This window comes from Streptomyces sp. NPDC030143 (assembly GCF_055573695.1).
This window is the reverse complement of sequence record NZ_JBVIAY010000005.1, coordinates 233,242-332,098: the sequence shown is the minus strand read 5'-3', so window position 1 is coordinate 332,098 and position 98,857 is coordinate 233,242. Positions and strand designations below refer to the sequence as shown.

The window sequence follows — 98,857 nt, the reverse complement described above, 5'->3', positions numbered from 1 at the left end:
TGGAGGGGGTGTCGTTTTGGTGGTGTGGGGTGCGGGGGAAGACGGGCTTTCCCCCCCCCCCCCCCCGCGTCCCCGCGTCCCCGCGTCCCCGCGTCCCCGCGTCCCCGCGTCCCCGCGTCCCCGCGCGCCCGGGTGCCCGGGGGTTCGGTCCGGGCGGCGGTCCGGACCCCCGGGTGGGAGGGCCGGACCGTGACACCGTCGGCCGCGGTCGGTGCCGGGCCGACGGTGGGTCCGCCGCGGTGCGGGGGTGGGGTCAGTGGTTCTCGTTCACTGCGGCGTCGTCCTGCCGGCCCGCGCCGTTCTGGTCCTCGGCCCCGGCACCGGCTCCGGCCTGTTCGCCGCCGACGTCCTGGCCGCCGGCCTGCTCACCGGCTCCGGCACCGGCCTCCTGACCGGCCCCGGCTTCCTGGCCGCCGACCTCCTGGCCCGCGCCGGGCTCCTCACCGGCTCCGGCCCCGGCTTCCCCGCCCGCGCCCGCGTCGCCGGCGCCGGCCTCACCGCCGCCGGCCTCGCCGGCACCCGCGCCCGCGCCCGCGCCCGCACCGGCGTTGCCGAGGGTCGCGCCGACCGCCTCGAGGGCGGTGGTCACCGGCTGGAAGAACGTCTCGCCGCCGACGGTGCAGTCGCCGCTGCCGCCCGAGGTCAGGCCTATCGCGAGGCCGTCCTGGGTGAAGAGCGAGCCGCCGCTGTCGCCGGGCTCGGCGCAGACGTTGGTCTGGATGAGACCGGTGACGGTGCCCTCGGGGTAGTTCACCGTGGCGTCGAGACCGAGGACCTGACCGTCGGCCAGACCGGTCGTGCTGCCCATGCGGAAGACCTGCGTGCCGACCGTCGCCTCGGCGGCCTCGGTGATCTGGACCGTCTGCTGGCCGAGGTTGACCTCGCTCGGCGCCTCGGTGGCCGGGTCGTCGTACTTCACGAGCGCGAAGTCGCCCGCGCCGGGGAAGGTCGCCTGGTCGACGGTGGCGATCGGCTCGCCGCCCTCGGCGTCGGACCACTGCTCTTCCGCGACCCCGCAGTGACCGGCCGTCAGGAAGGCCGGAGAACCGTCGCCGGCGGTGACGTTGAAGCCGAGGGAGCAGCGCGCTCCGCCGCCGAAGATGGCGTCGCCGCCGGAGGCGAAGGTCTTGAAGGTGCCGGCCGACTTCTTGATGGTCGCCGTCTCCGCGCCGAGGCTCTTGACGGTGGACTCCAGCTGGTCCCACTTGGCGCCGGTGACCGTTGAGTCGGCCGTGACGAGGATCTTGTTCGTCCGGGGGTCGACCGCCCACGAGGTGCCCGGGATGGTCGCCTCGGCCTTGAGGGTCTGCGACGCGGCCTTCAGTTCGGCCGTGCTGTTGCCGACCTCGCGGACCTGCGCTCCGGCCTTCTTGGCCTGCACGATCACGTTGTTCTCGTCGCCGGAGGCGTTCACCACGTTGACGACGAGCTGCTGCTGCCCGGAGTCGTAGTACGAGCCGGCGAAGGCGTCACCGAGCAGGTTCTCGAGCTGCGCGGCGAGGTCCGAGGCGTCGGCCGCCTTCAGGGTCCTGGGCGCGGCCGCGGCGGTGTTGCCGCCGTCCTGCGAGGCGTTGGCGTTGGGGAGCAGGAGCGCCGCCGCTCCGAGCGCCGCCACGCCGCCTACCGCGATCGCGGCCTTGCGCTTCGGAATTCGCTTGTGACTCAACTTTTCTCGACCTCCTGGGGGGACGGGGTCTCGTGCTGCCGTGGTCGGCAGCTCCGTACAGCGGCGCCTGGTTGCCGGTGAGTACGCACGGGGCGCGTGGCGCGTTCAACTCCGTTCGCCGGGTTCCTGTGCGCAATCGTGAATCGGCCATGGCGCGCGTCCCGTGCGGCCGCCCGGGGAACAATCGCCCATATGACGATGACGACCGCTGAAGCCGACAAGATCCTTTCCGGCAGCTTCGCGCCCTGGGTGCTCGCCCTGGGCCTGTCGGTCCAGGCCCTCGGACAGGATCGGGCGACTCTGCGTCTGCCCTGGTCACAGGAGCTGGCGCGGGAGGGCGGGGGGCTGTCGGGCCAGGCGTTGATGGCGGCGGCGGACACCGCCACCGTGATCGCGGTGTCGGCGGCGCGGGGGGCCTACGGGCCGATGACGACGGTGCAGCAGTCCACGTCGTTCCAGCGCCCGGTGACCGACTCGGATGTCCTGATCGAGTCGGTCCTGACCAAACTCGGGCGGCGCATGGCGTTCGCCGACATCACGATGACGGCCGAGCGGACGGGGGAACTGGCGGCGCGGGCGAGCACGGTCTACGCCCTGCTGGGCTGACGCCCCGTCGGCGCCCACCGGCAAGTGGACGCAACGCCACCGGTCAGTGACGGTCCGTTCAGGTCAGGGAGCGGAATCCCTGCTTCAGAGAATCTGCACAGCGATTGCTCAAGCAGGTCACCGGAAGCGGGGCTTCTGCACAAGTCGACGGCGCCCGCCACGCCATTGGGGCGGGAGTGTCGGATTCGCCGTGACGACCCCCTCGCCCGACGCGGTGAACCTCGTCCGAGGTGTGAAGAAGTCGCCGACAAGACGTGGCCACTCCTGCACCGTTCAACGGATCTGTGATGCAAGTGCCCTGGTGAGAGCGGTGCTTGATTCGCAGCGTCGGCCGCGGACCTGCTTTGATCCATCGCACCGCAGGGCTTTGCGGGGCTCCCGGAGACGGGTGCCCGGTGTCCGCGGTCGCGGCCGTCGTCTGTCCCCAGAGGGGGCCGCTCCCCCCTTGAGAGATATCCATATGAAGGGAAGTTCCACCATGAACTCCACCCCCCAGGTTGAGACCGTCGAGATCTCCGACGCGGACCTCGACAACGTCTCCGGCGGCCTGTCCGTGAACGCCGTCGGCACCGTCACCGGCCTGGTGGACGGCGTCGCCCCGGTCTCCGCTCTGGTCGACACGGGCGTCGGCACCGTCGAGGGTGTGACCGGCCTGAACACCGCCCCGGTCACCAACCTGGTCGCCGGTCTCTGATCGCACCCGTGTGACCGCCGAGTCCCGGAGCCGCCGCCTGCGGTTCCGGGACTCGGCGATGCCGTGAAGCTCTTCGACCGGTGAGGGAAGTCCCGTGCAGTTCCGCCAACAGGCCCTCGCCAAGCTCCAGTCGCCGGAGCAACTCGACCTGCCGGTGCGTTTCGCGCGCCCTCAGGGCTGGCTGGTGCTGACCGTGACCGTGATCGCCCTCGCGGCCGCGACCGTGTGGGCCGTGACCGGCTCGGTCACCTCCACCGTGAGCGCCCCGGCCGTCCTCACCCACGGCGAGGGCAGCTACATCCTGCAGAGCCCCGTCGCCGGCCAGGTCACCGCCGTGCTCGCGACGGAGGGCAGGCGGCTGCCCGCCGACTCCCCCGTGCTGAAGGTGCGCACGGCGCAGGGCGACACCGTGGTGCGCACGATCGCCGCGGGCCGCGTCACCGCGCTCGCCGCGACCATCGGGCAGATCATCTCGACCGGCGCGAACGTCGCCGCGGTGGAGAAGGTCGCCGCCGCCGACGACCCGCTGTACGCGACGGTGTACGTCCCGGCGGAGAGCGCGGCCTCCATCCCGCCGAACGCCTCCGTCGACCTGACCGTGCAGACCGTGCCGTCGCAGCGGTACGGCGTGTTGCGCGGTCACGTGGCGTCGGTGGACCGCACGGCGCAGTCGGCGCGGCAGATCGCCGCGTTCCTCGGCGACAGCCAGCTCGGCGAGCAGTTCACGCGCAAGGGCCGGCCGGTGGCCGTCCTGGTCCGGCTCGACCCCTCGACGTCAACGAAGAGCGGCTACCGGTGGTCCTCCGCGGACGGTCCGCCCTTCGCGCTCACCTCCATGACCATGGCCACGGGTTCGATCCGGCTGGCCGACCAGCGTCCCGTCGATTGGCTGCTGCCGTGAACACCGCTCAGGAGACCCGGGGCAGACGCCGGGCCGCCCCGCCCCGGCGCACCGTCCCCAAGGGGCGGGGGAAGACCGTCCGTACGCCGACCGTGCTCCAGATGGAGGCCGTGGAGTGCGGGGCCGCCTCGCTCGCCATGGTCCTCGGCCACTACGGCCGGCACGTCCCGCTGGAGGAGCTGCGCATCGCGTGCGGCGTGTCCCGGGACGGCTCGCGGGCGAGCAACCTGCTGAAGGCGGCCCGCAGTTACGGCCTGACCGCCAAGGGCATGCAGATGGACCTGGCGGCGCTCTCCCGGGTGACGGCGCCCGCCATCCTGTTCTGGGAGTTCAACCACTACGTCGTCTACGACGGCATGGGCCGCCGCTTCGGCCGCCGGGGCGTGTTCGTCAACGACCCCGGCAAGGGCCGGCGTTTCGTGACGATGGAGGACTTCGACGGCAGCTTCACCGGCGTGGTGCTGGTGCTGGAGCCCGACGAGGGCTTCGAGCGGGGCGGACGCCGGCCGGGTGTGCTGGGCGCGATGCCCGCCCGGCTGCGCGGCACCGCGGGCACCCTGCCGGCCGCCGTCCTGGCGAGCCTGCTGCTGGTCCTGGTGGGCGCGGCGGTGCCGGCGCTGAGCCGGACCTACATCGACATGTTCCTGATCGGCGGCCAGAGCTCGCTGCTGGACGTGCTGTTCCTGTCCATGGGCGCGTGCGTGCTGTTCACGGTCGCACTGACCTGGCTGCAGCAGGCCAACCTGCATCACGGCCGGATCATCTCCTCGACGCTCTCCAGCGCCCGCTTCCTGCGGCATCTGCTGCGGCTGCCGGTGACCTTCTTCTCCCAGCGCAGCCCGGCCGACCTGGTACAGCGCCTCCAGTCGAACGACGCGGTCGCCGAGACGCTGGCGCGCGACCTCGCCTCGGCGGGCGTGGACGCGGTGGTCGTCGTCCTGTACGCGGTCCTCCTCTACACCTACGACCCGCAGCTGACGTTCGTCGGCGTCGGCGTGGCCCTGCTGAACATCGCCGCCATGCGGGTCGTGATCCGGCTGCGCGCGACCCGTACGGCGAAGCTGCGCGCGGACAACGCGCGGCTCACCAACACGGCGTACACCGGCCTGCAGCTGATCGAGACGATGAAGGCGACCGGCGGGGAGGACGGCTACTTCCGCAAGTGGGCCGGGCAGCACGCCACCACGCTGGAGGAGCAGCAGCGGCTCGGGGTGCCGAGTGCCTGGCTGGGCGTGGTCGCGCCGACGCTCGCCACGCTGAACAGTGCGCTGATCCTGTGGATCGGCGGGATGCGGGCGATCGAGGGCCACATCTCGGTGGGCCTGCTGGTCGCCTTCCAGGCGCTGGTCACCCGGTTCACCGCGCCGCTGACCCGGCTCAACGGCGTCGCGGGCCGCATCCAGGACTTCGCGGCGGACGTGGCCCGGCTGAAGGACGTGGAGAACTTCCGCGCCGACCCGCTCTACGACCGGCCCGGCGGCGCCGACTCCACGCGCCGGCTGCACGGCCACGTCGAACTGCAGAACATCACCTTCGGCTACAGCCCGCTGGACAAGCCGCTGCTGTCCGGTTTCGACCTCACCGTCGGGCCGGGGCAGCAGGTGGCGCTGGTCGGCGGCTCGGGCAGCGGCAAGTCGACGGTGTCCCGGCTGATCTCCGGTCTGTACGCGCCGTGGGAGGGCGTGATCCGCATCGACGGCCGGCGTCTGGAGGACATTCCGCGCGGCGCCCTCGCCGCCTCCGTCTCCTTCGTCGACCAGGAGGTGTTCCTCTTCGAGGGCACGGTCCGCGACAACGTGGCGCTGTGGGACCCGTCGATCCCGGACGACGCGGTCGTGGACGCCCTGCGCGACGCGGCCCTGTACGACGTCGTGACGCGCCGGCCGGGCGGCATCCACAGCAGGGTCGAGCAGGACGGCCGCAACTTCTCCGGCGGTCAGCGCCAGCGCCTGGAGATCGCGCGGGCGCTGGTGCGCCGGCCCAGCATCCTCGTGCTCGACGAGGTGACCAGCGCACTGGACGCGGAGACAGAGCAGGTCGTGATGGACAACCTACGCCGGCGCGGCTGCGCGTGCGTGGTGATCGCGCACCGGCTGAGCACCGTGCGCGACAGCGACGAGATCGTCGTCCTGCAGCACGGCACGGTCGTGGAGCGCGGACGGCACGAGGACCTCGTGGCGCGCGGCGGGGCGTACGCGGCACTGGTCAGGGAGCGGTGACGGCCATGCACGAAGGAGATCTCGTCCTCGGCGCGCTCGGGCAGAGCGGCGCGCGCATCGACTGCGCGGGCTTCAGCCGGCTGGACCTGGAGGGCCCGCAGGTGCTGTGGCTGGTCGCGGCCGGCGCGCTGGACCTGTTCGCGGTGGACGCCGGACAGCAGGGGCACTGGCACCACCTGGGCCGCCTCGAGGCGGGCTCCCTGCTGCTCGGCCCGGTCGCCGGCCCCCAGCACACCCTGGTGGCACGCCCGTCGCGCGACTGCGTGGTGCACCGCGTCAACCTGCGCGAGCTGTACCAGCCGGCGGGCACCCAGACCTGGTCGTACGACGAGTACGGCAATCCCCGGTACGTTCCGCCGACGACGAGCCCGCTGGAGTACGCGCTCGCCCTCGGCGTGGGCCGCGGTCTGTCGGTCCTGTTCCAGGCGCCGATGGCCACCGAGGGGCCGGCCGAGGACGGGGCCGCCCCCGTGCGGGCGTACGCGAGCACGGAGGACGACGACGTGTTCTGGATGCAGGTGCCGCCCGGCAGCGTCCAGTACGGCTCGCTGTACGGCGCGGAGGCCGCCGCGGACCTGCTGATGGACCCGGCGGTGTGGCAGTCCATGGTGGACCAGCAGTACCGGCTGCTGACCACGCTCGACCGCTGGATCGAGCAGGTGGAGCGCACCCACGAGAGCCGCACGGCCGCCGGTATCAGGGCCGGTGAGGCCGTGCGCGCGCAGGCCGACCTGACCCTGCTGGCGTCGATCGGCAGGCGGTCGGACAAGCGCACGACGGCCGCCGACGCGGACGCCACCTTCGCCGCGTGCCGTCTGGTCGCCCGGGCGGCCGGGATCACCCTCGCCGAGCCCGTCGCGACGGGTGCGGGCGACGACCGGCTGGACCCGGTCGAGCGGGTCGCCCTCGCCTCCCGGGTGCGCACCCGCGCGGTCCGCCTGGACGGCCGGTGGTGGCGGGACGACGTGGGCCCGCTGGTGGGTCACCGGGCCCTGTCGGGGGCGCCGGTCGCGTTGCTGTGGAGGCGCGGCGGATATGTCGCGGTGCATCCGGCGACCGGGCGGGAGACGCCCGTGGAGAAGGCCAACGCGCAGGAGTTCGAGCCGCGGGCCGTGATGTTCTACCGTCCGCTGCCCGAGCGGACCCCGGGCCCGCTCGGACTGCTGCGCTTCAGCATGCGCGGCACGTCGGGGGATCTGACGCACCTGCTGCTCAGCGGGCTAGTCACGGTGGCCGTCGGTGCGCTGGTGCCGATCGCCACGGGCAAGGTGCTCGGCGAGTACGTGCCGAAGGCCCAGGAGAACCTGATCGCGCAGGTCTGTCTGGCGGTGATGGTCACCGGCGTGGTGACGGCGGCGTTCCTGCTGTTGCAGAACCTGACCATCCTGCGGCTGGAGGGCCGGATCGAGGCGACGCTCCAGCCGGCGGTGTGGGACCGGCTGCTCAGGCTGCCGACGACGTTCTTCGCCGACCGCTCGACGGGCGAACTGGCCAGCGCCGCGATGGGCGTCAGCGCGATCCGCCGGCTGCTGGCGGGGCTCGGCCCGTCGGTGGCGCAGTCGCTGACGATCGGCGCGATGAACCTGGGGCTGCTGCTGTGGTTCAGCGTGCCGATGGCGCTGGCGGCGATCGGCATGCTCGTCGTCGTCGCCGCGGTCTTCCTGGGGCTCGGACTGTGGCAGGTGCGCTGGCAGAGGCGGCTGGTGGTGCTCTCCAACAAGCTGAACAACCAGGCGTTCCAGACCCTGCGCGGGCTGCCGAAGCTGCGGGTGGCCGCCGCCGAGAACTACGCGTACGCGGCCTGGGCGGAGCGGTTCGCGCGCAGCCGTGAACTCCAGCAGCGGCTGGGCCGGATCAAGAACCTCAACTCGGTGCTGGGCGCCGTCTACCTGCCGCTGTGCTCGCTGCTGATGTTCATGCTGCTGGCCGGTCCGGCGCGCGGCGCGCTGTCGGCGGCGGACTTCCTCACCTTCAACACCTCGATGACGATGCTGCTGACCGCGGTCACCTCGCTGACCGGCGCGTTCGTGTCGGCGGTGGCGGCGCTGCCGCTGTTCGAGGAGATCCGTCCGGTGCTGGAGGCGACGCCGGAGGTGCGCTCGTCGAGCACCCGCCCCGGTCCGCTGTCCGGCGCGGTCGAGGCCCGCCGGCTGTCCTTCCGCTACTCCGACGACGGCCCCCTCGTCCTGGACGACGTGTCCTTCGAGGTGCGCCCGGGCGAGTTCGTGGCGGTCGTCGGCCCGAGCGGCTGCGGCAAGTCGACCCTGCTGCGCCTGCTCATCGGCTTCGACCGTCCGCTGTCCGGCAGCGTCCTGTACGACGGCCAGGACCTGGCGGCCCTCGACCAGTCCGCCGTACGCCGTCAGTGCGGGGTCGTGCTCCAGCACGCCCAGCCCTTCACCGGTTCGATCCTGGACGTCATCTGCGGCACCGAGGCGTACACGCCGGAGGAGGCGATGACGGCGGCCGAGATGGCGGGGCTCGCGGAGGACATCAAGCGGATGCCGATGGGGCTGCACACGATCGTCTCGGGCAGCGGGTCGGTCTCGGGCGGCCAGCGGCAGCGGCTGATGATCGCCCAGGCGCTGATCCGCCGCCCCCGCATCCTCTTCTTCGACGAGGCGACCAGCGCCCTCGACAACGAGACGCAGCGCACGGTCATCGAGAGCACCCGCAAGCTCCACGCCACCCGCATCGTCATCGCCCACCGCCTGTCGACGGTGATGGACGCCGACCGGGTGGTGGTGATGGAGAACGGCAAGGTCGCCGAGCAGGGCCCGCCCGCACGGCTCCTGGCGGACACGGACGGACGGCTGCACGAGCTGGTGCGCCGACAGCTTGCCTGACGGCGGAGACCTCGCGCGCCGCCCGTCACCACCGGCGGCGCCGGTGTGCCCCGTGATGCGGTCCGGCCCGTCGGCCCCGGACCCGGCGTCGCGCCGGCCCGCGCTCCGTCCCGGCGAAACCCCGCCGTTTTCGCGAACGGGCCGCGCGGGCGCCGCGGGAGGGTTCTGCCAGGTGGCGCGGTCCCCCTCATCGCCGCGCCCCGCGCCTGACGTGGCCGCGGATGCCTCCGGTGCCGCTCGGGGATGGCCGAGATGCGCCCCGTCGGCGGGCATGGAGGCCCTCGCCTGGGTACTCGACCGGCCATGAGAGTCAGCGTGCTGGACGTGGGATCGAACACGGTGCGGTTGGTGGTGGCGGACGCGGAGGACGGCGTGCCGCTGCCCGTGCACACCGCGAAGTGGCGGCTGCGCCTGTCCCAGCAGAGCAAGCCGGGGGAGGCGATCCCCGAGGAGGCCGTGGAGCGGCTGGTGGGCGCGGTCGAGGCGGCGAGCCGGACGGCGACCCGGTGGGGGGCGACCAGTCCGCTGGCCTTCGCGACGGCCGTGGTGCGCAACGCCCCCAACCGCCAGGAGGTGCTGCGCGCCGTCCGCACCCGCACCGGAGTGCCGCTGTGCACCCTGCCGGGCGAGGTGGAGGCCGAGCTGACGTTCCTCGGGGCGCGGCGCTGGATGGGCTGGCGGTCGGGTCCGCTCGCGCTGATGGACATCGGCGGCGGCTCGTTCGAGGTGGCGTTCGGGCGGGGCCGGCTGCCCGACTTCGTGGCCTCGCTGCCGCTCGGGGCGGCCCGGCTGACCCACGAGTTCTTCGCGGAGCAGGACCCGCCCGCCCCCGAGCTGGTCAAGGCGCTGCGGCGCAAGGTGCGCCACCAGCTGCGGGACGTGGCCGCGCGGATCCGCTGGGAGGGGCCGCGCACGGCGGTGGTCACCTCCCGCACCTTCCAGCAGCTCGGCCGGCTGTGCGGGGCTCCGCCCGGCCGGCACGGACCGTTCGTCGCCCGCACGCTGGACTGCCGTGACCTCGGCGAGGCCATTCCCCGGCTCGCGGTGCTGCCCGCCGCCGAACGCGCCCGGCTGCCCGGCATCTCCGCGCCGCGCGCCGCGCAGAGCCTGGCCGGCGCCGTGGTCGGCCACACGGCGATGAAACTGATGGGGCTGCGGACGGTCACCGTGTGCCCGTGGGCGATCCGCGAGGGCGTGCTGCTGCGTCACATCGAGGACGGCGCGTCCTGGTGGGCGGAGGTCACCCGCCTCGCCGAGGAGGCGGCGCCGCCCGAGCCCGTACCGCTGCTCATGGCCGCCGCCCAGCACTGAACCGGGCCCCTGCCCGGGGCACCCAGAGAAAGGAGCCACCCGTGTCCGACACGCCGCACCCCTCCGAGGAGCACCCCACGTCCGCCCTCGAGGAGGTCCTCCGGGAGATCGAGGAGGCCGAGCGCCGCACCACCGACTCCGACCGCCACCGCGACGGCCGCCACGACGGCGAGGCCGGTGACGCGATCACTCCGAACACCGGGGCTCAGGAGGAGTCCTCGGACTGACGGGACGCTCGAAGAAGGTCTCCAGCACCACGGTGGCCCGGGCGCCGCTGACCCCGTCGATCGCGTAGATGCGCCGCAGGACGTCCTGGAGCTGCTCCGTCGTCGCCGTCCTCACCTTGACCAGGACCGAGGCGCTGCCAGCGACGACGTGCGCCTCCTGGATCTCCGGGACGGCGGCGAACCGGTCGCCGGAGTCACCGACCCACCGCGTCGACTCCACCATGACGAAGGCGAGCAGGCCCCGGCCGACCGCCGCCGGGTCGACGTCGACGGTCGTCCTGCGGACGACGCCCCGCTCACGGAGCTTGCGGACCCGTTCGTGGGTCGCGCCCGCGGACAGCCCGACGGCCTGTCCGAGCGCCGCGTACGAGCGGGAGGCGTCCTCCTGGAGGAGGGCGAGCAGCTGGCGATCGACGTCGTCCACGGAATGTCCTTCGGTGATGAGCTTGATCTACCGAACCTCATTCTGCATAGTTTGGGTTCATCAGATCAACATCCAACTCCCGCAGGAGGGCGACGACATGCCCGGCGAGCGTTCACCGCTGTACGAGACCCTCGACGACCGGTTCCGCCCGTGCCGTGCGGGCGACTCGACGCTGGAGACCCTCTTCGAGGGGTGCCGCTGGGCGGAGGGCCCCGTCTACGTCCCGGCCGGCCGGTACCTGGTGTGGAGCGACATCCCCAACGACCGGCTGCTGCGCTGGGACGAGACCACCGGGGCGGTCGGCGTCCTGCGTTCCCCCGCCGGTCACCCCAACGGCAACACCCTGGACACCGAGGGTCGGCTCGTCACCTGCGAACAGGGCAACCGCCGAGTCACCCGCACCGAACACGACGGCACGGTCACCGTGATCGCCGACCGTCACGAGGGCAGAAGACTCAACAGCCCCAACGACGCCGCCGTGCGGTCCGACGGCTCGATCTGGTTCTCCGACCCCGACTTCGGGATCACCAGCGACTACGAGGGCCACCGCGCCGAGAGCGAGATCGGCGCCTGCAACGTCTACCGGGTGGACCCCGCCGACGGGGTGGTGCGCCTGGTCGCCGACGGCTTCCGCGGGCCCAACGGCCTGGTCTTCTCCCCGGACGAACGCCGGCTGTACGTCTCGGACAGCCGGGCCAACCACATCCGGGTCTTCGACGTCCGCGACGACGGCACCCTCACCGACGGCGAGGTGTTCGCGGAGTGCCGCACGGGGAACTTCGACAACATCCGCTTCGACGACGACGGCAGGCTCTGGGCCGCCGCCCTGGACGGCGGCGTGCACTGCTACGACCCGGACGGCACCCTGCTGGGCCGCATCCTGGTCCCCGGCACCGTCGCCAACATCCGGTTCGGCGGAGCCAAGCGCAACCGCCTGTTCATCGCCGCCGACACCGCCCTGCACTCCCTCGTCCTCTCCGTCACCGGCACCCCGCCCCTGCCCACCGCCCGCCCCACCCCCGTCCGCACGTGACCACCCGCCCCTGACCCACCGACCGAGGAGCAGTCGTGACCGACACGGTGTCCATGTCCACACAGCACGAGATCGCCCGGGAACTCCGGGTCAGCCCGTCCTTCGACGCACGGGAGGAGGCGGAGCACCGGGTGGGCTTCCTCGCCGACCGGCTGGTCTCCACGGGCCTGCGCTCACTGGTCCTGGGCATCAGCGGCGGCGTGGACTCCACGACCGCGGGCCGGCTGTGCCAGCTCGCGGTGGAGCGGGTCCGGGCGGGTGGACGGGAGGCGACGTTCTACGCGATGCGGCTGCCCTACGGCACCCAGGCGGACGAGAAGGACGCCCGGCTGGCGCTGGAGTTCATCCGTCCCGACCAGGTCCTGACCGTCGACGTGCGGCCCGCCAGCGACGCCGCGCTGGAGGCGCTGCTGGCCGGGGGCGCGGTCTTCCGCGACGCGCACCACCAGGACTTCGTGCTCGGCAACATCAAGGCCCGCCAGCGCATGATCGCCCAGTACGCGGTGGCCGGCGCGCACGAGGGGCTGGTGGTGGGCACCGACCACGCCGCCGAGGCGGTCTCCGGCTTCTTCACCAAGTTCGGCGACGGCGCGGCCGACGTGGTCCCGCTCACCGGCCTGACCAAGCGGCGCGTACGGGCCGTGGCACAGGCCCTGGGCGCACCGTCCGAGCTGGTGACGAAGGTCCCGACGGCGGACCTGGAGACCCTGAACCCGGGCCGGCCCGACGAGGAGGCGCTCGGCCTCGGCTACGACGCCATCGACGCCTTCCTCGAGGGCGAGCCGGTCGACGAGGCGGTGGTCGACGCCGTCGTCCGCCGCTACCGGCTGACCGAGCACAAGCGCCGGCTGCCGATCGCCCCCTGAGCGCGTCGTCGCCGGTCGGCGGCCATGGCACGGCGCCCCCGGGGTACCCGGCCCGCATGGCACACGACCCCCGAGGACCCCGTTTGCCGGACGCCCGGGGCCCGCTCTCCGCGGGCGTCCGGGAGTACCTGCTCGGCACCGGCCCGCTGCCGCCCGCCGGGACGGTCGCGGACGCGCCCGCGTACGGCGACGATCTCCAACTGGCCCTGTACCTCTGCTACGAACTGCACTACCGGGGCTTCGACGGCGTCGCCGCCGACCGGGAGTGGGACCTCGACCTGCTGCGCACCCGCGCCGCGCTGGAGCACCGCTTCCTGACCGCCCTGCGCGCGGACACACCCGTCCGCGGCAGCGTCGACGACGCGCTCGCGGACCTGCTCGTCGAGCCGGTCGACGGCACCGGCGTCTCCCACTTCCTGTGTGACGAGGGCACGTTGTGGCAGGTGCGCGAGTACGCGGCCCAGCGCTCGCTCTACCACCTCAAGGAGGCCGACCCGCACGCCTGGGTGCTGCCGCGGCTGTGGGGCCGGGCGAAGGCGGCCATGGCGGCGGTGGAGTTCGACGAGTACGGCGGCGGCCGCCCCGACCGGGTCCACGCGCGCCTGTTCGCGGACCTGATGACCGACCTGGGCCTGGACACGACGTACGGGCACTACCTCGACGCGGCCTGCGCCGAGACGCTGGCCACGGTCAACCTCATGTCCCTGCTCGGCCTGCACCGCTCCCTGCGGGGCGCCCTCGTCGGACACTTCGCGGCCGTGGAGATCACTTCCTCGCCCGGCTCCCGGCGGCTCGCCGAGGCGATGCGCCGCGTGGACGCCGGTCCGGCCGCCGCGTACTTCTACGACGAGCACGTCGAGGCCGACGCCGTCCACGAACAGGTCGTGCGGCACGACGTCATCGGCGGACTGCTCGACGAGGAACCGCACCTCGCGCCCGACATCGCCTTCGGCATCGCCGTCACCGGCCTGCTGGAGGACCGCCTCGGCGACCGTCTGCTCACCGAGTGGCGGGCGGGCCGCTCCTCGCTGCGCACGCCCCTGAGTGCTCCGGACGAGAGGGAAGCCCCGCTCGCGACGCCCGGCACGCACGCCCGTCGCGTGGCCGGAAGCCCCCGGTAGCTCCGCCACGAGGAACTTCCGGCGCCTTGCGACCGCACGCACCGGACGCCACGAGATGATCGGCCACCTCTTTCGTTCTGAGCCCTCAGGGGTCCTTGCACTGTGCCCGCCTGGGCCGCGGGGCCTGATCAGGCGCTCCTAGTGCAAGGACCCCTCACTCCCGCCTTGGCCCATATTTCCTGAATGCCGGGGTACCTGGTCGGCGTGAATCCGCTGGTAATTCCGGGCGTCTACGCCCCACAGGAGGACACCGACCTGCTGGCCGGAGCGCTGTCCGAGGAACCGCTCCCACGGGGCGCCGACGTCCTGGACGTGGGGACCGGCTCCGGGGCACTGGCCCTGGAGGCGGCCCGTCGCGACACCCGCGTCACCGCGGTCGACGTGTCCTGGCGCGCGGTGTGCGCCGCCCGCTTCAACGCCCTGCGGGCGGGCCTGCCGGTGCGCGTGCGCCACGGCAACCTCTTCGACCCCGTCGACGGCCAGTCCTTCGACCTCATCCTGACCAACCCGCCCTACGTGCCGGCCCCGGCCTGCGACCGGGCGCCACGCGGCACGGCCCGGGCCTGGGACGCGGGCGGCGACGGCCGGATGCTCCTGGACCGGATCTGCCGCGAGGCGCCCCCGCTGCTGCGGCCGGGCGGGGTGCTGCTGATGGTGCACTCGGCGCTCAGCGGCCCGGAGCGCACCCTCGGACATCTGCGCGCGGTCGGCCTGAAGGCCTCCGTCGTGCGGCGCCGCCGTATCCCCTTCGGGCCGGTGCTGCGCTCCCGCGAGGAGTGGCTGCGCGGGCGGGGCCTGCTGTCCGACGACGAGAACTACGAGGAACTGGTGGTCGTCCGTGCCGAACTCCCCTGCTGAGCGGCCCCGCCGGATCACCGTCCGGCGCAAGGGCCCGCTGCTCGTCGAGGGCCCGGTGGAGGTGGAACTCGAGGACGGCTCCACGGTCGTCTCCGACCGCTTCCAGGTCGCCCTGTGCACCTGCCGCCGCAGCCGCCGCTACCCCTGGTGCGACACCAGCCACCGCGACCGCAGCCGCGAGAAGCCGACGTCCGGCTGACCGGGGGGCGCACGACCGGCGACCAGCCCCGGCCGGCGGGGCGCACGACCGCAGGGGCCGGACGGCTCCCGGAGCCGGACGATCCGGAAAATCCCAGGGACCGGCGGGAGGCCCCACTCCGCCCGCCGGCCCCTGGTGCGAGATCGCGATGGTCCCGTGTCAGTGGCCCGTACTCCCCACGTCACGAGCCTCTCGCGGCGTCCACAGGGCCACGCAATCCCGGTCTCAGAACGCGAAGAGGACGCTCCCGGAGGAGTTCTTCACGCACTCGTTGGAGAAGGTGCGCTGGTAGGAGACGCGCTTGCCCTGCCACACACCGTCCACGGTGACGACCACGGGGTCGTACTCCCGGGTGCAGATCCCGCCGCCGGGAGCTGCCAGCAGCTCGAGGTCGCCCTCGGAGGCGCGCAGTTCGGCGCAGGCCAGAGCGGCTGCGGGGTGGCTGCCGGAGGGCCTCGGCGCGCACGTGAGGGTGACGGCGCGGGCCGGACCGACGGCGTCGGCGCTCTCACCGTGCCCCACGGTCAGCACCAGGGCCGACGGGGCGTAGAGGGAGGCCGGGGTGGCGGCCGGGGCGGCGAGCGCGGGCCCGGTGAGGGGTCCGCAGACGGCGGCGGCCGTGAGGCCGAGAGTCGCTGCCCAGCGCGCGGTGTTCCGCATTGTGTGCATCCTTCCGCTCGATTCGGGGGTGAGCCGGCCCGCACCGGTTGGGTGCCGGACGCGGCGAGCGCGAGTCTGCCGAGTCCGCCGCCGAAACTCACATCGACCCCACGGGTTTCAGTAACCTTGCGTGTTGAATCAGTGGCGTGAAGTCACGGAATTCGAACGTTCCAACCCCGTAAACAAGCGCTTCATGATCCTCCGGTACGCCCCGATGACCGGATTTCATAGGCTCGTTAATCGTCCGGAAACATTCCGCTTCCTCTCCGGACCGCCCCTTCAGGACGCCTTCCGTTCCTGCGCGCGCAGGCGGTCGGGGCGCGTCCCGCTCACTCGCGGCGCGGGCTCGACGACTCGACGAGCCACCGGGGGCTTTCGGCAACGCGGCGAGCGTGCGTGCCGGGCGTCGCGAGCCGTGCTCCCCTTGTGCCCGGAGCTCTCAGGCCGACCGCTCCGGCAGGTCCGCCGGTCGGGCCGCCGGGCTCTCCGTACCGGTGATGGACAGGGAGCCGGGGCCGGCCGTGGTCGCCTCGGGCAGCCAGCGCTGGCCCGGGGCGTGGTCGCGGACCTTGACGACCACGTCGGCCCCGGGATCCTGGCCGGCGGGGGCGAGGGCGAGGGCCTCGTCCCAGCGGGGCAGCAGCTCGCCCTGGACGGTGAGGTCGTAGCGGACGTCGTCGGCGCGGGTGTCGTCGGGGTCCGTGCAGGCGCCCATGATGACGACGCCGGCGTCCGCGTGGGAGTCCACGCACAGTCCGGGGGCGGCCTCGCTGCGCAGCAGGCCGTCGTCCTCGTACGTCCACCGCTGGGTCGCCTCGGTCGAGCACTGCGCCAGCTCCAGGGCGGCCCCCGCCCGCGCCTCGCCCCGGACGTCCAGGCACAGGTCGGCGGCGGCGTTGCGCAGCCGGGCCTGGCGCAGCGCGGCGGGCAGGGGGGCGGTGTCCGGGACCGAGGTGGCGGCGCCGGGCGGACCCGCCTGGGAGCCGGCGCCGGAGGCCTCGCCGCCGCCGGTGGCGCTCGTCGAGGCGGTGGGGTCGGTGCCGCCGTCGTCGGACCACATGCCGGCGGCGAGGAGGGTGGTGAGCAGACCGGCCGAGGCGAGGCCCACGCCCGTGTACAGCGCCCGCGGCGCCCGCGGGCCGCCGTCCTCCCGTCGGCGGCGGGGCGAGGGGATGCGCGCCAGCAGGGTGCGACGGGTGTCACGGGCCCGGCGGCCCCGGCGCCGGGAGGAGGCGCGCAGCCGCACCGGCTGCTGCCGGACGCGGCCCGGACGGGAGTCGACATAGCGGCGGGCGCCCCAGCCGAGCACGGACTCGGCGAGCAGAACGCCCAGCTCGCCCTCGAACTGACCGAGTTGTTCGGCCGCGGCCCGGCAGTAACGGCAGGCGTCCAGATGCCGGCGGACGTCGGGCAGAAGCTCGCCGCCGCGTCGCATGGGGACGTCGAGGAGGCGGTTGTAGAAACGGCAGTCCTTGCTGGGGGCGAGTTCCCGGTGGGCGCGCACGAGGCCCTCGCGCAGCTTCTCGCGGGCCTCCTCGTGGGCGGCGGTCACGGTCTCGGGGTCCATCCCCAGCAGTCCGGCGGCGACGGTCACCGGCTCGGCCTCGACCTCGACGTGCCACAGGACGCAGCGTGCGACGGGGGGCAGGTTCTGGAAGGAGCGTTCCGTGAGCGCCCGGTTCTCGGGGATCAGCGACCTCGCGGCCCGCATGCCCCGGGCGCCCGCCGGCTTGCGCAGCTCCGGCAGCACACCGGACAGGTCCTCGTCGGCAGCCCACAGCCGAACGGTGTCACGCACGGTGACCAGCAGCCGGGCACGCAACCCGGTGCCCGGTTCGCCCAGCTTGAGCCGGTCGAGGACCTGGTGGAAGGCGGCCGTGGCGACCATGGAGGCGGACGCGGCGCTCGTCGAGGAGGCGAGGCAGACGGCCGCGTACTCGTGCACCGGCCGCCAGTGCCGGGTGATCAGCAGGGCCGTGCACCGGGCGACCGCGTCGTCCGTGCCGCCGCGCGTCCCGGCGGCGAGTGCCTCGTCGGATTCGCCGGGGCCCCGGCCGGGCGGGGGGTAGGACGGGCGAGGGGGGTGCGAGGTCGGCACTGAGCGGTTCCTTCGGTACGTACCTGTCCGGCGCGGCGGGGAGAGTGCGCTCACCTCCGCCGGCGAACGCAGGGGCCCGGCCCCGGCCCCCGCACGAGTGGCTCACCATTGCACAACTGAGTCGCGCGCAACAAGCTGTCCGGACATCCCGCGCCTTGTTGAAAGAACGTCGACAACGCGGGCCCGATTCGCCCCGTCCACAACGCATTTGCACTCACTCGCGCCCCGTGTGAACCACACATCCACGCCGGCCCGGTGCGCACGCTCCCGACGCACCCCACGCCGTGGTGGACCGGCGGCGGCCCCTCCTCCGAGGCCCCGTACGGGACGGCGGCTCTCCCACGCCAAACGGCCGCCGGCCCTGTTCCTCCCGCCCTGGGCCGGCGGCCCGCCCCTCTCCCGCAGGAGACCCGGGCGCTCAGATCTGCCAGGAGCGCAGCCGGTCTGCCGCGCCGTACACGTCGGTCTTGCCGTCGATCAGGTCGCGGGCCAGGTCGACCAGAGCGCCGTAGGGCGGGTCGATACCGGCCCCGCTGACGAACATGTACGCCACCGCCGTCGCGCAGGCGAAGCGGGCGTTGGCCGACGGCAGGGGCTTGAGCAGGGCGAGGGTGTGCAGCAGCGCGGCCGCCCGCCACGCCGGGTCGGAGTCCACGCCCAGCCGGGGCGGGTCGACCCGGTGGCGGGCCACGGCGGCGACCAGCGCCGAGAAGTCGTCGACGGTCGGCTGGTCCGGCAGGACCGCCTCGTGGCGCTGGAGCAGCCACGGCACGTCGATGTGGATGACGGGCGTCATCGGTCAGGCGACCCGCCCCTCGCCCTTGAGGGGTCGTTCGTCCTCGGGGAACGCCGCCGCGAACTCGTCGGCGTGGGACGCGAAGAAGCGGCGGAACGCCTCCGCGCCCTCCTGCAGCGCCCGGTGCCGCGCTATGTCGGCAGCGGCCGCCTCCCGTACGAGCGCCTTCATCGACGTACCGCGCTCCTTGGCGATCTGCCGCAGGTCCTCCAGCTCGCGATCGCTGAACTCAACATTGAGGGCTGGCATGCCCTCACGGTACCGCTCGGGTACTTACTCGTAAATATCTCCAGGTCAAACAGGTAACCGAGCGGTACCTCGGGGCCTTCTAGCCCTGGTCGGCCACGAAGGACGCCATCCGGGTCAGCGCCGCGTTCCAGTTGATCGCGGTCTCGTTCGTCGACCAGGACTGGATGTCGTCGATGTAGCAGAACTGACCGACGCAGCCCGCGAGTTTGCTCTGTGCGTAGGGGTCCTGGATGCTCGAGTTCGGGCCGCCGGCGAGCGTGCCGTCCGGCGGGTCGGGCAGCGCGGGGTCGAGCTGGCGGGCGTACCAGCGGCTGTGCAGCCGGTGCGCGTTGACCTCGCCGTAGCCGGTGACGTAGGAGATGTTCAGCGCGTTGCGGCCCAGGAGGTAGTCCATGCTCTGCAGGGCCGCGTCGCGGTACTTCGCGGCGCCGGTGATGTCGTAGGCGGTGGCGAGGACGACGGCGTTGTTGAGGACCTGGTGGGCCGAGCCCCAGTCGTAGCGGTTGCCGTCGGGCGCGTAGGGCATGCCGTAGGGGTGGGCGCGCTGGGTCGCCAGGTAGGTGTCGGCGCCGGCGACCACCGAGCGGCGGACCTTGTCCCGGCCGGGAAGCCTGCTGGGGACGGTGGCGAGGTCGAGGCGGGCGGCCGCGGCGGTGCGGGCCCAGTCGAAGCCGTTGGGTCCGAAGATGTCGGCCGTGTGGACCGGGGATCCCAGGACGTGGTCGGCGAACGCCCGCTCACCGGTGGTGAGGTAGAGCTCTGCGGCAGCCCAGTAGAACTCGTCGGTGACGTCGTCGTCGTTGTAGGCGCCGCCGCCGGTGGCGTCGGCAGGGTCGGCGAGGACCGCCGGGTGGGCCAGGGCCGCCGCCCAGGCCTTGCGGGCGGCCGTCAGCGCCCGTGCGGCGAAGGTCCTGTCGTAGGGCCGGTACAGGCGGGCCGCCTGCGCCGCCGTCGCGGCGAGGTTCAGGGTGGCGGCGGTGGTCGGCGGGTGCAGTTCACGCTGCTGCGGGTCCTCGCTCGGCAACAGCGGCAGACCGGTCCACTGCCGGTCGTGGATCTTGTGGTGGGCCATGCCGGCCAGCGGCCGGCCGTCCGGCACCTGCATCCTCAGCAGGAACTCCAGCTCCCAGCGCACCTCGTCGAGGATGTCCGGCACGCCGTTGCCGCTCTCGGGCAGGGCGAGCGTGCCGTCACCGAGCTTGGCCGGGTCGCCGGTGCGGGCGGTCAGCGCGCGCTCATGGGTGCTGAGCAGCTCCCAGGCGGTGATGCCGCCGTTGACGACGTACTTGCCGTGGTCGCCCGCGTCGTACCAGCCGCCGGAGACGTCGAGGGTGTAGTCGCACACCCCCGGCTGGCAGGGGACGGCCGTGTCGCCCTGGTTCGGGGCCACGCCCACGTGTCCCGCGGCCCGGCCGTAGCCGGGGCGCAGGTCGTCGCGGATCGCGGTGCCGCTGCGCTGCGGGTAGTAGTACTTCACGGCGTCCCGGCGCAGCCGCTCGTAGGCCGCCGTGCCGATGTCGAACGGCCGGCCCGCCTCCCCGTCGGCGACCAGGGTGAAGCCGGTGCCGCTCCTGCGGTACGCGCCGAAGTCGATCGAGTGGACGTTCTGTCCGGAGGAGACGTCCACCCCGCGCGGTACGGTCCAGCCGCGCGCGACCGTCGCGCCGGCGGCGTTGCGCAGCTCCCAGGGGAGCCTCGCGGTGGCGTCGGTGACGAGCGTGGCGTTCTTCGGCCCGGCGGGCAGGTAGCCGACCTGGTTGACGCGCACCCGGGGCCCGGTGTCGGGCTCGTACACCTCCGGGGGCACCCCGCCCAGCAGGGACACGTCGTCCAGGCAGAACCGCCAGGGTTCCGCACTGCCGCCGACCTGGAATGCGACCTGGCCCTCGGCGGAGTCGACCGGCGAGGTGAAGGTGTAGGAGTACGCGCCGGCCGCCTCGGTGAGCACCGGGCTCGCCTCCTGCCAGGTGGCGTACGGGGCGACCTTCTGGCCGACGATCGCCCGCACCACATGCCCCTCGGGCAGGCTGGACGCCTTGAAGGAGAACCGGTACGTCTCGCCCTTCACGAGGGTGACGCCGTCCTGGCCCACGGCGGAGTCCCAGCGGTTGACGGTGCCGCCGGGCACGTCCGCGCAGAGCCGGCCCTCGGCCGGGCCGGCGCTCACGTTGCTGGTCCACCATCCGTCGGCGGTGGTGTCGAAGGTGCCGTTCCTGATCTGTTCGACCTCCTCGGCCCCGGCCTGCTGCGCGGGCAGCGCGGTGAGGGCGGTGCCCAGCAGCCCGGTCAGGGTCAGTAGGGCGATTCTGCGTCGTTTCACGTCTGGGCTCCTCCAGGAGTGCGGGTGGCGCTCCCTGAGTGGGAGCGCTCCCAACTACGGACGGGGCCATGCTTGTTGCAGTCATGACATGGCGTCAACGGTCCGGACGGGGGCGGTTCTGCCGAGTGGCCTGCGCCGCGGCGTCCGGCCGTGCCGCGCTACGCCTGCAACCTGCTGATCCGTACCGCCCCTCGCACCTCACCGGGATGACCGCTCGTCAGCGTCAGCCGGAGACGGGATCCGCGCACCGGGTCGAAGGTGATCACCGTGGGCGCGTCGGAGACGGTGGCCCGCTCCACGAAGGCGCCGGTGACCGGTGCGTAGCGCCGCCCGTTCCAGACCTCCACCTCGATCGCCGCGGGCAGGGAGTGCGTGGTGTCGACGGTGAAGGACACCTCCACCTGGTCGAAGGTCCGCGTCCGCCCCCAGTCCACCGACACCCAGTCCTGTGCCCGGGCGTGGTCGAAGGCGGGCAGCAGGGCCGTGGCCGCCTTCACGAAGGCGTTGGACCAGCCGGTGGCCGGGTCGCCGTCCAGCATCGCGGCGGGCAGGGTGTCCGGACGGCCGGAGTAGGAGGCGTCGGCGTGCGGGTGGGCGGGGGGCGCCGGGTGGTCCGGGGCGAAGGCGGCGGCCGGGGTGGTCGCCCTCGCGCGGGCAGGGGTGGTGCGCACGGTCAGGGTGCCCCGGCGCAGGCCGTCCGCGCGGGCGGTCACCTTCAGGGCGCCCGGCCGGGTGCCGGAGCGCACGATGGCGAGCGCCTTGCCGTGGAAGGCGGTGCGGGTGCTGGCCTGGTAGCGCTCGGCGCTCTCCTGACGGCCGTTGTCGAGCCCGGCGAGGGAACCGCCGTCCACCGCGAAGGACAGCAGGTGCTCGGCGTCGGGCACGACCACCCCGCGCGCGTCGACGACCTCGGCGGTCACGAAGACCAGGGAACGGCCGTCGGCCGCGAGGGACGTGCGGTCGGCGGTGAGACGGACCGCGTGCGGGGCGCCGGCCGTGCGCAGCACGTCGGTGGCGACCACCCTGCCGTCCCGCCGCGCCACCGCCTTCAGCACGCCCGGCTCGTAGGGCACCTTCCAGGTCAGGTGCAGCTTGCCCGCACTGCCGCCGGGGCTGGTGTAACTGCCGGGGTAGGGGCCGTCGGTGAACGTCTTGTCGTCGCCGGTGGGTTCGGTGGTCTCCAGGTAGGCGCGCCCGTCGAGGGTCTTCTTGCGGTCGAACCGCCGGGTCCCCAGGGATCTGCCGTTGAGGAACAGCTCGACCGACTCGACGTTGGCGTACGCCCACACCTCGACGGTGTCGCCCTCGTCGTGGTTCCAGGTCGTCGGCAGCAGGTGGACCATCGGCTCCTCGGTCCACTGGCTGCGGAACAGGTGGTACATGTCCTTCGGGAAGCCGGCCGTGTCGACCGCGCCGAAGAAGGAGGCCTTCACCGGGAAGACGTCGTACGGCGTGGGCTCGCCGATGTAGTCGATGCCGGACCACAGGAACTGCCCGGTGAACCACTTCCGGTCGCGGTCCTTCTTGTGACCGTACTCGCCGCTCATGGTCCAGGAGGCGAGGTTGTTGTCGTAGGAGGAGGTCGCCCGCCGGCCGGGGGTGTGGTTCTCGCCGGTGTTCAGGCGCTCCGGCTCCTGGTAGGCGCCGCGGGTGGAGGTCTCCGAGGAGGACTCGGACTCGAAGAGGAACAGGTGCGGGTAGGCGGCGTGCAGCGCGTCGACCGACTTGGCGGTGTTGTAGTTGAGGCCGAGACCGTCCAGCTTGGCCAGCATCAGGTCGGCGGCCGAGCCCTTGGCGGGCAGCCGGCGGTACCGGTCGGAGCCGATGACGAGCGGACGGGTGGCGTCGGCGGCCCTGATCGCGGCGATGATCCGGTCGGCCATGGCGAGGCCGGCGGTGGTGGTGGAGTCGGGGATCTCGTTGCCGATGGACCACATCACCACGGCGGGCGAGTTGCGGGCCGCGAGGACCATCTCGGTGGCGTCCCTCTCGCACCACTCGTCGAAGAACCGGCCGTAGTCGTAGCGCGTCTTGCCCGTGCGCCAGCAGTCGAAGGCCTCCACCAGCATCACGATGCCCATCTCCTCGCAGACCCGGATCATCTCCGGCGCCGGCGGGTTGTGGGAGGTGCGGAAGGCGTTGACGCCCATCGACTTCATGATCGTCATCTGCCGGCGGATCGCGTCGACGCTGACGGCGGCGCCGAGCGCGCCGAGGTCGTGGTGGAGGTCGACGCCCTTGAGTTTGGCGTGCGTGCCGTTGAGGTGGAATCCCTCCCGGGGGTCGATGCGGAAGGTGCGGATGCCGAAGCGGGTGCGGTAGGTGTCGGTGCGCCGGCCGCCGACCCGCAGCTCGGTTTCCAGGGTGTACAGGTGCGGTGTGGCGAAGTCCCACAACCTCGGCCGGCGCACCGTGAGTTCGTGGGTCGCGGCGGCGGTCTCGGCGACGTCGACCGTGGACGAGGTGCGGGCCACCGTGCGGCCGCCCGGCGCGACCACGCGCGAGACGACCTCCACCCGCGCCCCGGCGCCGGAGGCGTTCACCACATCGGTGCGCACCCGGACCACGGCCTGTTCGTCGTCGACGTGCGGGGTGGTGACGCAGGTGCCCCAGCGGGCGACATGCACCGGTTCGGTGACGACGAGACGGGCCTCGCGGTAGATGCCGCTGCCGGAGTACCAGCGGCTGCTGGGCAGCCGGTTCTGCACCCGGACCGCGAGCACGTTCTCGGTGGTGCCGTCGGTGTGCACGAGATCGCCGATGTCGAGGGCGAAGCCGGTGTAGCCGTAGGGGTGGCGGCCGATCTCCGTGCCGTTGCAGTAGACGTGCGCGTCCATGTAGACGCCGTCGAACTCGACCGAGATCCGCTTGCCGGCGCACTCGGGCGGCAGGGTGAAGGAGAGGCGGTACCAGCCGAGGCCGCCGGGGAGGAAGCCGGTGCCGCTGGTCGTGCCGTGCTCGGTGGTGGGGGCCTGTTCGATGCTCCAGTCGTGCGGAACCGCCACCTCGCGCCAGCCGGAGTCGTCGTACCCGGGGGCGGGGGCGTCGGCGTACTGCCCGGTCGGGTCGGTGATGCCGCCCGGGTCGACCAGCGCGAACCGCCAGCCGTCGCGCAGGGCGACCGTACGGCGGCCGGAGGCGTGCCCGGTCGTCTCCGCCGCGTGGACCGCCGGGCCGGCGAGGAGCGCGCCGGCGGCGGGTGCGGTCGCGGAGGCGAGCAGGACCGATCTGCGAGTGACCGTCATGGCGGCTTCCCCTCATCAGGAACCAGAAGTACTCACAACTGATCGTCAACAAACAGAATGTGACGCCGTGCGGCTCCTGCCCGTCAAGGGGGGCGATCGGCCCTTGGCCACCCTGCCGTCCCGTGCGCCATCCGGCCGGAACTCGCTCTTGACGGTCCGCACCCGGCCGTCCAGGCGTTCTCCGCCGCACGCGACTCTTACGCACTAAGGTGGAACGCAAGTGGCGTGCCTGTTCACTGTCAGTGTCCGCGATGGAGTGGGGACGATGAGCCCGGACTACCCGTTCGACGATCCTTCGGCGGCGCGGGCGGTCATCCACCGGGACGGCACGGTGGCCGCGTGGAGCGAGGGCGCCCGCCGGCTGCTCGGTCACCCCTCCTCCGGCGTCGTGGGCCGGCCGGCCGCGCTGCTGCTCGCCGCCCGCTCGGGGATCCGGCTCCCCGGCGCCGAGGAGGAGCGCTGGAGCGGCACCCTGTCCCTGCGCCACCGCGACGGCCACACCGTCTCCGTGTGGGTGCTCGCCCACCGCAGGGAAGCGGACGGCGACGGCCCGGCGGGCTGGCTCGCCGTCTCCCCGCTGGACGACGCCTATCCGGAGCCGGAGGACGACGACCTGCTGCGGATCGCCCTCGCCCAGTCCCCCTGCGCCACGATGATCTTCGACGAGCGGCTGCGGTTGCGCGGCGCCAACGACGCCATGTCCGAGCTGATCGAACTGCCGGCCGCCCGCATCCGCGGCCTGCGCACCACCGACTTCGGCTCCGGACCGCAGTACCGGGAGATGGAAGCGCACCTGCGGCGGGCGCTCGTCACCCGGGAACGCCAGGAGATGCAGACCTACATGAAGGCCACGGGCGAGGACCGGGCGCACGCCTGGCTGGCCCGGATCGCCCCGCTGACCGACTCCGCCGGGCGGTCGCGCGGCGTCTGTGTGACCGCGCACGACTTCACCGAGCACTTCCTCGCCCGGGAGCGGCTGCAGCTGGTCAACGAGGCGAGCGTGCGCATCGGCACCACCCTCGACGTCACCCGGACCGCGCAGGAACTGGCGGAGGTGTGCGTACCGGCGCTGGCCGACTTCGTCAGCGTCGACCTGCTGGACCCGCAGGAGCACGGCGGGGAGACCGCCGGCCCGCCGACCACGCCGGTCGGTCTGCGACGGGCGGCCCACCACTCGATCAACCCGGGCGCCCCGGAAGCCGTCACCGAGCCGGGCCGGCTGGACTCCTATCCGATCGCCTCCCCTCAGGCCACCTCGCTGATCGCGGGCCGCTCGATCGTGACGGCGGTGCCCAGCGGGAACCTGGACGAGTGGCGGTCCTGGGACGAGCGGCGCGTGCGCCGGGTCAAGGAGTTCGGCATCCACTCCACGATGTCCGTGCCCCTCCAGGCCCGCGGCACCACCCTCGGCGTCGTCGTCTTCACCCGCTACCGGCGCCCCGACCCCTTCTCGCCCGACGACGTGCTGCTGGCCGAGGAGGTCACGGCCCGCGCCGCCGTCTGCATCGACAACGCCCGCCGCTACTCCCGCGAACGCGAGACGGCCCTCGCCCTCCAGCGCAGCCTGCTCCCCCGCTCCCTGCCGCGGACGGCCGCCGTCGACGCCGCCTCCCGGTACCTGCCCGCCGCCCGCGCCGGGGTGGGCGGCGACTGGTTCGACGTGATCCCGCTGTCCGGGATGCGGGTCGCGATGGTCGTCGGCGACGTGGTCGGGCACGGCATCCAGGCCTCCGCGACCATGGGGCGGCTGCGGACCGCCGTGCGCACCCTCGCCGACATCGACCTGGCCCCCGACGAGCTGCTCACCCACCTCGACGACCTGGTCGTCCGGCTGTCGGAGGAGGCCGGCGGCGACGGCAGCCCCGGCGAGGTCGGGGCGACCTGTCTGTACGCGGTGTACGACCCGGTGTCGCGGCGGTGCAGCATGGCCCGGGCCGGGCATCCGCCGCCCGTCCTGCTCCCGCCGAATGGCGCGCCCCGCCGGGTGGCCCTGCCCGCCGGCCCCCCGCTGGGCGTCGGCGGGCTGCCCTTCGAGTCGGCCGAGCTGGAGCTCCCCGAGGGCTCGGTGCTCGCCTTCTACACCGACGGTCTGATCGAGTCCCGCGAACGGGACGTGGACGCCGGCCACCAGATGCTCAGCCGGGCGCTGTCCGGTGTCGCGGACTCCCTGGACGAGACCTGCGACCGCGTGCTGCACGCCCTGCTCCCCCCGGGCGGCGCCGCCGACGACGTGGCCCTGCTGCTGGCCCGCACCCGGGGACTGCCCTCCTCCCAGGTCGCGACGTGGGACATCCCCGCCGACCCGGCACTGGTCGCGCCGATCCGCAAGCAGGTCGTCGAGCAGCTCGCCCGCTGGTCGCTGAGCGGGGCGTCGTTCACGGCCGAGCTGGTGGTGAGCGAGCTGGTCACCAACGCCATCCGGTACGGCGCCCGCCCCATCCGGCTGCGGCTGATCCACGACGCGGCGACGCTCATCTGCGAGGTCTCCGACACCAACCACTCCGCCCCGCACCTCAGACGGGCCAAGACCTGGGACGAGGGCGGCCGGGGCCTGCTCCTGGTCGCCCAGCTCACCCAGCGGTGGGGCAGCAGGCACACCGCCGAGGGGAAGACGATCTGGGCGGAGCTGGCGCTGCTCGACCTGGACTGACGCGTCCCGCCGCCCGCGCTCGACCGGACCGATGCGCCCCCCCCGCGCGCTCGACCTGGACCGATGCGCCCCCGGCGGGGGCGTGTCGGCCGGGGCCGCATCGGGCACCCGTGGCGCAAGGGCGGAGAAAGGTGGCGCACATGGCCTCGGTCGGACGACGGCTCCTGGTGACGGCGAGTGCCGTGGCGGTGCTCGCGACAGCGGGCGGGTGCGCGGCGGGAACGGACGCGGACCCCGGGCCCTCCCGGGAGCCGTCGGCGCCGGCCCGGTACTCCCCCGCCTCGGCACCCTCACCGTCCTCACCGGACACGCGCTGCCGCACCGCGCAGTTGCGCGCCTCCGTCGGGCGCAACGATCCCGGCGCCGGTCAGGCCAACTTCCCGGTCGTCCTCACCAACGCCTCCGCGCGGGCCTGCACGGTGCACGGCTACCCGGGCGCCGCGTTCCTGGACGCCGCCGGGCGGCAGCTCGGCCCGGACCCGCGGCGCGAGCCCGGCGACCCGCCGGCGACCGTGACCCTGGCCCCGGGCCGCAGCGCGTGGGCCGGACTGACGTTCTCCCGCCCCGAGATCAGCGGAGCCCGGGCGGCCACACCCACGACGCTGCTGGTGACACCGCCGGACGAGCGGGAGTCGCTGCGGGTGGCGTGGACCGGCGGTGAGGTGCCCGTGGCGGGCACCGCGTCGACGGTGCGGCTGACCGTGCTCGCCCCCGGCACCGGTCCCTGACGCGGGCGGCGTCGGCCCCGCGGTCAGCGGCCGGCGCCGGAGCCCGTGTAGCCGCCCGAGCCGTAGCCGCCGTAGCCGTATCCGTACCCCGAGCCCCCGTAGCCCGAGCCTCCGTGGCCGTAGCCCGGATAGCCGTCGCCGTCGCCGCCGGACGAGCCGTTCCAGCAGTACTCGGTGCCGTGGTGGTACCCGCAGGTGGTCGTGGCGGACGGGGAGGGCGTCGGCGTCGCCCGCGGGGTGGCCGGGGCCGACGGCTTCGGGGCGGGCGCGGGGGCCGGGGACTTCGCCGCCCGGGGCGTGGGCGCGGGGGCCGGGCCCTCGGGGGCGGTGGCGTCACCGTCCCAGTGGACGATCTGGAGCTGGAGGTCCGGCTTCGAGGTGTCGATCACCCAGCGCTGCGCGGCGGTGTCCTGACGGTTCTTCAGCACCACCGCGCCCGAGCCGTCGGTGGCGGCCGGGGCGACGGCCAGGTTCTGGTTCCAGCGCGGGACGAGCGTGCCCTGGAGGGTGAGGTCGTACCGGATGTTCCTGGCGCCCGGCGCGGAGGCCGTCGTGCAGGGGGCAAGCCGTACCGAGTAGCCGAGCTGGGAGTCGAGGCACAGGTCGGTCCTGGCGGCGTTGCGCAGCAGCCCGTCGCTCTCGTACGACCACTGCTGCTCCCGCGCGGAGGAGCAGGTGACGAGTTCGGTCTCGGCGCCGACGACGGCCTCGGAGCCGGCGATCCCGACGCACAGCCCGGAGGCGACGTTGTGCAGACGGCCCCGCATGGTCCCCTGGGCCTCCTCGCCGGCACCGACCCAGTCGGCGTCGGAGCCTGCGGTGTCGGTGCCGGGGGCCGGGGTGGGCGTGGCCTCGTCCCCGGCCGGGGCGGAGGAGTCACCGGAGCCGAGGGCGGACCACAGCACGAGCGGCAGGACGACGAGTCCGCTCACGGTGAGGACGGCGGCGGCGAGGTGGCGACGCCGGGCGCGGCGGGCGGCCTTCCGGGCGGAACGGCTGGACGCGGGGCGGGGGGTGTCCTTGGAACCGGTGCGGGAGCCGGCCCCTGTGCGGGAGCCGAACCCGGTCCGGAAGCCGGAACCGGTGCGGGAGCCGGAACCGGTGCGGGAGCCGAACCCGGTCCGGAAGCCGGAACCGGTGCGGGAGCCGGAACCGGTGCGGGAGCCGGATCCGGTCCGGGAGCCGGTGTCCTTGTCCGAGGTGTCGCGGGCCGGCGCCGGCCGGCGGTCGGGGGCCTTCGTCGGTCCGGTGGGCGCGACGGCGGTGTCCGCGGGAGCGGCGGACTCGGCGGGCAGGGGCTGAGCGGTCGGGACCGTGGCGTCGGTGAAGGCCTCGCCCACCACCGTCCCCGGGCGCCGGGCGGGCGCGCCGGCGGGCTCGGGCTCGTCGGCGGGGACGTCGAAGCCGACCGCCCTGACCTCCATGTAGGCGGTGGCGGCCCAGCCCAGCACACCCTCGGCGAGGGCGACGCCGAGGGCGCCCTCGAACTGGTGCAGCTGGTCGGCGGTCTGCCCGCAGTGGCGGCACTGGTCCAGGTGGGCGCGCAGGTCCGCGTCGACGTCGACGCCGCCACGCCGGCAGGTGACGTCCAACAGCCGGTGGTAGCGGTGGCACTCCTCGTCGACGGCGAGTTCGCGGTGGAGCTGGAGGCACTCCTCGCGCAGCCGTTCGCGGGCGCGGCGCAGTTCGACGCGGGCGCCGTCCTCCTCCAGACCGAGCAGGCCCGCCGGGACGGACAGCGGCTCGGGCTCGACCTCGATGTGCCACAGCAGGCAGCGGGCCGACTGGGGCAGCCGCTGGAAGGCGCGGGACAGCAGACGCCGGTGCGGGGGCGGCAGGAGACGGGCGGCCAGGCGTTCGGTGTCGCCCTCGGCGGCGCGCAGTTCGGGGTGGAGCAGGTCGCGGCGGCCGTCGGCGTCCCACTCGGCGGCGATGCGGCGCACGGTGACGAGGAGGTGGGGGCGCCAGGCGGCGGTGGGGCCGTTCTGCCGCAAGGTCTCGCTGAAGAGCCGGGTGAACGCCGCCGTGGTGAGCATTCCGGCGGCACGTTCCCCGTCGGCGCACAGCCGCGCGTAGGTGAAGGCCGCTTCCCAGTGCCGGTCGAGGAGTTCACCGACGGGATGCAGCGCGGGCGAGGCACCCGTCCAGTTCTTCAGCTCCGCGCTGAGCTGTTCGTCGGTCACCTCGAAGCGGCGCGCCGAAGGGGAATTCGACAGGCCTGGGTCTTTCACGGGTGCATTCCTCCCGGGGCATGCGGCATAAAGTCCATACCAATGGGTATGCGAACCCGCCGAGCGGTGGCGGGGATCTCTCGTACGAGGGGGGTCGGCACCTCGACTGTCCGCGTGACGCAGCTCTTGTGAAGCGTGGGGAGTGTGAACGAGAGGCGCCTCACGCGCACGGTGGGGGAATTGTTGTCCGTGCGCCGACAAGGCACACCTTCGCACAGGCGCAGGAGGGGGAACAAGAGATCTCACGGTTTTGCGCGACGCGCAGGCCACCCGTTTCGTTGACGCATTGTCCATCAGGCTTCCCGGGTGGGGTGGTCTCTGTATTCGTGTCCCTTTCGGGCGGGTGATTTGCGGCGCGCATTCTCTCCCGGTACGCGCCCGGCGGGTTCCCGTACCGGGTGCGGAAGACGCGGGTGAAGTGGAAGGGGCTGACGAATCCCGAGGCGGCCGCGATGCGCTCCACGGACAGCTCGGTCCCCTCCAGCAACCGCGCCGCGTGCCGCAGCCGCGCCTCGTGCAGCGCCCGCATCGGCGACTGCCCGGTCACTTCCGTGAACAGGTGCGCGAACCGCGAGGGCGACAGGGCGGCCTCCCCGGCCAGCGAGCGCACCGTGTGCGCGGCCCCCGGGTCGGCGGCGATCCGCTGCTGCGCCCGCCGGATCCGGTCGTCACCGGTGCGCGGCCCGGGGACACGCGCGGAGGCGGTGGCGAGCAGGACGACCTCCTCCAGCGCGCACAGGGCGAGTTCCCTGGCCGTCGTGCCGTGGGCGACCGCGATACCGGCCGACGGCCCGTCGCAGCCGTACGGGCGGGCGTCGCCGCGCAGGCGACGGAACGCGGCCTCGATCCGCCCGTACCGGTCGGGCGAAACGGGGGTGACGGCGTGGAGGCCGTCGCCGATCCCGTGGGGCCGCAGCCACGGGGCCCAGGTGGGGCGGGCCTGGCAGTGGACCCACCAGAAGCGCCAGTGGGAGGCGCCGGGGTCGGTGCGGTAGCGGTGGGGGACGCCGGGCGCCAGGACGGTCAGGTCTCCCGGCTCGGCACGGGTGACGGCCCCGCCCTGGCGCAACCGGCCCCGGCCGGACGTCGTCCAGGCGAACAGCCAGCTGTCCGATCCCCGCGGGCGGTTGACGCCGTAGCCGGCGCCCTGGTCGAAGTGGCCGGCGACGACCAGACCGGGCGGCGGCGACGGGTCGCCGGGCGCGGCAGTGCCGGACAGGTCGTCAGCGGCCATGGGCATCCTCCGGGACCTCGCGTCGGCCTAGCGTGGCGGGCCGAGGACAGCGCACCGAGGAGGGCACGCATGACAGTCACGGGCATCGGCGCCGCCGGGTCCCCCATCCTGACGGACGCGGGGTTGCGCCGGTACCGGGAGGACGGCTTCACCGTCGTCCGCGGTCTGTTCGGACACCGGGAGGTCGACCGTGTGCGGGAGGAGTTCGCGGCGCTGTCCGCGGCGGGACGGGTCCCCGGGCACTTCGAGCCGCGCCCCGGTACCGACCCGCTGGACGCCTGGCCGAGGGTGATGCACCCGCACGAGATCAGTCCGCTCGCCCGCCGCGTGCTGCTGGACGCACGGCTGCGGAGCGTGCTGGAGACGCTGCTCGGTGAGGAGGTGCTGGCCGCGCAGAGCATGTTCTACTTCAAGCCGCCGGGCGCCCGCGGCCAGGCCTTGCACCAGGACAACTTCTACCTGCGGGTCGAGCCGGGCACCTGTGTGGCGGCGTGGCTGGCGTGCGACGTGATCGACCGGGACAACGGCGGCCTGGAGGTGGTCCCGGGCACCCACCGGATGGAGGTGTTCTGCCCCGAGGAGGCGGACGCGGAGGTGTCGTTCGCGCGCGAGTACGTGCCGCCGCCGCCCGGTCTGGCGGCCGTACCGGTCGACATGGCACCCGGTGACGTGCTGTTCTTCAACGGCCAACTGGTGCACGGTTCGCAGCCCAACCGCACCGCCGACCGGTTCCGCCGCTCCTTCATCGGGCACTACGTCGGCCGATCGGCCGAGCGCATCGGCCGGTTCTACCGCACGCTGTCGATGAGCGGAGAGCGCGTCCCGCTGTCCGTGAGCGAGGGCGCTGGTCCGTGCGGCACGGAGTTCGCACAGCACGGACCCCACTGACCGCCGACGGGTGTCCCGGCGCGGCGGCGAGGCCCGGGCGGAGGCGCGGGCGGGCGGGGACACGTTGCTGCCCACAGGTGACCACACGGCGTGGGAGCGGCCGGCCGGGTGGGGCCGTCGCGCATCCTCGGCGCAGACGACCGGCGCCCGGCCGGTCGGCCCCCGCGGGAGGAACCCGGTGCCCACGCGACGGACCAAGCTCACAACCCTGCTGGGAGCGGCCGTGCTGCCCCTCGTCCTCGTCTCCCCCGCCCGGGGGCTGCCCGGCCCGCCGCCGGCCCCGCAGTCCGCGCCGGCCCCGGAACCGGCGACCCTGTGCACGCCCGCGGGCCTGCTGTACGGCGAGGGGGGCCAGCGCGCCCAGATCGGTCTGTGCGCGGACAGCGGCAGTCCGCTGCTGACGGTGTCCGCAGCCGCCACCTGCCGGCGGCCGGGCTCGGGCGGATACCTGGCCTGTCTCACCTCGGGCACCTGGACCGCGCGCCGGGACGGGACGGTGGTCGCCTCCGGCACACTGCCCGGCGCGCACGCCCATCCCGGCGCCGGAACCTACGAGTTCACGGCCACCGTGCGGGTGCGCTCCGCGCCCGAGGGGGTGGACGTCGTCGGCACCGTGCGCGCCACGCTCACCCTGACCGCGCCGGCGGCCTCCGCGGCCGGCGGGGAGGGCACCGCGGGCGCGTGACTCATTCCAGCAGGTCCAGAGCCCGCTCCCAGCCGAACTCCGGCCGCCGGCCGTCCTCGGCGGTTCCGCCCGCGTACGGGTCGCCGAGGCGCACGCCCATTCCGCGCAGCCGGTCCAGGCTCTCCCGGTAGGCGGGGTGGGTGGCCAGGGCGTCGCCCACGCACGGCAGGACGGCGACGGGCACACCCAGACCCGTCACCTCGCACAGGGTGCCCACGGCGAGGGTGTCGGCGATGCCGGCCGCCCACTTGTTGAGCGTGTTGAAGGTGGCCGGGGCGACGACGACCGCGTCGGGCGGCGGGAAGGGCCGCGCGTCCCCGGGACGGCGCCAGGCGGAGCGGATCGGGCGGCCGGTCTGCGCCTCGACCGCCTCCGCGTCGAAGAAGCCGTTCATGGCGAGGGGTGTCGCGATGACCCCGACCCGCCACCGGCGTTCCTGCGCGGCGGTGATCAGTATGCCGACGTCCACGGCGATGCCGGCGGCGCAGACGACGGCGTAGAGGAAGGGCGGCTTCGCGTCCGGTGCGGTCATCCGATCACCCTATTCACCCTCGGCGTTGAGCCGGGTGCAGCAAGCCGAGGGGCGGGTGGCGGACCGGGCCGCGAGGCTGGGGCGCGGTAGCGACCACACCTCCTCGGGAGTCCCGATGCCCCTGCGCTCCGCACCGTCCCGCCGCCGGCCGTCCCGGGGGCGCCTGCGGGTGACGACCGTCGTCGCCGTCTGTCTGGGGTCCCTCGTCCCGGCGCTGGTGTCCGGCGACGCGTCGGCCACGCCCCGGCCGCCGGGCGATCGCGCGCTGGAGCGTCTGGCCGAGGAGTTCGTGCGCGGTCCGGACGGTCCCCCCGGCCTCATCGCCGTCCTGCGGCGGGACGGGAGGACGCGGGTCGTCCGCGCGGGTGTCGCCGAGCTGGGCACGCCCCGCCCGCCCCGTCCCGACGACCACATGCGGATCGCGAGCACCGCCAAGGCCTTCAGCGGGGCGGTGGCGCTGTCCCTGGTCGACCGGCGGCGGCTGCGGCTCGACGACACCCTGGGCACCCGTCTGCCGCGACTGCCTGACGCCTGGGGCGCGGTGACGCTGCGCCAGCTGCTGAACCACACCAGTGGGCTGCCGGACTACACCGAGAGCCCCGCGTTCCTCAGGGTCCTCACGGCCGACCCGCGCCACCGCTTCGACTCGCGGCGGCTGCTCGACCACGTGGCCGGCGAGCCGCTGCGCTTCGAGCCGGGCACCCGCTACCGGTACTCCAACTCCGACAACATCGCCGTCGCACTGATGGCGGAGGCCATCACCCGCACCCCGTACGAGAAGTTGCTGCGCGAGCTGGTGTACCGGCCGCTGGGCCTGCGCGACACGAGCCTTCCGCAGGGCTACCGGATGCCCGGGCCCTACCTCCACGGGTACGACGTGAGCCCCCCGCCGCCGCAGGACGTCAGCGAGGTGCTCGGCGCCTCCGGGGTGTGGGCGTCCGGCGGGATCGTCTCCACCCCGGCCGACCTGACCCGCTTCGTCCGCGGCTACGCCTCCGGCTCGCTGTACGACCGGTCTGTCGTCCTGCGCGAGCAGCGGCGGTGGAGGGCTGGCGCGTCGGAGCCGGCCGGCCCCGGGCGCAACACCGCGGGTCTGGGGATCTTCCGCTATGCCACGCGCTGCGGGGTCGTCCTGGGGCACACCGGCAACTTCCCCGGCTACACCCAGCTGGCCGCCGCCACCCCGGACGGCCGGCGCTCCCTGACCTTCTCGGTCACCACCCAGATCAACCGGTCCGTCGCCCCCGACCGGCTGAAGCGGCTGCGCGCCCTCCAGGAACACTTCGTGTGCGCGCTCCTGGACGACAAGCGCTGAGGGGTCCTTGCACTGTGCCCGCCTGGGCCGCGCGGCCTGGTGCCGTGCATCGCAAGGTGCCGGACCACGCGGCCCAGGCGCTCATGGTTCCCCTGAGTGGGCCCGAGCCGCGGGTCGGCGCACCGCGGGCGCCGGCCCGCGGCGAAAAGCAGTTGCCGGACGAGCGGGAGCGACCGCACGATCTGGCCATGTCCTCGCACACCGCCTTGCTGCCGCCGCCGCTGTCCGCCGTCGTCGTGCCGGCGGGGCGCCGACAGCGGCCGGAACGTCCCCGGAGGTCCGATTCCGCACGCCCGTGACGGGCGCGCTCGTCGCCGGTCTCGTCGCGGGCTACGGCATCGCCGTCCCCGTCGGCGCGGTCGGGACCTACCTCGTCTCCCTCACCGCCCGTACCTCCCTGCGCACCGGTGCGTGCGCCGCCCTCGGGGTGGCGACCGCCGACGGGCTCTACGCCCTGCTGGCCACGGTGGGCGGCTCCGCCGTCGCGGTGGCGCTGCGCCCCGTCCTGGGGCCGCTGCGGTGGCTGTCCGCCCTGGTGCTGCTGGCGCTGGCCGCGTGGGGCACCGTCACCGCCGTACGCCGCTACCGGGCCCACCGGCTCGCCACGCGGACCGATCCGGATCCGCCGGGTGCGGCGCGGGCGTATCTGGGTCTGCTCGGCATCACCCTCCTCAACCCGACCACCGTGGTCTACTTCGCCGCGCTCGTCCTCGGCAGCGGCGCCTCCGATGCCGTGCGGCCCTTGGAGCAGGGGGTGTTCGTGCTGGCGGCGTTCGCCGCGTCCGCGAGCTGGCAGCTGCTGCTCGCCGGGGGCGGCGCCCTGCTGGGCCGGGCGCTGACCGGGCACCCGGGGCGACTGGTGACGGCGCTCGTGTCGAGCGGGGTGATGACGGTGCTGGCCGTGCGCATGCTGGCGTGAGCACCCGCCCCGCACCGCCGGGCGGATGAAACGCGGCCGTTCGTGTGTTGACGCCGGGTACGGGGGACGCACGAACGACGCGAAGGGAACGGACGCCATGCCGCTCGAGGGCGAGTACGAACCCAGCCCGACCCGCTGGGTGCGCGAACAGGTGGAGCTGTACGAGAGGTCCGGGGGCACGGAGGGGACGACCCTGCTGGACACGGGCATGCCCGTCGTCCTGCTGACGACCCGCGGTGCGAAGAGCGGGAAGATCCGCAAGACGCCGCTGATGCGGGTCGAGCACGAGGGCCGGTACGCCGTGGTCGCCTCCCTCGGCGGGGCGCCCGAGCACCCGGTCTGGTACCACAACGTGAAGGCCGACCCCCGGGTGGAGCTCCAGGACGGCCCGGTGAAGCGGGACATGACGGCCCGTGAGGTCACCGGTGCCGAGAAGGACGAGTGGTGGCAGCGCGCCGTCGCCGCCTACCCGGCCTACGCCGACTACCAGGAGAAGACCGACCGGGAGATCCCCGTCTTCGTGCTGGAGCCGGCCGAGGAGCGCTGACCGGTGTGCACCGGGCCCCGCGGGGGTCACGAGAGGTCCGCGACGAGCGTGGAGAAGACTCGTGGAAAAAATCCGCGTCGGGTGCGCATGGCCGGCCCGGCGCCGGGCACACGAGGGTCAGGCCCCGCCGCGTTCCCCCGTCGCGGCGGGGCTCTCTTGTGCCTCGCGGGCCGGTCGGTCCGTGACGTCGAGGAAGATCTGCGCCGCCTCGGGCACCACCGCGGCGAGGGAGCGCTTGATGCGCACGGCGACCTCCTCGACGCGTTCGCTGTCCAGCCCCGGCACGAGGTCGACGCGGGCCGCCACCAGGACCGAGTCGAGGCCCGTCTTCATCGTGAACAGCGCCTCCACGCTGTCGATCTCCGGTTCGGCCGCCAGCAGCGCACGGATCGTCTCCGCGGTCTCGGGGTCGGCGGCCTCGCCTATGAGCTGGTCACGGGCCTCCCGGCCGAGGCCGTAGGCGACGTAGACCAGCAGCGCGCCGATGGCGAGCGAGGCGGACGCCTCCCACACGACCTGTCCGGTGACCATGTGCAGGACCATGCCGGCCGCGGCGAGGGTGACACCGAGCACCGCGGTGCCGTCCTCGGCGACGACCGTGCGCAGCGCCGGGTCGCGCAGGCCGGCCGCACCGCCCTGCCGGCGCACCTGGTACAGGGCGCGCACGAGTGAGGCGCCCTCGGCAAGGAGGGCGAGGCCGAGCACGACCAGGCCCGCCACATAGCCGCTGAACCGTTCCTCGGCGCCGGTCCGCAGGGCCTCCACGCCCTGGTAGAAGGAGAAGCAGCCGCCCATGACGAAGATCCCGACGGCCGCGAGGAGTGACCAGAAGAAGCGCTCCTTGCCGTAGCCGAAGGGGTGGCGCCGGTCGGCGGGGCGGCGGCTGCGGCGCAGGGCGGCGAGGAGGAAGACCTCGTTGAGGCTGTCGGCGACGGAGTGCGCCGCCTCCGACAGCAGCGCGGGCGAGGCCGCCAGGACCCCGCCGACCGCCTTGGCCGCGGCGATGACCAGGTTGGCGGTCAGGGCCACCAGGACGGTGACGCGTGTTCTGCGGTCCGCCGCCCTTCCTCCGTCGTCGTCCGCCTTTCCGGTCCACTCGGGCGACTCGGTCGGCTCCGTCCTCCTCGTCTCGTCGTCGGGGTCGCGTCGTGTGTTCCGTTCCGAGGGGTTCGCAGTCACGTCCGGGCGGATGCCCCGGCCGATCGCGCTCACACCGTGCCGTCCGCGCAAAACGGGGAACGCGTTGAGCGGGGGCAGTCACCACCGCGACAGGAGGACGGCATGAGTGACGGGGGCGACGGCAACAGCGCCTACGGGCACACCAGGTTCCAGCGGTCGAGGAGTCACTTCACGGACCGGATCACCGCGGACGGCCGGGACGGCTGGCCGGTGGAGGCGGGCCGTTACCGCCTGGTCGCCAGCCGCGCCTGCCCGTGGGCGAGCCGGGCGGTGATCTCCCGGCGGCTGCTGGGGCTGGAGGACGCCCTGTCGCTGGCGCTGGCCGACCCGATCCAGGACGACCGCAGCTGGCGCTTCACCCTGGACCCCGGGGACCGTGACCCCGTCCTCGGCATCCGCTATCTCGCCGAGGCCTACGAGCGGCGCGAGAAGGACGCGCCGGGCGGGGTGAGCGTGCCGGCGGTGGTGGACGTGCCCAGCGGGAGGCTGGTCACCAACGACTATCAGCGGCTCACGCTGGACCTGGCCACCGAGTGGACCGCGCTGCACCGCGAGGGCGCGCCGGACCTCTACCCGCAGGCGCGCCGCGACGAGATCGACACGGTCATGGCGGAGGTGTACGAGGACGTCAACAACGGTGTCTACCGGGCGGGCTTCGCGACCGGGCAGCGCACGTACGAGGAGGCCTGCGCGGGTGTCTTCCGGCGGCTGGAGCTGCTGTCGTCGCGGCTGGCGGGGCAGCGGTACCTGGTCGGCGACACGATCACCGAGGCGGACATCCGGCTGTTCACCACGCTGGTGCGCTTCGACGCCGTCTACCACGGCCACTTCAAGTGCAACCGCTGGAAGGTGACGGAGGATCGGGTGCTGTGGGCGTACGCCCGGGACCTGTTCCAGACGCCGGGGTTCGGCGACACCGTCGACTTCGACCACATCAAACGGCACTACTACCAGGTGCACACGGGCATCAACCCGACCCGGATCGTGCCGCTCGGACCCGAGCTGTCCGGGTGGCTTGCCCCGCACCGCCGCGAGGAGCTCGGCGGCCGCCCGTTCGGTGACGGAGCGCCGCCCGGCCCGGTGCGCGCCGGCGAGGAGGTGCCGGCGCCGGGCCGCCCCTGACCTTCCCCTCAGTTCCTGTTCGTCCCCAAGCAGAGGAGGCCCACGTGGGCAAGAAGCAGAAACTCCCCCTCGTCTACCAGCCGGTCGGATTCGTGTTCGGCTGGGCGAGCGGATGGCTGGCGGGGCTGGCCTTCCGCAAGACGTGGAAGGCGATACGGCACGAGGACGACGCCCCCGACGCCCTGGACCGCGACCGCAGCTGGGGGGAGGTCCTGCTGGCCGCGGCGATCCAGGGTGCGATCTTCGCGGCGGTGCGCAGCGCGGCGGACCGCACGGGTGCCAAGGCGATCGAACGCTCCACCGGTGTGTGGCCGACGAAGGAGAAGGGGGGCCGGGACTGAGAGCTCCGAACGGGGCGCCCCCTCCCGCGAGGGGGCGCCGTCGTCTCTCCGCCCTGCCCGGGGTCGTCCCTCAGCCCTGCTTGGGTGCCGTGGACGGCATCCGGCGCAAGGTGAAGGAGTGGCCGGCCGGGTCGGCGTAGCCGCGCTCCTCGTACGGTCCCGGGGCGCCCTTGGCGTCCAGGGGGCGGCCGCCCAGGCTGACGACCCTGCGTTCCGCCTCGTCGAGGTCGTCCACCAGGAAGTCCAGGTGGGCCTGGAGGGAGTTCTCGGGGCGCGGCCAGCTGGGTGGGGTCGCGTTCACGTCGCGCCGGAAGGCGAGCCGGGTGCCGCCGGCGCCCCGGACCTCCACGCGGTTGGCGGTGGCGTCGGTCTCCTCGGCGTCCAGCAGTCCCTTGTAGAACTCGGCGAGCTTCTCGGGCTCGGCACAGTCGAGCACGACGACGCCCGCTGTCACCAGTGACATGTTCTCCTCCGCGGGTTCTCGGCAGCGGGGCGGACGTCCGCCCCCGAACCTTGCGGATACCCCGGTTTCAGTCGCCCAGCAGCCACGCTCCGTCGCGCATCAGCTCGCGTCCCTCGCTCCCGTCGGCCGCGCCCCAGGTCCGGATGCGCCGGGGAAGGATGTGGAAGTACAGGTGGGGCGCGGCCAGTCGGCGCGGGTCCAGGCCGGTCTTGCCGGCGTAGATCTCGGCGTCCTCCTCCGGCAGGTCGGCGGGTGTCACGGACGTCGCGACGCCCTCGACCAGGACGACGTCGTCGGCCGGGCCGACGGCGAGGCGCACGGCGCCGGCGGCCAGCAGGGCGCGGCCGGTGCGGCCGGCGGCGGGCGCGGCGACCAGGAAGGTCGCGCCGTCCCAGACGTAGGCCAGCGGGGCGAGGTGGGGGGCCGGATCGTCCTCGGCGGCGGTGGCGACCAGGACGGCGCGGTCGTGTTCCAGCCGGTGCAGGGTGTCCTTCTTGCGCTGCTCCGCGGAGCGCGCGGGTGCAGAGGTCATGCCTCCAGTGTGAGCCTCCTCTCGCCCGCGTTCCCTTCACCCCCGTTCTTTCCTGGACACCTGTCCCGCTATGGTGGACACCTGTCCAAGAAGACAGGCCCTGTCCAGGAAGACACCTGTCCAGGAGAGATCGGTCGAGAAAGAGGAGTGGCCTTCGATGGAAGCCGTCGCGAACGTCCTGGTGGCCCTGGTCGCCGCGCTGCACGTGTACATCCTGGTGATGGAGATGTTCCTGTGGCAGCGCGGACCGGGCATGTCGTTCCACGGTTTCGACGCCGAACTGGCGCGCAGGACCGCGCCGATGGCCGCGAACCAGGGCCTCTACAACGGCTTCCTCGCCGCGGGCCTGGTGTGGGGCCTTGTCTCCGCCGACCCGACCGGGTTCCGTGTACAGGTGTTCTTCCTGGCCTGCGTGATCGTCGCGGGCGTGTACGGCGCCGCCACCGCCAACGTCCGCATCCTCGTGGCACAGGCGCTGCCCGGCGCGCTCGCCCTGGCCGCCGTGCTGCTCGCCCGGTGAACCGCCCCGCGCCGCAGGACCCGCGTGCCGCGCGCACCCGGGCACGGCTGCGGCAGGCCCTGCTCGCGGAGTGCGCCCAGCGGCCGCTGGCGGAGGTCGGGGTGGCCGCGCTGGTCCGCCGGGCGGGCGTCGGGCGCGCCACGTTCTACGTCCACTACGACGACCTGGAGGCCCTCGCGGTCGACGCCTGCGCGGACGTCGTGCGCGAGGCGGTGGAGGCGCTGCACGCCTGGCGGGGGCGGCCGGACCCGGTGCGCGCCCCGGCGGCGCTGGCCGGGTTCTTCGCCTCGCTGACCCCGCACACGGCCCTGTACCGGACGCTGCTGACGCCCGGCGGCGGGGGGCCGCTCGGCCGGGTGCTGCACCGGGACCTGCGGGCCTACAGCCTGCGGGAGCGGGAACGGGCGGGCGCGGCGGACGCCCCGCTCGTCGCGTCGGCCGTGGCCGCCACCTTCGCCGGAGTGCTGGCGGACTGGCTGCACGGGCTACTCGAAGCCGAACCCGCCGAGATCGCCGACCAGGTGTGGCAGCTCCTCGTGGCGCTGCACGCGAGCCGCTGAGCGCGCGCCCTCCCGCCCTTCGCCGGGGGGCGGGTGCCGACGCCGTGGAGGTCGGGACGGGGCCTTCAGGCGGCCGCGCCGCGCCCCGGAGGGCCGCCGGAAGCACGCCGGCCGGCGGAACGAGCGCCGGTCAGCGCGTCACCCCGAGGCGCACGCCGGTCAGCGGGGTCACCCGGAGCGCCCGCCGGTCAGCGGGTCGCCTGGAAGGTGCGCCGGTACGCCTGCGGGGAGACGCCGATCGCCGCGTGCAGGTGCTGGCGCAGCGAGGCGCCCGTGGCGAAGCCGACGCGGCCGGCGATCTGGTCGACCGTCAGATCGCTGACCTCCAGCAGGTGCCGGGCGTGCGCCACCCGCTGCTGGATCAGCCAGCGGCCGGGGCTGAGGCCCACCTCGACGTGGAAGCGGCGGGCGAAGGTGCGCAGGCTCATCCGGGCGTGCGCGGCCAGGTCGGCCAGGGTGAGGGGCTCGCCGAGGCGTTCCAGGGCCCAGGCCCGGGTGGCGGCCGTGCTCGCGGCGCCGGCCTCCGGCACCGGCTGTTCGATGTACTGCGCCTGGCCGCCGTCCCGGAAGGGCGGGACCACGCAGCGGCGGGCCACCCGGTTGGCGAGGTCGCTGCCGTGGTCCTTGCGGACGAGGTGCAGACAGACGTCGACGCCGGAGGCGGCTCCGGCGGAGGTGAGCACCCGGCCGTCGTCGACGAAGAGGACGTCCGGGTCGAGATCGACCCGCGGGTACGTGCGGCGGAAGCGGTCGGCGACGAACCAGTGGGTGGTGGCCCGACGGCCGTCGAGCAGGCCGGCGGCGGCGAGGACGAAGGCGGCCGTGCAGATGGAGACGATGCGCGCGTCGGGGCGGATCCGGGCGAGGGCCTCGGCCACCCCGTCCGGCAGGTCGTCGGTGACCCGCTCGGGCGCGACCGGCGCGATCACCACCGTGTCGGCGGTCTCCAACACCTCGGCGCCGTGCTCGACGCCGATGGTGAAGTCGGCGTTCGTGGGCACCGGCCGTCCGTCGACCGTGCAGGTCAGTACCTCGTAGTGACCGTCGGCGGCGCCGAGGACACGGCTCGGGATGCCCAGTTCGAAGGGGTAGACGCCGTCGAGGGCGAGGACGACGACACGATGCCTGGCGCGCATGGCACGATCTTATCGGAAGTTGGCAATCGTGCCATTTTCCCAGCGGGCCCGTCGCGGCATGCTGGACCACCATGAGCACTGTGAACACCCTGCGTGTCATCGGCCAGGACGTCCTCGGCGGTCCCGAGGTCCTGAAGGAGAAGCGAGTGGAGCGGCCCGCGCCGCGCCCGAACGAGGTACTGGTCCGGGTCCGCGCGGCCGGAGTCAACCCCACCGACTGGAAGCACCGCGCCACCGGCGGCTTCCTGGGCGAACCGCCCTTCGTCCTGGGGTGGGACGTCTCCGGGACCGTCGAGGAGGTGGGTGTCGGCGTGGCCGCCTTCGCCCCCGGCGACGACGTCTTCGGGATGCTGCCCTACCCGTACGGCCACGGCTCGCACGCCGAGTACGTCATCGCCCCCGTCCGCGCCCTGTGGCACAAGCCCGCGTCGGTCGACCACGTCCAGGCGGGCGCGCTGCCGCTGGTCTCGCTGACCGCCTGGCAGGCGTTGGTGGAGGTCGCCGACGTGCGGCCCGGGCAGCGGGTCCTGATCCACGCGGCCGCCGGCGGTGTCGGGCACGTGGCGGTGCAGATCGCCAAGGAGCGCGGCGCGTACGTGATCGGCACGGCGAGCGCGGGCAAGCACGACTTCCTGCGGGAGCTGGGCGCCGACGAGGTGGTCGACTACCGGCAGACCGACGTCACGCAGGTCGTGAAGGACGTCGACGTGGTGCTGGACACCCTCGGCGGGGACACGTCGGTGCGTTCGCTGCGCGTACTGCGGCCGGGCGGGGTGGTGGTGTCGATCCTGCCGGTGGGGTCGGACGACTTCCACGAGGAGGCGCGACGGCTCGGGGTGCGCGCGGTGCGGATGCTCGTCGACGCCGACCGGGCCGGGATGCGCGCGATCGCCGAGCTGGTCGAGGCGGGCAGGCTGCGCGCCACGATCGCCGGGACGTTCCCGCTGGCCGATGCCGCCGAGGCGCACCGGCTCGGCGACACCGGCCGGACCACCGGGAAGCTGGTCCTGACGGTCGGCTGAGGTCCGTCAGAAGGTCAACACGGGCTTGATCGTCTTGCCGGCCGTCATGTCCCGCACCGCCTGGTCGATGTCCTGGAACGGATAGGTGCCGATCAGGCGGTGCAGCGGGAGCCGGCCTTCCTTGACCAGCCGGACCAGGGCCGGGATGAAGGCCTGTGTCTCGCTGTCGCCGAGGGTGAGGCCGACGACCCGCTTGCCGCCGAGCAGCCCGTTGACGTCCAGGGCGACCTCGGTGCCGAACGGCGGGGCGCCGACGACGACCAGGGTGCCGCGCGCGGCGAGCGCGTCGACGCCCTGGCGCAGGACGCCGACGTTGCCCGTGGTCTCGACGACACCGTCGGCGCCCTGGCCGCCGGTGATCTCCGCGAGCGCCTCGCCGAGGCTGGACGTGCCGGCGTCGACGGTGTGGGTGGCCCCCAGCTCGCGGGCCAGTTCCAGGCGTTCGGCCACCCGGTCGACGGCGACGATCGTGGTGGCCGGGGTGAGTGCGGCGGCCATGACCGCCGAGAGGCCGACGGCGCCCGCGCCGAGGACGACGACGGTGGCGCCGGTGTGCGGCTTCAGCACGTTCCAGACGGCGCCGACGCCGGTCTGCACCCCGCAGCCCAGCGGGGCGATCGACGCCAGCGGGACGTCGGGGTCGACCCTGACGAGGCTGCGCTCGTCGACCAGCGCCCGCTCGGCGAAGGACGACTGGCCGAAGAAGTGGCCGCCGAGCGGCTCGCCGTCCCGGCTGAGGGTGTGGGAGCCGTCGGCGCGGCGGCCGCCGAGGAGGTTCAGCGGCAGCCAGGTGGCGCAGTACGCCGGGTGCCCGCCGTGGCAGTTGCGGCAGTCGCCGCAGGAGGTGAAGGACAGCACGACGTGGTCACCGGGCGCGACACCGGTGACGGCCGAGCCGACCGCCTCGACGACCCCGGCGCCCTCGTGGCCGAGGACCCCGGGCAGCGGGAAGGGCAGCCCGCCGCTCGCCACGCCGAGGTCGGTGTGGCACAGTCCGGCCGCGACCAGGCGGACCAGCGCCTCGTGCGGCGCGGGGTCGTCCAGGACGACGTCGCTGAGGGTGAAGGGTGCTCCGCCGGACTCGACGACGGCGGCACGGGTGGGAACGGGCATCGGTCGGACTCCTGGGGGTAGGGCGCTCAGTCGAGCGAGACGACGACGGACTTGACCTTGGTGTACGCGGCGAGCGCCTCGGGGCCGTACTCGCGCCCGAAGCCGGAGTCCTTGACGCCGCCGAACGGGACGGCCGGGTCGAGCATCGCCCAGTCGTTGACCCAGACGATGCCGGCCTGAAGCCGGTCGGCGACCCGGTGCGCGCGGGCCAGGTTGCCGGTCTGCACCCCCGACGCCAGGCCGTAGGGCGTGGAGTTGGCGAGGGCGACGGCCTCGTCCTCGGTGTCGAAGGGCTGGACGGTCAGGACCGGACCGAAGATCTCCTCCTGCACGACCCGGGAGTCGTTGGGCAGGTCGGCGATCACGGTGGGCCGGTAGTAGTAGCCGCCGTCCAGGTCGAGCCGTTCGCCGCCGCAGACGATGCGGCCGCCGTCCTTGCGGGCGAGGTCGACGTACTCCTCGACCTTGCGCAGGTGCTTCTCCGCCGCCATGGGACCGACGACGGTCTCGGGCTTGCGCGGGTCGCCGACGGGGACGCCGGGCACGGCCTCGGCGAGGATGTTCAGCAGGGTGGCGTAGACCGGGCGGGCCACCAGCAGGCGCGGGCCGCCCATGCAGAACTGGCCGGTGTTGAAGACGAAGCCCTTGATGACCGCGCCGACGGCCTTCTCCAGGTCGGCGTCCTCGAAGACGACGTGCGCGGCGTTGCCGCCGAGTTCCATGGTGACCGACTTCAGGGTCTCGCCGGCGACGCTCGCGGCGTGCCGGCCGACCGCGGTGGATCCGGTGAAGGCGATCTTGTCGACGCCGGGGTGGCGCAGCAGCGCCTCGCCGGCGACCGGTCCGCTGCCGGTGACCACGTTGACGACGCCGTCGGGGACGCCGGCCCGCTGGAACAGTGCGGCCATGTACAGGGCGCTCAGCGGGGTCTCGTCGGCGGGCTTGTGGACGACCGTGTTGCCGGCGGCGAGAGCCGGGGCGATCTTCGAGCCGGCCAGGATCAGCGGGAAGTTGAACGGGGTGATCGCGGCGACGACTCCGATCGGCCCGCGCCGGGTGTAGGCGAGGGCGTTGAGCGGGGTGTCGCGCTGGGCGCCGTCGAGGGAGTAGGCGAGGGAGGCGTAGTACTCGTAGTCGTTGGCGGCGTTCGTCACGTCGACGGCGTGGGCCAGGGTGATCGGCTTGCCGACGTCGAGGCTCTCCAGGCGGGCGATCTCGTCGGCGTTCTCCCGGATCAGCTCCGCCACCCGGTGCAGGATCCGGCCGCGTTCACGGCCGCTGAGCCCGGACCACCGCCCGGCGTCGAAGGTCTCGCGGGCGGCGCGGACCGCGGCGTCCACGTCGGCGGCGCCGGCCTCCGCCACGGTGGTGACGACCACGCCCCGGGACGGGTCGACCACCTCGGTGCGCGCTCCGTCGGCGGCCTCGCGCCACTGTCCCCCGATGAACAGCCGACCGGGGTCGATCTCGAAGGTGGTCATCACCACTCCTCAGCATTGTCGCCAAGATTTCAACCAACAGGATTCCTGTTGGTGCGCAGTCTCTTTACAGACAGGTTTCCTGTCAATGCCCTAGGCTCGGCACATGGTCGGCACACAGACAGCCAAGGCGCATCCGTCCCTCCTGTACATGGTGAAACAGGTGGAACTGGTGGTGCGATCCCATCTCGACGAGCTGGTCAAGCCCTCCGGGATCACCGCGCTGCAGTACACCGCGCTCACCGTTCTCGAGCGGCACGACGGCTTGTCGGCCGCGCAGCTGGCCCGGGACTCGTTCGTGACCGCGCAGTCCATCGCCGACCTGGTGCGCTCGCTCGAGGGACGGGGCCTGATCCGCCGGGAGCGCAATCCGCGCAACCGGCGCGAGCTGCTGATCCTGCTCACCGAGGAGGGCCGCGCGCTGCTCGCGCGGCACGAGGGGCCGGTGCGGGAACTGGAGGAGCGGATGGTGCGGGACCTCACGTCCCACCAGAGCGAGCAGTTCCGGCAGGCGCTGACCAAGGCGTGGCAGGCCCTGTCGTAGCGCCCGTTCGCAGTGCGTCGACCCACCCGCGGCGCGGTGGCGACGGCATCGCTCACGGCTTCGCTCACGATCCGAAAAAACTCGGCCGAGACACGCCCTCAATTCGAAGACATATGTCAACCGAACATGCTGGAATTCACTCGTTCGGGGGTAACTTGCTGGGGCGGGGAACTGCTGTGCGCTCCCCCGCCGTTGGAGGCTCCCGACCAGGGGAGCGGTGTGGGAGGCGATGAAGTCGTGCAGCAGGAACCCGCCGCGGACACCCCGCATCTGCGCGTCCGCAGGGACCGGGGGTACACGGTCCTGGAGTTCCGCGGCGAGATCGACATCGTCGCCGCGACGGAGATCACCCCCCACCTCGACGACGCGACGGCGGGCCCCGCCCCCCGCGTCGTGATCGACCTCAGCGGGATCGACTTCTTCGACTGCTCCGGGCTGCGTCTGCTGCACCGGGCCCGGATCCGGGTCCGGGAGCACGGCGGGCGTCTGCACCTCGTCTGCGCCCATCCGCCGACCCTGCGCGTCCTGCGCGCCACCGGCCTGCCGCGGCTGCTGCCGCCGGCGCCGACGCTCGAGGCGGCACTGGAACGGCCGGAGGCGACGTCCGGCTCGTTATGACCGCCGACCCCCGCACACCGCTCCCCCACCGCACACCGGTCACCCACCGAGATCGGTCACCCACCGCGCACCGGTCACTCACCGCGCGGCGCGTCGAAGAGCGCGCTGACGGACTCGCCGTTGTGGATCCGGCGCACGGCCTCGGCGAGAGCGGGGGCGATGGACAGCACCCTCAGCTTGTCGGTGTGCTCCCCCGCCGGCACCGGAACGGTGTTGGTGCACACGATCTCCAGCACGTCGGGCTGCTCGCTGAGCCGCTTGAGCGCACCGGCCGCGAACAGGCCGTGCGTACAGGCCACCCGGATCGACCTCGGCCCCGACTCCCGCAGCCGGTCCAGGAGTTCGAGAACCGTGCTGCCCTTGGCGATCTCGTCGTCGAGGACGATCACATCCCGGCCGGCGACCTCGCCGATCACGTCGCTGATGCTGACCCGGTCGTCGGCGAACCGCTGCTTGGCGCCGGCGGCCACCTGGGCGCCGATCATCCGGGCGAAGGCGGCGGCCTCCTTGGCGTTGCCCAGGTCCGGGGAGACCACCGTGGTGCGGGTCAGGTCGTACCGCCGGAAGTGCGCCGCCAGCTCGCGCAGGGCGTGCAGGTGGTCCACCGGGACCGGGAAGAAGCCGTGGACCTGCGGCGAGTGCAGCGTCACGGCGAGGACACGGCGGGCGCCCGCCGCCACCATCAGGTCGGCCACCAGCCGCCCGCCCAGGGAGATGCGGGGCGCGTCCTTCTTGTCGGAGCGGGCGTAGGAGTAGTGGGGCATGACGACGGTGATCCGGCCCGCCGACGCCCCGCGGGCCGCGTCGCACATCATCAGCAGTTCGACGAGGTGCTCCTGCACGGGCCTCACCAGCGGCTGGAGGAGGAAGACGTCGCGCTCCCGGCAGTTGGCCTGGAGCTGGACCTCCAGACAGTCGTTGGCGAATCTGCTGACCCGGGTGGGGTTCAGGGGCACCCCGAGGTGGGCGCAGACCTCGGCGGCCAGTTCGGGATGGGCACTACCGCTGAAGACGGCGATGTCTCGCACGATCCGCTCCTCGCCTGATCATGACCGACTGGATCTCCCCTGCTGACGGATCACCCCCGTCCCGCCAGCCTCACCCGTCCGGCAGACGGACGCACGCCGGGGCGCGCCGACCGGGCCCCCGGGTCGCCACCGCGGGCGGGACCGGCGAGGCCGGGCGGGAACACGATGCCCTGCCGCCGCCCTACGGACAAGGCGGCCCCCCTCGGCCCCCGCTTCGCCACGGGACCCCAACAGCAGGGTCTGGCAAGGGATTCGGCGGGAATCCGTTCGGTAGGAAGGAGGGCCGTCGGCATGACGACTCCCATCAGGCGCCTCCCCCGGCGCATGCCCGGGTGGGCCAAGGTGCTCACCGCCGTCGTGGTCGTGCTCGTCGTGATGTTCGCCGGGATCAGGCTGAGCCTGCTGCCGGGACTGCGCGACTTCTTCGGCACCGAGACACACGACCGCTCCGGACCCGCTCTGCTCGAATCGATCCAGGACATGAGCCGCTACGAGGCCGCCTCCGGCAACTTCCAGGTCGTCGTGGACCTGGAGAAGGACGCCAGGTTCCTGCCCGACGCGCTCCGCGGCACGCGCACCCTGTACGTCGGGGCGGGCACCGTGGACGCCTACGTCGACCTGGGCCGGGTCGGCGACGATGACGTGACGGTCGACGCCGACCGCACGTCGGCCACCCTCCGGCTGCCGCACGCCCGCCTCGGCACCCCGGCCCTCGACCCGGACCGCTCCTACGCGGTCTCCAAGCAGCGCGGCCTCTTCGACCGCCTCGGCGACCTGTTCTCGGACAACCCCAACAGCGAGCAGGCCGTGCAGAAGCTCGCGGTGCGGCACATCGCCGACGCGGCGAAGGAGAGCGAGCTGACCGCGCGCGCCGAGTCCAACACCACCGGCATGCTCCAGGGCCTGCTGCGCTCCCTCGGCTTCAAGGAGGTGCGCGTGTCCTACGGCTCCTGAGCCACGGGCCGGGCGGCGCCGGCCCGGCGGCCCCTTCCACGGGGTGCCGGGCCGGGCTGCATCCTCCGGCCTTTCGCGGGTAACCGCCGTATGTCGCAGACAGGTTGAGGAGTGGAGGATCCGGATGGCCCGTGCAGCCCTACGTCCGCATGCCACCCTGCGGGAGCGTCTGGCGTCCCGTCTGCGCCGCACCGGATCCGCGCCCCCCGAGCCCGCGGGGCCCGCCGGGAAGGACCGGCCGGCCGAACGGCCGTCGCGGGGCGCCCGCCGGGACGGGCGCCGGCCGCTGCCGTGGCCCCTGCGGCTGCTGGCTGTGCTGTGCGCCTTCGCCTTCATGGTGGCGTTCGCCGTCGTCCTCGCCCGCCTCACCCTGGAGCCCTCCCCCGCCTCCGAGGCGCTGGTGCACACCAACCTGCGGCCGGGGCACTCGCTGCGCGCCTACCTCGACCAGCCGGAACTGCGGGACGCGGTGAAGCAGATCGGCGGCAACGTGGTGCTGGGCCTACCGTTCGGCGTCCTGGTGCCGGTCCTCGCGCCGCGTGCCCGCGGCCTGCTGCGCGTGCTGCTGCTGACGGCCTCCGTGATGCTGTTGGTGGAGTTCGCCCAGGGAGCGCTGGTGACCGGACGCGCCTTCGACATCGACGACGTCATCCTGAACACGACGGGAGCGCTGATCGGCTACCTCCTGCTGGGCCGCCGCGTCAGCCGGGCGGTGCACGCCCGCGCACAGCGCGCCTGACGCCGTGACCTGATCGGCGTCCCCGGTTGTTCGGAGTTCTAACGCGGGGTCCAGGTGTACCGGTCGCCGCCCACCCAGCGCACCGCGTCCGGATCGTCGAGGTCGTGAACCGTGATGCCGAACGCGGCGGCTGTCTGGAGCACGTCGGTGACGGTTCTCGCCTCACCGACGACCTCGCCGTCGATTTCCACGATGCGAAACGGCGATCTGCCCGGCTGCACCCCGAGCACCGTGATCCGCGGATGGGAGATGTAAGGGCTCGCGCTTTCGGTCATGACAAGAGCGTAAGACGCAACCGGCCGGTACGAATCACCCGAAATCCCCGTCGAACGGCTCGGGGGCCGTCACCTCCGCCGCGCCCCGGGTGGCCGGGCACGTCGACGGCCCGCTGTTCGCACGGCCGGGTGGGGCCGCGGCCATTCGCCCCTCGAGGGGCGGGCCTCCCCGCGGTGACGGCGGCGACCGCGGCGAGTAACGGTCGCGCGCCGGGTGCGGAAGCCCTCGCCGGTGATGCCGGTGCCGACCGGCCTTCCCCGGCGCCCCGTTCGCACCGTCACCGGGCCGGCGCCGACCGGGTGTCGTACCGCCGGCCCTGGGTGTCGCACCGCCCGCCCGGGTGTCGTACCGCCGGCCGGGGTCGTACCGCCGGCCGGGTGCCGTACCGACAGCGCGGAGACGGCCGTGGATGCGGGGCCGAGCCCGGTTCGGACCGGGTCGACGGGATGCCCGGTCCGGGTCTGCCCGGTCGACGGGACGTCCGGGGTCCGGTCTGCGGGGGTCGACCGGGTGGCCGGGGCCCGGCCTCGGCCCTCACGCCGGGCGACCCGCACATCCGCGGTCCCGTCCCAAGCCGTCACACCGGGCCGGCCCGGCACCCGGAGCCCAGGACCAGGCCCTCACAGCGGGCCGACCGGACACCCACGGCCCGGGTCCAGCCGGCACACCGCGTCGACCGGAGGGTCGCGGTCCGGGTCCGGGCCGGCTGCCCGGGGTGGTCAAGGTGCGCCGGGGCGGCCCGGCAGCGGGAGCCGCGGCCGGGGCGGACTCGGGTGGCTCAGCGGGCGGTGACGGGAAGTCGGGCGCCGGCTCACGGGATCAGGGGCGGCGCCAGTCGTCACCGGTGAGGTGCGAGCCGGCCTGGGGTCCCATCCGCAGCATGCCGCCGTCGACGCTCCAGGACGCACCGGTCACATAGGAGGCGTCGGGGCCGGCGAGGAAGGCGATGACGGCGGCGACCTCGCGGGCGTCGCCCGGGCGGCCCAGCGGCACGCCGGGGCGGTCCACGCCGTGCACGTCGACGTCCTCCTGCCCGGTCATGGGGGTGGCGATCTCACCGGGGGCGACGGCGTTGACGGTGATGCCGAACTCGGCCAGCTCCAGCGCCATGACCTGGGTGAGCAGTCCGAGGCCGCCCTTGGCCGCGCAGTAGGGCGCCGCGCCGACGCGCGGCTGGTGCTCGTGGACGGAGGTGACGTTGACGATCCGGCCGCCGTCGCCCTGCCGGATCATGTGCCGGGCCGCCTTCTGCCCGCACAGGAACGGCCCGACCAGGTCGACGTCCAGGACCCGGCGCACGTCGTCGAGTTCCAGGTCGAGGAACGGCGTCATGGTGCCCGTACCGGCGTTGTTGACGAGGACGTCGAGGCGGCCGAGCCGCTCGTGGAGTTCGTCGACGGTGTCGGCGGCCTCGGGCAGCCGGGTGAGGTCGAGCCGGGCGACGGCGGCCCGCCGGCCGTGCGAGCGGACCTCCTCGGCGGTTGCCTCGGCGCCCTCCAGGTCGTCGTGCCAGGTGATGCCGACGTCCATCCCGGCCTCGGCCAGGCGTACGGCGGTGGCGCGGCCGATGCCGGAGTCGGCGCCGGTGATCACGGCCACCCGGGGGCGGGGCGCTGTGGGGTCGGACGTCACGGGGCCTCCTCGGAGTCGTCGAGGCTGGTGGGACGACGCAGTACCCGGGTGGCTCCGCGGCAAACCGTCGCCCGTCGTCGTGCGGACCGGGCGCGGCCGGGGAACCCTGGAGCCAGGAGGTGGCGATGGATCCCGTCGAGGCGCTGGACCGGATCGCCTTCCTGCTGGAGCGGTCCCTCGCGCCGACGTACCGTGTGCGGGCCTTCCGCACCGCGGCCCGGGTGCTCGGGCGGCTGCCCGCCGGGGAGGTCGGGGAGCGGGCGGCCGCGGGCACGCTGGAGTCGCTCAAGGGTGTCGGCCCGAAGACCGCACAGGTGGTGCGCGAGGCGCTCGACGGGCGGGTGCCGGCGTACCTGGAGAAGCTGGAGGGCGAGGTCGGCAGGCCCCTGACCGAGGGCGGCTCCCGGCTGCGGGCGCTGCTTCGCGGGGACTGTCATCTGCACTCCGACTGGTCCGACGGTGGCAGCCCGATCGAGGAGATGGGCCGGGCGGCCGCGGCCCTCGGGCACGAGTGGGCGGCGCTGACCGATCACTCGCCGCGGCTGACCGTGGCCCGCGGGCTGTCCCCGGAGCGGCTGCGCCGCCAGCTGGAGGTGGTCGAGGAACTGAACGCGACCTGGGCGCCGTTCCGGCTGCTGACCGGCATCGAGTGCGACATCCTCGACGACGGCTCGCTCGACCAGGAGCCGGAGCTGCTGGAGCGGCTCGACGTGGTCGTGGTGTCGGTCCACTCCAAGCTGCGCATGGACGGCCGGGCGATGACCCGCCGCATGGTGCGGGCCGTGCGCGACCCGCACGCCGACGTGCTCGGGCACTGCACCGGGAGGCTGGTGACGGGCCGGGGGCGGCCGGAGTCGCAGTTCGACGCGGACGAGGTGTTCGCGGCGTGCGCCGAGTCGGGCACGGCGGTGGAGATCAACAGCAGGCCCGAGCGGCTCGACCCGCCCCGGCGGCTGCTGCGCCGGGCCGTCGACGCGGGGGTGCTGTTCTCGGTGGACACGGACGCGCACGCGCCCGGCCAGCTCGACTGGCAGGTCCTCGGCTGCGAGCGGGCCGAGGAGTGCGGGGTGCCACCGGAGCGGGTGGTGACCACCTGGCCGGTGGCGGACCTGCTGGCCTGGACCCGGGAAGGCCGGGTGCCGGCGGGCGTGACGGGCGCCTGACGTGGTACTCGACGCTCCCCCGAACGAAAGGACCCCGGATGGAACGCGCCGCCGTCTTCGACGTCGACGGCACCCTCGTCGACACCAACCACCTGCATGTCGTGACCTGGTGGGAGGCCCTGCGACAGGCGGGCCACCGGGTGCCCATGCACGCCGTGCACCGGGCGATCGGCCTCGGTTCCTCCGACCTGATCGCACATCTGCTGGGCGAGGACCGGGACGAGGACGCGGACGCCGAACTGAGCGCCGCCCACAAGGCCCTGTACGGGCAGTACTTCGACCGGCTGCCCGCGCTGCGGGACGCGGGGCCGCTGCTGAAGCGGCTGCACGGCGACGGCTGGACGGTCGTCCTGGCCACCTCGGCGAGCGGGGCGGAGCTGTCGGCGCTGCGTGGCGCCCTCGACGCCGACGAGGCGATCGCGGCCACCGCGAGCGCGGACGACGTCGAGGAGGGCAAGCCGGCGCCCGAGCCCGTGGAGCACGCCCTGGAGCTGGCCGGGGTGCCGGCCGAGCGGGCCGTGTTCGTCGGCGACTCGGTGTGGGACATGCAGGCGGGCCGCCGGGCCGGAGTGCGGTGCGTGGGCGTGCTGTGCGGCGGGATCCCGCGCGCCGACCTGGAGGAGGCGGGCGCCCAGGCGGTCTACGACGATCCCGCGCATCTGCTGGCCTCGTTGGAGGACAGTCCGCTGGCATGAGCATCCGGGTGGGGACAGGCGTGACGAGGGAAGCGGTGCCTCGCTGGGCGGAGACGGCACGACGGGAGGTGAGCGCGGCCGGCCGGGCCGTGCGGGCGACCGTCGCCGGGCCCGGGCGGGAGCGGGACCTGGTCGTGCAGGCGCTGAAGGCGGCGGTCGCCGCGGTGCTCGCCTGGTTCGTGGCGAGCGACTGGCTGGGCGACCCGATGGCCCTGATGGCGCCCTGGGTGGCGCTGGTGCTCGTGCAGACGACGGTGTACGGCTCCCTGCGGCAGGCCGCCCAGCAGTGGACGGCGATCTGCGCGGGCACCCTGCTCGCCTCGGCCGCACAGGCGCTCACGGGCGCCACGCTGGGCGCGCTCGCGGTGTCCGTGCCGCTGCTGATGCTGCTGGCGCGCTGGCCCCGCTTCGGCGACCAGGGCATCTACGCGGCCACGACGGCGGTGTTCACGCTCGCCTCCGGCGCGGTCACGGCCTCGGCGGTCGGGCACCGGGTGGGGCAGGCGGCGCTCGGCGCGGTGATCGGGGTGGCTGTCAACGCGCTCGTACTGCCGCCGGTGCACCTGCGGGACGTGCGGGAGAATCTGGGGGCGCTGGCGCGGGAGGCGGGCGAGGTGCTGCACGCCGTGGCGGACGGGCTGCGCGACGGCGCGTGGGACGCGGGAACGGCCGCGGACTGGTCGGCGGCGGCCCGGCGGATGGAGCGGCGCCGGGAGGGGCTGCGTTCGGCGCGCGGCTGGTGCCGGGAGAGCCTGCGGCTGACGGCGGGCCCGCTGCGCGCGCTGCACCGGGTGCCGCTCGATGCGCCGCCGGAGTCGGAGGACGGCCGCTGGGACCGGGTGACCGACCATGTCACGGCCCTCACCCGCACCCTCGCGGTCGCGGCGGACGACGACCGTACGCCGGCCCCGCCCGAGGCGGCGGCGCTGCGGGTGTACGCCCGGCTGCTGGACCTGATCGGCGACGCCTGCGCGGCCGAGGCCGGCCGCTTCGCGGGGACGGGCCCGGGCGACTGCGCGGACTGCGCGGACGAGATGGAGGAGCTGCGCCGGCGGCTCCAGGAGAGTCTGCGCGACCATGCCGGGCAGGGCGCCGCGCACACCGCGGTGCTGGGGTCGCTGCTGCTCCAGGCGGAGAACCTGTGGGCGGAGGTCATGCCGGACGCCCGCGAGAGCAGTACCCGGGGCGGGTGACGGACCTCACCTCCGCACGGCGGGATGCGGAGGAACACCCGCTGGTGGTTCGCCGTTGAACCACCCGTGGGTGCGGACGGGACAGTGTCCCCGGGCCTCACCTTCCGCCCGCAGGGACGATCGTCCGGCTGAAGCCCTGCGGAGCCTTTCGCCGAGAGGCGACCGCCGTCCGCGCCCACACCCCGACCGCCCCGACCGTGATCCCCCGTCCGGTCGGGGCTCTTCTCGTTCCCGCCCGGCCGCCCAGCCCCGTTGCCCGTCGCGTGCGGCGCCGCGGACCGGGGTACTCGGGTCGCTCCAGCCGTGGCGACGAGAGGAGACGAGGGTGAGCAACGGATCCGGGAGCAAGGTCGTCGTCACCGGCGCGACCGGGAACGTCGGCACGAGCGTGGTGCGGCTGCTGTCGGAGGATCCACAGGTCGAGTCGGTGGTGGGCGTGGCCCGCCGGATCCCCGACTGGGCCCCGCCCGGCACACGCTGGTCGGCGGTGGACCTGGCCTCCGAGGACGCCTCCCTCGCGGAGGTGTTCGAGGGCGCGGACGCGGTGGTGCATCTGGCCTGGGCGTTCCAGCCGACGCACGATCCGGCGGTGACGTGGCGGACGAACGTGCTTGGCAGCATGCGGGTGTTCGAGGCGGTGGCCGCGGCGAACGTGCCGGTGCTGGTGCACGCGTCGTCGGTGGGTGCCTACTCGCCGGGACCGAAGGACCGGGCGGTGGACGAGTCGTGGCCCACGCACGGGTGGCCGGACGCCGCGTACTGCCGGGAGAAGGCCTATCTGGAGCGGGCCCTGGACACCTTCGAGCGGGACCATCCGCAGGTGCGGGTGGTGCGGATGCGGCCGGCGTTCCTGTTCAAGCGGGAATCGGCGAGCGAGCAGCGGCGCATCTTCGGCGGACGGTTCCTGCCGGGGCCGTTCGCCCGGCCGGAGCTGCTGCCGTTCCTGCCGGACATCCCGGGGTTGCGGGTGCAGGCGCTGCACACCGACGACGCGGCGCAGGCGTACCGGCTGGCGGTGCGCACCGAGGTGCGCGGGGCGTTCAACCTGGCGGCCGAACCGCCGGTCGACGCGGCCTTGCTGGGCGAGATGTTCGACGCCCGCCCGGTGCGGCTGCCGAGGACGGCGGCCCGTTCGGCGATCGCCGCCGCGTGGAACCTGCATCTGTTGCCGGCCTCCCCGCACCTCTTCGACGCGGTCCTGCGTCTGCCGCTGATGGACTGCACGCGCGCACGGGTGGAACTCGGCTGGCGCCCGCAGCGTACGGCGACGGAGACGCTGGAGGAGTTCCTGCAGGGCATGCGCTCCGGCACGGGCGCACCGACGGAGCCTCTGCGAGGGCGGAAGGTGGGGTGACTCGGCGCGCCGGGGCGACGACCGAAAGGTCGTGGTCCCGGCGCGCCGAGCCGTGCCCCCGACGAGCACCTCACCGTGGAGATGGCCCTTGACCTGATCCGCGATCCGCGAGCTGGGCGCCGGTTACGGCACCTAGCCCGAGGGGCCGGCCCCCGCCCGGGGCCGGCCCCTCGGTCGACGTCCTGCGCTGCCGTCCTTCGGTCATCGACGACCTGCGCTGCCGTCCCTTCGGAGCTGTCGTCCTTCGACTGCGCCCGTCGGCCGGGCCGGATCGCCTCCTGGCTTTCTCGGCTTCGCCCGTCGGGCACCGCACGCTCAGGCGGACGGCTCGTCCGGTACGGGGTGCTCGGGGTGGACGGCCGCGGACTGCGGGGCGCCCTGGCGCCCGGTGCCCGCCTCGTCGGTGTCGGGGACGTCGTCGGCGGACTCCGCGTCCGTCTGCGCCCCCTCCTCGGAGGGGGCGTCCCAGGGGTCCTCCTCGTCCTGGTGGACCTGCTGGTCGGGCAGGTCGCGCGGGACCGGCGTGCCGGTCTCGCCGGGCGCGTCGAGGCGATGGTCGGCCATGGTGTCCTCCCTTCGGGGTGGTGCCGTACGGCATCGCACGGCTGCTCGGGACGGTCTCCCGCGAGTACCTCCGCCGTGACCGGCGAAACGTCAGTGCGGGGCGCGTTCCTCCAGTGCCGTGCGCCAGGCGGGAGCCGGTCCGACGGGCGCGGGGTCGGGGCGGCGGCCGCCGCGCGAGAAGAAGTCGGCGAGCGGCAGGATCGCGGCGCCGACGGTGACCGCGTCGGGGCCGAGCCGGCCGAGGTCGACGGTGACCTTCTCGGCCGGGTGGCGCAGCGCGTACGCGCCGGCGTGGCGGCGTACGGAGGGCAGGAAGCGGGTGCCGAGCTGGAGGCCGGCCCAGCCGCCGATGAGGATGCGCTCGGGCTGGAAGAGGTTGATCAGGTCGGAGAGCCCGGCCCCCAGGTACTCGGCGGTCTCCTCCAGGACGGCGAGGGCGACGGGGTCGGCCGGGCCGTCGCCGGCCGGGTAGGCGGCGGCGAGCATCGCGGTCAGGGCGGTCTCCTCGTCGGTGTCCGCGGGCGGCCGGCCGCCCGCCTCGCGCCAGCGCTCCAGCAGCGCCTCGGCGCCCGCGTACGCCTCCAGGCAGCCGAGCGCCCCGCACCGGCAGCGGCGTCCCCGCACCCGGACGGTCAGGTGCCCCCACTCGACGGCACGGCCGTGCTCGACCTCGGGGGTGACGAGGCAGGCGCCTACGCCGGAGCCGAAGAGGACGACGACGGCGCTGTGCGCCCCGCGTCCCCCGCCGAACCACATCTCGGCCTGGCCGAGGGTCCTGGCGCCGTTGTCGATGAAGTACGGGACGGTCTCGGGCAGGGGGGAGCCCTGGCGCAGCAGTTCCTCCAGCGGGACGGCGTCCCAGCCGATCGTCTGGCCGTGCACGACGGCGCCCCGGTCGGGGGTGTGCTCGACGATGCCGGGGACGCCTACGCCGACGCCGAGAAGGCGCTCGGCTGCGATGCCGGCGGCGTCGAGCACCTCGGCGACACCGTCGCGGACGTGGCCGACGATCCCCTCCACCGCGTAGCCGAACCGCTCCGACGGGCGTTCGGCACGGGCGAGTTCGGTGAGGGTGAGGTCGAACAGCTCGACGCGCACCCGGGTCTCGCCGACGTCCACGCCGATCATGTGGCCGCTGCCCGGCGTGACCCGCAGCAGGATGCGCGGGCGCCCGCCGTCGGAGTCGACGCTGCCGGCCTCCTCCACCAGTCCGTCGGCCACGAGATCGGCGACGACGTTGCTGACCGAGCCGGAGCTGAGGCCGGTGACCGGGCCGAGCTCGAACCGGCTCAGGGGTCCGTCGAAGTAGAGCCGTTGCAGGACGGCCGTGCGGTTGGCCCGCCTGAGATCGCGTACCGTACGCCCGTTCCGCCCCGCCATATGGCTCCTTCCCGACCCTGCCCGAGCTGCAACTTACCCCCCTGGGCCAACCGGCGCGCTTCCTCCGGCCCTTGATTCAGGTGGCGAGCCAAGCGCGCGGTCACACCGGGCCAGGGGGCGCCGTCCCCGGCGGGCCGCAGGAAGCCGTCCGTACCGGGCTCCGGCGGACCGAGCCGTCCGTACCGGGCTCCGGCGGACCGAGCCGTCGGGAGCGAGGCGGCGCGGGACCGGCGGGGCAGGACGGGGCGGGGCAGAGCGGGCGAGGCGGGCCGGGCAGGCCCGGTGACCCCGGCGGGCGGGGGCGAGGGAAATCCGGTTGAGGCGGCGCCGGTCCGCCCGGCAGACTTCGCGCGATGACCGACGACACCCTGTCCGGCTACTGGGACAGCCCCTGGTACCGCGTCCGCACCCCTTACTTCGAGGTGGCCTTCCTGCCCGATGTGGGCGAGGACCTGGAATCGGTCAGCAACGTCGACGTCTTCGTGTACTTCGACGACGGCTCCCAGTGGAGCGCGACGATGTTCACCCTGGCGGAGGTCGAGATGCTGATGAGGCGCTGGGCCGGGACCGACGAGGCGCTGGGCGGCCGGTACTTCTGGGCGTCGGACGGGCTGATCGTGCGGGATCCCGGGGTCGTCGCCATGACGCGGGTGCTGGTCGGCCTGTACGAGAACGGCGATTTCGAGTCGATCCTCCAGCGCCTGACCGACGACTGATCAGCCGGCCGAGCCGGTCGGTTCCCGCAGCTCGTCCAGTGCGCGGACGAGCTCCGGGGCGACCCTCTCGCGGACCCAGCGGTGGTGGCCCGCGTCCGCGCCCCGGGGAACGGTCTCCGTGAGCATGATCAGGTAGAGGTAGGCGCGGTACAGGGCGAGGCGCAGCCGGGCCGGGACGTCGAGGTCGGCACGGCCGCCCGCCTCCCGGTAGCCGGCCAGGAAGGCCTCGTCCTCGCGGATGTCGCCGAGCAGCGCCAGCGAGACGAAGTCGGCGAGGGGATCGCCCCAGAACATCCGCTCGCCGTCGATGAGCCCGCCGATCCGGACCCCGCCCGGGGAGCGGTCGACGAGGATGTTGCCGGGCCACAGGTCGAAGTGGACGGCACACGCGACGGTGACCTCGTCGAGGGCGGGGTACGCGCCCGGACGACGGCGGCGATCTCGTCGACGGGACGGGGCAGCCAGGCACCGTGGTCGCGGGCGTCGTCGAGGACGGCGTCGAGCATCGCGGCGAACGCGGTCCGCCAGTCGGCGACGAGCGGACCGAGCGCGCCGGACGGGTGGCCGAAACCCGGCCCGGCCACCCGGTGCAACCGGGCCGTCTGGCGGCCCAGCTCCGCGCGCAGCCGCGTCCGTTCGGAGTCGGTGAGCGAGTCGTCCCAGACGGCGCCCGGGGACCAGGTCATCAGCAGCCACGATTCGCCCGGCGACGACGCGCGGCACCGGCACGTCCGCCTCGGCCGCCACGCGGCAGAACTCCGCCTCGGCCGCGAGCAGGTTCCGCTCGTGGCGCAAGCCGGGCAATCCGGGCGCGACCTTCCGCACGAGGCTGCTGCCGTCGGTGAGGCGCAGGTGCTCGACGGTGTTGTAGGTGCCGCCGGACAGCGGGCGCAGGTCGGCGAGGCCTGCTGGTGACAGGCCCGCCTCCGCCAGGACGTGCCGAGCCCGTTCCCATGAACCCGCCACCGCGCGCCCCACCCCCTGCCCCGTCGGTCAGCCGGCGGTCTGCACGTCCTCGACGTACCGTCCGGCCTCGAACAGACCATCGAGCCACGCCTCGGCGGCCTTCGCGTCGGCGCCGGGCGTGCGGTCCCGTACAGCCTACGGAAGGCCTCCCGCCCGCCGGGCGCCGTCCGCGCCGTCGCAGTCGGCACACCCCGTGCACGGGTGAGGGGCACCGAACGCCACGGAAAGCTGACGGCCGACCCGGTCAGCGACACCGTCGAGGCGGCACCCACGCTGCTGGTGGTGGTGCGGGCCTCGGCGCACGCCGGCCCCCTCCCGACGCCGCCGGGCGTGCGGCCGCCGACGGTCCCGGCACCGGAGGGGTGAGAGGCGGGGGAAATCGGTTCGCATCCCTCGCCGATGCGTGTCTAGGCTAGGCATGAGCCTAGAGGTCCTAGGCAATGTCCGAGAGACCGGACGCACTCCCCGGAGGTCCCCGTGAGACCGCTCGACGAGCACGACATCCGCTCCTCGTTCGTCAACTGCTCGAAGGGGGAGGCCAAACGCCTCGCGGTGCCGCGCGATCTCGACGAGCGCCCGTGGGCCGACCTGGACTTCCTGGGCTGGCGTGATCCGGGCGCTCCCGACCGCAGCTTCCTGGTGGCCGAAAGGGAGGGGCGCCTCGTCGGCGTCACCCTGCGCTTCCCGTCCTCGCAGCGCGGCTTCCTGCACCGCAGCATGTGCTCGCTGTGCCTGACCACGCACCGCGGTGGGGGCGTCTCCCTGATGACGGCCCGCAAGGCGGGCGCGGCGGGCCGCGAGGGCAACTCGGTGGGCCTGTACATGTGCACCGACCTGGCCTGTTCCCTCTACGTGCGGGGCCGCAAGGTACCCGACTCCGGCGGCCGTTTCGAGGAGAGCCTCACCCTGGAGGAGCAGATCGCCCGCACGCGGGGGAACCTGTCGGCCTTCGTCGACAAGCTGTACGCGTGACCGGGCGGGCCCCGCCGCCCGGCCACCACCCGGTTGCCGAAGCGACGTTCGAGGCAGCTGAGGAACGGGAACTGGCCAAGGAATGGAAGATGTACGTGAGCGTGTCGGCCCGCTCGTTCGGCTCGTGCGACGATACCGGGAGCCCGTGGTCGTCCAGGCCCTGCGGTCCGCCACCGCGGCGACGATCGCCTATGTCATCGCGCTGCGCCTGAGTCCCGAGGCCGCCCCGCTGACCGCCCCCCTGACCGCCCTGCTCGTCGTCCAGGTCACCCTGTTCGCGACGCTCACCAACGGCGTGCGGCGGGTCAACGCGGTGGTGGCCGGGGTGCTGGTCGCCATCGCGTTCAGCCTGCTGGTGGGGCTGACCTGGTGGAGCCTCGCCCTGCTGATCGTGGCCTCGCTGGCGGTCGGGCACCTGGTGCGGGTCGACGAGTACGTACCCGAGGTGGCGATCAGCGCCATGCTGGTGCTGGGGGTCACCACCCACGGGGACACCGCGTGGGCGCGGGTGCTGGAGACCCTGATCGGGGCCGTGGTCGGCCTCGGCATCAACCTCCTGCTGCCACCCCCGGTGTGGGTCGAGGAGGCCGGCGAGTCGATCGAGGGGCTGGCCCGGCGGGTGCGGCAGCTGATGCTGCGCATCGGGGAGCAGGCGGCCGGACGCACGGCCGTCGAGCAGGCGGCCGCCCGGCTGCACGAGGCGCGCCGGCTCGACCACGACATCGTGGAGGTGGACGCCGCCCTGCGCCAGGCCGAGGACAGCCTGCGGCTCAATCCCCGGGTGCGGGAGGGCCTGCTGCACCGGGTCGTGCTGCGCACCGGACTGGACACGCTGGAGATCTGCACGGTCGTCCTGCGGGTGCTGGCCCGTTCCCTCACCGACCTCGCCAAGGAGCGCCGGGACGAGCCCCTGTTCGAGGCCGAGACCGGCGAGGCGGTGGAGCGACTGCTGTCGGAGATCGCCGACGCCGTGGTCAGCTTCGCGGTCCTGGTCACGACCCATGTCAGCGCCAACGCGGACGCCGCGGAGGCCCGGCTCTCCGCCGAGCTGCGGCAGGCCGCCGCCACCCGCGACAAACTGGCCCAGCTGCTGCTGGAGCGGCTCCAGCACGACGCCCGCCAGTGGCAGTTGCACGGTGCGGTGCTCACCGAGGTGAACCGCATCATCGACGAGCTGGACACCGAGCACCGCTCGGGCCGCCTCCTGGAGGAGCTGGACCGGGTGTCGGGGGAACAGCGCGCCCGGATGCCGCGTCTGACCCGGCTGCGCGAGCGCCTCGGCGTGCAGGAGGAGCTGTGGCGCCACCGCACGGGAATCGGCGGGCGCTTCCACTGAGCACTCGCCGGACACGCCGGCACCGGACGGCGGCCCACAGCCCGGGCCGCCGTCCGCGCCTTTGCGTCCGGCCGCTCCCGCACGCCAGAGTGGGGTCACGACGTGACGGACGACGACCCGGGGTGCGGCACATGGGCAGGGGGACGGGAGCGGCGCGGGAGTTCCCCCGCCCGGGCGAAACCGAGCGAGGGGGACGCCCGTGGAGCAGGCGGCGCCTCCTCGGGCTGCTCGGCGCGGCCGCGGCCTCCGCGGCGGCCGGCTGCGGCGGCACCGGCGCCCAGGAGCCGCCCGCCGGGAAGGCGACCGGCTCCCGCTCCCCCGCCGTCCGCTTCCCCGCCCCGCCCGGGGCCGCGACCCGGCCCTCCGGTCACCGGCCGCTGTACCTCGGCACCTACACCTCGGCCGAGGGCGGCGGCCGGGGCGTGGGCGTCGCCTCCTACGACCCCGTGTCCGGCCATGTCACCGCCGCAGGCACGGTCACCGGCGTCCCCGACCCGTCGTACCTCGCGGTGCACCCGGACGGCCGGACGCTGTACGCGGTGAACGAGCGGGAGCGCGGTGCGGTGACCGCCGTGCGGCTCTCCGACCGGCGGGTGCTGGGCAGCAGGGCGACGGGCGGGGCGCACCCCTGTCACCTGTCCGTGCATCCGGGCGGGCGCTGGCTGCTGAGCGCCGACTACGGCTCGGGCAGTGTGACCGTGCACCCGATCGGCGCCTCGGGAGCGCTGGGAGAGCGCACCGACCATGTCGTCCACCGCCGTCCGGCGCCCGGGCCGGGCCAGGAGGGGCCGCACGCGCACCAGATCCTCACCGCGCCGGACGGCGGGCACGTCCTCGCCGTCGACCTCGGCACCGACACGGTCCACACGTACCGTCTGGACGAGACGTCGGGCAGACTGACGGAGGTCGCGCAGGCGCACACCCGGCCGGGCGCCGGTCCGCGCCATCTCACGTTCCATCCCGGCGGCCGGTACGCGTACCTGGTCGGCGAGGTCGACGACACCCTCGCGGTCTGCGCCTACGACCCGGCCGGCGGCCGGCTGAGCATCGGCGCACCGCAGTCGACGGGCGCGAAGGCGGAGCGGAACCACCCGGCGCAGGTGGTGGTGACACCTGACGGCGCCCACGCCTTCCTCGCCAACCGGGGCGACAACACGCTCGCGCGCTACGCGGTGGAGGCGGACGGGGCCCGCCTGCGGTTGCTCGGCACGGTGCCGGTGGCCGGGGACTTCCCCCGGCAGCTGGCGCTCTCGCCGGACGGCGGCCTGCTGTTCGCGGCGAACCAGCGCTCGAGCACCGTCAGCGTCTTCCACGTGGACGGCGCGAGCGGTGAGCTGCGGCTCGCTGGCGAGCCGTTCGCGTCACCCGTCGCCGTCTGCGCGCTGCCGCTGTAGGGCGCGCGGGCAGGCGGCGGCGGCCTGCGTGAGCAGCACGTGCATGCGCTCGGTGAGCTGGGCGACGTCGTCGGCGGGCGTGTGGAAGGGCAGGCGCACGTCGCCGTGGGCGCGGGTCCGTTCGATGCGCAGCGTCAGACCGTGCCGGTCGACGGCAAGCGGCTGGACCCGGACGGCGCCGTGCAGGCTGTCGCGGCGGACGAGCCGGGTGAGGCGCTCCACGGCGTCGGGGTGGGCGTCCGCGAGGTGCGTGAGGAGCTGGGGTTCGGCGGTGGCGAGCGGGTCGGGCCCGGCCGAGGCGAACTCGTCGAGGCCGACGACGACCGCGCCGGTGGGCTGTTTCAGCACGATGCGCGTGGCGCGGAAGGCGAGCCGGCCGTCCTCGGGGGCGAACCATCCGGCGAGCCAGAGCCGGGCGCGGATGCGGCTCCGCACGGGGACGGGGGCGACGTCCGCGAACTCCAGCACGGCGGACGGCTCACCGCGGGGTGCGCAGATCGCCGCCGTGAGCAGGGCGCTGTCCTCCGGCACCGTCAGGAGCACCCGCCCGTCCTCGTCGACGGTGTGCGCGCCGACGAACTCCTCGCGGCCGCCGTCCGCGGTCACCGTGCAGGACCACGCGGCGGCGAGCACCGACCGGGCCCGCTCGGCCGCGGCGGGCGCGGCCGTCCAGTTGTGGCTGTCACCCATCCCAGACCTCCTTAGGTAAGCCTTGCCTAACCTATCGGAGTTTCGGTGTCACGCCAACCGCCACCCCCGCCTCGGGGGTCAGTTCGACGGAGAGACGACCCCCAGCAGCGCCCGGGCGCACAGGTCCCGCACCTCGTCCCGCGACAGCTCCGCCTCCCGCAGCCACTCCAGGCAGACGGCCGTCGTGAACGCCAGCCATCCGCGCACCGCGAGCCGCACGTCGGGGCGCTCCTGGAACAGCGGGCCGAACTCGGGGTCCGCGGCGAGGGCCGCGAGGATCTGCCCCCCCTGGGCGGCCAGCGCCCGCTGGTAGACACGGCGCACGGCCTGGTCGCCGGCCGCGTCCGCGCGATGGAAGGCGCGGTAGCCGTGGGCGTGGGCCCGCACGTACTCCAGAAAGGTGTCCAGGCCGGCGGCGAGCTGTTCGCGCACGGGGACACCCGGCACCGCCGCCGTCATGCGCAGCATCCGCTCGCTCTCGCGCTCGACGACCGCCGCGAAGAAGTCCCGCTTGGTCGGGAAGTAGTGGTACAGCAGCCCCCGGGACACCCCGGCGATCTCGGCGACCTGCTCGATCCACACCTCGTCGTAGGGGCTCTCGGAGAACAGGCGGGCGCCGACCGACAGGAGCTGTTCCCTGCGTTCCACGGTGCTGAGGCGACGCCGAGTGCGCTCCCCCTGGTTCGCGGCCATGTCCGCACTTTACTTGACGCCGGTTCAACAGCGGGACCAGACTGAGGCCGTTGTTGAACCCGCGTACAACACGCCCGACGGGCCGCAGTGTCGAGGGAGATGGCGTCATGGCGGAGACGACGACCGGGGCCGCGTCGGCCGGGACCGTGAGGCCCAAGGGGTTCCGCGGGGCCGAGCTGGGCTGGCCCGAACTGCACCGGATCCCGCATCCGCCGTACCGTCTGCCCCTCCTCGGGGACCTGCTGGGGGCGAGCCGGAGCACACCCCTGCAGGACTCGATGCGGCACGCCCGGCGGCTCGGGCCGATCTTCCGGCGCAGGGCGTTCGGCAGGGAGTTCGTGTTCGTGTGGGGCGCACGGCTGGCCGCCGACCTGGCGGACGAGACGCGCTTCGCCAAACACGTGGGGCTGGGGATCGCCAACCTGCGGCCGGTCGCCGGGGACGGACTGTTCACGGCGTACAACCACGAGCCCAACTGGCAACTGGCGCACGACGTGCTGGCGCCCGGGTTCAGCCGGGAGGCGATGGAGGCCTACCACCCGATGATGCTGGACGTCGCCGGGCGGCTCACCGCCCACTGGGACCGCGCCCTGGCCGCGGGTGGGGACGTGGACGTGCCCGGCGACATGACCAGGCTGACCCTGGAGACGATCGCCCGCACCGGCTTCGGCCACGACTTCGGTTCCTTCGAGCGCTCCCGGCCGCATCCCTTCGTCACGGCGATGGTGGGCACGCTCGGTTACGCGCAGCGGCTGAACACCGTGCCGTCGCCGTGGCTGCTGCGACGGGCGGGGCGGCGCAACGACGCCGACATCGCCCACCTGAACCACACGGTCGACGAACTCGTCCGGGCCCGCCGCGACGGCCGGCGCGGCACGGGCGGCGAGGGCGACCTGCTGGACCGGATGCTGGAGACCGCCCATCCGCGCACCGGGGAGCGGCTGTCGCCGCAGAACGTGCGCCGCCAGGTCATCACCTTCCTGGTCGCCGGCCACGAGACGACGTCGGGCGCCCTCTCCTTCGCCCTGCACCACCTCTCCCGCCACCCCGACGTCGCGGCCCGTGCCCGCGCCGAGGTGGACCGGGTGTGGGGGCCCACGGCGGTGCCCGGATACGACCAGGTGGCCCGGCTGCGGTACGTGCGGCGGGTGCTGGACGAATCGCTGCGGCTGTGGCCGACGGCGCCCGCGTTCGCCCGGGAGGCCCGCGAGGACACCGTGCTCGCCGGGGAGCACCCGGTGCGGCGGGGCGGGTGGGCGCTGGTGCTGACGCCGATGCTGCACCGCGACCCCGAAGTGTGGGGCGCCGACGCCGACCGCTTCGACCCGGGCCGCTTCGAGGCCGGCGCGGTCCGCGCGCGGGCCCCGCACACGTTCAAACCGTTCGGGACCGGCGCCCGGGCCTGCATCGGACGGCAGTTCGCGCTGCACGAGGCCACACTCGTGCTGGGGCTGCTGCTGCGCCGCTACGAGCTGCTCCCCGACCCCGGCTACCGGCTGCGCGTGGCCGAGCGGCTGACGCTGATGCCCGAGGGGCTGCGGCTGCGCCTGGAGCGGCGCGCCGCGCCCCGGGCCGCCACGCCGGAACCCGCCGCGTCAGATCCGGGCCGCCCAGTGCGCGGGACGGGCCACTGATCCCGGCAGCCGGGTGCCGGCGCTCCCCCGGGCCGCGTGAAGCTGCGGCTGGGTGAGGAAGAAGGCGCCGGTCAGGTCGGCGTCCGTCAGGTCGGTGTCACGCAGGTCGGCGCCGATGAGATCCGCGCCGCGCAGATCGGCGCCGGTGAGGTCGGCGGCGATCAGAAGGGCGCCACGCAGGTTCGCCCCCCGCAGGTCCGCGCCCTTCAGGCGGGCGCCCATCAGGTCCGCGCCCCGGCGTTGCTTCCTGCGTCCCGGGAAGCCGGCCCGCACCAGCTCGCTGGTCCTCCGCAGCAGGACGTCGACCTCCTCGCGGTGCGCCGCGACGTCCAGCGCGAGGAGTTCCCCGGGCGTCAGCAGGCTGAGCTCCTCGGTCCTGTCCCGCATGCGGCGCAGTTCGCCGTGGACGGGACGGGCGGCGGGCAGCGTGAGCGCCTCGGTGAGGTACCACAGGAACTCCTGGAGCCGGCGGACGACCGGGAACACCTCGGTCATGAGCCGGGCGTGCTCAGGGCCGCCGGTGGTCCGGTCCCGTCCGGCGAAGGTGACCTGGGAGACCTTCTGGCCCGCGCCGAAGCAGTCGTAGACGGTGCAGCCGGTGAAGCCCTTCTCGCGCAGCCGGGCGTGGATGCCGCAGCGGTGGTCCTCCCCGAGGTGCGGACACGGCGTGCCCGCCCGCTTGTCCAGCGCGAAGTCCGCCGACCGGGCGAACGGCAGGGCCACGCAGCACAGTCCGAAGCAGTTCCCGCAGTCTCCGCGCAGGTCGTCCCGGTCCACCATCTGTTCTCGCATTCCGTTCACCCTACCGACCGGGCGGGCCGGGCAGCTCCGGGGCCGCCGGGCGCTCGGGGCCGGCCGGGACGCGCAGGGCGACGATCCTGTCGTCGGCGACCGTGACGCCCATGACCGGCAGCAGGCGGCCGCCGGCGACGTCGGGGACGCCGACCTCGCCGTTGACCAGCGCGAGCCGCCGGTGCGGGACGAAACGGCGGAAGGACAGAGCCTTTTCGGCACCGCCTTCGCGCCGCGCACCACCTTGGACGCGACGGGCCCTGTCAGCAGCGCCCCCGAGTCGGCGCGCAGCACCTCCTGCTCCGGGTCGGCCGGGGACAGGGGGGCGCAGGACCGGGTCGGGGACGAACGGGCCGTGGTCGTCGATCGGCTGCTCCCGGCGGGCGGCCCGCGAGCGCAGCATGTCGAGGCAGATTCGGCCGACGACGGTGGTCAGCCGGCCGCCGAGGTTGCGGACGTCGGTGGTGTCGCTGCGGCTGAGCTTGATCCGGGTCTCCTGGACGGCGTCGTCCGCTCGGCGAACGAGCCGAGCATGCGGTAGGCGACGGCCCCCAGGTGCCTGCGGTACTCCTCGAAGCGGTCCGCGAGCAGGTCCGTACCGGTCGCCGCTCCCGCTCCCCCTCCCCCGCCGGTCAGGATCGCCCTCACCGGCCCAGCAGTTCGAACGCCACGGCCGGCCGGCCTCCGAAGCGCTCACCCACCGACCGTGCCACCTCGGTCAGGAAGTTCCGGACGTAGGCCTCGGGCTCCTCGTCGGTCAACGCCTCGATGTAGGCGCGGTGCTCCAGCAGTGAGGCCACCGCCCGTTCCAGGCCGGCCGTCGCGTCCACGGCGTGGGTGGGGGTCGAGGACCCGGCGACGGCGACCCAGCGCACCCCGTTCCAGGGTTCGAGGCCCTGCTCGGCGAGTTCGGGGAAGATCCAGCGGTTGCCGGCGTCCCCGGCCGCGTCGAGGGTGGCGCGACCGACGGCCACGTGGTCGGGCGTGTTCCAGGCGACGCCGCCCCAGGTGTCGCGGTGATTGAGGGTGATGACCAGTTCGGGGCGGTGACGGCGGATCGCGGCGGCGATGTCCCGGCGCAGGGCGGTGCCGTACTCGATCACACCGTCCCGGTGGTCGAGGAACTCCACCGTGGAGACGCCCACGACGGCGGCGCTCGCCCGCTGCTCGCGCTCGCGCAGCGGGCCGCACTCGGCGGGCGGGATCGTGTCGATGCCCGCCTCGCCTCGGGTCGCCAGCACATAGGCGACCTCGCGGCCGGCGTCGGTCCAGGCGGCGATCGCCGCGGAGCACCCGTACTCGAGGTCGTCGGGGTGCGCGACGACGGCGAGTGCGCGCCGCCAGTCCTCGGGCATGGGCTTGAGCTGAGAGGGCGTCGGCTCGGTCATGCCCGCAGACTAACCGGGTCCCGGGAGGTCCCCGGGGTTTTTTCCGCCGGGCGTCAGGCCTCGTCGCGGGTCAGCGCCAGCAGCCGGTCCAGGACCCGGGGGCCGCCGGCGCGCAGACCGTCGTGCTCGAACTCGTCGGTGACCCAGGTGCGCAGACCGCGCACGGCACGGGCGGTGCGCAGCGAGTGCGCGGTGTCGACGTACAGGTCGTCGTGGTAGACGGCCGCCGCGACCGGGACCTCGTTGGCGGCGAGACGGGCGGGGTCGTACAGGGGCGTCCAGCCGGTGTGGGCGGCCAGCAGGCGGGCGGTCTCGCGCAGCGGGCGCAGCGCGGGGTCGCAGTCGAAGGTCCAGGGGTGGACGGTCTCTCCGGTCAGCGGCAGCGGTCCGTCGCCGGCGAGCGACTCGGCCGCGTCGAACTGCGGAAACTCGGCCCGCACCCGCTCGGCCGACCAGGCGGTGGGGCGGGCGTCCTGGCCGTAGATCGCCTCGTGGACCAGGGCGTACAGGGGGTGTCCCGCGTAGGACAGCAGGCCCTGGATCTCCTCCTGGAAGGCGTCGGAGAGGGCCGGGCCCTGCGGGGTGGGGACGAAGGCCTCTTCGAGGAGGTGGTGCAGACGGTGACTGCCCTCGCCTCCGCCGAGGAGGATGCCGAGGCTCTGGAAGACCTCGACGGTCAGCCGGTGTCCGCTCGGGAGGGTCACGTCGTGGGTGAGGAGGTGCCCGGCGATCCGGCGGGCGCGTTCGACGTCCTGCGGGTAGCGGGCGTAGTGCGCGGCCGTCTTGCGTTCCATGCGCGGGTAGGCGGCGCGGTAGACGTCGTCGGCGTGGGCGTCCAGGGAGGGCAGGCCGCCGGTGATCACGGCGGCGGCGAGGCCCTCGGGGGCCACGGAGAGGTAGGTGACCGTGCAGAAGCCGCCGAAGCTCTGGCCGAGGACGGTCCATGGTGCGCCGCCGGTGACCCGGCGGCGCACCAGCTCGCAGTCGCGGACGATGGAGTCGGCGCGGAAGTGGGTGAGGTACGCGGCCTGGTCGGCCGGGCCGCCGCGCAGCGGGAGCGTCTGGCGGTTGGCCGGCGTGGAGTGGCCGGTGCCGCGCTGGTCGAGCAGGAGGACGCGGAACTCCTTCAGCGCGCGGCCCAGCCAGGCCTGCCGGCCGACGAACCGGTTGGCGTCGAAGCCGGGCCCGCCCTGGAGGTAGAGCAGCCAGGGCAGGTGCCGGCCCGCCTTGTCGCTCGCGACGACCTCGCGGGCGTACAGCTCGATCGTCTCCCCGGACGGGTCGGCGTGGTCCAGGGGAACGGTGAAGCGGCGGTCGGTCAGGACGACACCGGGCTGGCGGTAGCTGAGGGACAACGGGGGCTCCCGGGACGCGGCGGTGTGCGGGCCGCCTCCCACTTCAGCACATGTCCGGCCGGTCGCGGAGCCCCGGGGATCACCAGCGGCTGCCGAACGCCGGCTCAGCGCGCCGACAGGCTGGAGCGGCGCACCACCAGCTCGGGCTGGAGCACCACCCGCCGGTGTTCGTGCCGGCCGGCGTTCTCCTCGGTCTCCTCCAGCAGCAGTTCGGCGGCCAGGGCGCCCATGGTGACGGCGGGCTGGCGCACCGAGGTGAGGGGGACGGCCGCGGCGGCGGCGAACTCGATGTCGTCGTAGCCGACGATCGCGAGGTCGTCGGGGACGGTGACGCCGGCGGCGTACATGGCCTGCAGGACGCCGAGGGCGAGCAGGTCGTTGGCGCAGAACACGGCGGTGGGACGGTCGGCGAGGCCGAGCAGGCGGGCGCCGGCGTCCCGGCCGGCGGCGACGTCGAGCCGTTCAGTGGGCAGCTCGCGCAGCGCGTCGGGGCCGAGGTCCGCCTCCGCGAGGGCGTTCAGGGCGCCGGTGCGGCGGTCGCGGATCTGGGTGAAGCCGGGCGGGCCGCTGACGTAGGCGATGGAGCGGTGGCCGGCGTCGATGAGATGGCGTACGGCGAGGGCGCCGCCGGCGACGTCGTCGACCGAGACGGAGCATTCGCTGGTGCCCTCGGCGACCCGGTCGACGAGCACGAACGGGATGCCGTGGCGGCGGAAGGAGTCGATGTTGCGGCCGGTCGCGTCGGCCGGGGTGAGCAGCACGCCCCGCACCCGCTGCTCGGCGAAGAGCGACAGGTACTCGGCCTCCTCGCCGACGCTCTCGGCGCTGTTGCAGACCATCACGCCGAGCCCGGCGTCGCGCGCCGCCCGCTCCGCGCCACGGGCGACGTCCACGAAGAAGGGGTTTCCCATGTCGAGGACGAGCAGCCCCATGATCCGACTGCGGCCGGCGCGCAGTTGACGCGCGGACTCGCTGCGGACGTAGCCGAGCCGGTCTATGGCGGACAGCACGCGGGCCCGGGTCTCCGTGGCGACGGTGTCCGGGCGGTTGATGACGTTGGAGACCGTGCCGACGGAGACTCCTGCGGCACGGGCGACGTCCTTGATACCCACCGACTGGGCCATCTGGCGGGGACCTCCAGGGGAACGAGGGGCGGCGGGCGCGGCCTTCACATTACCGTCATCCCGCCGCACTCCAGACCGGTCAGGCGGGCAGCCGGAAGTCGACGACGCGGAGGGCCGAGGGCGTCGTCCCGCTCGACTTCTCCTGGTACATGAAGGACAGGACGTTGTCCTGGGCGACACGCGTTTCGTCGATGACGACCTCGCCGAAGGCGTTGAGGCCGCTGCCGTCGAAGAGCAGCTTCCAGTCGGTGTGACCGGAGGCCTTCGACGCGCCGGCGATCCGGCCGAACGGGAAGATCGCGTAGGCGTTGTCGTACTTGTCCAGGATCAGCTTGGTGCGCTGGCTGGAGCCCAGGACGACGGGGATCTCGGTCTTCTGCCAGGTGCCCGAGGAGTTCTTGCGGACGTGGAAGGCACGGCCGTTGGCGGTGCGGTCGGCCACGTAGTTCGTCGTGCACTGGCCGAAGCGGCCGGGGACGTAGCTGATGATCGCGTGCGGGAGGCCGGCGGAGTCGGTGAACTGGCTCTCCTGGTTCATCAGGGAGTGGTCCGGGTTGAGCGGGTCGACGACCAGGCCGGCGTCGGTGACGGCGACCTTGTCGGAGCCGCCGGTGGTGCCGACGACGCTGCCGGCGTTGTTGCGCCAGGTGCGGCCGCGGTCGTCGGAGTAGACGTAACCGGTGTCGTGGTTGGTGATGCCGCCGCTGGAGCACATCACGGCGCCGTTCTGCTCGCGCCAGGTGAAGAAGGAGTGCAGGCGGCCGTTGCGGTCGTAGTCGATGCCGTGCAGGTACATGTTGCGGGCCGTGCTGGAGCCGTGCTCGCTGCTGTAGGTGCCGGTGGAGCCGGACCACTCGCCGAGGTTGGTCCAGGAGGTGCCGTCGTACTCGGCGAGGGCGTTGCGGCCGTTGCCGGAGATTCCGACGCGGTAGCTGAGCTGGAGCCTGCCCTCGGGCGTCGAGACGAACTGCGGGTAGGTGAACTGCGAGGTGAGCGCGAGCCCGTCCAGGGTGGACTGGGGGGCGCCGAAGCGGGTCGCGGTCCAGCTCAGGCCGGCCGGGTTGTCCATGAGCCCGGCGGCCGACTTGACGTAGGTGAAGCCGTCGCTGTGCGAGTCCATGTTGAGGTGCAGGCGGCCGTCCACCTTGGAGATGCCCATGGAGATGACGTTGTGGGAGTCGTTGTAGCGCAGGGTGTGGCCGACCTTGACGGTGGACCAGGTGCTGCCGCCGAGGACGCGGCGGCCGACGACGGCGTTGCGGTCGGCGGTGTACCAGACGGCGTACTGGTAGCCCTTGTAGGTCAGCAGTCCGTTCTTCTGGAACGCGTTGTTGTTGACCAGGCCGTCGTAGGACACGAAGAAGATGGCCTGGCTGTCGAGCGTGGTGGTGCCGGTCCGGGTGACGGAGGGGCCGGGGTCGGCGGCCCGGGCGGTGCCGGAGGCGAGGGCGGGGGTCACCACGGCGCCGGCGAGGGCGGCGCCCAGCAGGGTGCGTCGTTTCATCTCGGAGGACTCCGTTGTCGCGCGAGGGGAGAAGGGGGAACGGGGTGACACATGGGGGTTCAGGCGAGGTGGAACACCTCGGTGAGCGGTTTCACGGCCTCGTCGGGCCGGGCGCCGTCCAGCGACTCGAAGAACGGCGCCATCTCCGCCTGCCAGCGGGCGTTGACCTCGGTGGCTTCCATGCCGGCCCGGGCCGCGGCGAAGTCCTCGGTCTCCAGATAGCCGACGAGCAGGCCGTCCTCGCGCAGGAAGAGCGAGTAGTTGTGCCAGCCGGTGGCCGTCAGGGCCTCGAGCATCTCCGGCCACACGGCGGCGTGCCGCTCGCGGTACTCGTCGAGGCGGTCGGCCCGGACCTTCAGCAGGAAGCACACGCGGTGCATCAACACCCCTTGGGGAATCAGAAGTTGAACTGGTCGATGTTCTTGGCGTCGAACACGGTCGGCTTGCCGAGGCTGATCACGCCGTCCTTGCCGATGGTGTAGGTCGTGCCGCCGGCCTTGAAGGTCTCGCCCTCCTTGCCGGTGATCTGGCCGGAGACCAGGGCGACGGCGGTCTGCGCGGCCAGGGCGCCGAGCTTCGCCGGGTCCCACAGCTCGAAGGCGTCGACGGTGCCGTTCTTGACGTACTTGCGCATGTCGTTGGGGGTGCCGAGGCCGGTCAGCTTGACCTTGCCCTTGTACTTGGAGCCCGACAGGTACTGGGCGGCGGCCTTGATGCCGACGGTGGTCGGGGAGATGATCCCCTTCAGGTTCGGGTACTCCTGGAGCAGGCCCTGGGTCTGCTGGAAGGACTGCTGGGCGTCGTCGTTGCCGTACGCGACCCTGACGAGCTTGATGTCCTTGTACTTGGGGTCCTTCAGCTCGTCCTTCATGAAGTCGATCCAGATGTTCTGGTTCGTCGCGGTCTGCGCGGCCGACAGGATCGCGATCTCGCCCTTGTAGCCGATCTGCTCGGCCAGCAGCTGCACCTCGGTGCGGCCGAGGTCCTCGGCGGACGCCTGGGAGACGAAGGCGTTGCGGCACTCGGGGTTGGTGTCCGAGTCGTAGGTGACGACCTTGATGTCGTTGCTCATGGCCTGCTTGAGCGCGGTGCACAGGGCGCCGGGGTCCTGCGCGGAGACGGCCATGGCGTCGACCTGCTGCTGGGTGAGGGTGTTGACGTACGACACCTGGCCGGAGGTGTCCGTCGCGCTGGACGGGCCGACCTCCTTGTAGCTGGAGCCCAGCTCCTTCAGGGCCGCCTCGCCGCCATTGTCGGCGCTGGTGAAGTAGGGGTTGTTGACCTGCTTGGGCAGGAAACCGACGGTCAGGCCCTTCTTGGTGGCCGCGTTCGGGTCGGCCTTGCCGCCGGAGGCTGCGGCGGCGCCGGTGCTCTCGTTCTTGACGTCCTCCTTCGTGGTGCCGCCGCAGGCGGTGGCCGCGAGGGCGAGGGAGGTGACGGCCGCGAGGGCCGCGCAGGCACGGCGGAGGGATGACTTGCGCATGGTTCGTCCTTTGGAGGGTGGTGTGCGGGGCGGCGGATCAGGAGGTCGGCGTGGGGGCCTTGGAGACCGGCGCTGAGGCGGCTGCGCGCCCGGCCCTCGCGACGGAGATCCGGCGTGCGACCCGGGGGCCGAGCACGGAGATGACGAGCAGGACGCCGGTGAGGACGATCTGCGACTGGGCGGAGACGTTGACCAGGCTCATCACGTTCTGCAGCGCCCCGAGGAGGAAGACGCCGGCGACGGCACCGCCGAGGGTGCCCTTGCCGCCGTCGAAGTCGATGCCGCCGAGGAGCACGGCCGCGATGACGGAGAGTTCGAGCCCGGTGGCGTTGTCGTAGCGGGCACTGGCGTAGTGCAGGGCCCAGAAGACACCGGTGAGGGAGGCCATCAGGCCGGTCACCGTGAACAGGACGAGCTTCTGCCGCTTGACGCGGATGCCGGCGAACCGGGCGGCCTCCTCGCTGGCGCCGGTGGCGAACATCGACCGGCCGAACGGGGTGGCGTGCAGGACGACGACGGCGATCGCGAGCAGCGCCAGGAAGGGCACGAAGGCCTGCGGGACGAAGCTGTCACCGATGCGGCCGGCGGCGAAGTCCAGATACGCGGAGGGGAAGTCCGTCACCGCGTCGGAGCCGAGCACGATCTGTGCGATGCCCCGGTAGGCGGCGAGGGTACCGATGGTGACGGCGAGGGAGGGCAGTCCGAGGCGGGTCACCAGCAGACCGTTGACCAGTCCGCACACCACGCCCAGGAGCAGGCAGATCGGGATGATCGCCTCGATGGTCATGCCCTGGTTCCACAGGGCGCCCATCACCGCGCCGGACAGGCCGGCGGTGGAGGCGACGGACAGGTCGATCTCGCCGGAGACCACCAGCATCGTCATCGGCAGGGCGATCAGCGCGATCGGCAGGGTGTTGCCGATGAGGAAGGAAAGGTTCAGCGCGTTGCCGAAGCCGTCGACGAAGGTGAAGGAGAACAGCAGCAGGACGATGAGGAGGGCGCCGACGACCGTGTCCCAGCGGATCGCGCGGTGCACCAGGGATCCCGGCTCAGGCATGGCGGGCGTTCCTCTTCTTCAGGGCCGACGCCACCCGCAGCGTGACCACGCGGTCCACGGCGATGGCGAGGAGGAGCAGGATGCCGTTGATGGCGAGTACCCAGACGGAGCTGACGCCGAGGGCGGGCAGCACGCTGTTGACGGAGGTCAGCAGCAGCGCGCCGAGGGCCGCGCCGTAGACGCTGCCGGAGCCGCCCGTGAAGACCACGCCGCCGACGACGACTGCGCTGACGACGGTGAGTTCGTAACCGTTGCCGGTGCCGGAGTCGACGTTGCCGAAGCGGGCCAGGTACATCGCCCCGGCGAGGCCGGCGAGGGCGCCGCAGAAGGTGTACGCGGCGAGGGTCCGCTTGCGGACGGGGATGCCGGCGAGGCGGGCGGCCTCCGGGTTGGAGCCGAGGGCGTACAGCTCGCGGCCGCTGCCGAAGTGCTTGAGGAAGTAGGCGGTGGCGACCAGGACGACGAGGGCGATCAGCGCCAGGTACGGCACGGCGGAGATGCCGCCGGATCCGAAGTCGACGAAGGAGCCGGGCAGATCGGCCGCGGTGATCTGACGGGAGCCCACCCAGACGGAGTCGATGCCGCGGATGATGTACAGCGTACCCAGGGTGACGACCAGCGCCGGCACCTGGCCGAGGCTGACGAGGAGGCCGTTGAGCAGGCCGAAGCCGATGCCGAGCAGCACCGCCAGGGCGATCGCGACGACCGGGTTGCCGCCGCCCTGGAGGTAGACGCCGGCGGCGAACGCGGTGATGCCGAGGGTGGAGCCGACGGACAGGTCGACGTTCCGTGTGATCACCACCAGGGACTGGCCGGTGGCGACCAGGACCAGGATGGTCGCGTTCAGCAGCAGGTCCTTGATGCCCTGCTCGGACAGGAACTCGCTGTTGCCGGCCTGGGTGACGGCGATCATCGCCAGGAACACGAGGAGGATGGCGAGTTCGCGCATCTTGATGACGCGGTCGACCAGCCGGGTGCCGCTGGACTCGGGCACCTCGGCGGCGGGGGCTTGGTTCGGGGTGGTCACCGTCATGCGGCGGCCCTCCCCGTGGCTGCGGCCATCACGGTTTCCTCGGTGGCGTCGGAGCGGGGGATCTCGGCGGTGAGCCGGCCCTCGTGCATCACGAGCACGCGGTCGGCCATGCCGAGGACCTCGGGCAGGTCGGAGGAGATCATCAGGACGGCGACCCCGTCGGCGGCCAACTCGCTGAGCAGCCGGTGCACCTCGGCCTTGGTGCCGACGTCGATGCCGCGCGTGGGTTCGTCGACGATGAGCACCTTGGGGCCGGTGGCCAGCCACTTGGCGAGGACGACCTTCTGCTGGTTGCCGCCGGACAGGGTGTTGACGGTGTCGGCGATCCGGGCGTACTTCACCTGGAGCTTGACCGCCCAGTCGAGGGAGCGGCTGCGCTCGGCGCCGCGGTCCATCAGGCCGGCCTTCACGGTGGTGCGCAGTCCGGTGAGGCCGATGTTGCGCTCGATGGACATGTCCATCACCAGGCCCTGGGCGCGGCGGTCCTCGGGGACCAGGGCGAGCCCGGCGGCCATCGCGGTGGAGGGGGCGCCGTTGACGAGCCTGCGTCCGTCGATCTCGACCTCGCCGGCGTCCCAGCGGTCGATGCCGAAGACCGCGCGGGCCACCTCGGTGCGGCCGGCGCCGACGAGTCCGGCCAGGCCGACGATCTCGCCGCGCCGGACCTCGAAGGAGACGTCGGTGAAGACGCCCTCGCGGGTGAGGCGGCGGACGCTGAGGGCGACCTCGCCCGGGGTGACGTCCTGCTTGGGGTAGAGCTCGTCGAGGTCGCGGCCGACCATGCGGCGGACCAGGTCGTCCTCGGCCATGCCGGCCAGCGGCTCGCTGGCGATCCAGGCGCCGTCGCGCAGCGTCGTCACCCGGTGGCAGATCTCGAAGATCTCCTCCAGCCGGTGCGAGATGAACAGGACGGCCGCGCCCTGCTCGCGCAGGGTGCGCACGACGCCGAAGAGGCGGGCGACCTCGCTGCCGGTGAGGGCGGCGGTCGGCTCGTCCATGATGAGGACGCGGGCGTCGAAGGAGAGGGCCTTGGCGATCTCCACGATCTGCTGGTCGGCGATGGACAGGCCGCGCGCCGGGCGGTCGGGGTCGAGCTGGACGCCGAGACGCCGCATCAGGGCGGCCGTGGCGTCGCGGGTGGCCTTGTGGTCGATGCGGCCGAGGGCGCGCCGCGGCTGGCGGCCCATGAAGATGTTCTCGGCGATCGACAGGTCCGGGAAGAGCGTGGGCTCCTGGTAGATGACGGCGATGCCGGCGTCGCGTGCGTCACCGGGGCCGTGGAAGACGACGGGCGCACCGTCGAGCAGCACCTCGCCGGCGTCCGGTCGGTGCACGCCGGCGAGCGTCTTGATGAGGGTCGACTTGCCCGCACCGTTCTCACCGGCGAGGGCGTGCACCTCGCCGGGGAACAGCTCCAGGGAGACGCCCCGCAGGGCGCGTACGGCGCCGAAGGACTTGGCGACGTCCCTGAGCGCCAGCACCGGGGCCGGTCCCGCGTCGGACGGGTGGGTCATGGGTGGCTCCTCGACGACGTCCGGGGACGGTGCCCGGGGAGGGCCGTCACGACGTCGTGAAAGGTTTCAACTGGATGGCCGGGACGTTAGGCATGGCAGCCAGGTCACGTCAATGGCTCGCGCTCGAAAATTTTTCGATAGTCGTAGGTCACGCACCGCTCACGGAGAACGGTCCTGGACGGAGGGCTTGACACTCATCCGGCAGGCTCATAGCTTCCCGTTCTGAATCGTTTCATGACGAGCTCTCCAGGAGCTCGCCCACACCTCGTCCGAAATCTCGTCCGGAGCTCGCCGGAGCCACCGGACCGATGTCACAGGAGCCCGAAGTGACCGACCTCGCCGCGGTGAAGGCCGCGCTGAAGACACAGGCCGTCGAGACGCCGTCGTGGGCGTACGGGAACTCGGGGACCCGCTTCAAGGTGTTCGCCCAGCAGGGCGTGCCGCGCACGCCGCAGGAGAAGCTCGACGACGCGGCGCAGGTGCACGCGTTCACGGGCGTGGCACCGACCGTCGCCCTGCACATCCCGTGGGACAGGGTGGAGGACTACGCCGCACTCGCGAAACACGCCGAGGACCGGGGCGTGCGGCTGGGCGCGATCAACTCCAACACCTTCCAGGACGACGACTACAAGCTGGGCAGCATCTGCCACCCCGACGCGGCGATCCGCCGCAAGGCCGTCGACCACCTTCTGGAGTGCGTCGACATCCTGGACGCGACGGGCTCCACCGATCTGAAGCTGTGGTTCGCCGACGGGACGAACTATCCCGGCCAGGACGACATCCGTGCCCGGCAGGACCGGCTCGCCGAGGGGCTGGCCGAGGTGTACGAGCGGCTCGGGGACGGGCAGCGGATGCTGCTGGAGTACAAGTTCTTCGAGCCGGCCTTCTACACGACGGACGTCCCGGACTGGGGCACGGCGTACGCCCACTGCCTCAAGCTCGGCCCGAAGGCGCAGGTCGTCGTCGACACCGGGCACCACGCTCCGGGGACCAACATCGAGTTCATCGTCGCCACGCTGCTGCGCGAGGGGAAGCTCGGCGGGTTCGACTTCAACTCGCGGTTCTACGCCGACGACGACCTGATGGTGGGGGCGGCGGACCCGTTCCAGCTGTTCCGGATCATGTACGAGGTCGTGCGCGGCGGTGGTTTCACCCCCGAGGTGGCGTTCATGCTCGACCAGTGCCACAACATCGAGGCGAAGATCCCGGCGATCATCCGCTCGGTGATGAACGTGCAGGAGGCGACGGCGAAGGCCCTCCTCGTCGACCGGTCCGCGCTGGCCGCGGCGCAGGCCTCGGGGGACGTGCTGGAGGCGAACGCGGTGCTGATGGACGCGTACAACACGGACGTGCGTCCGCTGCTGCGCGAGGTGCGCGAGGAGATGGGGCTGGACCCCGACCCCATCGCCGCCTACCGGGCGTCCGGCTGGGCCGAGAGGATCGTCGCCGAGCGGGTCGGCGGCGAGCAGGCCGGCTGGGGGGCGTGAGCGTCCGCCGGGATCCGTCGTCCGCGGGGTGCGGGCCGTACCCGGCCGGTATCGCTGCTCCCCGCGCCCCTGAGTACCCGCACTCCCCCACTCCTTGAGTAAGGACCGGAAGTTCATGGACATCCATCCCGAAGCCGCCGCTCTCCTCGCCCGCTCGCACCGGCTCGGCGCCGATCCCCGCAACACCAACTACGCCGGCGGCAACGCGTCCGCCAAGGGCTCCGCATCCGACCCCGTCACCGGCGGGGACGTCGAGCTGATGTGGGTGAAGGGGTCCGGTGGGGACCTCGGGACGCTCACCGAGGCGGGGCTGGCCGTGCTGCGGCTGGACCGGCTGCGGGCGCTCGTCGACGTCTACCCGGGTGTCGAGCGCGAGGACGAGATGGTCGCCGCGTTCGACTACTGCCTGCACGGCAAGGGCGGGGCCGCGCCCTCGATCGACACCGCGATGCACGGACTCGTCGACGCCGCCCACGTGGACCACCTGCACCCCGATTCGGGCATCGCGCTCGCCTGCGCGGCCGACGGGGAGAAGCTCACCGCCGAGTGCTTCGGCGACAGCGTGGTGTGGGTGCCGTGGCGCCGGCCCGGCTTCCAGCTCGGGCTGGACATCGCCGCCGTGAAGGCCGCCAACCCGCAGGCCGTCGGGTGCGTGCTCGGCGGGCACGGCATCACCGCCTGGGGCGACACCGCCGAGGAGTGCGAGCGCAACTCGCTGCACATCATCCGCACCGCCGAGGCCTTCCTGGCGGAGCGGGGCAGGGCCGAGCCCTTCGGGCCCGTGATCGAGGGGTACGAGGCGCTGCCCGAGGCCGAGCGCAGGGAGCGGGCCGCCGCGCTCGCGCCGTACGTGCGGGCCGTCGCCTCGCAGGACCGGCCGCAGGTCGGGCACTTCACCGACGCGGACGTGGTCCTGGACTTCGTCGCCCGCGCCGAGCACCCTCGGCTGGCGGCGCTGGGCACCTCCTGCCCGGACCACTTCCTGCGCACCAAGGTGCGGCCGCTCGTCCTGGACCTGCCGCCGACGGCTCCGTTGGAGGAGGCGATCGCGCGGCTGACCGAGCTGCACGCCGAGTACCGCGAGGAGTACGCCGCCTACTACCGGCGGCACGCCGAGCCCGACTCCCCCGCGATGCGCGGCGCCGACCCGGCGATCGTGCTGGTCCCGGGCGTGGGCATGTTCTCCTTCGGCAAGGACAAGCAGACCGCGCGGGTGGCCGGCGAGTTCTACGTCAACGCGATCAACGTGATGCGGGGCGCCGAGGCGGTCTCCACGTACGCGCCGATCGAGGAGTCGGAGAAGTTCCGCATCGAGTACTGGGCGCTGGAGGAGGCCAAGCTCCAGCGCATGCCGACGCCGAAGGCGCTGGCCACGCGGGTGGCGCTGGTGACGGGCGCCGGCAGCGGCATCGGCCGCGCGATCGCACAGCGGCTGGTCGCCGAGGGCGCGTGTGTCGTGGTCGCGGACCTGAACGCGCAGAACGCCGCCGCCGTCGCCGAGGAGCTGGGCGGTCCGGACCGGGCCGTCGCCGTCACCGTGGACGTGACGTCGGAGGAGCAGATCGCCGCGGCCTTCCGGGCGGCCGTGCTGGCCTTCGGCGGTGTGGACCTGGTGGTGAACAACGCCGGCATCTCCATCTCCAAGCCGCTGCTGGAGACCTCCGCGAAGGACTGGGACCTCCAGCACGACATCATGGCGCGCGGTTCCTTCCTCGTGTCGCGTGAGGCGGCCCGGGTGATGATCGCGCAGCGGCTGGGCGGGGACATCGTCTACATCGCGTCCAAGAACGCCGTCTTCGCCGGGCCGAACAACATCGCCTACTCGGCGACCAAGGCCGACCAGGCGCACCAGGTGCGGCTGCTCGCCGCCGAACTCGGCGAGCACGGCATCCGCGTCAACGGCGTCAACCCGGACGGCGTCGTGCGCGGCTCCGGGATCTTCGCGGGCGGCTGGGGCGCCCAGCGCGCCGCCGTGTACGGGGTGGAGGAGGAGAAGCTGGGCGAGTTCTACGCGCAGCGGACCATCCTCAAGCGCGAGGTGCTCCCCGAACACGTGGCGAACGCGGTGTTCGCGCTGACCGGCGGAGACCTCACGCACACCACCGGGCTGCACGTCCCGGTCGACGCCGGCGTCGCCGCCGCCTTCCTGCGGTGACGGCCGTGCGCTCGTACGCCGCGGTCGACCTCGGCGCCTCCAGCGGGCGGGTGATGGTCGGCCGGGTGAGCCCCGACTCACTGGAGCTGACGGAGGCGCACCGCTTCCCCAACCGGCCCGTGCGGGTCCCCGAGGGGCTGCGCTGGGACGTCCTCGGGCTGTACGCCGGGGTGCTGGACGGGCTGCGGGCCGCCGGCCGGGTGGACTCCGTCGGCATCGACAGCTGGGCCGTCGACTACGGCCTGCTGGACGCCGACGGCGCCCTGCTCGGCAACCCGGTGCACTACCGCGACGCCCGCACGGAGGGAGTCGCGGAGAAGGTGCGGGCCACCGTACCGGCCGCCGAACTGTACGCGGCGACGGGCATCCAGTACGCGCCGTTCAACACGCTCTACCAGCTGACGGCGGCCGCCGCCTCCGCCCAGTTCGCCCAGGCGCGGCGCCTGCTGCTCGTCCCGGACCTGCTGACGTACTGGCTCACCGGCGAGCAGGGCACCGAGCTCACCAACGCCTCCACCACCCAGCTCGTCGACCCCTCGACGCGCGACTGGGCGTACGGTCTGGCGGCCCGGCTCGGCATCGACCTCAGCCTGTTCCCGCCGCTGCGGCGGCCGGGGGACCCGGCGGGTGTGCTGCGGGAGCGGGTGCTGGAGGAGACGGGCCTGACCGGTCCGGTGCCAGTGACGGCGGTCGGCTCGCACGACACGGCCTCCGCGGTGGCCGCCGTCCCGGCGACGGGCGAGCGGTTCGCCTACATCTGTACCGGCACCTGGTCGCTGGCCGGCCTGGAACTGGACGCGCCCGTGCTCACCGAGGAGAGCCGCGCCGCCAACTTCACCAACGAGCTGGGGCTGGACGGCACGGTCCGCTACCTGCGCAACATCATGGGCCTGTGGCTGCTCCAGGAGTGCGTGCGCGCCTGGGGCGACCCGGACCTGGGGGGACTGCTGCGCGAGGCGGCGGCCGTGCCGGCGCTGCGCTCGGTGGTGGACGCGGGCGACGCCGCGTTCCTCGCGCCCGGCCGGATGCCCGAGCGGATCGCCGAGGCGTGCCGGGCGTCGGGGCAGCCGGTGCCCGAGTCGCCCGGCGAGATCACGCGGTGCATCCTCGACTCCCTCGCCCTGGCCCACCGCCGGGCGATCGAGGATGCCCAGCGGCTCGCCGGTCACCCCGTCGACGTGGTCCACGTCGTCGGCGGCGGCACCCGCAACGCCCTGCTGTGCCAGCTCACCGCCGACGCCTGCGGGCTGCCCGTGGTGGCCGGCCCGACGGAGGCGGCCGCCCTCGGCAACGTCCTCGTGCAGGCCCGGGCGCACGGGCTGATCGGTGACCGCGCCGCGATGCGCCGGCTGCTCGCCCGCACCCAGCCGCTGACGCGTTACGAGCCGCGGGGCGGCACCGGCCCGTGGCGCGCGGCACAGGCCCGGCTCGCCGCGCGCTGAGCCGGCCCCTGCACCCGGCCCCTCCTCCCCCACTACGCTGAACGCCCGTGAGCGGTACCCCCGACTCATCCGATGACCAACCCCGAGGAGCCGCGATGCGTGTCGCACTGTTCCTGACCTGTGTCAACGACACGCTCTATCCGGACACCGGCCGCGCCGTCGTGAAACTCCTGAACAGGCTGGGTGTCGACGTCGACTTCCCGATGGGCCAGACCTGCTGCGGGCAGGCCCACTACAACACCGGATACCGGCACGAGGCCGAACCGCTCGCCCGGCACTTCTCCGATGTCTTCGGGGAGTACGAGGCGATCGTCACACCCTCCGGGTCGTGCGGGGCGATGGTGCGGGAGCTGTATCCGCGGATGGGTGAGCGGGCGCGGGCCGAGGGGCGCGGGGGCGGCCTCGCCGCGACGCTGGCGCCGGTCGTGCCGAAGACGTACGAGCTGAGCGAGTTCCTGGTCGACGTGCTGGGCGTGACGGACGTCGGCGCCTACTACCCGCACCGGGTCACCTACCATCCGACCTGCCACGGGCTGCGCGGACTCGGGCTCGGCGACCGTCCGCTGCGGTTGCTGCGGGCCGTCGAGGGGCTGGAGCTGGTGGAGCTGCCCGGCGCCGACGAGTGCTGCGGTTTCGGCGGCACGTTCGCGCTGAAGAACGCCGACGTCTCGGCGGCCATGGGCGCCGACAAGGTGCGCAACGCCGCGGCGACCGACGCCGAGGTGCTGTGCGCGGCCGACAACTCGTGCCTGATGCACATCGGCGGGACGATGACCCGGCTCCGGGTCGGAATGCGGCCGGTGCACCTCGCGGAGATCCTGGCGAGCACGAAGGAGGAGCCGGCCGTATGAGCGGGACGTTCGTGGGGATGCCGTCGTTCCCCGAGGCCGCGCGGGAAGCCGTCGCCGATGAGACCCTGCGGGGCAATCTGCGCCATGCCACGCACACGATCCGCGCCAAGCGGGCCAAGGCCGTAGCGGAGGTGTCGGACTGGGCGCAGCTGAGGGAGGCCGGCCGGCGGATCAAGGACCACACGCTGCGTCACCTCGACCGCTACCTCGTGCAGTTGGAGGAGTCGGTGACGGCGGCCGGCGGGGTCGTCCACTGGGCGGCCGACGCCGAAGAGGCCAACGAGATCGTGGCCCACCTGGTCAGGATGACCGGTGAGCCGGAGGTCGTGAAGGTCAAGTCGATGGCCACACAGGAGATCGGGCTCAACGAGGCGTTGGAGGCGGAGGGCATCCGCGCCTACGAGACGGATCTCGCCGAGCTGATCGTGCAGTTGGGCGAGGACCGACCCTCGCACATCCTCGTCCCCGCGATCCACCGCAACCGCGGCGAGATCCGGGACATCTTCGCGCGCGAGATGAGCGCGTGGGGACGCCCCGCCCCGGAGGGCCTCACCGACACGCCCGCCGCACTCGCCGAGGCCGCCCGTGTGCACCTGCGGGAGAAGTTCCTGCGGGCCAAGGTCGGCATCTCGGGCGCCAACTTCATGGTCGCCGAGACGGGAACCCTCGTGGTCGTCGAGTCCGAGGGCAACGGCCGGATGTGTCTGACCCTGCCCGAGACGCTGATCTCGGTGGTCGGCATCGAGAAGATCGTGCCGACCTGGCGGGACCTGGAGGTCTTCCTCCAGACCCTGCCCCGCTCCTCCACGGCCGAGCGCATGAACCCCTACACGTCGACCTGGACGGGCACGACGGACGGGGACGGCCCGAGCACCTTCCACCTGGTCCTGCTCGACAACGGCCGCACCGACACCCTGGCCGACGAGGTCGGCCGCCAGGCCCTGCGCTGCATCCGCTGCTCGGCCTGCCTGAACGTCTGCCCGGTCTACGAGCGCGCCGGCGGTCACGCCTACGGCTCGGTCTACCCGGGCCCCATCGGCGCGATCCTCAGCCCCCAGCTGCGCGGCACACAGAGCGACATCGACGCCTCCCTGCCGTACGCCTCGTCCCTGTGCGGCGCCTGCTACGAGGTGTGCCCGGTCGCGATCGACATCCCGGAGGTTCTGGTGCACCTGCGCGAACGGGTCGTGGAGGGCGGGCCGGTGACGCGCGACGGCAACCGGGTCGTCCTCAAGCCGGCCAAGGGGCACGCCGCCGAACGCGCGGCCATGCGCGCGGCCCGCTGGGCGTTCGGCCGGCCCGGCGCGCTGCGCACCGGCCAGCGGCTCGCCTCCCGCACGCGCCGCCTGCATCCCCGTACGCTGCCGGGGCCCGGCCGGGCGTGGAGCGCGAGCCGCGATCTGCCGGCCGTGCCCGCGGAGCCGTTCCGCGACTGGTGGCAGCGCACCGACGGAGGAAAGGACGAGCCCAGGTGAACAGCAGGGAACGGATCCTGGGCCGGGTGCGGCGCGCACTCGCCGACGTCCCCCGCGAGGACACCCCCTACGAGGCGGCCGTCCCCCGTGACTACCTCCGTGAGCACGGCGACCGCACTCCCGCGCAGACGGTGGACCTGCTCGCGGAGAACCTCGCGGACTACCGGGCGCTGGTGCACCGGTGCGCCGAGGAGGACCTGCCGTCCCTCATCGCCACGTTGCTGACCCGGCGGGAGGCGGCGAGCGTGCTGGTGCCGTCCGGACTGGACGAGGGCTGGCTGGCGGCGACCCGTCTCGCGCGGGTGCCCGACCGGGCCGAGAACACCCCGCACGAACTGGACCGGGTGGACAGCGTCGTCACCGGGTGCGCCGTGGCCGTCGCGGAGACCGGGACGATCGTCCTGGACGGCGGCCCCGACCAGGGCCGCCGCCGCGTCACGCTGGTGCCCGACCACCACATCTGCGTCGTCCGCGTTCCCGACCAGGTCGTCTCCTCCGTGCCGCAGGCCCTCGAACGGCTGGACCCGGCCCGTCCGCTGACGTGGATCTCCGGACCGTCGGCGACCAGCGACATCGAACTGGACCGGGTGGAGGGCGTGCACGGCCCGCGCACCCTGGAGGTGATCCTGCTCGGCTGAGCGGCGCTCAGGGGTCCTTGCACCGTGAGCTCCGAACAGAAGGGGTGGCCGATCAGCTCGCGGCGTCCGGTCCGTGCGATCGCAAGGCGCCGCACCACGCGGCCCAGGCGGGCACAGTGGACCTTTCAGAGGTCGCGCCGCTCCAGGGGCTGCTGGGCGGGCCCCTGCACGACCCGCCCCTCGGTGTCGAACCTCGAGCCGTGGCAGGGGCACTCCCAGGCGCGTTCGGCGCGGTTGAAGGAGACCAGGCAGCCCAGGTGCGTGCATCGCGCGGAGAGGGCGTGCAACTGTCCGGCCTCGTCGCGGTGGACGGCGCAGCGCTCCCCGCCGACGCGGACGACCGCGCCGTCACCGGGGGCGATGGCGTCCACCGACGGCCCGGTCGCCGTCGGCAGCCGGTCGCCGACGAAGTGCCGGGCCACGTCGGCCTGGTGCTTGAGGAAGGCCGCGCCCTCGCGGACGACGGACGCGATGCGGCGGGGGTCGTACAGGTCGCTCCACGGGCAGGCGCGGCCGGTGATCAGGTCGCTGAGCAGTCGGCCCGCCATGATGCCGCCGCTCATGCCCCAGCCGCCGAACCCGGTGGCCACGTAGACGGTGCGGCTGCCCGGGTGGAGCGGCCCGACGAGGGGCACGGAGTCGGTGGAGTCGTTGTCCTGGGTGGCCCACCGGTGGGTGAACCGCAGCGCGCCGAAGCGGTCGGTGGCCCAGTCGGCGAGCCGCCCGAAGCGCTCCTCGACGTTCCCTCCCGTGCCGGGCGTGAAGTGCTCGCCCGTCACGACGAGCAGCCGTCGGCCGTCGTCCATGGGCGCCGTGCGCACCGAGCGGGTGCGGAGTTCCTGCGTGATGTACATGCCCTGCGGGGCTCTCGCGGTGTCGACGGGCGCCGCCAGGACCAGTTCGCGGCGGGGGGAGAGCCGGGTGAACAGCAGGGCCCGGTCGAAGACGGGGTAGTGGGTGGCGACGACGACGGCGCGGGCGGTGACCGTGGTCCGGGAGGTGCCGGGCGTCTCGGAGTCGACGGTCAGCTCGCAGGGGGCGCCCTCGCTCAGCGCGGTGACGCGGCTGTTCTCGTGCAGGGTGCCGCCCAGGCGCCGGATGTCGTCGGCGAGGGCCAGCAGGTACCGACGGGGGTGGAACTGCGCTTGGCCGGTGACCCGGACCGCGCCGGCGACGGGGAAGGGCAGGTCCGTCTCCGTCACGTACTCGGCGGGCAGTCCGGCTTCGCGCGCCGCCTCCGCCTCGGCCTTCAGCGCGTCGGTTCGCGCCGGGTCCTCGACGTAGGTGTAGGAGGAGGTGTCCTCCCAGTCGCAGTCGACGCCCAGTTCCTCGACGACCTGCCGGGCGTGCCGGACGGCCTCCGCCTGGGAGCGGGCGTACAGCCGCGCCCCCTCGGCGCCGCGGGTGCGCCGGAGGCGGTCATAGACGAGGGTGTGCTGGGCGCTCACCTTGGCCGTGGTGTGGCCGGTGACGCCCGCGGCGAGGCGGCCGGCCTCCAGGACCGCCACCGACCGGCCGCGCCGGGCCAGTTCCCAGGCCGTGCTGAGCCCCGCGATGCCCGCGCCGACCACGGCGACGTCGACGTCGAGCGGGCCCTCCGGCGGGGGCGCCGGAGGGCCCGGAGGTGCGGTGTCCAGCCAGTACGACCCGTGGATCTCGGCCTGTTCGTCCATGGGGGCCGGGTTCCCGGGACCGCGCCGGTCACACGGCCGGCTCCGGGACCCCCGCCGGTCTACCGGTTGGGTTCGGCGGCGCTGATGTCGCCGAGCGCCGACTCCGGATCGCGTTCGACGGCCAGGTCGGCGAGGGAGACGATGCCGACCGGCCGGCCCTCCTCGACGACCGGGACGCGGCGCACCGCGTGCTCGCGCATCACCTGCACGGCATGGTCCAGATCCTCGTCCGGGCCCAGCGTGACCAGGTCGTCGCTGCAGACGGCGGCCACCGTCGTTCGCTGCGGGTCCTCGCCCTCCGCCAGGGCGCGCACCACGAGGTCGCGGTCGCTGACCAGGCCGCGCAGCCGGTCGTCCTCCGTGACCAGGACCGCTCCGATGTCCTCGTCCCGCATGAGCCGGGCCACGGCCGTCACCGAGGTGTGCGGTTCCACCGTCACGGGTTCGGCGGTCATGATGTCCCGTACGTGCTGTGTCACGGATGTCCTCCTCCCGGTGCGGGTGGTGCCCGTCACCACCTCTCGCCGGCCGGGTACCCGTCGTGCGCGACCGCACCCCGGGTGCGCGCCCCCGGGCGGCCGCCCTTCAGCAGTAGGTGACGGGGCAGCCGTACCGCAGGGAGTACTGGGCGGCGCGCAGGTACAGCGTCACGTAGAAGGCGGTGTCCAGGTCCTCGCCCCAGGGGCCGGGGCGGACGGCGGCGGTCCGTGCCGCCTCGCCCTCGAGGAACCACACGGTCAGCTCGAGGTTGTCGCCCGTCGCCGGTATCGCGTCGAGGGGCAGGCGAAGGATGTGGGCCAGCCGCTCGGCGAGGGCGAGGACCTGCGGGGCGCCGGCGACCACCGTCTCGTCGGTGTAGGCGGAGCCGACGGGAAGTTCGATCCGCTCCTCGAGGAAGAGCGGCACGAGGACGGTCCAGCCGAGGAGGGTCTCCCGCTCGGCCTCGGTCAGCCACTCCCGGCACAGGGCGTCGAAGCCCGTCATGGAGGGGCTCATCTTCTCCTCGAACCAGCCGCGGTCCGGGCCGGACACGGAGTCGTACGGGGGCAGGCCGCGCCGGATCAGCTCCGCGTCGAGGGCCGAGGCGGTCTGCGCGTGTCCGCCCTCGTCCTCGCCGAACCATTCGCGCCTGTCGATGCTCACCAGGTAAACGCCCATGATCGCAACGTACAGGGCCGCACTGACACGCCGACCCCGTGACAAATCTCCTGAACAAGCGCTTAGATACTTTCGGGGTGCTCGACCGGTGCGCACGACCCGGCTCGCGGTCCCCGCCCTGCCCGCACCTCACCGCCGGAGGCCCCGTTGTTCACGTCCGTCGACGATGTCTCCGCCCGTCTGGCCGGCACCGGCTATCTGGCCTCCCCCGCCGTCGCCACCACCGTCTTCCTCGCCGACCGGCTCGGCAAGCCGCTCCTGGTCGAGGGCCCGGCGGGCGTCGGCAAGACGGAACTCGCCAAGGCCGTAGCCGAGGTGGCCGGCGCCCGGCTGGTGCGGCTCCAGTGCTACGAGGGCGTCGACGAGTCCCGGGCGCTGTACGAGTGGAACCACGCCAAGCAGTTGCTGCGCATCAGCGCCGCCCGCGACGAGTCGTGGGACGAGACGCGGACGGACATCTTCAGCGAGGAGTTCCTGCTCCCCCGCCCGCTGCTGACCGCGATCCGCGGTGACGAGCCGACGGTGCTGCTGATCGACGAGACCGACAAGGCCGACGTCGAGGTGGAGGGCCTGCTCCTCGAGGTGCTCAGCGACTTCCAGGTGACCGTGCCGGAGCTGGGCACGATCACCGCGAGCCGCCGCCCGTTCGTCGTGCTCACCTCCAACGCGAGCCGTGAGCTGTCGGAGGCGCTGCGCCGGCGCTGTCTGTTCCTGCACCTCGGCTTCCCCGACGAGGAGTTGGAGCGGCGGATCGTCCGGCTGAAGGTGCCCGGCATCGACGCGGCGCTGGCCGGGTCGGTGGTGCGCGTGGTGGGCGCGCTGCGGGCGATGGACCTGCGGAAGGTGCCCTCCGTCGCCGAGACGCTCGACTGGGCGCGCACCCTGCTCGCCCTGGGCGCCGCCACCCTCGACGAGACGCTGGTGCGCGACACGCTGGGTGTGATCCTCAAGCACCAGGACGATGTGCTGAAGGCCGCCGCGAAGCTGGACCTGGACGCGGTATGACCGCCCCGGCGGACGTGACGGCGCGGCTGACGGGGTTCGTCGCCGCGCTGCGCGCGCACGGGCTGCGCGTGGGGACGGGCGAGACGGTGGACGCGGCCGAGGCCGCGGCGGCGCTGGGATTCGCGGACCGGGTGCTGCTGCGCGAGGGGCTGGCGGCGACGCTGTTGCACACGTCCGGGCAACGGCGGCTGTTCGACACGGTCTTCGATCTCTACTTCCCCCGTGGCGTGGGCGCGCCCGAGACGGCGTCCGGTGACCGCGACGACCTGCGCGACCGGCTGGCCGCGGCGCTCGCGGACGGCGACGAGGCGCTGCTGGGTCGGTTGGCGGTGGAGGCGGTCGACGGCCTGGGCGGGTACGGGAGTTCACCGGGGGCGGACGGCTGGTCGTCGTACCAGACGCTGGAACGGCTGCGTCCGCAGACGCTGCTGGCCCGCGTGCGCGACGACGTCCGGGCGCGCGGCGGGGCCGCCGGGTTCACCGACCGGCTGCTGGAGGACGAGATCCGGCGGCGCCTCGAGGCCTTCCGGACCCTGGTGGCGGCGGAGGCGCGGCGCAGGGTGGCGGAGCGGCGCGGGCGGGACGAGATCGCCCGCCGGGCGGTGGCGCCGACCGCCGACCGGGTCGACTTCCTGTACGCGGGCAGGGACCGGCTGGCCGAACTGCGGCGCACTGTGGGCCCGTTGGCGCGGAAGCTGGCCACCCGGCTGGCCGCGCGTCGGCGCCGGGCCTCCCGGGGCACGATCGACCTGCGGCGCACCCTGCGGGGTTCGCTGTCGACGGGCGGGGTGCCGATGCGGCCGGTGCTGCGCCGGCGGCGTCCGGCCCGCCCCGAACTGGTGCTGCTGTGCGACGTGTCGGGCTCGGTGTCCGGCTTCTCCGACTTCACCATGCTGCTGGTGCAGGCGCTGCACGACCAGTTCGCCAGGGTGCGGGTCTTCGCGTTCGTCAACCGGATCGACGAGGTGACCGGCCTCCTGCGGCACGGCGCGGCCGACCCGGAGGGTCTCGGCGCCCGCATCCGCGCCGAGGCGACCCTGACCGGCTGGCACGGCAGCAGCGACTACGGCATGGCCCTCGGCGAGTTCGCGGAACGCTACGGCGGCGCGGTGGGTCCGCGCACCACGGTGTTCGTGCTCGGCGACGCCCGCACCAACATGAGCGACCCCGGCCTGGCGGCCGTGCGCCGGATCGCCGGACAGGCCCGCCGTGTCCACTGGCTGAACCCGGAGCCGCGCGCGCTGTGGGGCACCGGCGACTCGGCCGCGCCGGAGTACGCCGGGCTGGTGGCGATGCACGAGTGCCGCAACGCCCGTCAGCTCGGCGCACTGGTCGGTCGGTTGCTTCCGGTCTGAGCCCGCGCCCCTACTCCCCCGTGGCCTTCGCGTACTCCTTGGCCATCGACCCGGCGAAGTCGTACACGACGCACTGTTCGTCACCCACGACCCAGGCGTCGTGTCCGGGCGAGACGACGAAGACGTCGCCGGGGCCCACCTCGGTCTCTCCGCCCTCGTCCATGGTGACGTGCAGGCGGCCGCTGACGACATAGCCGTTGTGGTGGATCTGGCAGCTGTCGGTTCCCGCAATCGGCGCCACCGACTCCGTCCAGCGCCAGCCGGGCTCGAACGTCGCCACGGCGAAGTCGAGTCCCGTCATGTGGACGGCCTCGAGGTGACCGCGGGGGAAATCACGCCGCTCGTCCGGCTTGTCGAGCGTCTTCACTTCCAGCATGGCGCTCCTCCTTCCGGCCGCGTCACACCACGGCCTGGGCCGGTCTCCCCGGCGGCCCTGGACGTCACCGGTGGGGGCCGCGCCCCGCCTCTCCATCGTCCGCCGGTCCGCCGGGGGCCGCCATTCGGGGAGCCGGCCCCTCATTCGGGGGAGCCGGCGCCTCGGGCACCGCCCCCGCACAGCTCGGCGAAGCGGCCGGTGTCGACGTTGCCACCGGAGACGATCACGCCGACCCGGCGGGGCAGCGGGCCGAGACGGCCGAAGAGCAGCGCGGCCAGCGGGGTGGCACCGCTGGGCTCGACGACGATCTTCAGCCGTTCGAAGGCGAACCGCATGGCCTCGCGGATCTCGTCGTCGGAGACCAGGGCGACGGCGTCGACGAGCCGGCGGTTCACCGAGAAGGTCAGCTCCCCGGGCGTGTGCAGGGCCTGCCCGTCGGCGATGGTGCGCGGTACCGGGATGCTGACGCGCCGGCCCGCCTCCAGCGACCGCTTGGTGTCGTCCCCGGCCTCCGGCTCGACGCCGAGGATCCGGATGCCCGCGTACATCCCCTTGGCGACGGTGGCGCTGCCGGCGATCAGTCCGCCGCCGCCGACCGGCGCGACCAGCGCGCCCGGTTCCCCGATCTCCTGGAGGAGCTCGAGGGCGGCGGTGCCCTGCCCGGCCATGACGTGGGGGTGCTCGTACGGCGGGATCAGGGCCAGCCCGCGTTCGGCGGCGAGGGCCTCGGCGACGGCCACCCGGTCGCCGGCGTAGCGGTCGTAGGTGACGATCTCGGCGCCGTAGGCCTCGGTGGCCTCCCGCTTGGAGCGCGGGGCGTCGTCGGGCATGACGATCACCGCGGTCGTGCCGAGTTCCCGGGCGGCCAGGGCGACGGCCTGGGCGTGGTTGCCCGAGGAGTAGGCGGCGACGCCCCGGGCGAGCTGTTCCGGGGTGAGCCGGGAGGCCGCGTTGTAGGCGCCGCGGAACTTGAAGGCGCCGACGCGCTGGAAGTTCTCGCACTTCAGCAGGACTTCGGCGCCCGCGAGGGCGTCGAGGGTGCGGGAGTGCAGCACGGGGGTGCGGTGGGCGACGCCCTCGAGGCGGGCGGCCGCGTCGCGGACGTCGTCCGGGGTGATCGGCGGGGGCGGGGTGGTCACGGGTGTGCTCCCTCACGGGTGTCGGTCGTGCCGGTGGGGCGGGCCGCCCGCGCCTGGGACAGGTAACTGTAGGCGGAGGCCCGGGAGATGCCGAGGCGGGCGGCGACGTGTTCGACGGCGCGGCGCACGGCGAACACACCGCGTTCGTCGAGGCCGCGGAAGAGGTCCAGGCGGCGGGCGCGGTCGAGCGCGGACCAGGTTGTCCGCTGAAGACGGGTGTCGAGGAGGGCGTCGACGACGGAGTCGATGTCGTCGCCGAAGGTGGTCACCGGGGGTTCCGCGCCGGCCGCCCCGGTGCCGGCGAGCGCGGCGAGCAGCCCGCGCACCCGGTCGACCTCGGTGACGTCCACGTTGACGCACAGGGCGCCGAACACCGAGCCGGTGGAGTCGCGCAGGACCATGGTGGACGACTTCACCAGCCCTCCGGCGCTGCTGCGGGTGACGTAGTTCAGCTCGTCGGCCGCATCGTCGCCGCGGGCGAGGACCCGCATGCCGATCTCGCTCATCGCCCCGCCGACGGTCCGCCCGGTCACCGACCCGGCGACCGCGACCACGGACCGCTCCGGTCTGCGGTAGTCGTGCAGCACGACCTCGCAGACCGGTCCGAACGTCGCCGCGATCCCGTCGACGACGGGCCCGAGCGCCCGCAGGATCGCGTCCCGCTCCGCCTCCCGGGTGTCCTGTGCCGCCATCCGCCCTCCCGTGTCACCGCCGGTTCCCGACCCGCCCATTAGACCACACGTCCAGGCTTTGGACAGCCAGTCCAGACAGGCCCTGCCGGAGGCCTCGCCCGCCCGCCTTCAGGGGAACCGTCGATCAAGGGGTGGCACGGCCAATTGCCGCTTCCCTAGGATGGGTTGTCGACCGCGCCGGCCCACGGCACGGCCCGGAGCTGGGGGAGTCAGATGCAGCCTGGCAAGCAGCTGTCCACGTCGATCGATGCCACGGTCCCCACGGCCGCGCGCATGTACGACCACTACCTGGGCGGCAAGGACAACTACGCGGCGGACCGCGCGGCGTGCGAGGAGCTCGACAAGGTCGTCCCCAGCACCCGCGCCCTCGCCCTCAACAACCGGCGTTTCCTGCAACGGGTCGTGCGGACCCTCACGCAGGAGTACGGGATCCGGCAGTTCCTGGACCACGGCTCCGGCCTGCCCACTCAGGACAACGTCCACCAGGTCGCCCAGCGCATCGACCCGACCGCGCACGTCGTCTACGTCGACAACGACCCGATGGTCCTCGTCCACGGCCGCGCCCTGCTGGAGCAGGACGAGCGCACCACCGTGATCCACGCCGACATGCGCGAGACCGAGGCCGTCTTCACCCACCCCGACACCGAGCGCCTGATCGACTTCTCGCAGCCGGTGGCCGTGCTGTTCAACTCGGTGTTCCACTGCATCCCGGACAGCGGGACCGACGGCCCGCAGGCGGTCGTCCGCCGCGTCCGCGAACGCCTCGCGCCCGGCAGCTACCTGGTGATGTGTCAGCTGGTCAGCGACGACCCGAAGGTGCGCGCCTTCGTCACGGACTTCATGGACCGGGCCACCCAAGGGCACTGGGGCCGGGTGCGCGAGGAGAAGGACGTCGCCGAGTGGTTCGAGGGCCTGGACATCCTCGACCCGGGTCTGGTCGAGGTCTCCACCTGGCGCCCCGACACCGAGGTGGCACCGCGTCAGCTCACGCAGGAGTGGATCGAGTTCGGCGGAGTCGGCCGACTGGGCTGACCGGCCGGCGACGGCGGGCGGCGCTCACCCCTCGGGGTAGCGCCGCTCCATCGTCTCCCGCAGCAGGGTCAGCGAGGCACGCGGGTCGAGCGCCTCGTCGGCCAGCCGGTCGAGCGTGACCCGGTACTCCTCCGTCTCGTCCCGGTCCTCCAGGAAGGTCGCGCTCCTGATCTGTTCGAGGTAGACGACGTCGGGCAGGTCGGAGCCGCCGAAGCGCAGGTAGGTCACCGGGATCGACGGCGCGGAGGCGTGCGTCACGTCCAACGGCACGACCTGCACGGTGACATGGGGCAGCCGGGCCATCTCCACGAGATGGGCGAGCTGCTCCCGCATCACCTCGCGGCCGCCCAGCACCCGCAGCAGCACCGACTCGTCGACGACCGCCCACACCCGCGGGGCGTCGGGGCGCCGCAGCAGTTCGGTGCGCCGGGTGCGCAGCTCCACCCGGCGCTCCACCTCCCGGACCGACGCCGTCGGCATCCCGCGCTCCACGACGGCCCGCGTGTAGGCGGGCGTCTGCAACAGGCCCGGCACGTACTGGAGCTCGAAGGTACGGATCGCCGTGGCCGCCTCCTGGAGTCCGACCAGACGGTCGAACCACTCGGGCATCAGCCGCTTGTCGTACCGCTGCCACCATCCCGGCTCACCGGCCCGGCGCAGCAACTGCAGCAGCACCGACGCCTCGTACTCCTCGGTGCGGTATAGGTCGAGCAGGGCACGGACGTCCGTCTCCGTGGGCGGACGGCGCCCCTTGCCCGCCTCGATGCGTGACAGCTTCGCCGGACTGAAGCCGACGGCGCGCGCCGCCTGGTCCTGGGACAGCCCCGCGTCCTCCCGGATACCCGCCAGCTGCACGCCGACGAGCATTTTCAGCAAGGTCGGGGCGGGCTCGGCCCGGTGCAGATACGGTACGAGGCGGGAGACGCGAGGTGACTCGGAAGGCATCCTGACTCCCCGTGGACCGGCAGACGACAGACCGCATTATCGCACCCGAAGGCCTCCGGCCGCACGGAATTCGGGACACGGCCAGGGACCATGGGCCCCGCGCTGCCGTCCAGGGCACGGCGGCAACGGCTCGCGGCGGCAGTGCCCCCGGTCCCGCATTCCGGAGCCTTACAGCAGGTGGTCGAACTCCCCACCCTTCGCCCCGGCGACGAACGCGGCCATCTCGGCCGGCGTGTAGACCAGGGCCGGCCCTTCCGGGTCGCGGGAGTTGCGCATCGCCACGCCTCCCCCGTCCAGGACGGCCACCTCGACGCAGTTGCCCCAGGCGTCACTGTGACTGCTCTTGATCCAGCGGACGTCCAGCTCACTCGCCCGCACTCCGTTCGGCACTGACGACACTGCTCTCTCCTCGCTCCGGCGCGCAATTTCCCGTGAAATTGCACGAGGACCTCGTCAGCGTGGATAATAACCCTGCCGTCAACCGCATTTCGCCGGACCCGATCTGACGTCGTCTCAGGGAGATGCCGTGTCATCACCTGCGCAGTCCCGGAACCACGAGTCCGTCCGCGACTCGTCCAGAACGGCCGTGCTGCACCTCACGGGCAGCCGGGAGGGCTTCGCGCAGGCACGGGACTTCACCCACCGCACGCTCGACGGCTGGTCCCTGGACCACTGCACCGACGACGCGCTCACCGTCGTCACCGAACTCGCCGCCAACGCCGTCCTGCACGCCCTGCCGGCCCTCCCCCCCGACGATGTCGAAGTGCGGCTCAGGCTCTCCCTGCGCCGCTCCCACCTGGTGTGCGCCGTCACCGATCCCAGCGACGAACTGCCCGTCCACCCGCGCGGCGGGGACTCCCTGCTGGAGCACGGGCGCGGGCTGCACATCGTCGAGGCCCTCTCGGAGCACTGGGGCTGGACCCGCCGCTCCCCCGTGGGCAAGACCGTCTGGGCCATGCTGCCGACCCGTCCCCCCCTCTGACATGACTGCCACGAAGAGACCCGCACCACTGAAGGGCCTGGGGCACGTGCCGTGGCCCGAGTACAAGGACTCCACCGGATCCGCCGCGGCCATCCCCTCGCTGCTCACCACCGTCGCCCGCGGCGACGCCGACACGGCGGGCTGCGCGCTGGGCCAGCTGCGCCGACGCATCTGCCAGTACGGCTTCGTCGTCGACCAGGCGACCGCGGCCACGGTGCCGTTCCTGTGGGAGCTCGTCCGGCTGCCGCAGGTCACCTGCCGCGTCGAGATCCTCCGTCTGCTGCGGAGCATCGCCGACGCCCGGCAATGGGAGACGACGGCCGTCGCCTACCCCAAACTGCTGCGCCATCCCGACAACCACGTCGAATGGGAGCGGGCGGCCCGCCGCGCCGTCCGCGCCCAGCGCGGCGTCCTGCGCCACCTGCTCGACGAGCCCGACACGGACATCGTCCGGGCCAGCACGGAACTGGCCGCCGCCCTGTCCGACTGAAATGGCGGGGAGGTGACGACAGCGCCTAGGTTGTCCGGCATGAGCAACCTTGACCGCGCCCCCGTACCCACCGTGTGCGGCGGCCGCGGATTCGTCGTCGCCGAGCCCGTCCGCGAGCTGCTGAGCCCCCGGCACGTGAGGCTCGGGGAGTCGACCGGGGTGCGCCGGCTGCTGCCCAACCTCGGCCGCCGCATGATCGGCGCGTGGGCGTTCGTCGACCACTACGGCCCCGACGACATCGCCGACGAGCCGGGCATGCAGGTGCCACCGCACCCGCACATGGGACTGCAGACCGTCAGCTGGCTGCACGAGGGCGAGGTGCTGCACCGCGACTCCACCGGCAGCCTCCGCACGATCCGCCCCCGCGAGCTGGGGCTCATGACGTCGGGGCGCGCGATCAGCCACTCCGAGGAGAGCCCCCGCCCGCACGCCCCTGTGCTGCACGGTGCCCAGCTCTGGGTCGCGCTGCCCGACGCCCACCGGCACACCGAGCCCCGCTTCGAACACCACCCCGTGCTGCCCACGGTCACGGCCCCCGGTCTCACGGCGACCGTGATCCTCGGCGGCCTCGACGGCGCGGTCTCCCCCGGGACGGCGTACACCCCGATCGTGGGCGCCGATCTCGCGCTGGCCCGGGGCGCCGACGTCCGGCTGCCCCTCGTCCCCGACTTCGAGTACGGCGTGCTGTCGATGTCCGGCGAGGTGCACGTCGACGGGGTGTCCGTACGGCCGGGCTCGATGCTCTACCTGGGCTGCGGCCGCACCGAACTCCCGCTGCGCGCCGAGTCCGACGCGGGCCTGATGCTGCTCGGCGGCGAGCCCTTCGAGGAGGAGCTCGTCATGTGGTGGAACTTCGTCGGGCGCAGCCAGGCGGAGATCGAACAGGCCCGCGCCGACTGGACGACCGGCACCCGCTTCGGCCGGGTGGACGGCTACGACGGCGCCCCGCTGCCGGCCCCCGAGCTGCCGGCGACACCGCTCAAGCCCCGCGGCCGGGTGCGGTAGGCATCTCGGGAGCCTCCGCCCGGGCGCCACCCTCCTCGGCCGGAGGCCCCCTCCGCCGGAGGCTCTCCCGGGCCGTAGGCCCTCCCGGCGGAGCACTTCCCCGGGCGGGCGCCGGGAAATAGTAGCCATGGACATAGTAGCCATGTACGCTATTGCCATGAGCAAGGGTTCCGAAGGGGCGACGCCCGGATATCTGGTGTGGCGCCTGTCGACGAAGTGGCGCGTGGCGGTCGACCGGGCGGTGGCACCGCTCGGACTCACCCACGCCCAGTACGCCCTGGTGGCCTCGCTGCACGGCATGCAGCGCGGCGGCGAGCGGCCCAGTCAGAGGCGTCTCGCCGACCACACCGGGCTCGAGCCGCTGTACGTGTCGAAGCTCGCTCGGGCGCTGGAGTCCGCCGGGCTGATCGAGCGCACCCGGGATCCGCGCGACCCGCGCGCCGTCCAGCTGGCCCTGACCGAACAGGGCCGGGACGTCACCCGGCGCGCCGTCACGGTGGTGCACGGGCTGCTGGAACAGCTGCTGGAGCCGCTGGGCGGTCCGGACAGCCCGCGGACACGCGGCTTCACGAGCGAACTGACGGCCCTGCTCGACGCACCTCTCGACGTCATCGACCAACCCCAGGGGGAGACATGACCACCACCGCACCCGTCGTCGACGGTCGCACCATCGGACTCGCGCACTACGCCGGACGCGCCGTCCTGGAGCACGTCCTCGCCCGCCACGGCGCCACCTTCGCGCAGCAGGTCACCCTGCGGGCGGCGGTCACCGCGGACGGTCCGCTGACTTCGGACGCCCTCGTCGCCGAGGTCGTCGGGGCACTCAAGTCCGACCCCGCCGACGTGCGCACGACGATCGGCGAGCTCCTCGAGCGGGGGCTGCTGTCGGCCGAGGGCCCGCTGCTCCGGGCCACGGAGGCCGGGCGTGAGCGGATCGCCACGGTCGGCGCCGAGGTGGGCGCGGTCTCCGCCCGGATCTACGCCGGCATCCCCGCAGCGGACCTGGAAGCCGGCGGGCGCGTCCTCACGCTGATCACCGAGCGGGCCGACGCGGAACTCGCCGCGCTGACCTCCCGGAGGTAGTGGAATACGCAACCACCGGGTCCGGTTGTGCGCCTCGAAGGAGGTCACCAGTGGACATCACCTACGAGGTGGCGCACGACGCCGCGTACTACGCCCACGGAACGCCGGCCGAGCGCTGGGAGCGCGGGCGGCAGTTCTTCGACGCCAAGGACTACGCCGCCGCGGCACGCGTCCTGGCCGGGCTGGTCGAGGAGGTGCCGGAGCAGACCGGCCCCCGGCTGCTGCTGGCGCGCGCCTACTATCACTCGGCTCAACTGCGGCGCGCCGAGGCCGAGTTGCGCGTCATCGTCGAGCGCGATCCGGTGGAGCACTACGCCCGGCTGATGCTGGGCCGCACACTGGAGCGGCAGGGGCGGCACGCCGAGGCGGCACCGCACCTGCGCCTCGCCTCGGCGCTCGCGGGCGACTTCCCACAGGCCTGACACACGACACGGGGCGGCCCGGCGGAAACACCGCCGGGGGACGACACGTCGTGGTGGGGGGGGGGGTGTGGAGGAACCGTATGAGGGAGGACTTGTACCAGAGAAAGGTTCCAAGAAAGAAAGAGAA

At 73.5% G+C, this 98,857-nt stretch carries 95 protein-coding genes and 2 pseudogenes; 53 read left to right on the top strand and 44 right to left on the bottom strand.

Annotated features, from left to right (window positions below):
• Positions 1–253 precede the first annotated feature (253 nt).
• Positions 254–1,666, bottom strand: coding sequence for a S1 family peptidase (locus ACZ4YY_RS12105; protein WP_468287429.1), 1,413 nt, complete (start codon positions 1,664–1,666; stop codon positions 254–256).
• A gap of 192 nt (positions 1,667–1,858) precedes the next feature.
• On the opposite strand from ACZ4YY_RS12105, the gene ACZ4YY_RS12100 reads away from it, so the two are divergent.
• The 7 genes from ACZ4YY_RS12100 to ACZ4YY_RS12070 all read left to right on the top strand — a co-directional run bounded on the left by ACZ4YY_RS12100 (position 1,859) and on the right by ACZ4YY_RS12070 (position 10,470).
• The gene (locus ACZ4YY_RS12100; RefSeq protein WP_468287426.1) at positions 1,859–2,272 is read left to right on the top strand and encodes a PaaI family thioesterase; all 414 of its coding nucleotides are present in this window, start codon (positions 1,859–1,861) and stop codon (positions 2,270–2,272) included.
• Between the two features lie 478 nt (positions 2,273–2,750).
• Entirely contained in the window at positions 2,751–2,966 is a 216-nt protein-coding gene (locus ACZ4YY_RS12095; protein ID WP_468287423.1) for a type A2 lantipeptide, read from the top strand.
• A gap of 94 nt (positions 2,967–3,060) precedes the next feature.
• Positions 3,061–3,867 carry a hypothetical protein gene (locus tag ACZ4YY_RS12090; protein WP_468287420.1) on the top strand — a complete coding sequence of 269 codons (807 nt, stop codon included), beginning with the start codon at positions 3,061–3,063 and terminating at the stop codon, positions 3,865–3,867.
• Entirely contained in the window at positions 3,864–6,086 is a 2,223-nt protein-coding gene (locus ACZ4YY_RS12085) for an NHLP family bacteriocin export ABC transporter peptidase/permease/ATPase subunit (RefSeq protein WP_468287417.1), read from the top strand. Before ACZ4YY_RS12090 ends, ACZ4YY_RS12085 begins: the two co-directional genes overlap by 4 nt.
• On the top strand, positions 6,083–8,932 hold the full coding sequence (locus tag ACZ4YY_RS12080) for an NHLP bacteriocin export ABC transporter permease/ATPase subunit (RefSeq protein WP_468287415.1): 2,850 nt from the start codon (positions 6,083–6,085) through the stop codon (positions 8,930–8,932). Before ACZ4YY_RS12085 ends, ACZ4YY_RS12080 begins: the two co-directional genes overlap by 4 nt.
• Positions 8,933–9,235: 303 nt before the next feature.
• The gene (locus ACZ4YY_RS12075; protein WP_468287412.1) at positions 9,236–10,243 is read left to right on the top strand and encodes a Ppx/GppA family phosphatase; all 1,008 of its coding nucleotides are present in this window, start codon (positions 9,236–9,238) and stop codon (positions 10,241–10,243) included.
• Between the two features lie 41 nt (positions 10,244–10,284).
• Complete coding sequence (locus ACZ4YY_RS12070) at positions 10,285–10,470, top strand: hypothetical protein (protein WP_468287409.1); 186 nt, start codon at positions 10,285–10,287, stop codon at positions 10,468–10,470.
• On the opposite strand, the gene ACZ4YY_RS12065 is transcribed toward ACZ4YY_RS12070, so the two are convergent.
• Positions 10,430–10,894: an Lrp/AsnC family transcriptional regulator gene (locus ACZ4YY_RS12065; protein ID WP_468287406.1), complete on the bottom strand. Its 465-nt coding sequence runs from the start codon at positions 10,892–10,894 to the stop codon at positions 10,430–10,432. The genes ACZ4YY_RS12070 and ACZ4YY_RS12065 overlap by 41 nt on opposite strands.
• Before the next feature lie 97 nt (positions 10,895–10,991).
• Here ACZ4YY_RS12065 and ACZ4YY_RS12060 point away from each other — a divergent pair, with 97 nt between their 5' ends.
• The 5 genes from ACZ4YY_RS12060 to ACZ4YY_RS12040 all read left to right on the top strand — a co-directional run bounded on the left by ACZ4YY_RS12060 (position 10,992) and on the right by ACZ4YY_RS12040 (position 14,971).
• The gene (locus ACZ4YY_RS12060; RefSeq protein ID WP_468287720.1) at positions 10,992–11,927 is read left to right on the top strand and encodes an SMP-30/gluconolactonase/LRE family protein; all 936 of its coding nucleotides are present in this window, start codon (positions 10,992–10,994) and stop codon (positions 11,925–11,927) included.
• A gap of 53 nt (positions 11,928–11,980) precedes the next feature.
• Positions 11,981–12,793 carry an ammonia-dependent NAD(+) synthetase gene (gene nadE, locus ACZ4YY_RS12055; protein WP_468287717.1) on the top strand — a complete coding sequence of 271 codons (813 nt, stop codon included), beginning with the start codon at positions 11,981–11,983 and terminating at the stop codon, positions 12,791–12,793.
• 56 nt (positions 12,794–12,849) lie between these two features.
• Positions 12,850–13,914 (top strand): iron-containing redox enzyme family protein, encoded by a 1,065-nt coding sequence (locus ACZ4YY_RS12050; RefSeq protein WP_468287403.1) that lies wholly within the window; start codon positions 12,850–12,852, stop codon positions 13,912–13,914.
• A 183-nt stretch (positions 13,915–14,097) separates the two neighbouring features.
• Positions 14,098–14,772 (top strand): HemK2/MTQ2 family protein methyltransferase, encoded by a 675-nt coding sequence (locus ACZ4YY_RS12045; protein ID WP_468287400.1) that lies wholly within the window; start codon positions 14,098–14,100, stop codon positions 14,770–14,772.
• Complete coding sequence (locus ACZ4YY_RS12040; RefSeq protein WP_468287397.1) at positions 14,753–14,971, top strand: CDGSH iron-sulfur domain-containing protein; 219 nt, start codon at positions 14,753–14,755, stop codon at positions 14,969–14,971. The genes ACZ4YY_RS12045 and ACZ4YY_RS12040 overlap by 20 nt, the downstream gene beginning before the upstream one ends.
• A gap of 225 nt (positions 14,972–15,196) precedes the next feature.
• Here ACZ4YY_RS12040 and ACZ4YY_RS12035 read toward each other — a convergent pair whose 3' ends face one another.
• The 6 genes from ACZ4YY_RS12035 to ACZ4YY_RS12010 form a co-directional block, all read right to left on the bottom strand.
• Positions 15,197–15,631, bottom strand: a complete 435-nt coding sequence (locus ACZ4YY_RS12035) for a protease inhibitor (protein ID WP_468287394.1) — start codon at positions 15,629–15,631, stop codon at positions 15,197–15,199.
• A 439-nt stretch (positions 15,632–16,070) separates the two neighbouring features.
• Positions 16,071–17,729 carry an RICIN domain-containing protein gene (locus tag ACZ4YY_RS12030; RefSeq protein ID WP_468287391.1) on the bottom strand — a complete coding sequence of 553 codons (1,659 nt, stop codon included), beginning with the start codon at positions 17,727–17,729 and terminating at the stop codon, positions 16,071–16,073.
• A gap of 418 nt (positions 17,730–18,147) precedes the next feature.
• Positions 18,148–18,525: a toxin Doc gene (locus tag ACZ4YY_RS12025; protein ID WP_468287388.1), complete on the bottom strand. Its 378-nt coding sequence runs from the start codon at positions 18,523–18,525 to the stop codon at positions 18,148–18,150.
• A gap of 3 nt (positions 18,526–18,528) precedes the next feature.
• Positions 18,529–18,774 carry a hypothetical protein gene (locus ACZ4YY_RS12020; RefSeq protein ID WP_468287385.1) on the bottom strand — a complete coding sequence of 82 codons (246 nt, stop codon included), beginning with the start codon at positions 18,772–18,774 and terminating at the stop codon, positions 18,529–18,531.
• 79 nt (positions 18,775–18,853) lie between these two features.
• Positions 18,854–21,094 carry a glycoside hydrolase family 9 protein gene (locus ACZ4YY_RS12015; protein ID WP_468287382.1) on the bottom strand — a complete coding sequence of 747 codons (2,241 nt, stop codon included), beginning with the start codon at positions 21,092–21,094 and terminating at the stop codon, positions 18,854–18,856.
• Positions 21,095–21,252: 158 nt separating this feature from the next.
• Positions 21,253–24,339 carry a glycoside hydrolase family 2 TIM barrel-domain containing protein gene (locus ACZ4YY_RS12010; RefSeq protein ID WP_468287379.1) on the bottom strand — a complete coding sequence of 1,029 codons (3,087 nt, stop codon included), beginning with the start codon at positions 24,337–24,339 and terminating at the stop codon, positions 21,253–21,255.
• Between the two features lie 265 nt (positions 24,340–24,604).
• Between ACZ4YY_RS12010 and ACZ4YY_RS12005 the strand changes: the two genes are divergently transcribed.
• Both ACZ4YY_RS12005 and ACZ4YY_RS12000 read left to right on the top strand, forming a co-directional pair.
• Positions 24,605–26,989: a SpoIIE family protein phosphatase gene (locus ACZ4YY_RS12005; RefSeq protein ID WP_468287376.1), complete on the top strand. Its 2,385-nt coding sequence runs from the start codon at positions 24,605–24,607 to the stop codon at positions 26,987–26,989.
• 131 nt (positions 26,990–27,120) lie between these two features.
• Positions 27,121–27,717 (top strand): DUF4232 domain-containing protein, encoded by a 597-nt coding sequence (locus ACZ4YY_RS12000; protein ID WP_468287374.1) that lies wholly within the window; start codon positions 27,121–27,123, stop codon positions 27,715–27,717.
• Between the two features lie 23 nt (positions 27,718–27,740).
• On the opposite strand, the gene ACZ4YY_RS11995 is transcribed toward ACZ4YY_RS12000, so the two are convergent.
• Positions 27,741–29,948 carry an RICIN domain-containing protein gene (locus ACZ4YY_RS11995; RefSeq protein WP_468287371.1) on the bottom strand — a complete coding sequence of 736 codons (2,208 nt, stop codon included), beginning with the start codon at positions 29,946–29,948 and terminating at the stop codon, positions 27,741–27,743.
• A gap of 367 nt (positions 29,949–30,315) precedes the next feature.
• A pseudogene (locus ACZ4YY_RS11990) lies at positions 30,316–31,182 on the bottom strand (helix-turn-helix domain-containing protein); the annotation flags it as partial.
• 69 nt (positions 31,183–31,251) lie between these two features.
• Here ACZ4YY_RS11990 and ACZ4YY_RS11985 point away from each other — a divergent pair.
• Both ACZ4YY_RS11985 and ACZ4YY_RS11980 read left to right on the top strand, forming a co-directional pair.
• Positions 31,252–32,070, top strand: a complete 819-nt coding sequence (locus tag ACZ4YY_RS11985; RefSeq protein ID WP_468287368.1) for a phytanoyl-CoA dioxygenase family protein — start codon at positions 31,252–31,254, stop codon at positions 32,068–32,070.
• A 178-nt stretch (positions 32,071–32,248) separates the two neighbouring features.
• A complete protein-coding gene (locus ACZ4YY_RS11980) occupies positions 32,249–32,755 on the top strand; it encodes a hypothetical protein (protein WP_468287365.1) in 507 nt (168 codons plus the stop codon).
• Position 32,756: 1 nt separating this feature from the next.
• On the opposite strand, the gene ACZ4YY_RS11975 is transcribed toward ACZ4YY_RS11980, so the two are convergent.
• Positions 32,757–33,287: a flavoprotein gene (locus ACZ4YY_RS11975; RefSeq protein WP_468287361.1), complete on the bottom strand. Its 531-nt coding sequence runs from the start codon at positions 33,285–33,287 to the stop codon at positions 32,757–32,759.
• Positions 33,288–33,402: 115 nt separating this feature from the next.
• On the opposite strand from ACZ4YY_RS11975, the gene ACZ4YY_RS11970 reads away from it, so the two are divergent.
• The 3 genes from ACZ4YY_RS11970 (at position 33,403) to ACZ4YY_RS11960 (ending at position 36,068) form a co-directional block, all read left to right on the top strand.
• On the top strand, positions 33,403–34,602 hold the full coding sequence (locus tag ACZ4YY_RS11970; protein ID WP_468287358.1) for a serine hydrolase domain-containing protein: 1,200 nt from the start codon (positions 33,403–33,405) through the stop codon (positions 34,600–34,602).
• A gap of 295 nt (positions 34,603–34,897) precedes the next feature.
• Entirely contained in the window at positions 34,898–35,521 is a 624-nt protein-coding gene (locus ACZ4YY_RS11965) for a LysE family transporter (RefSeq protein WP_468287355.1), read from the top strand.
• 97 nt (positions 35,522–35,618) lie between these two features.
• Entirely contained in the window at positions 35,619–36,068 is a 450-nt protein-coding gene (locus ACZ4YY_RS11960; RefSeq protein ID WP_468287352.1) for a nitroreductase family deazaflavin-dependent oxidoreductase, read from the top strand.
• Positions 36,069–36,185: 117 nt separating this feature from the next.
• On the opposite strand, the gene ACZ4YY_RS11955 is transcribed toward ACZ4YY_RS11960, so the two are convergent.
• A complete protein-coding gene (locus tag ACZ4YY_RS11955) occupies positions 36,186–37,100 on the bottom strand; it encodes a cation diffusion facilitator family transporter (protein ID WP_468287714.1) in 915 nt (304 codons plus the stop codon).
• Between the two features lie 249 nt (positions 37,101–37,349).
• On the opposite strand from ACZ4YY_RS11955, the gene ACZ4YY_RS11950 reads away from it, so the two are divergent.
• Entirely contained in the window at positions 37,350–38,369 is a 1,020-nt protein-coding gene (locus ACZ4YY_RS11950; RefSeq protein ID WP_468287349.1) for a glutathione S-transferase family protein, read from the top strand.
• 44 nt (positions 38,370–38,413) lie between these two features.
• Positions 38,414–38,710: a DUF4235 domain-containing protein gene (locus ACZ4YY_RS11945; protein ID WP_468287346.1), complete on the top strand. Its 297-nt coding sequence runs from the start codon at positions 38,414–38,416 to the stop codon at positions 38,708–38,710.
• Positions 38,711–38,780: 70 nt separating this feature from the next.
• Here the strand turns inward: ACZ4YY_RS11945 and ACZ4YY_RS11940 are convergent, their stop codons facing one another.
• Together ACZ4YY_RS11940 and ACZ4YY_RS11935 are read right to left on the bottom strand one after the other, a co-directional pair.
• A complete protein-coding gene (locus ACZ4YY_RS11940; RefSeq protein ID WP_468287343.1) occupies positions 38,781–39,173 on the bottom strand; it encodes a VOC family protein in 393 nt (130 codons plus the stop codon).
• A gap of 67 nt (positions 39,174–39,240) precedes the next feature.
• Complete coding sequence (locus tag ACZ4YY_RS11935) at positions 39,241–39,705, bottom strand: pyridoxamine 5'-phosphate oxidase family protein (RefSeq protein ID WP_468287340.1); 465 nt, start codon at positions 39,703–39,705, stop codon at positions 39,241–39,243.
• Between the two features lie 157 nt (positions 39,706–39,862).
• Here ACZ4YY_RS11935 and ACZ4YY_RS11930 point away from each other — a divergent pair, with 157 nt between their 5' ends.
• Positions 39,863–40,225, top strand: a complete 363-nt coding sequence (locus tag ACZ4YY_RS11930; RefSeq protein WP_468287337.1) for a DUF1304 domain-containing protein — start codon at positions 39,863–39,865, stop codon at positions 40,223–40,225.
• Positions 40,222–40,785 carry a TetR/AcrR family transcriptional regulator gene (locus ACZ4YY_RS11925; protein WP_468287334.1) on the top strand — a complete coding sequence of 188 codons (564 nt, stop codon included), beginning with the start codon at positions 40,222–40,224 and terminating at the stop codon, positions 40,783–40,785. Before ACZ4YY_RS11930 ends, ACZ4YY_RS11925 begins: the two co-directional genes overlap by 4 nt.
• Before the next feature lie 188 nt (positions 40,786–40,973).
• Here ACZ4YY_RS11925 and ACZ4YY_RS11920 read toward each other — a convergent pair whose 3' ends face one another.
• The gene (locus ACZ4YY_RS11920; RefSeq protein ID WP_468287331.1) at positions 40,974–41,921 is read right to left on the bottom strand and encodes a GlxA family transcriptional regulator; all 948 of its coding nucleotides are present in this window, start codon (positions 41,919–41,921) and stop codon (positions 40,974–40,976) included.
• 71 nt (positions 41,922–41,992) lie between these two features.
• Here ACZ4YY_RS11920 and ACZ4YY_RS11915 point away from each other — a divergent pair, with 71 nt between their 5' ends.
• On the top strand, positions 41,993–42,943 hold the full coding sequence (locus tag ACZ4YY_RS11915) for an NADP-dependent oxidoreductase (protein ID WP_468287328.1): 951 nt from the start codon (positions 41,993–41,995) through the stop codon (positions 42,941–42,943).
• 6 nt (positions 42,944–42,949) lie between these two features.
• Here the strand turns inward: ACZ4YY_RS11915 and ACZ4YY_RS11910 are convergent, their stop codons facing one another.
• Both ACZ4YY_RS11910 and ACZ4YY_RS11905 read right to left on the bottom strand, forming a co-directional pair.
• Positions 42,950–44,056 (bottom strand): NAD(P)-dependent alcohol dehydrogenase, encoded by a 1,107-nt coding sequence (locus ACZ4YY_RS11910; RefSeq protein ID WP_468287325.1) that lies wholly within the window; start codon positions 44,054–44,056, stop codon positions 42,950–42,952.
• Between the two features lie 26 nt (positions 44,057–44,082).
• On the bottom strand, positions 44,083–45,537 hold the full coding sequence (locus ACZ4YY_RS11905; RefSeq protein ID WP_468287322.1) for an aldehyde dehydrogenase family protein: 1,455 nt from the start codon (positions 45,535–45,537) through the stop codon (positions 44,083–44,085).
• Between the two features lie 103 nt (positions 45,538–45,640).
• Between ACZ4YY_RS11905 and ACZ4YY_RS11900 the strand changes: the two genes are divergently transcribed.
• Both ACZ4YY_RS11900 and ACZ4YY_RS11895 read left to right on the top strand, forming a co-directional pair.
• Positions 45,641–46,078 (top strand): MarR family winged helix-turn-helix transcriptional regulator, encoded by a 438-nt coding sequence (locus ACZ4YY_RS11900; protein ID WP_468287319.1) that lies wholly within the window; start codon positions 45,641–45,643, stop codon positions 46,076–46,078.
• Positions 46,079–46,315: 237 nt separating this feature from the next.
• Positions 46,316–46,696: an anti-sigma factor antagonist gene (locus ACZ4YY_RS11895; protein ID WP_468287316.1), complete on the top strand. Its 381-nt coding sequence runs from the start codon at positions 46,316–46,318 to the stop codon at positions 46,694–46,696.
• Positions 46,697–46,770: 74 nt separating this feature from the next.
• Here the strand turns inward: ACZ4YY_RS11895 and ACZ4YY_RS11890 are convergent, their stop codons facing one another.
• On the bottom strand, positions 46,771–47,724 hold the full coding sequence (locus ACZ4YY_RS11890) for a ribose-phosphate diphosphokinase (protein ID WP_468287313.1): 954 nt from the start codon (positions 47,722–47,724) through the stop codon (positions 46,771–46,773).
• A 291-nt stretch (positions 47,725–48,015) separates the two neighbouring features.
• On the opposite strand from ACZ4YY_RS11890, the gene ACZ4YY_RS11885 reads away from it, so the two are divergent.
• Both ACZ4YY_RS11885 and ACZ4YY_RS11880 read left to right on the top strand, forming a co-directional pair.
• Positions 48,016–48,678 carry a DUF4230 domain-containing protein gene (locus ACZ4YY_RS11885; protein WP_468287310.1) on the top strand — a complete coding sequence of 221 codons (663 nt, stop codon included), beginning with the start codon at positions 48,016–48,018 and terminating at the stop codon, positions 48,676–48,678.
• Positions 48,679–48,802: 124 nt separating this feature from the next.
• Positions 48,803–49,417, top strand: coding sequence for a VanZ family protein (locus tag ACZ4YY_RS11880; protein WP_468287307.1), 615 nt, complete (start codon positions 48,803–48,805; stop codon positions 49,415–49,417).
• Positions 49,418–49,455: 38 nt separating this feature from the next.
• On the opposite strand, the gene ACZ4YY_RS11875 is transcribed toward ACZ4YY_RS11880, so the two are convergent.
• Positions 49,456–49,692 (bottom strand): hypothetical protein, encoded by a 237-nt coding sequence (locus ACZ4YY_RS11875; protein WP_468287304.1) that lies wholly within the window; start codon positions 49,690–49,692, stop codon positions 49,456–49,458.
• A gap of 820 nt (positions 49,693–50,512) precedes the next feature.
• Positions 50,513–51,325 carry an SDR family oxidoreductase gene (locus ACZ4YY_RS11870; protein ID WP_468287301.1) on the bottom strand — a complete coding sequence of 271 codons (813 nt, stop codon included), beginning with the start codon at positions 51,323–51,325 and terminating at the stop codon, positions 50,513–50,515.
• Positions 51,326–51,450: 125 nt separating this feature from the next.
• On the opposite strand from ACZ4YY_RS11870, the gene ACZ4YY_RS11865 reads away from it, so the two are divergent.
• The 4 genes from ACZ4YY_RS11865 to ACZ4YY_RS11850 all read left to right on the top strand — a co-directional run bounded on the left by ACZ4YY_RS11865 (position 51,451) and on the right by ACZ4YY_RS11850 (position 55,730).
• The gene (locus ACZ4YY_RS11865; RefSeq protein ID WP_468287299.1) at positions 51,451–52,488 is read left to right on the top strand and encodes a PHP domain-containing protein; all 1,038 of its coding nucleotides are present in this window, start codon (positions 51,451–51,453) and stop codon (positions 52,486–52,488) included.
• 38 nt (positions 52,489–52,526) lie between these two features.
• Complete coding sequence (locus tag ACZ4YY_RS11860) at positions 52,527–53,183, top strand: HAD family hydrolase (RefSeq protein ID WP_468287296.1); 657 nt, start codon at positions 52,527–52,529, stop codon at positions 53,181–53,183.
• Entirely contained in the window at positions 53,180–54,376 is a 1,197-nt protein-coding gene (locus ACZ4YY_RS11855) for an FUSC family protein (protein WP_468287293.1), read from the top strand. The genes ACZ4YY_RS11860 and ACZ4YY_RS11855 overlap by 4 nt, the downstream gene beginning before the upstream one ends.
• 325 nt (positions 54,377–54,701) lie before the next feature.
• Positions 54,702–55,730 (top strand): SDR family oxidoreductase, encoded by a 1,029-nt coding sequence (locus ACZ4YY_RS11850; RefSeq protein ID WP_468287290.1) that lies wholly within the window; start codon positions 54,702–54,704, stop codon positions 55,728–55,730.
• Between the two features lie 315 nt (positions 55,731–56,045).
• On the opposite strand, the gene ACZ4YY_RS11845 is transcribed toward ACZ4YY_RS11850, so the two are convergent.
• The gene (locus ACZ4YY_RS11845) at positions 56,046–56,294 is read right to left on the bottom strand and encodes a hypothetical protein (protein ID WP_468287287.1); all 249 of its coding nucleotides are present in this window, start codon (positions 56,292–56,294) and stop codon (positions 56,046–56,048) included.
• A 90-nt stretch (positions 56,295–56,384) separates the two neighbouring features.
• Complete coding sequence (locus ACZ4YY_RS11840; protein WP_468287284.1) at positions 56,385–57,674, bottom strand: ROK family transcriptional regulator; 1,290 nt, start codon at positions 57,672–57,674, stop codon at positions 56,385–56,387.
• A 353-nt stretch (positions 57,675–58,027) separates the two neighbouring features.
• Here ACZ4YY_RS11840 and ACZ4YY_RS11835 point away from each other — a divergent pair, with 353 nt between their 5' ends.
• Complete coding sequence (locus tag ACZ4YY_RS11835) at positions 58,028–58,390, top strand: hypothetical protein (RefSeq protein ID WP_468287281.1); 363 nt, start codon at positions 58,028–58,030, stop codon at positions 58,388–58,390.
• Here ACZ4YY_RS11835 and ACZ4YY_RS11830 read toward each other — a convergent pair.
• A pseudogene (locus tag ACZ4YY_RS11830) lies at positions 58,391–59,356 on the bottom strand (phosphotransferase family protein). It lies immediately after the preceding gene.
• A gap of 201 nt (positions 59,357–59,557) precedes the next feature.
• On the opposite strand from ACZ4YY_RS11830, the gene ACZ4YY_RS11825 reads away from it, so the two are divergent.
• From ACZ4YY_RS11825 to ACZ4YY_RS11810, 4 genes are all read left to right on the top strand, one after another.
• Entirely contained in the window at positions 59,558–59,722 is a 165-nt protein-coding gene (locus ACZ4YY_RS11825; RefSeq protein WP_468287278.1) for a hypothetical protein, read from the top strand.
• A 111-nt stretch (positions 59,723–59,833) separates the two neighbouring features.
• Positions 59,834–60,328: an FBP domain-containing protein gene (locus tag ACZ4YY_RS11820; RefSeq protein ID WP_468287275.1), complete on the top strand. Its 495-nt coding sequence runs from the start codon at positions 59,834–59,836 to the stop codon at positions 60,326–60,328.
• An 82-nt stretch (positions 60,329–60,410) separates the two neighbouring features.
• Positions 60,411–61,664, top strand: a complete 1,254-nt coding sequence (locus tag ACZ4YY_RS11815) for an FUSC family protein (RefSeq protein WP_468287273.1) — start codon at positions 60,411–60,413, stop codon at positions 61,662–61,664.
• Between the two features lie 131 nt (positions 61,665–61,795).
• Positions 61,796–63,058 carry a lactonase family protein gene (locus ACZ4YY_RS11810; protein ID WP_468287270.1) on the top strand — a complete coding sequence of 421 codons (1,263 nt, stop codon included), beginning with the start codon at positions 61,796–61,798 and terminating at the stop codon, positions 63,056–63,058.
• Here the strand turns inward: ACZ4YY_RS11810 and ACZ4YY_RS11805 are convergent.
• Both ACZ4YY_RS11805 and ACZ4YY_RS11800 read right to left on the bottom strand, forming a co-directional pair.
• The gene (locus ACZ4YY_RS11805; RefSeq protein WP_468287267.1) at positions 63,026–63,748 is read right to left on the bottom strand and encodes a DUF2470 domain-containing protein; all 723 of its coding nucleotides are present in this window, start codon (positions 63,746–63,748) and stop codon (positions 63,026–63,028) included. The two genes, ACZ4YY_RS11810 and ACZ4YY_RS11805, sit on opposite strands and share 33 nt — an antisense overlap.
• Positions 63,749–63,826: 78 nt before the next feature.
• Entirely contained in the window at positions 63,827–64,441 is a 615-nt protein-coding gene (locus ACZ4YY_RS11800) for a TetR/AcrR family transcriptional regulator (protein WP_468287264.1), read from the bottom strand.
• A gap of 107 nt (positions 64,442–64,548) precedes the next feature.
• Here ACZ4YY_RS11800 and ACZ4YY_RS11795 point away from each other — a divergent pair, with 107 nt between their 5' ends.
• Complete coding sequence (locus ACZ4YY_RS11795) at positions 64,549–66,075, top strand: cytochrome P450 (protein ID WP_468287262.1); 1,527 nt, start codon at positions 64,549–64,551, stop codon at positions 66,073–66,075.
• Here the strand turns inward: ACZ4YY_RS11795 and ACZ4YY_RS11790 are convergent.
• The 11 genes from ACZ4YY_RS11790 to ACZ4YY_RS11740 all read right to left on the bottom strand — a co-directional run bounded on the left by ACZ4YY_RS11790 (position 66,037) and on the right by ACZ4YY_RS11740 (position 77,325).
• The gene (locus ACZ4YY_RS11790; protein ID WP_468287259.1) at positions 66,037–66,867 is read right to left on the bottom strand and encodes a pentapeptide repeat-containing protein; all 831 of its coding nucleotides are present in this window, start codon (positions 66,865–66,867) and stop codon (positions 66,037–66,039) included. The two genes, ACZ4YY_RS11795 and ACZ4YY_RS11790, sit on opposite strands and share 39 nt — an antisense overlap.
• Positions 66,868–66,877: 10 nt before the next feature.
• Positions 66,878–67,270: a hypothetical protein gene (locus ACZ4YY_RS11785; protein WP_468287256.1), complete on the bottom strand. Its 393-nt coding sequence runs from the start codon at positions 67,268–67,270 to the stop codon at positions 66,878–66,880.
• Between the two features lie 241 nt (positions 67,271–67,511).
• The gene (locus ACZ4YY_RS11780; protein ID WP_468287253.1) at positions 67,512–68,255 is read right to left on the bottom strand and encodes a PIG-L deacetylase family protein; all 744 of its coding nucleotides are present in this window, start codon (positions 68,253–68,255) and stop codon (positions 67,512–67,514) included.
• 53 nt (positions 68,256–68,308) lie between these two features.
• A complete protein-coding gene (locus ACZ4YY_RS11775) occupies positions 68,309–69,610 on the bottom strand; it encodes an alpha/beta fold hydrolase (protein WP_468287250.1) in 1,302 nt (433 codons plus the stop codon).
• 104 nt (positions 69,611–69,714) lie between these two features.
• Entirely contained in the window at positions 69,715–70,734 is a 1,020-nt protein-coding gene (locus tag ACZ4YY_RS11770) for a LacI family DNA-binding transcriptional regulator (RefSeq protein ID WP_468287248.1), read from the bottom strand.
• 79 nt (positions 70,735–70,813) lie between these two features.
• A complete protein-coding gene (locus tag ACZ4YY_RS11765) occupies positions 70,814–72,238 on the bottom strand; it encodes a BNR repeat-containing protein (protein WP_468287246.1) in 1,425 nt (474 codons plus the stop codon).
• A 59-nt stretch (positions 72,239–72,297) separates the two neighbouring features.
• Entirely contained in the window at positions 72,298–72,618 is a 321-nt protein-coding gene (locus ACZ4YY_RS11760; protein ID WP_468287244.1) for an L-rhamnose mutarotase, read from the bottom strand.
• A 17-nt stretch (positions 72,619–72,635) separates the two neighbouring features.
• Positions 72,636–73,721 carry a rhamnose ABC transporter substrate-binding protein gene (gene rhaS, locus ACZ4YY_RS11755; protein WP_468287241.1) on the bottom strand — a complete coding sequence of 362 codons (1,086 nt, stop codon included), beginning with the start codon at positions 73,719–73,721 and terminating at the stop codon, positions 72,636–72,638.
• 37 nt (positions 73,722–73,758) lie between these two features.
• Positions 73,759–74,778, bottom strand: a complete 1,020-nt coding sequence (locus ACZ4YY_RS11750; protein WP_468287238.1) for an ABC transporter permease — start codon at positions 74,776–74,778, stop codon at positions 73,759–73,761.
• On the bottom strand, positions 74,771–75,811 hold the full coding sequence (locus ACZ4YY_RS11745; RefSeq protein WP_468287235.1) for an ABC transporter permease: 1,041 nt from the start codon (positions 75,809–75,811) through the stop codon (positions 74,771–74,773). The genes ACZ4YY_RS11750 and ACZ4YY_RS11745 overlap by 8 nt, the downstream gene beginning before the upstream one ends.
• Positions 75,808–77,325: a sugar ABC transporter ATP-binding protein gene (locus tag ACZ4YY_RS11740; protein ID WP_468287232.1), complete on the bottom strand. Its 1,518-nt coding sequence runs from the start codon at positions 77,323–77,325 to the stop codon at positions 75,808–75,810. Before ACZ4YY_RS11740 ends, ACZ4YY_RS11745 begins: the two co-directional genes overlap by 4 nt.
• A 326-nt stretch (positions 77,326–77,651) precedes the next feature.
• Here ACZ4YY_RS11740 and rhaI point away from each other — a divergent pair, with 326 nt between their 5' ends.
• From rhaI to ACZ4YY_RS11710, 6 genes are all read left to right on the top strand, one after another.
• Entirely contained in the window at positions 77,652–78,812 is a 1,161-nt protein-coding gene (rhaI, locus tag ACZ4YY_RS11735; RefSeq protein ID WP_468287229.1) for an L-rhamnose isomerase, read from the top strand.
• 115 nt (positions 78,813–78,927) lie between these two features.
• On the top strand, positions 78,928–80,967 hold the full coding sequence (locus tag ACZ4YY_RS11730) for a bifunctional aldolase/short-chain dehydrogenase (RefSeq protein ID WP_468287226.1): 2,040 nt from the start codon (positions 78,928–78,930) through the stop codon (positions 80,965–80,967).
• Positions 80,968–80,972: 5 nt separating this feature from the next.
• Entirely contained in the window at positions 80,973–82,409 is a 1,437-nt protein-coding gene (locus tag ACZ4YY_RS11725; protein ID WP_468287711.1) for a rhamnulokinase, read from the top strand.
• A 95-nt stretch (positions 82,410–82,504) separates the two neighbouring features.
• A complete protein-coding gene (locus tag ACZ4YY_RS11720) occupies positions 82,505–83,260 on the top strand; it encodes a (Fe-S)-binding protein (RefSeq protein ID WP_468287223.1) in 756 nt (251 codons plus the stop codon).
• Positions 83,257–84,735 carry a LutB/LldF family L-lactate oxidation iron-sulfur protein gene (locus tag ACZ4YY_RS11715; RefSeq protein WP_468287220.1) on the top strand — a complete coding sequence of 493 codons (1,479 nt, stop codon included), beginning with the start codon at positions 83,257–83,259 and terminating at the stop codon, positions 84,733–84,735. Before ACZ4YY_RS11720 ends, ACZ4YY_RS11715 begins: the two co-directional genes overlap by 4 nt.
• Entirely contained in the window at positions 84,732–85,373 is a 642-nt protein-coding gene (locus tag ACZ4YY_RS11710) for a LutC/YkgG family protein (RefSeq protein WP_468287217.1), read from the top strand. Before ACZ4YY_RS11715 ends, ACZ4YY_RS11710 begins: the two co-directional genes overlap by 4 nt.
• A 125-nt stretch (positions 85,374–85,498) precedes the next feature.
• On the opposite strand, the gene ACZ4YY_RS11705 is transcribed toward ACZ4YY_RS11710, so the two are convergent.
• The 3 genes from ACZ4YY_RS11705 to ACZ4YY_RS11695 all read right to left on the bottom strand — a co-directional run bounded on the left by ACZ4YY_RS11705 (position 85,499) and on the right by ACZ4YY_RS11695 (position 88,204).
• Positions 85,499–87,046 carry an FAD-dependent oxidoreductase gene (locus ACZ4YY_RS11705; RefSeq protein WP_468287216.1) on the bottom strand — a complete coding sequence of 516 codons (1,548 nt, stop codon included), beginning with the start codon at positions 87,044–87,046 and terminating at the stop codon, positions 85,499–85,501.
• Between the two features lie 59 nt (positions 87,047–87,105).
• A complete protein-coding gene (locus ACZ4YY_RS11700) occupies positions 87,106–87,525 on the bottom strand; it encodes a CBS domain-containing protein (RefSeq protein WP_468287213.1) in 420 nt (139 codons plus the stop codon).
• Positions 87,526–87,631: 106 nt separating this feature from the next.
• On the bottom strand, positions 87,632–88,204 hold the full coding sequence (locus tag ACZ4YY_RS11695) for a hypothetical protein (RefSeq protein WP_468287211.1): 573 nt from the start codon (positions 88,202–88,204) through the stop codon (positions 87,632–87,634).
• A 147-nt stretch (positions 88,205–88,351) separates the two neighbouring features.
• Here ACZ4YY_RS11695 and ACZ4YY_RS11690 point away from each other — a divergent pair, with 147 nt between their 5' ends.
• Positions 88,352–89,209: an AAA family ATPase gene (locus ACZ4YY_RS11690; protein ID WP_468287208.1), complete on the top strand. Its 858-nt coding sequence runs from the start codon at positions 88,352–88,354 to the stop codon at positions 89,207–89,209.
• Positions 89,206–90,564, top strand: a complete 1,359-nt coding sequence (locus ACZ4YY_RS11685; protein ID WP_468287205.1) for a vWA domain-containing protein — start codon at positions 89,206–89,208, stop codon at positions 90,562–90,564. The genes ACZ4YY_RS11690 and ACZ4YY_RS11685 overlap by 4 nt, the downstream gene beginning before the upstream one ends.
• A gap of 10 nt (positions 90,565–90,574) precedes the next feature.
• On the opposite strand, the gene ACZ4YY_RS11680 is transcribed toward ACZ4YY_RS11685, so the two are convergent.
• From ACZ4YY_RS11680 to ACZ4YY_RS11670, 3 genes are all read right to left on the bottom strand, one after another.
• Positions 90,575–90,940 (bottom strand): cupin domain-containing protein, encoded by a 366-nt coding sequence (locus ACZ4YY_RS11680; protein ID WP_468287202.1) that lies wholly within the window; start codon positions 90,938–90,940, stop codon positions 90,575–90,577.
• Between the two features lie 140 nt (positions 90,941–91,080).
• Positions 91,081–92,079 (bottom strand): pyridoxal-phosphate dependent enzyme, encoded by a 999-nt coding sequence (locus ACZ4YY_RS11675; protein ID WP_468287200.1) that lies wholly within the window; start codon positions 92,077–92,079, stop codon positions 91,081–91,083.
• Positions 92,076–92,771, bottom strand: coding sequence for a helix-turn-helix transcriptional regulator (locus tag ACZ4YY_RS11670; protein ID WP_468287197.1), 696 nt, complete (start codon positions 92,769–92,771; stop codon positions 92,076–92,078). The genes ACZ4YY_RS11675 and ACZ4YY_RS11670 overlap by 4 nt, the downstream gene beginning before the upstream one ends.
• 213 nt (positions 92,772–92,984) lie before the next feature.
• On the opposite strand from ACZ4YY_RS11670, the gene ACZ4YY_RS11665 reads away from it, so the two are divergent.
• The gene (locus ACZ4YY_RS11665) at positions 92,985–93,803 is read left to right on the top strand and encodes an SAM-dependent methyltransferase (protein WP_468287194.1); all 819 of its coding nucleotides are present in this window, start codon (positions 92,985–92,987) and stop codon (positions 93,801–93,803) included.
• A 24-nt stretch (positions 93,804–93,827) separates the two neighbouring features.
• Here ACZ4YY_RS11665 and ACZ4YY_RS11660 read toward each other — a convergent pair whose 3' ends face one another.
• Positions 93,828–94,748: a helix-turn-helix domain-containing protein gene (locus ACZ4YY_RS11660; RefSeq protein ID WP_468287191.1), complete on the bottom strand. Its 921-nt coding sequence runs from the start codon at positions 94,746–94,748 to the stop codon at positions 93,828–93,830.
• A gap of 168 nt (positions 94,749–94,916) precedes the next feature.
• Positions 94,917–95,147 carry a DUF397 domain-containing protein gene (locus ACZ4YY_RS11655; RefSeq protein WP_468287188.1) on the bottom strand — a complete coding sequence of 77 codons (231 nt, stop codon included), beginning with the start codon at positions 95,145–95,147 and terminating at the stop codon, positions 94,917–94,919.
• Between the two features lie 127 nt (positions 95,148–95,274).
• Between ACZ4YY_RS11655 and ACZ4YY_RS11650 the strand changes: the two genes are divergently transcribed.
• The 6 genes from ACZ4YY_RS11650 (at position 95,275) to ACZ4YY_RS11625 (ending at position 98,730) form a co-directional block, all read left to right on the top strand.
• A complete protein-coding gene (locus ACZ4YY_RS11650; RefSeq protein ID WP_468287185.1) occupies positions 95,275–95,730 on the top strand; it encodes an ATP-binding protein in 456 nt (151 codons plus the stop codon).
• A gap of 1 nt (position 95,731) precedes the next feature.
• On the top strand, positions 95,732–96,220 hold the full coding sequence (locus ACZ4YY_RS11645) for a hypothetical protein (protein ID WP_468287182.1): 489 nt from the start codon (positions 95,732–95,734) through the stop codon (positions 96,218–96,220).
• Between the two features lie 39 nt (positions 96,221–96,259).
• Entirely contained in the window at positions 96,260–97,225 is a 966-nt protein-coding gene (locus ACZ4YY_RS11640; protein ID WP_468287179.1) for a pirin family protein, read from the top strand.
• A gap of 157 nt (positions 97,226–97,382) precedes the next feature.
• The gene (locus ACZ4YY_RS11635) at positions 97,383–97,862 is read left to right on the top strand and encodes a MarR family winged helix-turn-helix transcriptional regulator (protein ID WP_468287177.1); all 480 of its coding nucleotides are present in this window, start codon (positions 97,383–97,385) and stop codon (positions 97,860–97,862) included.
• Positions 97,859–98,308, top strand: coding sequence for a MarR family transcriptional regulator (locus ACZ4YY_RS11630; protein ID WP_468287174.1), 450 nt, complete (start codon positions 97,859–97,861; stop codon positions 98,306–98,308). Before ACZ4YY_RS11635 ends, ACZ4YY_RS11630 begins: the two co-directional genes overlap by 4 nt.
• A gap of 50 nt (positions 98,309–98,358) precedes the next feature.
• Complete coding sequence (locus tag ACZ4YY_RS11625; protein ID WP_468287171.1) at positions 98,359–98,730, top strand: tetratricopeptide repeat protein; 372 nt, start codon at positions 98,359–98,361, stop codon at positions 98,728–98,730.
• Positions 98,731–98,857: the final 127 nt, after the last annotated feature.

Coding starts and splice junctions, on each gene's coding strand:
- ACZ4YY_RS11695 (WP_468287211.1), bottom strand. CDS start 88,204: ATGGGCGTTTACCTGGTGAGCATCGACAGGCGCGAATGGTTCGGCGAG.
- ACZ4YY_RS11875 (WP_468287304.1), bottom strand. CDS start 49,692: ATGACCGAAAGCGCGAGCCCTTACATCTCCCATCCGCGGATCACGGTG.
- ACZ4YY_RS11765 (WP_468287246.1), bottom strand. CDS start 72,238: ATGAAACGACGCACCCTGCTGGGCGCCGCCCTCGCCGGCGCCGTGGTG.
- ACZ4YY_RS11780 (WP_468287253.1), bottom strand. CDS start 68,255: ATGACCGAGCCGACGCCCTCTCAGCTCAAGCCCATGCCCGAGGACTGG.
- ACZ4YY_RS12100 (WP_468287426.1), top strand. CDS start 1,859: ATGACGATGACGACCGCTGAAGCCGACAAGATCCTTTCCGGCAGCTTC.
- ACZ4YY_RS12020 (WP_468287385.1), bottom strand. CDS start 18,774: ATGCCAGCCCTCAATGTTGAGTTCAGCGATCGCGAGCTGGAGGACCTG.
- ACZ4YY_RS11680 (WP_468287202.1), bottom strand. CDS start 90,940: ATGCTGGAAGTGAAGACGCTCGACAAGCCGGACGAGCGGCGTGATTTC.
- ACZ4YY_RS11785 (WP_468287256.1), bottom strand. CDS start 67,270: ATGCTGCGCTCGCGGGCCGCCCGCCGGGAGCAGCCGATCGACGACCAC.
- ACZ4YY_RS11635 (WP_468287177.1), top strand. CDS start 97,383: ATGAGCAAGGGTTCCGAAGGGGCGACGCCCGGATATCTGGTGTGGCGC.
- ACZ4YY_RS12075 (WP_468287412.1), top strand. CDS start 9,236: ATGAGAGTCAGCGTGCTGGACGTGGGATCGAACACGGTGCGGTTGGTG.
- ACZ4YY_RS11760 (WP_468287244.1), bottom strand. CDS start 72,618: ATGCACCGCGTGTGCTTCCTGCTGAAGGTCCGGGCCGACCGCCTCGAC.
- ACZ4YY_RS11900 (WP_468287319.1), top strand. CDS start 45,641: ATGGTCGGCACACAGACAGCCAAGGCGCATCCGTCCCTCCTGTACATG.
- ACZ4YY_RS11840 (WP_468287284.1), bottom strand. CDS start 57,674: ATGGCGGGGCGGAACGGGCGTACGGTACGCGATCTCAGGCGGGCCAAC.
- ACZ4YY_RS11800 (WP_468287264.1), bottom strand. CDS start 64,441: ATGGCCGCGAACCAGGGGGAGCGCACTCGGCGTCGCCTCAGCACCGTG.
- ACZ4YY_RS12005 (WP_468287376.1), top strand. CDS start 24,605: ATGAGCCCGGACTACCCGTTCGACGATCCTTCGGCGGCGCGGGCGGTC.
- ACZ4YY_RS11815 (WP_468287273.1), top strand. CDS start 60,411: ATGGAAGATGTACGTGAGCGTGTCGGCCCGCTCGTTCGGCTCGTGCGA.
- ACZ4YY_RS12050 (WP_468287403.1), top strand. CDS start 12,850: ATGGCACACGACCCCCGAGGACCCCGTTTGCCGGACGCCCGGGGCCCG.
- ACZ4YY_RS11860 (WP_468287296.1), top strand. CDS start 52,527: ATGGAACGCGCCGCCGTCTTCGACGTCGACGGCACCCTCGTCGACACC.
- ACZ4YY_RS11935 (WP_468287340.1), bottom strand. CDS start 39,705: ATGACCTCTGCACCCGCGCGCTCCGCGGAGCAGCGCAAGAAGGACACC.
- ACZ4YY_RS11810 (WP_468287270.1), top strand. CDS start 61,796: ATGGGCAGGGGGACGGGAGCGGCGCGGGAGTTCCCCCGCCCGGGCGAA.
- ACZ4YY_RS11805 (WP_468287267.1), bottom strand. CDS start 63,748: ATGGGTGACAGCCACAACTGGACGGCCGCGCCCGCCGCGGCCGAGCGG.
- ACZ4YY_RS12025 (WP_468287388.1), bottom strand. CDS start 18,525: ATGACGCCCGTCATCCACATCGACGTGCCGTGGCTGCTCCAGCGCCAC.
- nadE (WP_468287717.1), top strand. CDS start 11,981: ATGTCCACACAGCACGAGATCGCCCGGGAACTCCGGGTCAGCCCGTCC.
- ACZ4YY_RS11975 (WP_468287361.1), bottom strand. CDS start 33,287: ATGACCGCACCGGACGCGAAGCCGCCCTTCCTCTACGCCGTCGTCTGC.
- ACZ4YY_RS11795 (WP_468287262.1), top strand. CDS start 64,549: ATGGCGGAGACGACGACCGGGGCCGCGTCGGCCGGGACCGTGAGGCCC.
- ACZ4YY_RS12060 (WP_468287720.1), top strand. CDS start 10,992: ATGCCCGGCGAGCGTTCACCGCTGTACGAGACCCTCGACGACCGGTTC.
- ACZ4YY_RS11920 (WP_468287331.1), bottom strand. CDS start 41,921: ATGCGCGCCAGGCATCGTGTCGTCGTCCTCGCCCTCGACGGCGTCTAC.
- ACZ4YY_RS11960 (WP_468287352.1), top strand. CDS start 35,619: ATGCCGCTCGAGGGCGAGTACGAACCCAGCCCGACCCGCTGGGTGCGC.
- ACZ4YY_RS11670 (WP_468287197.1), bottom strand. CDS start 92,771: ATGGCGGCACAGGACACCCGGGAGGCGGAGCGGGACGCGATCCTGCGG.
- ACZ4YY_RS11705 (WP_468287216.1), bottom strand. CDS start 87,046: ATGGACGAACAGGCCGAGATCCACGGGTCGTACTGGCTGGACACCGCA.
- rhaS (WP_468287241.1), bottom strand. CDS start 73,721: ATGCGCAAGTCATCCCTCCGCCGTGCCTGCGCGGCCCTCGCGGCCGTC.
- ACZ4YY_RS11715 (WP_468287220.1), top strand. CDS start 83,257: ATGAGCGGGACGTTCGTGGGGATGCCGTCGTTCCCCGAGGCCGCGCGG.
- ACZ4YY_RS11630 (WP_468287174.1), top strand. CDS start 97,859: ATGACCACCACCGCACCCGTCGTCGACGGTCGCACCATCGGACTCGCG.
- ACZ4YY_RS11720 (WP_468287223.1), top strand. CDS start 82,505: ATGCGTGTCGCACTGTTCCTGACCTGTGTCAACGACACGCTCTATCCG.
- ACZ4YY_RS11730 (WP_468287226.1), top strand. CDS start 78,928: ATGGACATCCATCCCGAAGCCGCCGCTCTCCTCGCCCGCTCGCACCGG.
- ACZ4YY_RS12095 (WP_468287423.1), top strand. CDS start 2,751: ATGAACTCCACCCCCCAGGTTGAGACCGTCGAGATCTCCGACGCGGAC.
- ACZ4YY_RS11790 (WP_468287259.1), bottom strand. CDS start 66,867: ATGCGAGAACAGATGGTGGACCGGGACGACCTGCGCGGAGACTGCGGG.
- ACZ4YY_RS11660 (WP_468287191.1), bottom strand. CDS start 94,748: ATGCCTTCCGAGTCACCTCGCGTCTCCCGCCTCGTACCGTATCTGCAC.
- ACZ4YY_RS12010 (WP_468287379.1), bottom strand. CDS start 24,339: ATGACGGTCACTCGCAGATCGGTCCTGCTCGCCTCCGCGACCGCACCC.
- ACZ4YY_RS11770 (WP_468287248.1), bottom strand. CDS start 70,734: ATGGCCCAGTCGGTGGGTATCAAGGACGTCGCCCGTGCCGCAGGAGTC.
- ACZ4YY_RS11985 (WP_468287368.1), top strand. CDS start 31,252: ATGACAGTCACGGGCATCGGCGCCGCCGGGTCCCCCATCCTGACGGAC.
- ACZ4YY_RS11855 (WP_468287293.1), top strand. CDS start 53,180: ATGAGCATCCGGGTGGGGACAGGCGTGACGAGGGAAGCGGTGCCTCGC.
- ACZ4YY_RS11970 (WP_468287358.1), top strand. CDS start 33,403: ATGCCCCTGCGCTCCGCACCGTCCCGCCGCCGGCCGTCCCGGGGGCGC.
- ACZ4YY_RS11745 (WP_468287235.1), bottom strand. CDS start 75,811: ATGACGGTGACCACCCCGAACCAAGCCCCCGCCGCCGAGGTGCCCGAG.
- ACZ4YY_RS11880 (WP_468287307.1), top strand. CDS start 48,803: ATGGCCCGTGCAGCCCTACGTCCGCATGCCACCCTGCGGGAGCGTCTG.
- ACZ4YY_RS11950 (WP_468287349.1), top strand. CDS start 37,350: ATGAGTGACGGGGGCGACGGCAACAGCGCCTACGGGCACACCAGGTTC.
- ACZ4YY_RS11665 (WP_468287194.1), top strand. CDS start 92,985: ATGCAGCCTGGCAAGCAGCTGTCCACGTCGATCGATGCCACGGTCCCC.
- ACZ4YY_RS11930 (WP_468287337.1), top strand. CDS start 39,863: ATGGAAGCCGTCGCGAACGTCCTGGTGGCCCTGGTCGCCGCGCTGCAC.
- ACZ4YY_RS11685 (WP_468287205.1), top strand. CDS start 89,206: ATGACCGCCCCGGCGGACGTGACGGCGCGGCTGACGGGGTTCGTCGCC.
- ACZ4YY_RS11835 (WP_468287281.1), top strand. CDS start 58,028: ATGACCGACGACACCCTGTCCGGCTACTGGGACAGCCCCTGGTACCGC.
- ACZ4YY_RS12035 (WP_468287394.1), bottom strand. CDS start 15,631: ATGCGGAACACCGCGCGCTGGGCAGCGACTCTCGGCCTCACGGCCGCC.
- ACZ4YY_RS11865 (WP_468287299.1), top strand. CDS start 51,451: ATGGATCCCGTCGAGGCGCTGGACCGGATCGCCTTCCTGCTGGAGCGG.
- ACZ4YY_RS11905 (WP_468287322.1), bottom strand. CDS start 45,537: ATGACCACCTTCGAGATCGACCCCGGTCGGCTGTTCATCGGGGGACAG.
- ACZ4YY_RS11885 (WP_468287310.1), top strand. CDS start 48,016: ATGACGACTCCCATCAGGCGCCTCCCCCGGCGCATGCCCGGGTGGGCC.
- ACZ4YY_RS11740 (WP_468287232.1), bottom strand. CDS start 77,325: ATGACCCACCCGTCCGACGCGGGACCGGCCCCGGTGCTGGCGCTCAGG.
- ACZ4YY_RS12045 (WP_468287400.1), top strand. CDS start 14,098: ATGCCGGGGTACCTGGTCGGCGTGAATCCGCTGGTAATTCCGGGCGTC.
- ACZ4YY_RS11750 (WP_468287238.1), bottom strand. CDS start 74,778: ATGCCTGAGCCGGGATCCCTGGTGCACCGCGCGATCCGCTGGGACACG.
- ACZ4YY_RS11910 (WP_468287325.1), bottom strand. CDS start 44,056: ATGCCCGTTCCCACCCGTGCCGCCGTCGTCGAGTCCGGCGGAGCACCC.
- ACZ4YY_RS11640 (WP_468287179.1), top strand. CDS start 96,260: ATGAGCAACCTTGACCGCGCCCCCGTACCCACCGTGTGCGGCGGCCGC.
- ACZ4YY_RS11645 (WP_468287182.1), top strand. CDS start 95,732: ATGACTGCCACGAAGAGACCCGCACCACTGAAGGGCCTGGGGCACGTG.
- ACZ4YY_RS11845 (WP_468287287.1), bottom strand. CDS start 56,294: ATGGCCGACCATCGCCTCGACGCGCCCGGCGAGACCGGCACGCCGGTC.
- ACZ4YY_RS11915 (WP_468287328.1), top strand. CDS start 41,993: ATGAGCACTGTGAACACCCTGCGTGTCATCGGCCAGGACGTCCTCGGC.
- ACZ4YY_RS11940 (WP_468287343.1), bottom strand. CDS start 39,173: ATGTCACTGGTGACAGCGGGCGTCGTCGTGCTCGACTGTGCCGAGCCC.